The following is a 114,090-nucleotide window of genomic DNA, read 5'->3' as shown; positions in this document are numbered from 1 at the left end:
GGTTCGCAAAGCTCAGACCCGTAAAGTCTTCTCCCAGCGTATCGATCACCTTGTCCATTCCGTCCATATTGGAAACCGTTCTGCGTGAAGAAGTAATGCCTTCTCCGTCGTAAATATCAGAGATTTTACCGATTGAAATCACATCTAAGCCGCTGTCTTTCAATTCATTCATGACAGTGCGATCAAACGGTTTAAGGGCATAGTCATGGCGGTTTGGCGTCCGTTTGAATTGACCCGGCTCTCCGACGAACGGCCGTGCAATAATGCGGCCAACCATATATTTCGGATCAAGCGTCAGCTCTCTCGCCGTTTCGCAAATGCGATACAGCTCCTCAAGCGGCACAACCTCTTCGTGAGCGGCAATTTGCAGAACAGAGTCAGCAGACGTGTAAACAATTAAAGCCCCTGTCTCCATGTGCTCCTGACCAAGCTCATCCAAAATCGCTGTGCCGGAAGCCGGCTTGTTTCCAATAATTTTGCGGCCAGATCTCTTTTCCAGCTCTTGAAGCAATTCATCAGGAAAGCCTTCCGGGAACACTTTAAATGGTTTATCAATGTATAAACCCATAATCTCCCAATGGCCAGTCATCGTATCTTTTCCGTTTGACGCTTCTTGCATTTTTCCATAATAGGCAAGCGGATGTTCTGTTTTTTTTACACCTTTGATATCTTCGATAAGACCAAGGCCGAGCTTTGCCATATTCGGCATATGTAATCCGTTCATATGCTCGGCAATATGACCGAGCGTATGAGCGCCTTCGTCATTAAAGTCAGCGGCATCAGGCGCTTCGCCGATTCCGACTGAGTCCATCACAATTAAAAACACACGATTATATTTGTATGCAGGCATCTTGAAAGCCTCCTTTTTTTCTATACGTCTATTGTATCGCTAAGAGGTCTGACAACTCAAGTATAAACCGTTTTCATTCCCGTTGACAATGTATTTGGAAATAATGAGAAACTTCAATATTTTCTGTCGCTCTAAACAAAAAAGCCGCAGCCACCTGCGGCTATGCTCGCGGATGAAACTGCTTGTACACATCCTTCAGCCTTGTTTTCGTCACATGCGTATAAATTTGCGTCGTGGATATATCCGCATGACCGAGCATTTCCTGCACCGCTCTTAAATCTGCCCCGTTCTCAAGCAGATGCGTCGCAAAGGAATGCCTGAGCGTATGCGGAGTCAGCTCTTTCTTAATGCCGGCTTCCAACGCGATTTTTTTCAGGTTCTTCCAAAATCCCTGGCGGCTGATCTGTTTGCCGTGATGATTTAAAAAGAGGGCGTCAGACACATTGTTCTTTAACAGTTTTCCCCTGGCTTTTGTCATATATTCCTCAATGGCGGAAGCGGCGGCTTCACCAATTGGCACAATCCGTTCTTTTCTTCCTTTGCCAAAGCATCGGATAAACCCCATAGATAAATGAACATCTGCCGTTTTCAACTCAATCATTTCACTGACTCGTATGCCTGTCGCATAAAGCAGCTCCAGCATTGCTTTATCCCGATAGCCGAATGGGCTCGTCAGCTTAGGCGTGTCCAATAATCGCTCGACTTCATTGAGTGCGAGCACCTTCGGAAGCGCCCGTTCCGTCTTTTGTGTTTCGATATGAACGGAAGGGTCCTTATCCGTTACTTTTTCCCTGAGCAGAAATTGATGAAAAGAGCGAATGGATGCCAAATGCCGCGCCGATGTCTTGCCGGATTTCCCCGAGTCCTTCAAATGCTTTAAATATTGGATAATATGTATGCGGGTAACGTGATTCCAATCTGTAACATGAAGGGTTTCTGTTAAGTAGAGAGAATAGCTTTTCAAGTCACGTTCATAGGATACGATCGTATTTTGAGAGAGCCCTCTCTCTACCATAACGTAGTGGATGAAATCCTTTATTTGATCTTTCACTCTTGATCTACTCCCCGTTTTGGTAAAAAAAGATCAACCGGTCGAACCATCCGCCTTTTTCATCCTGATCCATTTCAACAACTTTTACAGCGGAGCCTTCCGGTTTATCATACCGATGATAGTTTTCATACTCTTGATTCACCCATATCATAGCATAATAGAACAAAGCGGTAAAACCGGTAAACAGGATGAAAACTTTCAATGCATCGACAGCTGTTTTCAGGAATCTTCCCATGTCCTAATCGATCCTTTCCCTATGGTTCCAGTTATATAAACCATATGCCAAATCAGAAAGGTTTTATACATAGAAACAGCAAAAAACCCTTTCCCTATGAGAAAAGGTTCGCGCTCGGCACCGTCTATTCAGTTTCTTTTCCGTAACAGCGGTGGCAAATGCCGTGAAACGTCAATCTATGATCTTTAATCTTAAATTTCCAATCACGTTCAATGATTTCTTCCACGTCTTCAAGCAAATCTTCTTCAATTTCATCAACGGCTCCGCACTCCATGCACACCAAGTGGTGATGAAAGTGAGCTGCTCCCTCTTTCCGAAGGTCGTAACGGGACACACCGTCTCCAAAGTTAATTTTATCTACGACTTTTAATTCAGTTAATAATTCAAGCGTACGGTATACTGTAGCGAGACCGATCTCAGGAGATTTCTCTTTTACGAGGAGGTATACATCTTCTGCGCTTAAATGGTCTTCTTCGTTTTCAAGCAGCACTCTTACTGTCGCTTCACGCTGTGGCGTAAGTTTATAGCTGGATGAGTGCAGTTGTTTCTTAATACGATCAATACGGTTTTCCATGTCTTTCCCTCCTACGCCGCATTCCATGACTCATTATAACAAAATACGCGCAGAGTTCCAACTATAATTATTATAAACTGATAAATAAAATGGTTTTCTTTTAATAATGATTTTAAAAAAGTCTAGATGTAAGCTTTTCCATTAAAACAGGAGATAAGTATGCTTCAAAGAGAGATGAAATCAGCGCTAAAAACAGAATGACCAGCAGCACAAAGGCATACCGCCCGAACCATTGAATCGGCGCGTCATGCAGGCTTCGTTTCACGAACAGCTGTCTGATTAACTTTAAAGAAAACGCAATTGCACATGTGCCCATAATGAGATAAGCCGGAATCAGCAGCACATTTTGCGGCAAAACGGAGACAAATGATAGGAAAAACCCGCTTACTCCCATCTGATTGACTAGGAACCCGACAGTAAAGCCGACGACGATCCCTTTCAGAAAGATCATAATGAAAATAATCGGCATCCCAATGACGGAAATTCCCAGTATCCACATCAGGCCTAAATACTTTGCATTATGAAAGATACTTTGCCCAAACATATCAGCTGAACTTGCCTGTTTTCCATCCGAAAGCTGTCCAAAAAATTGACTTAAGTAGTAGTATAAATCTTCTTTCTGGCTGATGGTCATACTGTTGACAATAATCGCGCCAAAGATGACACCCATGAAAAACAGCACTGACACAAATATATAAAGAGAGAGATGATCTTTGACATGCCTGAGAAACATGTCCTTATAAGAGATTTTTCGCATACCGTTTCCTCCCGCCCGCTCTAGTGATTTGATTTAATAGATTGTATGAAAGAAACAGAAAAACATGCCCTTTTTCAAAAAGAAACAATAGAGATGAATGCTAGGCGGCTTTTTGGGGCACAAAAAAATCCTTATCATCAACTGCTGTATGATCATAAGGATTCTTATGCTTCCGTTTATTCAAAATCTCTTTTTTGCTTTTTGTCATTCTTCCATGTGTGCTGAAAGATGGTGTGCTGCCTCTTGATAATAAGACGTCACGTCCGCCGTTTCTCAATCGATGCCCCCGCTTCTTTTTCGCTTGGCTTTTTGCCATGTGATCACTCCCTTTTTTATTTTCATAGTAATGATAACAAAATTGAACAATGATAAGAAAAAAACAGCACCTGCTACGACAGGTGCTGTTTAGCTACATTTATTTCACTGCTGTAAGAGCTGCATGCTCGACAGCTGCTGCTACCGCATGATGGACTTTTGAATCAAGCGGCTGAGGGACAACATCACCTTGTTTAGTGCAAGCTGCGATGGCCTCTGCTGCTGCGACAAGCATATCATGATTAATCTCCGTGCTTTTTGCGTTAAGCGCTCCTCTAAAAATCCCTGGAAAACCGAGTACATTATTAACAGAACGCCCGTCAGCTGCATATGCGGCGCCAGCCTGCAGTGCGGCCTCCGGCTCAATTTCCGGCTTCGGATTCGATAAAGCCAGAATCACTTGACCAGAACGTACAAATGCCGGTTTTATTAAACCCGGAACGCCCGTTGTAGCAATGACAATATCACATGTTTCCATAAGCTCCTCAATACTGGAAACTGCCTGTCCGCCGTATTGTTCGAGACGGTTCATTGCTGACTCTGATTTGTCTGTTCCGTATACAGCATTCACACCATAAGCCATGAACATCCGGCAGATGGCCACGCCTGCTGCGCCAAGGCCGATTTGCCCCACTTTCGCTTCCTTCAGGTCAACCCCCGCACTCCTGCATGCCGAAATGGCAGCTGCCAGCGTCACTACAGCTGTACCATGCTGGTCATCGTGCATAACAGGGATGTTCAGCTCCTCTTTTAGGCGATCCTCGATTTCAAAACAATGCGGCGAACCGATATCCTCAAGAAGGATGCCGCTAAAGCCCGGAGAAATATGTTTTACTGTTTTGATGATTTCTTCAGGATCACTCGTATCAAGCAGTATCGGAATGCCGCTAATACCCGCCAGCTGATCAAATAAAGCAGCCTTTCCTTCCATGACAGGCATGCCAGCCACAGAGCCGATATTCCCAAGGCCTAAAATTGCGGTTCCATCCGTTACAATTGCAACAGAATTGCTGATCGTTGTATAAATAGAAGCTTTTTCAGGTTCTTTTTCGATCAGTCGGCACACGTCCGCAACACCTGGTGTGTAGACACGTCCCAGCTCTGCCAGTGAACGGATCGGCATTTTGCTTTTCATTTGGATTTTTCCGCCTTCATGTGCGGACAGGACTTCATCAGATACGGTGTGAAGCCTGATCCCTTCTCCGAGGGCCTGTACAGCCGCGATCACTTCCTGAAGCTGTTCTTCATTCTCCACTTGAACGGTAATATTCCGCATTGTGTAATTGGGTCCGACTTTTACCGTCTCCACTTCACCAATATCCCCGCCCAGAAGGCCGATGGCCGTAGCCACCCTTCCAAGATTTCCGGGAACCGAAGGCGTTTCGATCATCAGTGTCCGAATCATGTGTTTCGCTATCATTCAGTGATCCTCCCCTATTAGCCTAGTTTTTCGGCTTTAACTGTATTGTTTTTCGTATACCATATAAATTTTCCTGTATAACCATAGATAATTGCAAGACCTATTGCTACAAAACTGAGCCACATAAACGGCAGATAAGAGAAGGTAGAAACACCTAAAATACCAGCCATGTAAATCCCATTATCAGACCAAGGAACCATCCCCGAAGTCAATGTTCCCCCGACCTCTGAGTTACGTGATAACACTCTTCTGTCCAGATGTAAACGATCATAGCTGTCTTCCATAATTTTCGGAGTCAAAATAAGAGATACATACATCGCACAGCCGAAGATGTTTGCTAAAAACGCTACGATCAGTGTAGACAATGTGACATTGCCGGCTGAAGTTAATTTCTTTTCAAACGTTGAAACAATGACTTTTAACACGCCGAGTTTCTCAAGCAGACCGCCAAAACCAAGGCCAAAGATGATGACGACGAGAGAATCAAGCATACCGACAATTCCACCGCGGTTTAACAAGCCGTTCAAAAATTCAACATCCGTTTTAATAGAGAAGCCGTTGTACGCAGTTGCAATCGCATGGGCAATATCCATTCCTTGGAAAACAACAGCCCAGATTGCACCGAGTAAAGCGCCAATTACGATAACTGGCATAGATGGCTTTTTCATCGCCAATAAGACTATGACGAGAACTGCCGGGATCAGCATCCAAATATGAATGTCAAACGTGTTTTGCAAAGATGATTTTAAGAATTCAACTTTATCAAGATCAATATTTTTCCCGCCGTACATAAATCCAACAACTGTAAAGAGTATAGCTGTAATGACATAAGCAGGTATTGATAAATAAAGCATTGCTCTCACGTGAGCCAATACATCGACTTTTGATAGTGAAGAAGCTAGAACTGTACTGTCAGACAGCGGAGACAGCTTGTCCCCAAAATAAGCACCTGAAAGAATAGCTCCCGCTACTAGAGGAAGCGGAATGCCTAACCCCTCTCCAATTGCGATCATGGCAATGCCGGCAGTTCCGACTGTTCCCCATGACGTTCCTGTTGCCACAGACATAATGGAACAAATAATTAACGTTGCCAGTAAAAAGATACTTGGGTGAATAAATTCCAGTCCGTAATAAATCAAAGTCGGCACAACGCCTCCGGCAATCCATGTTCCGATGAGCGCCCCAACTGAAACGAGAATCAGTACGGCTTCAAGGCCATTTGATATCCCATGTACAATCGCATTTTGTAAATCTTTATAAGAATAACCGAGTCTTATACCTAAAAGCATTGCAATAAACCATGAAACAAAAAGCGCCAGCTGTATCGGCAAGTCGAGAAAGACTGTAAACGATAGAACAAGTGCTAAAAATACTCCTAGTACAATAATAATTTCAAATAGTGTTGGCAATCTTACATCCTTCAAAAGAAGTCCCCCTTCATGTAAAAGCTAAAACGCTTTCAATATATAATGCAACACGTATACTATACTTCCTCATCCCTATGTTGTAAACAGCTTATTCATCCGACTATTCGGAGATGAATAAGCTGTATTTTATACAAATTTTATTTTTCTAATAGTTCTTTCCCTGCGATACCTGGTTTGGTCATCTCATATGGGTTTAAAATAATATCCAATTCTTCTTCAGTCAGCACATCATGCTGCAGGCAAAGGTCACGGACTGATTGGCCTGTCATAATCGCTTCCCGGGCAATTCTGGCAGCCGCTTCATATCCAAGATGCGGATTGACAGCTGTGATCACGCCTGCGCTTTTTTCTACGTATTGCTTCAACCGCTTTTCGTTGGCTTCAATGCCCTTTAAGCAGTTGTCAGTGAACGAACGGAAGCCGTTGTTCATGATGCTGATGGATTGAAGCAAATTAAAGACAAGCACGGGCTCCATGACGTTCAACTCAAGCTGGCCGGCTTCTGAAGCAAGGCAGATTGTATTGTCGTTTCCGATAACCTGGAACGCAATTTGGTTGATCAGCTCCGCCATAACCGGATTGACTTTCCCCGGCATAATAGATGAACCCGGCTGACGTGCAGGCAGAGAAATTTCCGCAAGTCCGGCGCGCGGTCCCGACGCCATTAAGCGCAGGTCGTTTGCGATCTTCGACATGTTCATCATGCAGACTTTTAATGAAGCTGATACCTCTGTATAGGCATCTGTATTTTGTGTCGCATCAACAAGATGGTCAGCGCCGACAAGAGGAAGCCCGCTAATATCAGCAAGGTGCTTTACTACCTGTTTGATATATTCAGGATCAGCGTTCAGCCCTGTACCAACAGCAGTTGCGCCCATGTTGACTTCATATAGGTGCTGGCGCGATTGCTTGATTCGTTTGATATCACGCTCGAGAACACGGCTGTAAGCTTCGAATTCCTGGCCAAGACGGATCGGAACCGCATCTTGAAGGTGTGTCCGGCCCATTTTAATAACAGAGTCAAACTCCTGTGCTTTTTGCTTGAACACACTATGCATATCTTCCATTGTTTTCAGCAGTTTTTCTAAGAGCTTCAATGTGGAAATATGAATAGCAGTCGGGAACACATCGTTCGTAGACTGTGACATGTTCACATGTGTGTTTGGACTTAAATGGATATAATCTCCCTTTTTATGTCCCATGATTTCAAGCGCCCGGTTTCCGATAACCTCATTCGCGTTCATGTTCATAGAAGTTCCGGCACCGCCCTGAATCGGATCGACGATAAACTGATCGTGCCACTTGCCTTCCAGAATCTCGTCAGCGGCTTGTACGATAGCTTGGCCAATTCCTTCATACAGCCGTTTCACGTCCATGTTGGCAAGAGCCGCAGCTTTTTTCACAATCGCCAGTGCGTTAATCATTTCCTCATGGATTTTGTATCCTGTGATCGGGAAATTTTCAGAAGCACGGAGCGTCTGAATTCCGTAATAAACATCTGCCTCAATTTGTTTTTCCCCAAGGAAGTCTTTTTCCACGCGATATTCTTTTTGGCCGTTTAACATAATCTTTAACCTTCTTTCTCTTTGCTGGTTATCGTTTTTACATTTTACAGGACAACGTCATCAGCTATCGGCGTTTCCATAATTCTCTTGACGACAGGAAGATCCGAAGACTGACCTAGCGCCCACATCAATTTTGGCACAATTGCTTCTGTGTTCATATTTCTTGATCGGATAATTAAGTCTTGGTTGACTCTGCGGCCAACCTCGTAAATGCTCATGTCTTCGCCTTCTTCAAGACATTGAGTCGTAATGACGACGACAATGCCGCTTTCGATCAGCTCATTCACTTTTGACAAAATGTCCCTGCCTTCAAACGGCACCCCTCCGCTGCCATAACTCTCAATGACAATTCCTTTGTACATGCTTTTCAGGGCATCAAACATTTCGGGCTTTAAGCCTGGATGCAGCTTCAGCAGACATACATCTGTGCATAGTGAAGTGTCAACTGTGAAGGTGTCGTTCTCAGGTTCCGTTACTTGTTTGTTGTATTCAATCCCGTCTTCATTGATAAAAGCGATATATGGGTAATTGATGCTTTCAAATGCGTCGTAGCTTTTCGTTCTTAATTTGATCGCACGCGTTCCCTGAATGACTCTGCCGTCAAATACAACATAAACGCCGCCCACGCCTTCACAGGCAAATCGAATGGCATCAGTAATATTTTTTTTGGCATCGGTTTTTTGGAACGTGATCGGAATCTGCGAGCCGGTGATGACAATCGGCTTTTTGGCATGCTGCAGCATATACGATAGTGCTGCAGATGTATAGGCCATTGTATCTGTACCGTGAGTAATAACAAACCCGTCATAGGCATCATAATTTTCCTTAACGGCTTCCGCTATTTCCACCCAGTATTCAGGCTGCATATTGGTGCTGTCTATATTCATAAGCGACTGAGTTTCCATTGTGTAATCGTTATCAAGTTTTGATACGTAACTTAATAATTCATCAGCCTTGACTCCGGGAGCCAGCCCATTTTCCCCTTCAACTGAAGCAATCGTTCCCCCAGTTGTCAACATCAATAATTTTTTCATACCATGCACCTCTTCACTGTATCTAAAGATGGGTTGCGAGAAGGTATTCGCTTTTCGCATACTTTTAATGCAATTATAGACACGGAAAATAAAATACGCAAGACATTATTATTCAATTCGCGTACACTTCCTAATACCTATATGATATAATCAGCTCAAGGTGAAAAAGGAGCGGAAGTTCATGAATCTAGATCGTTTAACTGAATTGAGAAAAAAGAAAAATTGGTCGCTTCAATATACAGCTGACCTTCTCGGTATCGCAAAAAGCACATATGCCGGCTACGAGTCAGGCTACCGACGGCCTTCACTTGAAGCGCTTGCCATGCTGGCTGACCTCTTTGACACAACCTGCGATGAACTTTTAGGCCGCGAGAAACAAAAGCAGACTGCTCCTCAGGCCATAGAATTGGCCACGTGGAGCAGCCTTGACTTTACCATTTCTGTTGATGGCCAGCCGCTGAGTGAAGATGAAATCATCCAGCTGATTACCTTTATACGCACAAAAAGAAAAGTACAGGAGGAACTGAGTTAATCTTTAGCTCACGGTTTAATTTTACCGTAGGTTCCTCCTCCTCCGGCTTTCAATTCCAGTTTTCCGGATCTCGCTTTTACGATAAGCGCCGCGGTTTTCGGCGGGACAACGCGAGCCAAATCTTCTTCTGCAGCCTCATGAAGAACAGCCATTTCTGTTCCGAAGGCTTTTTTTAGTTTGTCCAGCGTTTTCGGGCCTACACCCGGAACAAATTGCAGCGGGATCTGATGTACATATCGCGGACGCGGGACGCGAACTTCAAGCTGATCACTCAATTCACGCAATCTTTCGCTGACTCCCTTGGTAAATCTGGCATTTCCGCAATTCGCGCACGCTGTTTCCCCGCTTACAGCAGGCTCTCCGCACGCTTCGCAAGCCGTCTGATAATATTTCCCCAATAACGGGTCCAAGCCATAATTTGCGATAATTTTCCTGTCATCTTGTCCCTTTAATGCAAGAGCAAATTCAGTAAAATCAGCTGACTGCACATATAGTTCATTATATTCTCTGCCGATTTTCCCCAACGAATGCGCATCAGAATTTGTTAAAAAAGGATACGGATTCAATTGCGATACGTGTGATGCCATGTCTGTATCACAGCTTAATCCAAGCTCCACCGCGTCTATCATAGATGGATCAAAAACCTCAGTTAAGCTTGATTTAACCCCTTTTCCATATAAGCTTTTATGCGGCGTAAAGATATGGGCGGGGATAAACAAGCCGCCCATATCCTGCACTTTTTTTTGCAGGTTTAAGCCCGTTTCATAAATCCGCTGCGAGCTTAAATGAATATTTTTCAGCCGGGCTGACAGCCAGTTTGAAAACTGTTTCATATCAGCCAACGTCGGCATAAATACGAGCACATGGATCGGTCCGCTACAAGCTTCATCATAAATCTCCAGCTCGCTCCCCAATAAAAGAGTCGTGCTGCGATAACGAATTCCTCCCCCGTCAAGCTCGCGATATTTTCCAGATGAAATGCCTTCCTCAAGCTCTAGAATGACTTCCGGAGAATGACAGTCGATAATGCCGAGGAGTTCAATTCCTTTATGTTCACTGGCTTCAACCAATATTCTGTCCAGCGTTAATGTTTTGGCACCTGTTATTTTGACAGCCCTTCCTGTAAAGGTCCGGCCGATATGAATATGTAAATCCGCGTAAATCTTTTTCATTTTTGTGCTTGGAGCGCTTCTTTCAGCTGAAGATACTGAATGGCGTAGGCTGTTTTAGCATCGTATACTTCACGCGATTCAACCAGCTTTAGCGCATCTTCAAGCGTCACCTCCATCACTTCAACAAACTCGTCCTCATCAAGCTCCCGTTTTTCTTCAAGCACAGAAAGCTCCTCAGCAAGAAAAACGTGAACGATTTCATCTGCAAATCCGGGTGATGTATAAAACGCAGTTATTTTTGTCAGTTTTTTTGCTGTATAACCGGTTTCCTCTTCAAGTTCCCGAAGTGCCGTATACTCCGGCTCCTCACCTTTTTCAAGCTTACCGGCCGGAATTTCAACGATCGTCCGCTCAAGCGGCTTACGGAATTGTTTGACCATGATGATTTTCCCTTCATCTGTGACGGCTAGTACCGCTACAGCTCCAGGGTGTTTCACAATTTCACGTTTACTGGCTTTGCCGTTTGGCAGCTCTACATCCTCGACATAAAGATCAATGACTTTACCCGAAAAGATCTGTTCTTTGGCAATTGTTTTTTCTTCTAATGATTTCATTTCTTCATCTCCCGTTCTGTCTCTATATGATGCCCCATACATTTTATCATACTAGAGCAAAAGGGGGCTTCTTCGTGAAAGTGCACCGCATGCCAAAAGGTGTTGTCTTAGTCGGAAAAGCATGGGAAATTCGGGCGAAGTTAAAAGAGTATGGACGCACATTTCAATATGTGAAAGATTGGATCTCAAAGCCATAAAAGTTGAAACTTTAGCTCCTTTATATTACGGTCAATACAAAGCCTAAAAAAGGAGTGTGCACATGAAAAAGCGCAAATTGGGTACATCTGATTTAGACATTAGTGAAGTCGGACTCGGCTGTATGTCTCTTGGAACTGAAAAAAACAAAGCATTGTCCATTCTGGATGAAGCGATCGAGCTTGGCATCAACTATTTGGATACAGCGGATTTGTATGACCGGGGACGCAACGAAGAAATTGTCGGTGATGCGATCCAAAACAGACGCCAGGATATTATACTGGCAACAAAAGCGGGAAACCGTTGGGATGACGGAAGCGAGGGCTGGTATTGGGACCCTTCAAAAGCTTACATAAAAGAGGCTGTAAAAAAGAGCCTTACACGGCTGAAAACAGATTATATCGACCTTTATCAGCTTCACGGCGGCACGATAGAGGACAACATTGATGAAACGATCGAAGCGTTTGAGGAATTAAAACAAGAAGGTGTCATCCGCTACTACGGCATTTCTTCCATCCGCCCGAATGTGATTAAAGAATATGTAAAAAAATCAAACATCGTCAGCATTATGATGCAATTCAGCCTGTTTGACAGACGCCCTGAGGAATGGCTCCCGCTTTTAGAGGAACATCAAATCAGCGTAGTCGCCAGAGGTCCTGTTGCCAAAGGGCTCTTAACTGAAAAACCGCTTGATCAAGCTTCAGACAGTATGAAACAAAACGGGTACTTGTCCTATTCATTCGAGGAACTGACAAATGCCCGCAAGGCAATGGAGGAAGTGGCTCCCGATCTTTCCATGACAGAAAAGTCGCTGCAGTATCTGCTAGCACAGCCGGCTGTCGCTTCAGTGATTACAGGCGCCAGTAAGATTGAGCAGTTACGGGAAAATATTCAGGCAGCAAATGCACGGCGTTTAACCGAGGAGGAAATCAAAGCGCTCCAATCTCATACGAAACAAGACATTTACAAAGCTCATCGCTCATAGCAGAAAAACCAGCACCCGTACAGGTGCTGGTTTATTTATATTGATGCCAATCCATTTGGCTTTCATTTAGGAGTTCTTCAAAGCTCTTATTTTTTTCGATCTCTTTTTTCTTTCTGATCTGTTCTGCTTTTTCTCTTTCCTGCCTCTTTTCATCCTCTTCCTTCAATTGGCTCTTCATCTCCATAAGCTTTGCTTTGATATCGGATTGAAGGCCGTCTTTTAGCTGGTGTTTGTCAGCGGATTTTTGTTTTTTCATTCAGACTTCCCCCATGTTTTGTTTTGAAGACAGTTTATCACGGAGCATATACACTGAACAAGCAGACTCTCTTCTGGTCACTTTCTCAGCGGAGCGGTGTTTAGGTATAATGATTTTAAACACGAATTACCTATATTTAGTTGAAAGGTGCTGTGACTTTTGAAGAAAATCCTTTTGGCCATTGGCGCTCTCGTAACAGCTGTCATCGCAATCGGAATTGTTTTTTCAAATATGATTCTATTCATCAAGAAAAAAACGGATGAAGACATTATCAAAAGAGAGACAGACAACGGACATGATGTGTTTGAATCATTTGAACAAATGGAGAAAACCGCTTTTGTGATACCCTCCGCTTACGGGTACGACATAAAAGGATACCATGTCGCACCGCATGACACACCAAATACCATCATCATCTGCCACGGGGTAACCATGAATGTGCTGAATTCTCTTAAGTATATGCATTTATTTCTTGATCTCGGCTGGAATGTGCTCATTTATGACCACCGCCGGCATGGCCAAAGCGGCGGAAAGACGACCAGCTACGGGTTTTACGAAAAGGATGATCTCAATAAGGTTGTCAGCTGGCTCAAAAACAAAACAAATCATCGCGGATTGATCGGAATTCATGGTGAGTCGATGGGGGCTGTGACCGCCCTGCTTTATGCTGGTGCACACTGCAGCGATGGCGCTGATTTTTATATTGCCGATTGTCCGTTCGCATGTTTTGATGAACAGCTTGCCTACCGGCTGAGAGCGGAATACAGGCTCCCGTCTTGGCCCCTGCTCCCTATCGCCGACTTCTTTTTGAAGCTGAGGGGCGGCTATCGCGCACGCGAAGTATCTCCGCTTGCTGTCATTGATAAAATCGAAAAGCCGGTCCTCTTTATTCACAGTAAGGATGATGACTACATTCCTGTTTCTTCGACCGAGCGGCTTTATGAAAAGAAACGCGGGCCGAAAGCGCTGTACATTGCCGAGAACGGTGAACACGCCATGTCATATACCAAAAATCGGGATACGTACCGAAAAACAGTGCAGGAGTTTTTAGACAACATGAATGATTAAACAGAATAAAAAAGCGAAAGGCCTCTTCGGCTCTTTCGCTTTTTTATGTTACAGAACGTCGGTAATGCCATCCATATTTTCTCTGATCCATTCAATCGCAAGATCTATCGTTGTAAACTCCTGCGTCTCGAAGGTCATTTCATCCTGCAATAGCCAGACATCTTTCTTGATGGACTCTGCTCCTCCGATTGACCAGTGAAGCAAGGTATAGGGATGGTTTTGATTCAGGAAGGATACCCACGTTTTATTTTGTGCTGTGTTCTTCATTGCCTTCAGCTTTTGTTCCACGTTTCGCGTCTCCTACTTTACTAATATGCTCATTCTGGGGCTGAGCATTTCAGCCGGGCTTTTCAGCGCCAATGTTTTGGCTTTTTCATTGTAATCGATCGTCATTTGATCGTCAAAAAACACTTTTTGCGACGATTGGATATACAGCGGAATGCCGTTCGTTTCCAGCTGCTCGCACTGTCCCGTTAATTCTTCTGCCAGCCAGATTGTCGGGACACCGCTTACCGCGCAGCCGCATCCTTCTGCATCGTAACGAAGCTGGGCTTTTTTTCCCGGGTTGGCGTCAAACGCCTGCTGCAGTGCCTGTTTTGCTGCATCTGTCACATGTATGTTCATAAGGTGAAACCCCCGTTTTCATCATTTTCGCTATTGTAGCATACAATACTGCCATTCGCATTGTTTCTGCCTTTTTTCCACCGCTTCGCATTTTCTTCTGCAGTCTTGATCCACTCATCTTTCCCTTGTATATACTGATTGATGCTGTCAGGGTGCTGGGCCGCCAGCTGTTTTTTGAGAACGGCGTATTCTTTCGCTATGTTTGGATGAGCTCTGAGATAATCTCTGAATAACAGATGCCTTTCAATAGCAGGGTTTCCCTGTTCGTACATATGGACATGATGAGTGCGTTTATTTCCGCCCTTTTGGAAATAACGCCTGCCCGCTATACCGTTCTCACCTTTTGGTGTATAGCCGTTGGCCTTCATTTGTTCATCAAATTGGCTCACGGCTTCAATGCTTCTGACTTCAATTAACATATCAATGATTGGCTTCGCTGCCATGTTAGGTATTGATGTGCTTCCGATGTGATGAATAGCGATAATCTCCGGCCCGAACACAAGTTTCAGCCGTTCTTTTTCTTCATCGAAACATTCTGCCCATTTTTCGTTGTAGAGAATGATCTCAACTTTTCTTTTCGGATACAAATGAAAGACCGACAGCAATAGACCCTGCGCTGCTTTGACGGTTTCTGCCTTTTGGAATCCGGCCTGTGTATAGAGTGACACAGCCGGGGTATTGTTCTCGGCTGTGACTACTTCGATTTTCTCAGCGTCTTTATTATGATCAATGACAAATTGCAGAAGCGCTCGTCCAATTCCTTTTCTGAAACCGTCAGGATGCACAACAAGCCTGCAAATGGTGAGATAATGCATGTTTTTCTCATATGAAATGACACCGATCAGCTTGCCGTTTTTCCGATATCCCGCAAACCGCTCATGGGATGCTTGAATATCCTTCACCTTCTCTTGTAAAGCGGGAATACCGTCAAAACCGATAATCTCTGTTTCCTTTATGTAGGCGGGGATCTGTACGGCTAAAATCTCACGCGCTATAGTGTCTTCCTTATGCTGGAGAAATTCAATCATTCGTGTTCCTCCTGAAACAGCCGCTGTCTTTCGACTTTTGCGACGCGGACTGCATACGACTCGTACCAAAGGCTTTTTCCTTTTTCTTTTGCCGCTTGATGTTCAGTGTGATGCTTCCAATGGTTAATTGCGTCCATACTGTCCCAATAGGAAACTGTGATGCCCCTTCCATCCGCTTCACGTACGCTTTCCACGCCTAAAAATCCAGGCTGATCCGCCGCAAGCGATACCATCCGCTCCGCTGTTTCTTCATATCCTGTGTCATTTTCGCTTTTGACAGAAGAAAAAATGACTGCATAGTAAGGAGGCTCAGGTGTTTTTGATAAAAAATCCATCATATTTCCCCCTCATATGTTTTTGACAAACAGTACCCTGTCTTGGCCCGGGCCATCATAGTTTGCAAACACTGAGATGCCATTTACCGTTTTGGTGCCCTTTTCAATATCAAACCCCAATTTTGTGTGATATGCGATTGATACCTTATTCACAGGTGAAGTGACACACTTCACCCGGGTGCAGCCCCTTTGTTTTACTGTTTCGATAAATACATCATACAATTGTTTCCCAATTTGCATTTTTCTGAAATCCGGATGCACACCGGAAAAATGAATGTACGCCGTTTCAGGATCGGATTGCGATTGAAATCCGATTAAAAATCCCGTCATGCTGTTATGTTCGGATGTAATAAAGCTTGTGTCCTGAAAATGCTCAAAAAATAGTCTCGGCAATTTTTCTTTCAGCTGTCTGCCGCCCCACCATTCATTCAGTACAGACGTTACCATTTCATAATCTGAAGACGTGATTGTTCGAATATCCATTACGATTTGATCTCCCTCCGTCTGGCAAAACGAATGTCAGCTCTTTTTCTCACAATATAAAAATTATATTTTGCCTGGCTGGAATTGTAAATGCCTTCTTTCCTGTATCATACGTTTCCAGACTGCCGAGGGAACAATGTTTGATCATTTTACGCCTATTTCTCCCCCAAACAGGAGGAGAGACTTTACAGCACAATATCAAGCACTTGATCAAGTTTCAGCTTATAAAGCTGATCCTCGTCTCCTTTTATCCATACTGCTTTTTCAAACTCTTCATACCGGCAGATTTTCCCGGTGCAGCAGACAATCTCACCGTCCTGAAAGCAGCTGACAGTGATATCCTGAGCAAACTCCATCGCGGCGCAAAGCGTTTGATTCATCTCTTCCAGCTTATCGGGGTCAAGGATCGGCTTTTGCAGCTTCTGTTTAAGTCGCTTTCTCTCCAGCAGGCTTTGCTTATGTTCCGGCAGAAACATCCTGCTCCCTTCCCACAGCAGGTTGCCCCTTTTTAAATGGTCGTTCATTTATAATGCCCCCCTATTTTAGCCGCACGTTCAAATGCCTGGCCTGCCGCTGTCAGTGACGCCGCCCTGATGATTGCTGTATCGCCGAATCGATTTTTAATGCCATCCATCACATAGCCTAGGCTCATTTTCTTTGCATAATCCTGAAATAAATTGAGCTGCCATATGTCATCAGATGAGAGCTGAGACAGATTGACACCGAGGCGGCGGACGGGTTTCCCGTCCCAAAATGTAAGAAACAGCCGTCGTACAGCCTCATATACATCCTGCGTAGAATTAGTCGGCTCTGCCAGCTTCACTTGCCGGTTGAAGCCCGTCGGCCAATCAAAATCAGCACCCCGGCAGCTCACTGACACTGTCTGCCCCATGACCCCGGCGTTTCGGCTTCGCCTGCACACCTCTTCACTCAGCTCAAGCAATACGACCTTGATTTCTTTGTCAAAGTGTTCGTAGTCTCTCGGGAGAGTCATTCCATGACCTATCGCCTTTTGCCCGTCCAGAGACGAAGTTGACACAGGGGAATAGTCGATTCCGTTTGCCGTCATCCACAGCACGTGGCCGTTAATGCCCCATTTCTTTTTTAAAAGATCGAGCGGAAAAGCCGCGAGCCCGCCGATCGTGCTGATGCCCATTCGATTTAAATGATGCTTCATGCGGCTCCCGACGCCAAACATGCTGCCCACCGGGAGCGGCCACATTTCGGTTTTCATATTTTCTTTCGTTAAGGTAAAAATACCGTTCTTATTCTTTTTGGCAAAATTGTCACACGCAATTTTGGCCAGCGCTTTGTTAGGGCCGATTCCGACCCGTGCATAAACGCCGATCTCCCGCATGATTCTGCCCTGAATGCTTTTCGCGATCTCCATCGGCGTCCCAAACAGCTTCTGGCTGCCTGTAATGTCCATGAACTGTTCATCGATGGAATACGGCTCCACAAGGTCTGTATACTCCTCGAGAATGGCCGTAATTTGCAGTGATACATCAATATACCGCTGCATACGCGGCCGGAGCACAACAGCCTCAGGACACTTTTCCTGCGCCTCCCACAGCCGTGAAGCATTCACCACACCCTTTTGTTTCGCCAGCGGGCAGGCAGCCAATACGACTCCGCCCCTTTTTTCAGGGTCACCCGAAACAATGACGGGCCTATTTTTCAAATGTGGATTTTCCGCTTTCTCTACAGATGCATAAAACGATTGCATGTCAACGAGAAAAATCACTTTTTCTTTCATCATACACACCTCTAAAAAGAACTTATGTTCGCTTTTCATTATATGCGAAAGTATGTTCGTTTTATACTGGTAAATGATTCTTGTCTGACAGAAAATATGATCCAAGGGTTTGAGAGAAGAAAAACATTTAGTAGAATAAAAGCGAAGCATAAGGATAGGAGAGTCATGATGGAGAAATTTGTCGAAAAAATGCTGGGACAGGCATTGCGGCAATACGGCAGAAACGTTGCTATAGATCCGTTAAGCCCGTATGAAAAACAAAGCCTGAAAGCGGCTCTACAAGAGAGACGGAATGAAGAACCAGATGAGGATTTGCATGCGCATATAGAAGATATCATTTATGACTATGTCACAAACCAAGGCCTGTTCTCTTAAACGCATGACTGTCAGTCTTTCAGCCGCTGATGCGGCTTCCCTTTGAAAACACCGCCTGAAACAAATAAACAGTCTCAGGCTTACAGAAAAAGCAGGATTTTCTCACGCTCCATAGATTCATATGGCCTGGCGTAAAATTCCCCCTCAGAACTCGCGCAAAACGGAATAAGCTGTCCATGATCACGCGTATACACTTTTTCGAAGAGATGTGCTCTCTTGTTCTGTCATGAGGCCCATGCCGGTTTTCAGCGTACATCTTGATCTCATAGCCGGTTTCACTGCCGATATGATCCACGTCCTGGCGGCTTAAACTCTTTTAATGTTTCAAACACACCCTCACTGAAATCGGACATCCCGTCATTTTCCTTCTTTCAAGATGTAAACTCCGTCAGCCACACGCATCCTCAACGCAAAGTATATTGCCATCCATACAATCAGGCATACTACATGTCAATAACGAAATATTTTGAACGATCTATTGGAGAAGGAAATTTTTTCATATATGATAGAGAAAGATCATACATACAGGAGAGAATATAATTCATGAAGAAATGGAAAGATATCCACCCGATCAGCTGGACAATTATAATCGGAACCATTTTCGGCAGAATGGCAACATCGATGAGCATTCCTTTTTTAGCGATTTATTTGACAGCCGTCCAAGGCGCATCAGCTTCCTATGCAGGGCTGGTCATCGCCGCGAGCTCATCAGTCGGCATCCTCGCAAGCTTTTACGGCGGATATATCTCAGATAAATTCGGCAGAAAAAACATGATGCTTGTATCAATTTTCGGATGGATGCTGGTATTTGCAGGCTTTGCGGCGGCATCTCATCTCTGGGTGTTTTTTGTAGTTAACGCATTAAACGGTCTTTGCAAATCACTGTTTGAGCCCGCTTCAAAGGCCTTGCTGTCTGATATGACAGAAGAAAAAACGAGACTGCTAGTTTTTAATTTACGCTATGCGGCTATTAATATCGGCGTTGTCTTCGGACCTGTGCTTGGCCTATATTTCGGCTCATCGCAATCGACTACGCCCTTTTTGGTGCCTGCAGTCATTTACGGACTATACGGAATTGTGCTTGCCCTCCAATTTAAAAAACATCCATCCTTATCAGCACCAGCCCAGTCCCGAAATATGAGCGTGCGGGAAGCGTTTATGGTCACGCAAAAGGATTATCTTTTTACCATTGCTTTGGTCGGCATTACGCTATGCACCTTCGGCTACTCACAATTCAGTTCCACATTCCCTCAGTATATGGCGCAGAACCCCTTGATCGACAATGGAACGAAGCTGTATGGGCTGATGCTGACATTAAACGCAATCGTTGTGTTGGCGACGCAATTTCCCATTGTCCATTTTGCAAAACGTTTTTCGCCGCTTTGTTCTCTTATGCTCGGTAATGTGATGGTTAGTATCAGCATGGCCATTTTTACCGTATCACACGGTGTTCCTTCAATTGTGATGATTGTCATCACATTTACAATCGGCGAAGTGCTTTTATTCTCTATGATGGATTTGTATGTAGACCAGATTGCAAAACCAGGATTAAAAGGCACTTATTTCGGGGCAATCGGTTTTTCACAGCTCGGAAACGTCATCGGCCCTTGGGTCGGGGGGATATGTATAGACCTGTTTGGCGCTGGCCGGCCGATTTATATTTTTTCTGTCCTGAGCGGCATTACCCTGCTCGGCCTGCCATTTTTAGCGTTCGCCTATCGGCAAATGAAAACAGAGACCACAAAACACCGTTCCCGTCTGGAAAAGCCGCTTTAAATAAAAAACGGAAGAGAATGAAACTCTCCCGCAAACATGAGGTGAAGAACATGAATATAGGTGATGTGATGTTTCAGCTGTTTGTATTTATTATATTTGCCGCTGTCGTCTTTGCGGCTGTTACAGGCTTCAAGTATGCGAAAAACCGAAAAGCGCAGCTGGATCGCATTGAGAAAAAGCTGAACAGCCTGTCCGAAGATCACGATTAACAGCTTGGGGCAACGAGCTCTACCTTAATCCGGTCCGGATCCTCACAATAGACTGCATAATGCCCGTCTCCTCCGGCAAAAGGATGCCTGTCTCGGTACAACACACGATAACCTTTTGCCGTCAATTTTTCAGTCATCTGATCGACTTGAAGCTTGGATTCAGCATGAAATGCGAGATGGTTCAGACCGACTCGGCATCTATGGTATTCCGGCTCTAGAAATGGCTCTTTCGCCTGCACAATCACTAGGTAAAAACGATCTTTCTTCCAGCTGATGCCTGAGCTCCATTTTTGATACTCTTTATAGCCAAGTTCTTTTAAGAACCAGCCCCAAAACCGCCTAGACGCCTCCAAATCAGAGACATACAGTTCAATATGATGCACAATTTCATACCCTCCTTACCAGCACTTCCTCGACCTTATGCCCGTCTCCCTTACGCAAAATGAGATCTGACCTGAATTTAGTCGGCAAAATATTTTCATATAAATTCGGCCGGTTGACACTCTCCCAAATCGAGGCTGCCATCTCGTCAGCCTCCTGATCAGACAAGTCTTTAAATTTATGAAAATATGAATCAGGATTTTGAAAAGCAGTTTCCCGAAGCAGGCGAAAACGCTCTAAATACCAAGTGAAAATCCGGCTTTCCTCCGCATCCACATAAATCGAAAAATCAAAGAAATCGGAAACAAAAATACGCGGGTTTTCCCGGTCATCCTCCAAGGTGGGCGACTGAAGAACATTAATGCCTTCAATAATCACAATATCCGCCTGTTCTACAACCTCGAACACACCTTCCTCGCGGTCATAGGTTAGATGGGAATACACCGGGGCCTTTACGCTGTCCTTTCCTGATTTTAAGTCATTCAAAAATTCGAGCAGCGCCTTTACATCATAGCTTTCAGGAAACCCTTTTCTAGACATCATATTTTTCTTTTTCAGCTCGGCAGTAGGAAATAAAAAACCATCTGTCGTGATAAGGCTCACTTTTGGACGGTCAGGCAAACGCGAAAGCAGCTTCTGCAAGATCCGCGCCGTCGTGCTTTTTCCGACTGCGACACTGCCGGCAATGCCGATAATAAACGGAATTTTGGCTGAATGTGGGTGCTTCAAAAAAACATTGACATGCTTATTGCGTTCAGCCGCAGACTTGACATGTAAATGAAGCAAGCGAACAAGCGGAATATAGATCGTCTCCACTTCTTCAACAGATAGATAATCATTCAATCCTTCCACAGCTTTTGCCTCTTCTTCAGATACAGCAATCGACAAATGCCCCCCAAAACCAGACCAAGACTCCCGATTGTGCTGTGTATATAAAGTATGTAGGTTAAGTTCTTTATTTTTCACTGTTTACACCTGACTCTCTGTAGGTTAAAACCCTTACAAAGATTGTAACGGAAAACCTTTTCACTGTCTGCTTATTTTTCATTTCGTTTTTTTAGCAAATCAGCACCGATTCGGTTATACGCAGCCATTTCATCTTTTGGAACCATGCTTCCTCCCGTTCCCCAGACGACATGTACGGCATGTTCCACCTTATATTTCTGAGCATAGCGCCTTCCCTCTTCTGTCGAAAAAAGCTGAACCGGCCCGAACATGCCGGCAAGAGCAGAGGGCTCTAAATATTTATCTTCAGATACAGCCAGCATATGAAGCAAAGTATAAAGCGTATTGTCCTCTACCGTATAACAGCCGCTCAGAAGCGGTTCAATCAGCTTGCCGACAAATCCTGACGGCCTCCCTACGGCAAGTCCGTCAGCAGCCGTCTGATTATCCAGGCCGATATCCTGGACGGAGATCTTCTCGTGAAGTCCTGAATAAAGCCCTAACAGCATACAAGGTGAATGAGTTGGTTCTGCGAAAAACACATGAACATGATCTCCGTATAAAAGCTTCAGCCCAAATGCTACACCGCCCGGTCCTCCGCCGACTCCGCACGGCAGATACACAAACAAGGGCGTCTCAAGACTTGGCTTTATATTCATACAGTCAAGCTGTGTTTTTAATCGGCTTGCGGCAACAGCATATCCTAAGAACAGCTGACGAGAATGTTCATCATCAATAAAATAACAGAATGGATCTTGTTCCGCCTGCCGTCTCCCCTCGTTCACCGCTTCGCTGTAATCTGTTTCGTACTCCATAACAGTGACTCCCTTTTGGCGGAGGAGATCCTTTTTCCACTGCTTAGCATCGGCGGACATATGCACTGTCACGCGAAAGCCGAGTGCCGCGCCGATGATGCCGATGCTTAAACCCAGGTTTCCTGTCGAACCGACAGCAATCGAATAGCGGGAGAAAAACCCGGCAAACCGCTCTTCCTGTAAGATGCGGTAATCATCGGTTTCCTGAAGCATCCCTTCTTGAAGCGCGAGATTTTCAGCATGCTTTAACACTTCATAAATCCCGCCCCTCGCTTTAATCGATCCTGAAATCGGAAGCTCATGGTCGCACTTTAAAAGCCATCTTCCGGGAAATGGCTGCTGATATGCCGCTTCCAGCTTTCCCTTCATATGCTGCACCTCAAAAAGCGGAGACTCGATGATTCCTTTAGCGCCTTTCGTCTCAGGAAACACCTCGGCAATGTAAGGTGCAAACCGCCGCATTCTTTTTTCCGCTTCCGCTATCTCGGTTGCCCACTCATCTGCACGGGGTATTGGCCCCTCTTTCTTGCCTGAATTTGCCCAGAATACAGGCTCTGCATCAATCAGTTTCTGAATAAACGGATCTTTAAGCAGAGCATGAAGGACTTCTGAATGAACTGACATTCAACAATCTCTCCCTTCCACTATCAAAAACTGCCTCGTGAGAAACAAGCCACTCCACCACAGGCAGTTCCATCATTATTTTTTCATGAGCGCGCGTCCTGCCAGCTTTTCTACAAGAGCTGGAAACAGCTGATACAGCTTAGTGCCGGCATTCATTAAACGCGGAAGATTGATCTCCCGCTTTTTCGTAAAAATTGCAGCTGTAATTTGAGCTGCCACGTCATCAGGATCAAGCATCCAGCGGCCGACATTTTTGGCGTAGTCCCCGCCTTTATCAGCAATGGAAAAAAAGTCCGTCTGAATCGGGCCCGGGTTGACTGTTGTCACATAAATGCCGGTTCCCGAAAGCTCCATCCGCAAAGCGTTTGAGTAACCTAACACGGCATGTTTGGTCGCGGAATAAAGGCTAGACTTCGGTGTTGCGATTTTCCCCGCTTGAGAGGCGATATTGATGATATGGCCCTTTTTTTGCTCAAGCATTTGCGGAAGCACCGCTTTTGTACAGGCGATCAGGCCGAAGACATTCACATCAAACATCGCTTTCATGTCATCCAATGTAGAGTCTAAAACCGTTTCAAATATACCGAAGCCCGCATTGTTAATCAGTACATCAACCGAGCCGATCTGATCGCGGACCCGGGCGATATCCTCTAGGCGGCCGACATCCAGAGGAAAAATCTCACACTGTCCGCTCCATTCCTCGGTTATTTTCCTTTTGATTTCTATCAAACGATCCTCGCGTCTAGCCGACAGCAGGACATGGGCTCCTTCAGCTGCGCATAAGTATGCGATTCTTTCACCAAGCCCTCCTGAAGCGCCGGTTATCCAAATCCTTTTTCCCGCTATATGTTTCACCCATTTCACCTCTTCATTGTTTTAAAGTATGCGGTATTTCCTTCCCAATATGACGTAATGGCTTCTTCAGCCTCTAACACATCAAGGTGACCTGCCGTTTCTGACATCGTTAAAAACAATTCCTTTTCATATACAGCAGGAAAAAGCTGCTGACAGACCTGAAAAGCGGTCATCGGCTTTTCATCCAGCATGCGACGAACATCCTCCGTCCTGTTCCTCTGCTTGTCAAAACGCTTCTCAATCAGCGCTTGTACACTGGTGATAGGCTCGCCGTGACCAGGAAATACGATTGTTGGATCAAGTTGAGACAGCCTTCGCAATGACCGCTGATAATCCACTAAAGGCTTTGACCTAACGTCTCCCGCTTTCGGCGCTTCCAAAATCGGATTAGACGAGCTGTTTGCCAGCAGTAGATCGCCGCCAAGCATCCTTCCGCTTTTTTCATGGAACAGAACGATATGCGATTCAGCATGTCCAGGCATCTCCAACACAGACCAGCCCTCAAGCCCATCTATGCCCATACCTTCTCTGATTGATTTTGTCAGAGATCTCGTACAGGAAAATGCGTACGCTGATCGAATCAGCTTTTCCGCCTTCCCCGTATCAAATGGAACGCCTAATTCAGGCAGCAGCTTTTGAAAAAAACGTTTTTGCCAATCCATAAAGGCTTGATTTCGGCTGATATAAGGTTCGTTGAATGTATGCCCAATCACTTCGATTTCATCTGAAAAGACATCAAGCAAGCCTGCATGATCAGCATGATGGTGAGTCAGTACAACCTGCTCGATATCTGACATTTTCACATTTACAGCGGCAAGCTGCTCTTGTAGGGCTCTGGCAGCCTCTTTTGTATTCGGCCCGGCATCGATAAGTGTCAGTGCTTCACCTTTTACGAGGTAAACGATAACATCGCCGACAGCAAACGGCGTCGGGACGCGGATCGCAATTACATCTTCAGTTGTCATCCTTTCGCTCCTTGTCTTCATTCATTATTCATATTTTAGCTTTTTCTCGGTCTTGTGTCATTATTGCAGAATGAGAACAAACCTTTTTGAAAAAGCTATTGACATTAGCTTGTCCGCCATTGCATAATGAACAACAAACTAAAACGAGAACCATTGGAACGCTATGACGAGGAATAGTATACAAGGCAATGGCCTAAGAGAGCGATACCCCCGGCTGAAAGGTGTTGCGGCCCGCTTGTTTGTAGAACCTGCCCTCAAGTCGCGGTTAGGAAAACCTAAACGTTTCCCGCGTTACGGGATTTGAGCTGAGCACAATTTGTGCTAATGAGGGTGGTACCGCGAACCTTTTCGTCCTTTACGTGATGAAAAGGTTTTTTTGTTGTTCTGATAGAAGGAGGATATCAATGAAAAAGATAGGATTTGTCGGCGCCGGGTCAATGGCAGAAGCAATGATCAACGGCATTTTGCAAAGCGGCATCACAAAACCAGAACATATCTATATTACAAATCGCTCAAATGACGAGCGTCTGATTGAATTAAAGGAAACGTACGGCGTGCGTCCATGCAGAGATAAAAATGAGTTTTTCACTCACACCAATATCATTATCCTCGCTTTCAAACCGAAAGACGCGGCGGAAAGCATCGACAGCATCCGGCCGTATATCAAGGACCAGCTTGTCATTTCAGTACTTGCAGGCCTTACCATCGAAACCATTCAGCATTATTTTGGCAGAAAGCTCGCAGTCATTCGCGTCATGCCTAATACATCAGCGGCAATCAGAAAATCAGCAACCGGATTTTCCGTAAGCACGGAAGCAAGCAAGAATGATATTATTGCCGCAAAAGCTCTATTGGAAACAATCGGTGATGCAACACTGGTTGAGGAGCGGCATCTTGACGCTGTCACTGCAATCGCAGGCAGCGGCCCGGCCTATGTGTATCGTTATATTGAGGCGATGGAAAAAGCGGCACAAAAAGTAGGATTAGATAAAGAAACGGCAAAAGCACTCATTTTGCAGACAATGGCAGGGGCAACAGATATGCTCCTTCAAAGCGGCAAACAGCCGGAAAAGCTGCGTAAAGAAATCACCAGTCCTGGGGGCACTACAGAGGCAGGTCTTCGCGCTTTACAGGACTCCCGCTTTGAAGAAGCAATTATTCACTGTATTGAAGAAACAGCTAAACGGAGCGCAGAAATCAAAGAACAGTTTGCCGGCGCCGCCTTAGAGAGACATTCTTAGATGTAAGACAAAAACAGAAGGCACAGTGCCTTCTGTTTTTTATTTTTCCCGCAGCAGCTGGCCGGCAGATTCTGATTGCTTTAATAGCGCGGAGATCGTAAATGAAAGCAAATCGGGAAGCACTTCAAAGGAATAAGGCATATACAATCTTTCCGTCCATTTATGCGGGTCTTTACCAGCCGGACCGACATTTAAAACCGGGACATATAAAGCCTGATTTTTACCGCTTGGCAATGAATATCCTCTGTTAAAGAGCGGCATATTGCTTGTGTATGCATCAACCTCCTGCTTTTCCAGCTGAAGATAACTCAAGTCGGAAAGTCCGGGGAAGTACTGAACCTCCTGTAATGCAATGCCGTATCGCTCAGCCGCATAATGCTTTAACTGTTCTGCTGTATTTCTGATCAATTGATCATCCTTTGAAGAAACAGCTGGATAAAGCGGCGGACTATAAAACAGAACGATGAGCGGCGCATCCTCCTTACAAAGTGAAGCAAGCTCAGAAACAATTTTCGTCGAAAAATCCCTATCTCCAAGCTCGCCCCTGTTAGCAAAGGCATAATTTAGAGCCCGCTCTGTTTCCGAGATCCCCGCACGCTTTTTTGCACGCGAGACCAGCTCATCAAATGTCAAAACAGTGACGTCCCGCTCAATCGGCTGAAATGGCTCAAATTGTTGAAAATCCTGTGTTTTCTTCCGAACGTTCGACATGATTTCCTCCGCCGCCTGTTCTGCTGTTTTAAGCAGCATCTGATGCAGCTCACTAGCTGAGCGTTTCATTGACAGCACATTAAATAATGTGACGGCTGTATGCGGTGTCTGGACTGAATATGCCTCTTTCAAGTCCTTTTGCATTAAGTTTACCGGCGGCGGAGTGACCTCGCCATCAACCTTTTCGCAATAATCAGCATTCAGTTCAAGCAAACGGTTAATCTCAGATACCATTAAATTTGCGTTTAGGCCTGAAAACGGCTCTCCAACATGTGTCTCAATCCCCTTGCAGAAAAAACCCGCAAGCACCTTGCCAATGCTTCCTGTATAAAAATATTGCTGCTGATCGCCGGGAAATTTTTCAAACATCGGTTCGGCATTCAGGCAAGCGGTTAATGTGATATCATGCTTTTTCTCCATCTCCTTCAATGCAGGAACCGCTTCAATCATGCCTCTTGAATTCACTTCCTCGTCCGGAACCGTTATCAACAGCAGATTGCCCTCAAAATGCCCGTTCATTGCCCTCTCCAGCATCGACAGTTGAACACAAAGCCCCGCTTTCATATCCATCGTCCCTCTTCCGAACAGCCAGTCTCCGCTTTCGGCATCTCTTCTCACACGTTCCGGGAGCAGCTCTTTTTTCTCTAAAAAGGAGCTCAAAAGCTCAGCAGGCTTGCAAGCCATATGTTTAAATTCGCCGTAATCTTCTATGTCAACGACATCAAAATGACTCAGCAGAAGCACTGTCTTTTTGACATTCTTCTTTTTGACTAGAGCCGTAAGAAAAGATCTGCCATCGTCCATCGGATGAAGTGTTACATCATCAGGGTGCTTTTGAAAATAGGGCTTGTCCTTCAAAATAAAATAAAGATACTCTGCAAGCGCTGCCTCGCCCTTTGAACCGGTGATGCTTTCGTATTGCACAAGAGAAGTTAAAAGTGCCAGCAATTCGTCCTTCGTCTGCCAATTCATTGATTCCGCCCCTCCTATGAATAAAAATGCTTCTATACTGAAAAATAAACTGATTTCTCGTCTATTATACAGAAATGTTTGACAAAAGCGGTTCATTTGAGCAGTTTATATGACGGGAAAGAAATGACTTGATATAATCAATCTCTAAAAACCTTACGGGAGGCGAAAGAAATGGCCAGAAAATTATTTACACCTATTACAATTAAAGATATGACGTTAAAAAACCGCATTGTCATGTCGCCAATGTGCATGTATTCTTCTCATGAAAAGGACGGAAAATTAACACCGTTCCACATGGCACATTACATATCGCGCGCAATCGGCCAGGTCGGACTGATTATTGTAGAGGCGTCAGCGGTTAACCCTCAAGGACGAATCACTGACCAAGACTTAGGCATTTGGAGCGACGAGCATATTGAAGGCTTTGCAAAACTGACTGAGCAGGTCAAAGAACAAGGTTCAAAAATCGGCATTCAGCTTGCCCATGCCGGACGTAAAGCTGAGCTTGAAGGAGATATCTTCGCTCCATCGGCGATTGCGTTTGACGAACAATCAGCAACACCTGTAGAAATGTCAACAGAAAAAGTAAAAGAAACGGTCCAGGAGTTCAAGCAAGCGGCTGCCCGCGCAAAAGAAGCCGGCTTTGATGTGATTGAAATTCATGCGGCGCACGGATATTTAATTCATGAATTTTTGTCTCCGCTTTCCAACCATCGCACAGATGAATATGGCGGCTCACCTGAAAACCGCTATCGTTTCTTGAGAGAGATCATTGATGAAGTCAAACAAGTATGGGACGGTCCTTTATTTGTCCGTGTATCTGCTTCTGACTACACTGATAAAGGCTTAGACATTGCCGATCACATCGGTTTTGCAAAATGGATGAAGGAGCAGGGTGTTGACTTAATTGACTGCAGCTCAGGCGCCCTTGTTCACGCAGACATTAACGTATTCCCTGGCTATCAGGTCAGCTTCGCTGAGAAAATCCGTGAACAGGCGGACATGGCTACTGGTGCCGTCGGCATGATTACAGACGGTTCAATGGCTGAAGAAATTCTGCAAAACGGACGTGCCGACCTCATCTTTATCGGCAGAGAGCTTTTGCGGGATCCATTCTTTGCAAGAACTGCTGCGAAACAGCTCAATACAGAGATTCCGGCCCCTGTTCAATACGAAAGAGGCTGGTAATGCCATAAGAGATATCCTGTAGAGGATATCTCTTTTTTTATTTTTAGAGAAACGATCGGCTAAGGTTCTCCGTCTCCCTAGTAGAACCAATTAGAGGAGATGACTCCAATGAAATCAGCTTGGATGGAAAAGACATATACAATTGACGGATGTGCGTTTCATACACAGCACCGGAAAGGATCAAGCGGTGTAACGATTGTCTTTGAGGCCGGCTATGGTACTTCTTCTGAGACGTGGAAACCATTAATGGCGGACATTGATGATGAATTTGGCATTTTCACATATGATCGGGCAGGCATAGGAAAAAGCGGGCAAAGCAGAGCTAAACGAACAGCTGATCAACAAGTGAAAGAATTGGAGAGTTTGCTTAAAGCAGCTGATGTAAAACCTCCTTATTTGGCTGTTTCACACTCATACGGAGCTGTCATCACCGGTTTATGGGCCTGCAAAAACAAGCATGATATTATCGGCATGGTCCTTCTTGACCCAGCTTTAGGCGATTGCGCCAGCTTTACCTTTATACCCGAAGAAATGCACAAATCACATACGAGAAAGATGATGCTTGAGGGCACACATGCAGAGTTTTCAAAAAGTCTGCAGGAGCTCAAAAAGCGGCAAGTCCACTTAGGAAACATGCCTCTTCTTGTGTTGTCATCAGGAGAACGGACTGAGAAATTCGCTGCTGAACAGGAGTGGCAAAACTTGCACAGCAGCATATTGTCTCTATCTAACCAAAGCGGCTGGATTCAAGCTAAAAACAGCTCCCACAACATCCATCATGATGAACCTCATATCGTTCACTTGGCTATTTATGACGTATGGTGCGCAGCGTGCCAGCAGGCCGCTCCTCTTTACCAGGCAGTCAATTAACGTAAAAAAAGACCGGGCCGTAAGGGATTCCCGGTCTTTTTTATTATTTTGTTTCACGGTGAAGGGTATATTTCTTTAAACGCGGTGAATATTTTTTCAGCTCCAAACGGTCTGGATTGGTGCGTTTATTTTTTGTTGTGATGTAATTTCGGTCTCCCGTTTCAGTGCAGGCTAAAGTAACATTTACTCTCATAATTAACATCTCCTTATAAAACGTAATGATTACGTTTTATTATACAACATCATCACAAATTGTCAAATAAGAGCTCTGCCTTCAGCCTCGCGGGACGTTTACCTCTAAGAAATCATATGCCGCCACGCTATTGGGGAAAACGTCAACCGCTTCTTTTTGAAGCTCCAAAGAAGCATCTCCCTGATATCTTGCGCTGATATGGGTTAAAATGAGCTGCTTCGCTCTTGCTTCTTTCGCTGTTACAGCCGCTTGTTCCGTTGTACTGTGATAATAATCATAAGCAAGTTTACGGTCTTCCTTAGCAAAGGTTGCTTCATGAACAAGCACATCACAATCCCTCGCAAGCTCTTTTAGTTTGTCACTTACTCTCGTATCACCGGAGAACACAACAGATCTTCCCTTTTTAGGAGGCTCCAGAAAATCATTCCCATTGATGATTCGTCCGTCTTCAAGCGTTACCGTTTCGCCTTTTTTGATTTTCTGATATACAGGTCCGGGCGGGATGTTCATTTCTTTTAATACATCAGCCTTCAAGGAACCCGGTACGTCTTTTTCCTGCACACGGTACCCGAAGGCTTCCACTCCATGAATAACAGATACCGCTGTGACAATAAACTGATCGTCCTCAAACACGATTCCTTCTTCAATTTCCTGGATCGCAAGCGGATATGTCAAATGGGTCTTCGTGACGGCAAGGCTTGTTTCAATAAACGCCTTGATCCCTTTAGGTCCGTACACTGTCAGCTCGTCCTCTCCGCCTTGAAAGGAACGGCTCCCCAGAAGCCCCGGAAGTCCGTATACATGATCGCCGTGCATGTGTGTAATAAAGATTTTCTCTATTTTACGAGGTTTAATCGTTGTATGTAAAATTTGATGCTGTGTGGCTTCCCCGCAGTCAAAAAGCCATACCGAACGCCTTTCTTCAAGCAATTTCAATGCTACAGAGGTGACGTTTCTCGCCTTGGCGGGAATGCCGGCTCCCGTCCCTAAAAAAAGTAATTCCACGTTTCCTTCCTCCTACTAGAACCAGATACCTACAAGAATACAGGATCAAGCGGAAAATGTGAATCTTGCCTCTGAAAAGAACAATCCTTTCGTGCTAGAAACATTTTTTCAGCATTCTGCTTAAAAAAGGGCTTAAATGTTTGCTTTCGTTGAATTTTAGATTTAAAATGAAGGAAATATACGGGGTGTACTAAAATAAAGCTTCGAATAAAGTGAGGTACTTTTAGTGAAAACAAACCAACAACCAAAAGCAGTAATTGTCATATTCGGTGCAACTGGAGATTTAGCAAAACGAAAATTGTATCCGTCTATTCACCGTTTATATCAAAACGGACAAATCGGAGAAGAGTTTGCAGTGGTAGGAGTTGGAAGAAGACCTTGGTCTAATGAGGATCTTCGCCAAACTGTTAAAACATCCATTTCCTCATCTGCAGATAAGCATATAGATGATTTCACGTCTCATTTTTACTATCACCCGTTTGACGTGACAAACCCTGGTTCTTATCAAGAGCTAAACGTATTGCTTAACCAGCTGGAAGATACATATCAAATTCCTAACAACAGAATGTTCTACTTGGCAATGGCTCCTGAATTCTTCGGAACGATTGCAAAAACATTAAAATCAGAGGGTGTAACAGCTACAACCGGCTGGTCCCGCCTTGTCATCGAAAAACCGTTCGGCCATGATCTGCCAAGCGCACAGGCATTGAATAAAGAAATCCGCGAAGCATTTACGGAAGATCAAATATACAGAATCGACCATTATCTAGGCAAACAAATGGTTCAGAACATTGAAGTGATTCGATTTGCCAATGCGATTTTCGAACCGCTTTGGACAAACCGCTACATTTCAAACATTCAAATCACATCTAGCGAATCACTAGGCGTTGAAGACCGCGCAAGATATTACGAAAAATCAGGCGCCCTTCGCGACATGGTGCAAAACCATATTATGCAGATGGTTGCCCTTCTTGCAATGGAGCCGCCTATCAAATTGAACACAGAAGAAATCCGCAGCGAGAAAGTGAAGGTGCTGAGAGCACTGCGTCCTATTGCAAAAGACGAAGTGGATGAATACTTTGTGCGCGGACAATATCATGCTGGTGAAATTGACGGTGTACCGGTTCCTGCTTATACAGATGAAGATAATGTCGCTCCTGACTCCAATACAGAAACCTTTGTTGCCGGCAAGCTCTTGATCGACAACTTCAGATGGGCTGGTGTTCCATTCTACATCAGAACCGGAAAACGAATGAAAGAAAAGTCCACAAAAATTGTCGTTCAATTTAAGGACATTCCGATGAACCTGTACTACGGTAATGAAAACAACATGAATCCGAACTTGCTTGTCATTCATATTCAGCCTGACGAAGGCATTACGCTTTACTTAAATGCTAAAAAGCTTGGCGGAGCAGCACACGCACAGCCAATCAAACTCGATTATTGCAGCAATTGCAATGACGAGTTGAACACCCCTGAAGCATATGAAAAACTAATTCACGACTGTCTTCTTGGCGATGCAACAAACTTTGCACACTGGGATGAAGTTGCCCTTTCTTGGAGCTTTGTCGACTCTATTTCTGAAACATGGGCAGCAAACAAAACCTTATCTCCTAACTACGAATCAGGCTCAATGGGACCGAAAGAATCTGATGATCTTTTGGTGAAAGACGGCTTACACTGGTGGAACATATAATAAGAAGAAAAAAGCCGAAAATGTTTACAAGCATTTTCGGCTTTTTTACGCTGAACAAAGGTATAACAATCTCCTTAATAACAAAACCCCCAAAGCTTAAGAGCTTCGGGGGTTTCTATTGATTACTTCATCCATTCAGTATGGAAGATGCCTTCTTTGTCAGTACGCTCATAAGTATGAGCGCCAAAGTAGTCGCGCTGTGCTTGGATTAAGTTTGCAGGCAGTACGGCTGTGCGGTAGCTGTCATAGTAGGCTAATGCGCTTGAGAATGATGGCACCGGCACACCTTGGGCAACTGCAAGTGAAATCACTTGGCGAAGCGCTCCTTGATAGCTTTCTACAATATTCTTGAAATAGCTGTCAAGAAGCAGGTTGTCAAGCTCAGGCTCGCGATCGTAAGCTTCTTTGATCTTCTGAAGGAATGCCGCGCGAATGATGCAACCACCGCGGAAGATCATAGCGATTTCACCATATTTCAGATCCCAGTTGTATTCTTCAGAAGCAGCTTTCATTTGGGCAAATCCTTGCGCGTATGAACAGATTTTACTCATAAACAACGCTTTTCTGACCGCTTCAATCAGCTCTTCTTTATTTTCTGTAACAGGCTTCACTTCTGGTCCTGAAAGAAGGCCGCTCGCTTTCACACGCTCTTCCTTCATAGCTGAGATAAAGCGCGCGAATACAGATTCAGTAATAATCGGAAGCGGAACACCTAAGTCAAGTGCGCTTTGGCTTGTCCATTTTCCTGTTCCTTTTTGGCCTGCTTTATCAAGAATCACATCAACAAGCGGTTTGCCTGTTTCTTCGTCTTTTTTCATAAAGATGTCAGCTGTAATCTCAATCAAGTAGCTGTCAAGCTCACCTTTATTCCATTCAGCGAAAACTTCGTGAAGCTCATCAGCAGAAAGGCCCAGCACCTGTTTCAGAATGAAATATGATTCAGAGATCAGCTGCATATCTCCGTATTCAATTCCGTTGTGCACCATTTTTACGTAATGGCCGGCGCCGTCCGGACCGATATATGTCGTACAAGGTTCTCCGTCAACTTTTGCAGAAATGGCTTCAAGAATCGGTTTTACAAGCTCATGTGCTTCTTTTTGTCCGCCAGGCATGATAGAAGGTCCTTTAAGTGCCCCTTCTTCTCCGCCGGAAACGCCTGTTCCGATAAAATGAATGCCGCTTTCAGCGAGTTCTTTGTTACGGCGCTGTGTATCTTTATAGTATGTATTACCGCCGTCAATTAAAATATCATCCTTCTCTAGATGAGGAAGAAGAGATTGAATTGTCGCATCTGTTGCAGTTCCCGCTTTAACCATTAATAAGATTTTGCGCGGTGTTTCCAAGGATTGGACAAATTCTTCAATGCTGTAAGTGCCAACAACATTTTTTCCTTTTGCCTCCTGTAAAAACTCCTCAGTTTTACTGCTTGATCTGTTGTAAACAGAAACAGAAAATCCCCGGCTTTCGATATTTAAAGCCAGATTTTTACCCATGACCGCAAGTCCGATAACGCCGATTTGTTGTTTTGACATATTCTAACGTCCCTTCTGCAAACGTTTAATCATTTTAAAATTTAAATTAAAATAAAATGATATTTATAATAAAGAAATTACCATACATTCACCCTTTTTTTCAAGCGATTCAGCTTTTCTTTTCATCTTGAAAAAAATCTTTATTAAAGCTTGTTCCCTGTGTTTTGCTCTCCTCTTTTTTTAATGTTGCCCCTTTTCTGATCAGTTTGGTACCGTACTTTTTATTCAGCTTTTCCATCATCTGCTGAATGGGCTCATCCTTCGCATCCTCATTAAAGCTGAACAAATCGAGCTGCTTATAGGCCTGCTCTTTTTCTACTAAATCCGTTCCGGTAATGCCAAGCAGCCTGACAGGATTTTTACTCCAATGTTTAAAAAAGAGGTGCTCCGCTTCTTTCAAAATGTCGTTTTTTTGATCAATCGGGTTTCTCAGCGTGGTGCTTCTTGTGATGGTTTTCCAATCCGCATATCTAATCATAATAAAAAGCTTCGAAGCCATGACTTCCTTTCGCTGTAAACGGGCACTCACAGAAGCGGCAAGCTTTCTAAAAACGCCTAACAGCTCTTCTTCATCACTGGAATCATGGGAAAGTGTCGATGAGTTGCCGACGCTTTTAAATTCGTAAATGCGCTCCGGGTCAACCGGCGCATGGTGAATGCCATTTGCTTTATTTTTAAGGCGCGGACCGTTGATGCCAAGCAGGCGCTTCAGCGAGTGTTCATCAGCTGCAGCTAGCTCTCCGATTGTATGGATGCCGAGTCCCTTCAGTTTTTCCGCTGTCTTTTTGCCGACTCCGTGCATCTCTCCAACAGGAAGCGGCCACAGGATATCAGGCACTTGCCTCTTTCTTAAGATCGTAATTCCAAGCGGTTTTTTCATATCAGACGCCATCTTAGCGAGAAATTTATTCGGCGCGATTCCTATGCTTGACGGAAGCAGCAGCTCTTTTTGCAATCTGCTTTGGATTTCTTTTGCCGTCTCCAGAGCCCGGCTGCTGTATGGTGTATCGGTCATGTCCATATAGCCCTCATCGATGGAGACAGGCTCCACCAGGTCAGTATATTCACGGAGAATGGTAAACATCGCTCGTGAAGAGTTTCTATAGCGGTCAAAGTTCGGCGGAAGAACGATGAGCTCTGGACAATGGCGCTTCGCTTGCCAAACCGGCATCGTTGTTTTGACGCCGAGCGCCCTTGCTTCGTAGCTGCATGTCACCACAATGCCCTTTCGCTCCTTTACGTTTCCGGCAACTGCGACCGGCTTTCCCCGGAGAGCCGGATCATATGCCATTTCAACCGATGCATAAAAGCTATTCATATCAATATGGAAAATAATTCGGCTCTTTCCCGGCATAAACAAATCTCCTTTTCGTTCATTAGACAACGGCTTGTACATATAGTAAAATGAAGGTACTGAATGGATGTGATTAAAATGTTTGTGGAATCGATAAATGACGTTTTATTCTTAGTCGATTTTTTCACAATTATTCTTCCTGCTCTGACGGCAATCGGGATTGCATTCCTCTTACGGGAGTGCCGTGCCGGCGAGCAATGGAAATCCAAACGAACAGATGAACATCAGACAGTCTTTCACATTAACCGAACAGACTTTCTTATTATTATATATCATCGCATTACAACTTGGATACGTAAAGTCTTCCGCATGAATTCGCCTGTGAATGATGAGGAAGACGCCAGTTCTCTTCTTTTATAAACCGCATTTATAAAAAGGAGGAGAACAAAATTGTTAAAAACATATCAAAAACTTTTGGCTATGGGTATCTTTTTGATCGTATTATGCTCGGGCAATGCTGCATTTGCAGCGACGAATCAGGTGGGAGGCCTCAGCAACGTAGGGTTTTTCCACGATTATTTAATCGAACCGTTTTCCGCTCTGCTTAAGGGTGTTGCCGGGCTGTTTCACGGAGAATACGGACTCTCTATTATCCTCGTAACCATTATTGTGCGTATAGTTGTATTGCCTTTGTTTGTCAATCAGTTCAAAAAACAGCGCATCTTCCAAGAGAAAATGGCCGTTATTAAACCTCAGGTTGACAGTATCCAGGTTAAGTTGAAAAAGACGAAGGACCCGGAAAAGCAAAAAGAGCTGCAAATGGAAATGATGAAGCTGTATCAGGAGCATAATATCAACCCGCTTGCGATGGGCTGTCTTCCAATGCTGATTCAGTCTCCGATTATGATTGGGCTTTATTACGCGATTCGCTCAACACCTGAAATTGCGTCACACTCGTTTCTATGGTTCAGTTTAGGGCAATCTGATATTCTCATGTCCCTTAGTGCAGGGATTATGTATTTTGTCCAAGCCTATATCGCTCAAAAACTGAGCGCGAAATATTCCGCTGTCCCGCAAAACCCTGCGGCGCAGCAATCCGCAAAATTGATGGTGTTCATCTTCCCTGTGATGATGACGATTTTCTCGCTTAATGTCCCGGCAGCCCTTCCGCTGTACTGGTTTACAAGCGGACTGTTTTTGACAGTGCAAAACATCGTCCTTCAGATGACGCATCATAAAAATAAAAAAACAGCTGCTCTTACTGAGTCGGTGAAATAAAAAAGCAACCCCGCGCGAAAAGCCGGGGTTGTTTTTTTGTTACTTGCAAAGCATACCGCGCCAAACAGTCTTGTTTATCATGGCTGAAGCAGAAATGGCCATCCTAAAAAATAGCCGTATCGTTTAAAAAGAAGGAAATCGGGAATACCTTTACTCACCTCCAAACGAAAGGAGCATATACGTTGACGGAACACTTTCAGCAAAAAAACATTTCTGTACCTGAAGGAATCTGGATCATGAGACAAACCTGGAATGATGTCTTATTTGCTCACTGGCCTGTTGATGTTTCTATCCTTCGCGCTTTGGTACCGTCCGTTTTAGAATTAGATACATATAACGGGCAAGCTTGGATCAGCATGCTTCCCTTTATGCTCACGAACCTGAGGGCGCGTTATCTTCCTGCCATTCCCGGTGCGCGTGCATTTCCTGAGCTTAACCTCCGCACCTATGTCACGTATAAAGGCAAGCCCGGCATTTATTTTTTTAGCTTAGATGCCGATCATCGTCTGGCGGTCCTTGGCGCTCGCACATTCTTTCATCTGCCTTATTTTTACGCGGATATGAAAGCCGAAAAAAACGGTGATGCCATTGACTATGTCAGCAAGCGGAAAGATGACAAAGAAGCAGCATTCCACGCCGCATATCGGCCCATTTCAGCGCCTTTTACAGCAGAAAAGGATTCGCTCGATTACTGGCTGACAGAACGGTATAGACTCTATACTACCAATCAAAGCAAACTCTATTACGAAGACATCCATCATCATCCATGGCTGCTGCAAAACGCCGAAGCGGAAATTTCAGTCAATACGGTGACTGATGCTCACGGCATTACATTGCCAGAGTCAGATCCCTTGCTTCATTACGCTAAAAAACAGGATGTGTTATTTTGGCCGCTTAGGAAACGGAGCTAAAAAAACCCGATGCGGGAAATCGCACTCGGGTTTTCTTTTTTTATTTTGCCGCCTCTTCAATAATGGCAACAACCATTTCTGCCGTTTTAACGAGCTCTTCGATCGGCATTTTTTCATTTTTTGTATGGATTTGCTCATAACCGACAGCAAGATTGACCGTCGGGATGCCATGACCAGCGATTACGTTCGCGTCGCTTCCGCCGCCGCTCGTTTGCAGCTCGCTTGGACGTCCGATTTTAGCAGCCGCTTTTTTCGCGATTTCAACAACTTGGTCGCCGTCTTGATATTTAAAGCCCGGATACATAACCTCAATTTCGACTTCTGCGCGTCCGCCCATATCAGCAGCTGCCTCTTCAAAAGCAGCTTTCATTTTTTGAACCTGAGCTTCCATTTTCTCAGGAACTAAAGAGCGCGCTTCAGCAAGAATATGAACTTCGTCGCACACAATGTTTGTTTGTGTGCCGCCTTCAAACCGGCCGATATTAGCTGTTGTTTCTTCATCGATACGGCCCAATGGCATTTTTGAAATGGCTTTGCTAGCGATTGTAATCGCTGAAATGCCTTTTTCAGGTTCAACCCCGGCGTGAGCGGTTTTCCCGAAAATTGCCGCTCTTACCTTCGCCTGTGTCGGCGCGGCCACAATGATATTTCCAACTTTTCCGTCTGAATCAAGGGCATAGCCGTAGGATGCAGTGATCATAGAACGGTCAAGAGCCTTCGCTCCGATCAGACCCGATTCTTCCCCTACTGTGATGATGAATTCAATCGTGCCGTGTTCAATGTTTTCTTCTTTCAGCACCTTAATCGCCTCAAACATTGCAGCCAATCCCGCTTTATCATCAGCGCCTAAAATCGTCGTGCCGTCAGTTTTGACGTAACCGTTCTCTACAACTGGTTTTACGCCGTTTCCGGGTACAACTGTGTCCATATGAGATGTAAAATAGATCGTATCTGTTTGTTTTGTCCCTTTTAGCGTGCAAATCAGGTTACCGGCTCCGTGGCCCGTGATATCCATTGTATCGTCTTCTTTAACGTCCACCCCTAAATCAGAAAATTTTCGTTTCAGCACTTTGCAGATTTCAGCTTCGTGCTTTGTTTCTGAGTCAATTTGGACAAGCTCTAAAAATTCTTCCAGCAGGCGTTTTTCATTCACCATTTGTAAGTCCCTCCATGTTAAAGCGGTATGTTACCGTGCTTTTTTTTCGGTCTCTCTTCTGTCTTATGTGCAAGCATATGAAAAGCTTGAATCAGTCTTCCCCTTGATTCTTCCGGCAAAATGATGTCATCGACCATTCCACAAGCGGCCGCTTTGTATGGGCCGGCGTTTTGCTTTTTGTATTCAGCTGTTTTTTCGCGTTTCGTCTTTTGCGGGTCAGCTGAAGCTTTGATTTCCTTTTCATACAAAATCGATGCCGCACCTTCTGGACCCATCACTGCGATTTCAGCATTCGGCCATGCAAACACAAGGTCCGCTCCGATCGCTTTGCTGTTCATGGCCACATAGGCGCCGCCGTACGCTTTTCTAATGATGAGTGTGACTTTTGGGACAGTAGCTTCAGCATAAGCAAACAATAATTTTGCTCCATGCCTGATGATTCCATTGTGCTCTTGCTGAATACCCGGCAGAAACCCCGGGACATCTTCGACAGTCAATAGCGGGATATCAAATGCGTCACAAAAACGGATGAACCTTGCTGCTTTATCAGCAGCGTCAATCGTCAGGCTTCCCGCCAGATGCTTCGGCTGGCTCGCAACAATGCCGATTGCTTTTTCACCCAGCCTTGCAAACCCAATGACAATGTTCTTCGCAAAAAATGGCTGAATCTCAAAAAAAGACTGCGGGTCAGCCAGCTCCCTGATCACCTTCCGAACATCATAAGGCTTTGTCGTATCAGCAGGGACAAGATGGTTTAATAATGGTCTGGACGCCTCTTTCGCTGGCTTCGGCTCTGTTGTCCGGCCATTCAGCGGCAAATAAGACAGCAGTTTTCTCACCCCTGTCAGAACCTCCTTCTCCGTATGTCCGGAAAAGTGGGCGTTTCCGCTGACGGCATTATGTATCCCCGCTCCGCCTAAGCTCTCCGCATCAACCTGTTCCCCTGTCACTTTTTCAATCACCTTCGGGCCGGTAATAAACATCCGGCCGGTCTGTTCAGCCATAAATATAAAATCTGTGAGTGCCGGAGAATATACAGCGCCTCCAGCGCACGGCCCTAAAATAACCGATATTTGCGGAATGACTCCGGAATATAAGACGTTTCGGTAAAATATGTGACCGTATCCATCTAATGATACCACACCCTCTTGAATTCTCGCACCACCTGAGTCATTCAGCCCGATAATCGGCGCCTTATTTTTTGCTGCCAGATCCATCAAAGCGCAGATTTTCCTGGCATGGGTTTCGCCAAGCGCCCCTCCGAATACTGTGAAGTCTTGCGCAAATACATAAACTGAGCGGCCGTCAATTGTGCCGTACCCTGTCACGACCCCATCCCCTAACATGCGCTGTTCTCTTGTTAACACTTGACTTTCCATGAAGGGGTTTAATTCGATAAAGCTGTCCTGATCTAGAAGAAATATGATCCTTTCCCGAGCAGTGAGCTTGCCCTTTTGCCGCTGCTGAGCCAGCTTTTCCTGTCCTCCGCCTTCTTCTGCCTGCTTGCGTTTCGTGTATAAATGATCCATGTGCTCATTCATGCTCATTGTGTTGGTCTCCTTTCGGTTCACAAAGCTCTATAAGAACACCGTTTGTTTCCCGAGGGGAAATAAACGCGATCTTTTTCCCATTTGCCCCCTGTCTTGGATACCTGTCAATCAATCGAACATGCCGGTCAGACAATGCTTGAAGCTGTTCAGATAGGCCGTTGCACAAAAACGCAATATGATGCAGTCCCTGCCCTTTCTTCTCCAAAAATAAACGGACGGGGCTGTCAGCTGTCAACGGCTCTATCAGCTCAAGTTTGACGCTACCAGCTTGAAAAAAAGCAACATTCACCTTTTGTTCTTCAACCGTTTCTTGATGAAGAAATGCAAGCCCCAATACATTTTCATAAAAGCTTCTAGCATCTTTTATCGAAAAAACGGCTATCCCGATATGGTCAAGCCTGTTCATTTGCATCCCTGCTTTCGCTAATAGATATCGCTTGTCCACCCATTCAAAACACGCTAAAATATAGACAGATTGTTTAAGGAGTGAAAATCATGTCTCAAAAACTGATGAAAAGCGTTTTGATCGTGATTTTGGGAGTTTTTATTCTTTCAACTGTACTCTCAGGAATCGTCATGTTTTTATAACGATAAAAAAGCAGGCGCCTTATTCAATGGGAATATCCTGCTTTTTTATCAGAGCTTTATGCTCGATGGCAATCTCCTCAAAAGAGCGGTTGTCGTCCGTGATCAGCACTCTCGTTCCTACTGGTATCGTTTGAAACAAATGTACGACCTCATCGTTATGCATACGTATGCAGCCGTTAGACACAAATTTTCCTACTGATTCCTCTCGGTTTGTCCCATGAATTCCATAAATCCGCCCGTCCGTTCCTTTCGCGTCAAATCCGACCCATCTGGCCCCAAGCGGGTTGTCAGGAGATCCCCCTTCAATATTTTTCTTTCTGTAGTAAGGATTTTCCGCTTTTACCGTTACCGAAAACTCTCCTTCAGGCGTCAAATCATCTGTTTTTCCAGTCGCCACACTATACACGCCTTCTACTTTGTTGTCGAGGATAACAGCAAGTTCATTTGTTCGCTTGTTGACAATAACATACGGATCACCCGGCAGCGGATTTTCGCCGAGCGGCCAAATCGGTGAAATCATCATGAAAATCGAACATAAGAAAAAACGCATAAGCTCCTCCTTTTTCATTAGGTTGACCAATGAAGGAAGAGCTCATGCGAATCATCCGAGTGATTTTTGCGCTTTTATTCCTTTAAAATAACTTTTAATCACTAAATATTGTTCCATTTCGCCGAGAAGATGGAAGAGAGCGGCCCTCGCTTCAAATTCCTCCCTAGTCGCAGGAAGCGGCATCTCCTCAAATTCTTTTCTCATGTCAGCAAGTCTTTTCAGAAATTTATACGCTGTATTCCCAGGGTGTATCGCCTCCCGCAAATCATGAATAAATTCAGCGATCATTTTTCCCTGATCTACCGTAATGGAGATCGATGTCACTTTAGGGAGAAGGCGTTCGATAATTTCAAATTGCTTTTCTCTCATTTTAAAATAATGATAATGCAGATTTTCATAACGCAAAATGTGGTTTTGCACATCTCGATATGCCAGGTTTTTAGCCTCCGTAATGAGCTGGTGCGTTTCCGGAATTTCTTTTCCTGACCAATCTTGCTCACCAGTTAACAAATACCGTTCGATTTCTGCAAAAATGACAGCAAAGTTATCCTCTATCTTTTTGCGGTAGGCAATCAGTTTCCGGTCAAGACTAGGCATATACAAGTTCATCAATAGAGCGACGCCGATGCCAACCGTAATCAGCTGAACTTCATTCCAGATGAAAGCAAGCGTAATGCCGCCGGACATGTATAAATGAAGGATAATAACGGAACTGGTGACGATACCCTCGTTAATTTTTAACAGAACCGTTATCGGAATGAATATCAAAAGAAGCGCTCCGATCACAAACGGGTGGTAGCCAATAAGCTCGAAAAAGAGATAAGAAAAAACAATTGCCAGACAACATGCCGCAAAGCGGGCCCATGAGGCCTGAAGCGACCGTTTTTGTGTGATTTGTATGCACAAAATGGTGATGATTCCTGCTGATGCGAAGTTTTGCAAATGCAATAACTGGCTTATATAAATAGCCAAAGCTGTTCCTAGCGCGGTCTTTATTGTGCGATAACCAATTTTAAACATGTCGGTCTCCATTTCTATTTGTTTCTTCAATAAAAAAGAAGAGGCGGCCAGCCTTCTTCTTTTTTATATTCTATAATATTTTCTCTAAAAAGTCCTGCGCTCTTTTGGATTTTGGCGACATAAAAAATTCCTTCGGATTGCCGTCTTCGACAATCATTCCTTGGTCCATAAACAGCACGCGGTCTGCCACTTCTTTTGCGAAGCCCATTTCATGTGTGACAATCACCATGGTCATGCCGGTTTCGACCAGCTCTTTCATCACCTGTAGCACTTCTTTAACCATCTCTGGATCAAGGGCGGAGGTCGGCTCGTCAAACAGCATGATGTCCGGATTCATCGCAAGAGCCCTGGCAATCGCGACACGCTGTTTTTGTCCGCCAGACAAACGGTTTGGATAGTCATTTCGCTTTTCAAACAAACCGACTTTGCGGAGCAGGTCCTCAGCTTTCTCCTTTGCAGCCTGTTTTGATTCTTTTTTTACATTGACAGGCGCGTACATAATGTTTTCGAGAACCGTTTTGTGCGGAAAGAGATGAAAATGCTGAAAAACCATCCCGATGTTTTCCCGGACCTTTAATGTGTTGGTTTTTGGCTTCGTAATCTCTGTGTCTTTTATTGTAATGGTTCCGCCGTTAGGCTTTTCCAACAGGTTTAAACAGCGTAAGAACGTTGATTTGCCTGAGCCTGAAGGACCGATCACGGCAACAACCTCACCCTCAGCGATTGTTGTTGAAATGTTTTTTAATACTTCGTGTTTCCCAAATGATTTTGACAGCTTTTCAACCTTAATCATTGGATTTCAGCTTCCTTTCTACAGCCTTGCCGATAAACGTTAAAATCAGGACAAGCACATAATAAATCAATCCCGCGATAATAAGCGGCTCAAGGTAATTGTAAGTGGCGGCGCCAGCTTGATATGCGCGTCTCATGACATCACCAAGCCCGATGACGGTAACGATCGCCGATTCTTTTGTTAACGTAATTAATTCATTCACAATTGCAGGTGATATATTTTTGAAGGCCTGCGGCAGCAGCAGATCCTTCATCATTTTTCCATACGGGACACCGAGTGCAACAGCAGCTTCTTTTTGCCCTTTATCAATGGCATTGATTCCGGCTCTAATAATTTCCGATACATAAGCGGCGGAATTCAAAGACAATGCGACAACCGCAGCCCAAAACTGGTCAATTTGAAATCCGAGCAGCTGAGGAAGGCCAAAATAGACAATCATAAGCTGCAGCACTAAAGGCGTGCCTCGGAACACTGATGTATAAAAATCAGCGATCCAGATAAACGGGCGGAATGTGCTGATCTTGCATAAGCTTAGCACAATACCGAGTATAAGTCCGATAATAGCAGATACAACAACAATTTTTAATGTAATTGCCAAGCCTTCTAATATAAAAGGAATTTGGGGGATCGTTGCTGAAAAATCCAAATTCATAGCCTTTGTCTCCTTTTCTTACAGGAAAAAAGTTTCCTATTCAATAAAAAGGCTCAACGAAAAAGTTGAGCCGCTTTTTTTACTTCTCGCCAGTGAACCATTTTTTCTTCAATTTCTCAAGCTCTCCGTTATCTTCCATTTCCTTGAGCGCTTTATTGAATTTGTCTGTCAGTTCACTGTCCTTTCTGAAAGCAATTGCTGAACCGGCTTCTTCCGCTTTCGCATCAGGAATCACAAAGCCTTGCAGGTCATCATTTGATTTGAAATACCCTTCTGCAACAATGTCTTCAATAATCGCGGCATCGAAGCGGTCAGATTTGATTTCCTGCACCAAATCAGAAATTCTGTTGCGGTCTTCTGTTTTAAAACCATATTCCGGAGAAAGCTCTTTCCCCTTCTCTTCCTGAATAGAGCCAAGCTGAACGCCAACTGTTTTTCCTTTCAGGTCTTTCAAAGATTGAATGCCGCTGTCTTTTTTGCTGACAATCATATGGTTCGCTGTGTAATACACATCTGAAAAATCAACTTGTTTTTTACGCTCAGGCGTTGGTGTCATTCCTGACAGAACGAGATCCACCTGTTTTGATTTAAGCGCTGTAATTAAGCTGTTGAAGTCCATATCCTGCACTTCAATTTCATAGCCTGCCTTCTTCGCCAGAGCTTTTGCCAACTCTACATCAAAGCCGACAATATTATCGCCTTCTTTATATTCAAACGGTTTGTAATCCGCCGAAGTACCCATAATTAATTTTTTCTTGCCGCCTTCTGAACCTGAATTGCTTGAGCCGCAAGCAGATAATGCAAAGGTAATGCAGGCAGCTACAAGTAATAAGAGCCATTTTTTCATGATCCATTTCCCCCGTATTCATTACTTTTGTGTATTTGAATATTTATTCGTTAATTTGTATTTTAAACAGTTTCTTATTTTTATGCAATACTATTTTTAAAAATTATCTTCAAGCTTATCTTTCCAGTGATCTCTTTTTGATATTACTAGATAAAAATAAAATCACTGTACAATCCGATTGAATAATCCCTTAATATTTATTCATATACTCTTGGAAATTTATGCACAAAAAAACCCGGGCTGCTTTGAGCATCCGGGTTGTTCGTCTTATACTTCTTCACAATATTCTTCAAAGGCTTCCTGCAGCTTTGCCACTACGGCCATCGGCTCATGGCCTTCAATTTCATGACGCTCTACCATTTTCATGATCTTTCCGTCTTTCAAAATCGCAAAGGACGGAGAAGATGGCGGATAACCTTCAAAATAGTCACGCGCACGCGCTGTCGCTTCTTTATCCTGTCCGGCAAAAACGGTGACGAGCTGATCAGGTCTTTTATCATAGTGAACGGAATGGTAGGCTGCCGGTCTTGCAATTCCTCCGGCGCATCCGCAAACAGAGTTTACCATGACAAGCGTCGTTCCTTTTTTCGTAAGTGCCTCATCCACCTCTTCAGCTGTTTTCAGCTCAGTGTATCCGGCAGCTGTTATTTCTTGTCTCGCTTGGCGGACAATATCATTCATAAATAAATTAAAGTCCATATTCAATGAAGACCTCTCCTTTTTCATCATCTGTTCTTATGATAGCAAGGAAACGTCCATATCGGCAAATGACTTTGCTTCGCCGTGCACTTTTTTTGCTCTTCGTTTACTGCTTACAGAAAAAGGGGATTATAAAACCAGAAGTAAAATAAAGGAGCAGTTGTATATGAGCCACCGGAAAGCGTTACTGATTCATAACGGAAATGCCGGCAACAAAAATATAGAAAAAGCACTTGGTGCTGTCGTGCCGGTTTTATCTCACCATTTAGATGAGGTGATTATTAAACAGACAAAGAAAAAGGATGATGCGTATCATTTTTGCCGATCCATTGATGATTCTGTCGACACCGTCTTCATTCTCGGCGGCGACGGCACGATCCATCAATGCATAAATGCTATCAGCGCTCTAGAAAGAAAACCCGCGGTCGGAATTTTGCCCGGCGGCACGTGCAATGACTTTTCAAGAGTGCTTGGCATCCCTCAAAATCTTGCAAAGGCCGCGGAAGCACTTATGGCAGGAAATAAAACCAGCGTAGACGTATGTCAGATGAATGACCGTTATTTTTTAAATTTCTGGGGGATCGGCTTAATTGCAGAAACGTCGAATCAAATTAATGAAACGGAAAAAGCATTATTGGGAAAAATCAGCTATTTTACAAGTGCGTTGCGAACCGTCTCATCCGCTGCATCGTTTCCGATGACATTAAAAATTGACGGAAAAGAAATTATAGAAGAAGCCGTTATGCTGCTTGTGATGAATGGCCAATACATTGGAACGAATCGAATTCCTCTGCCCGATGCCAGTATTGAAGACGGCTTACTTGATGTTCTCATATGCCGCAACACCAACCTCACCGCGTTGCGGGAGCTGATGAGCATGGAACAGGGCTCAATTGATCGTTTTACCGGAGAGCTGTCCTATGTCCAGGCCTCCCGTATCGAAATTGAAACAGACACTGCCAAAAAGGCGGATATGGATGGAGAAGTTTATACACATACACCCGCAGTCATTCAGGTCCTGCCGCAGCATATCGACATGCTTGTTCCCGCAAATGAATAACTGTCATAAGGCTTTAGAAAGATTTTGCAAATCCGTTGACTCTCCCCTAGGAGGAGGTCTTACAGTATAAGGGATACACACTTGAAAAAGGGGAAGTCATATGGAGAAGAAAAATATTACCTTAACGATATTATTAACCAATTTATTTATTGCTTTTTTGGGGATCGGGCTTGTGATTCCAGTAACGCCGACCATTATGAATGAATTGCATTTATCGGGGAGCGCGGTCGGCTATATGGTTGCCTGCTTCGCTATTACACAGCTCATTGTCTCACCAATAGCCGGACGATGGGTTGATCGCTTCGGGCGCAAGATCATGATCGTGATCGGCCTGTTGTTCTTTAGTGTGTCGGAGTTTTTATTCGGCATTGGAAAAACAGTTGAGATGTTATTTATCTCCCGTATGCTGGGCGGTATCAGCGCAGCCTTCATTATGCCCGGGGTCACGGCTTTTATTGCAGATATCACGACCATTAAAACGAGGCCAAAAGCGCTCGGTTATATGTCAGCCGCTATTTCAACAGGATTTATTATCGGCCCCGGCATCGGGGGATTTTTAGCAGAAGTCCATTCCCGGCTGCCTTTTTTCTTTGCGGCAGCTTTTGCACTGTTAGCAGCCATTTTATCAATCCTCACGCTGCGCGAGCCGGAACGAAACCCTGAAAATCAGGAAATAAAAGGACAGAAGACAGGCTTTAAACGGATTTTTGCCCCCATGTATTTCATAGCTTTTCTCATTATCTTAATTTCGTCTTTTGGTTTAGCATCATTTGAATCTTTATTTGCATTATTCGTGGATCATAAATTCGGATTTACGGCCAGCGACATTGCCATTATGATTACAGGAGGAGCGATTGTTGGCGCCATTACGCAAGTCGTCTTATTCGACCGCTTCACAAGATGGTTTGGCGAAATCCATTTAATTCGGTACAGCTTAATTCTCTCGACGAGTCTGGTATTCTTGCTGACAACAGTCCATTCATATGTTGCGATTCTGCTGGTTACGGTCACCGTATTTGTCGGATTTGATCTCATGCGGCCTGCGGTAACGACTTACCTGTCAAAGATTGCGGGAAATGAACAGGGGTTTGCCGGCGGTATGAATTCAATGTTTACAAGTATCGGCAATGTATTCGGGCCTATTATCGGCGGAATGCTGTTCGATATTGATGTAAACTATCCTTTCTACTTTGCAACGGTCACCTTAGCCATAGGGATTGCACTGACCATTGCTTGGAAAGCGCCTGCACATCTTAAAGCCAGCACGTGATAAGAAGCGCATTCTTTGTGTACTGCAAAGAATGCGCTTCTTCTTTATACTGATGATAGAAGGAGTGATGGCATGAAGGAATCGTATTACTCAATTGGGGAAGTTTCAAAACTGGCAAACGTGTCGATTAAAGCGCTCCGTTATTACGATAAAATTGATTTATTTAAACCAGCCTACGTCGACCCGGATACCAGCTACCGCTATTATACAGATGCTCAGCTCATTCATCTGGATTTGATCAAATCATTGAAATATATCGGCACACCTTTGGAAGAAATGAAAAAAGCACAGGACTTAGAGATGGGAGAACTGTTTGCTTTTTATACCGAGCAGGAGAGGCAAATCAGGGAGAAATTAGACTTTTTATCAGCACTGGAGCAAACCATTTCATTGGTGAAAAAGCGGATGAAACGGCAGATGGAATATCCCGCGCTCGGTGAGGTGTTTGTTTTAGATGAAGAAGAAATACGGATCATTCAGACAGAGGCAGAAGGAATCGGGCCTGAAAACGTGCTCAATGCCTCCTACAGCAAATTAAAAAAATTTATCGAGTCAGCAGATGGATTTACGAACAATAGCTACGGCGCTACTTTCTCTTTTCAGCCCTACACCAGCATTGATGAAATGACTTACCGTCATATTTTCACGCCTGTATTGACGAATAAACAGATTTCATCAATTACGCCGGATATGGAAATCACAACGATCCCTAAAGGGAGGTATGCGTGTATCGCGTATAATTTTTCGCCTGAACATTATTTTCTCAACTTACAGAAGCTTATCAAGTATATCGCAGACCGCCAATTAACAGTTGTCAGTGATGTTTACGAGTTAATCATACCGATTCATTACTCCCCGAAAAAACAAGAAGAATATCGTGTCGAAATGAAAATACGAATCGCTGAATAATAGAAAAAGAGCATTTTTTGAAACAAAACTTCAAAAAATGCTCTTTTTTCTTATTTAGTAAACAGATGTCTTCTCGTCAATCGATTCTAAAATTTGTTTCACTCGTCCGAGGAATCGTCCGCACACGAGACCGTCAAGCACTCTGTGATCTAAGGACAGACACAGATTAACCATGTCTCTGACAGCAATCATGCCATTGTCCATGACAACCGGGCGTTTGACGATGGATTCTACTTGAAGAATCGCAGCCTGAGGGTAGTTGATAATGCCCATTGACTGAACAGAGCCGAACGAACCTGTGTTGTTGACGGTAAACGTGCCTCCCTGCATGTCATCTGCAGTGAGTTTTCCGTCTCTTACTTTTTTGGCAAGACCGGTAATTTCTTTCGCAATGCCTTTAATTGTTTTTTCATCAGCGTTTTTAATCACCGGAACAAATAAAGAATCCTCTGTGGCAACTGCAATTGAAATATTGATATCCTTTTTCTGAATAATTTTGTCGCCCGCCCACATGCTATTCATTTGCGGGAATTCTTTTAACGCCTGAGCGACCGCTTTTACAAAAAAGGCGAAGAACGTTAAATTAAAGCCTTCTGTCTTCTTAAAGGAATCTTTTATACTGTTGCGATATGCAACCATATTTGTGACGTCGACTTCCATCATCGTCCAAGCATGCGGAATTTCTGTTTTGCTGCGCTTCATATTGGAAGCAATTGCTTTTCTTACACCTGTGACAGGAATTTCTTTATCACCGGCTGCAGACGCAGGATATGATGTCTCTTCTTTTGGCTCAGGTTTTGATGCAGACTTCGGTGCAGGAGCTGCTGTTTTCGGCTCCTCAGCCTTCTGTTCTTGCGCGCCGCCTGTTTCAATTAAGCGCTGAATATCTTTTCGGGTGATGCGCCCGCCGGCACCTGTTCCTGTTACTTGTTCTAGATCAATGCCGTGCTCTCCGGCCAAACGGAGTACAGCTGGCGAGTAGCGCTTTTTATTGGGCTGATCAGCGGCTTCGGCACTTTTTGCAGCAGGCGTCTCAGCGGCTTTTGATGCAGCTGGCTGTTCTTGTTTTTGTTCAGCCGGATTCGCGCCTTCTGTTTCAATTTTGCAAATCACTTCTCCGACTTGCAGGGTTTGGCCTTCTTCTCCCACAAGCTCTGTTATTGTACCAGTAAAAGAAGACGGAACCTCTGCATTTACCTTATCTGTCATGACTTCCGCGATCGGATCGTATTTGTTCACTTTATCACCGGGGGCGACAAGCCATTTGCTGATCGTCCCCTCTGTTACGCTTTCTCCAAGCTGCGGCATCGTCATTTGTTCAATTGCCATGATTGTATCCTCCCTTACGTCTTTAAAACTCCGCTAATTCTCTCATCGCCGCTTCCACTTTATCAGGGTTGACCATAAAGTATTTTTCCATTGTCGGCGCATAAGGCATAGCCGGAATATCAGGACCTGCAAGCCGTTTGATCGGCGCGTCTAAGTCGAACAGACAATGCTCGGATATAATTGCGGCTACTTCGCTCATGATGCTGCCTTCTTTTGTATCTTCTGTGACCAAAAGAACCTTTCCAGTTTTGGACGCAGCTTCGATGATGGCTTCTTTATCAAGCGGGTAAACTGTTCTTAAATCCACCACATGCGCTGAAATGCCATCTTTTTCGAGACGTTCTGCAGCTTGTAAGGCGAAGTGGACACACAGACCGTATGTGATCACTGTGATGTCGTCGCCTTCCCGTTTTACGTCAGCCTTGCCAATTGGCAGGACATAATCATCAGCCGGAACCTCTCCCTTTATCAGACGGTATGCCCGCTTGTGCTCAAAAAACAGCACTGGGTCTTCATCACGAACTGCGGCTTTTAAGAGCCCTTTCGCGTCATATGGTGTTGACGGCATGACAATTTTCAGTCCGGGCTGGTTGGCGAAAATTGCTTCGACTGATTGAGAATGATACAGGGCCCCGTGCACGCCTCCGCCGTATGGCGCTCTGACGACAATCGGACAGCTCCAGTCATTGTTGCTGCGGTAGCGGATTTTAGCCGCTTCAGAAATAATTTGGTTGACTGCCGGCATAATGAAATCAGCAAACTGCATTTCAGCAATCGGTCTCATTCCGTACATTGCCGCTCCGATACCGACTCCTGCGATCGCAGATTCAGCAAGCGGCGTATCCATAACGCGCTCTTCCCCAAATTGTTCATAGAGTCCGGCTGTCGCTTTAAACACACCGCCTTTTCTTCCTACATCTTCCCCAAGGACGAAAACGCGAGAATCTCGTTCCATTTCTTCTTTCATCGCCAAATTGATTGCATCAATATATGACATTACTGACATTTGTTCTTCCTCCCTACTTCGCATACACATAATCAAGCGCTGACTCAGGAGCTGCATATGGGGCGTTCTCCGCTTCATCCGTCGCTTCATTTACGATTGCCATAATTTCATCCAGCATGGTTTGTTCTATCTCATGGGACAGCAGGCCTGTTTCCTTTAAGTAAGCTTGATAAGTAAGCAGGGGATCACTTTTTTTCGCTTCCTCTACTTCTTCACGGCCTCTGTAGCTGCTGTCATCGTCATCACTGGAATGTGGTGTAAGGCGGTAAGAAATCGTTTCAATTAATGTCGGGCCTTCTCCTCTGCGTGCCCTTTCGCGTGCTTCTTTGACCGCTTGATAAACTTCCAGCGGATCATTTCCATTCACAGTTACGCCAGGCATCCCATAGCCTACGGCACGGTCGGAAATGTTCTCACATGCGACTTGCTTATCGTAAGGCACTGAGATTGCGTATTTGTTGTTTTCACACATGAAAATAACCGGCAGCTTATGGACAGCGGCAAAGTTTGCCCCTTCGTGGAAATCGCCTTGGTTTGAAGACCCTTCCCCAAATGTAACAAAGGCTGCGATATCCTTTTTCTCCATACGTCCCGCAAGCGCAATACCGACTGCGTGCGGCACTTGCGTTGTAACCGGAGATGATCCCGTCACAATGCGGTTTTTCTTTTGTCCGAAATGTCCCGGCATCTGGCGGCCTCCTGAGTTCGGATCTGCTGCTTTTGCAAACCCGGACATCATTAAGTCCTTTGCTGTCATGCCAAACGCGAGCACGACACCCATGTCTCTGTAGTACGGCAATACATAATCCATTTCACGGTCAAGTGCGAAAGCCGCTCCTACCTGTGCTGCTTCCTGTCCTTGACAAGAGATTACAAATGGAATTTTGCCAGAACGGTTTAACAGCCACATTCTTTCATCGATTTTTCTTGCTAACAGCATGGTTCTATACATATCAACGGCTTCCTGATCAGTCAGCCCTAGTGCTTGATGTCGGTTTGTACTCATTCAAGCCCCTCCTTTATGCTTTTAAAAATGAATGGCTTTGCCATCTACGGCAAGCGCTGCTTCTCCAATTGCTTCAGAAAGCGTTGGATGCGGGTGAATCGTTTGCCCGACCTCCCACGGCGTTGCGTCCAGCACTTTGGCAAGACCGGCTTCAGAAATCATGTCGGTGACATGCGGGCCGATCATATGAACGCCGAGAATATCATCTGTATCTCGGTCCGCCACGATTTTGACAAAACCGTCGCTTTCACCGTATACAAGCGCTTTTCCAATCGCCATAAACGGGAACTTGCCGATTTTGACATTATGCCCGTTCGCCTTTGCTTCGTCTTCGGTTAAGCCGACACTGGCAGCTTCAGGGCTTGAGTAAATGCACTTCGGCACAAGCGTCGGATCAAGCGGATGCGGATTGAGACCTGCAAAATGCTCAACAGCAATAATTCCCTCATGTGAAGCAACGTGAGCTAACTGCAGGCCACCGATTACGTCTCCGATTGCATAAATATGAGACTCCTTCGTTTGGCAGCTTTCATTGACTGAAATCATGCCATTTTCAGTAACAATATCGGTGTTCTCTAGGCCAATGCCTTCGATATTTGCCTGTCTGCCGATGGAAACAAGCATTTTCTCAGCAGAGTAGGTAACGGTTTCTCCGTCTTTTTCCGCTTGTATGCTGATATCATCTGATGTTTTTGTCATTGTGTCAGGCAGCACTTTTGCCCCTGTTATGAACTGGATGCCTTTTTTCTTAAGAAGACTTTCCATTTCTTTTGAAATCTCTAGATCTTCAGTCGGCAATATGCGATCCGCGTATTCAATAACCGTTACCTTCACACCAAAATCATGAAGCATAGACGCCCATTCGATACCGATAACCCCTCCGCCGACAATGATGATTGATTGTGGCAGCTCCTCCATTTGGAGCGCCTCATCTGAAGTCAGTACAGACTTACCGTCCGCTTCAAGACCCGGAAGCATTCTCGGTCTTGATCCTGTTGCAATGATCACTTGTTTCGGGATCAGCATGTCATTTTCTTCGCCATTTCCCCGCTCAACAGAAATTGTTCCCGGCAGCGGAGAGAAGATTGACGGTCCAAGGATACGTCCATATCCGGTGTACACGTCAATTTTTCCTTTTTTCATTAAATGATTTACACCCGCTGCAAGCTTATCAACAACGGCTTGCTTACGCTGCTGCACTTTTTCAAAGTTGAGGGACACGCCAGCCGTTTCCACCCCGAATTGATCGGCTTCACGAGCTGTCCGGTATACCTCTGCGCTTCTAAGCAGCGCTTTACTCGGGATACAGCCTTTATGCAGACATGTTCCTCCGAGTTTTTCCTTTTCCACAACGGCTGTTTTTAAGCCGAGCTGAGCGGCTCTGATGGCCGCAACATAACCGCCGGTACCGCCGCCCAGAATGACTACGTCATACTCAGTTGCCATGGTGACTCACTCCTGTCTGTCTATTCAATACGATATTGTTTGGATTGCTCTTCGCCCTGCAATACTCTGAGCGCCCCTTGGGCAAGAGACTGCAGTTCATTTTCACCCGGATAGACTAAAACGTCTGAAATCCAATCTATGTATGATCTGATAGCAGAAACAAAGCTTTTGCCGTACGCAAGGCCTCCCGTCAGCACAATCGCTTCAACTTCGCCTTTTAACGCCGCGCTGGCTGCCCCGATTTCCTTTGCTACCTGATATGCCATGGCATCATAAATGAAGCGGGCTTTTTCATCGCCCCCTTGAATCATCTGTTCTACTTTTACTGCATCATTTGTACCGAGATAGCCTAAAAGTCCGCCGGTGCCAACAAGCTTTTTCATGATTTCTTCTTTTGTATATTCCCCTGAAAAACATAGATCAACAAGATCTCCCGCAGGCACTGTTCCTGCTCGTTCAGGACTGAATGGTCCCTCGCCGTGCAGGCCGTTATTGACATCTACCACTCGCCCGCGGTCATGGACGCCAATTGTAATACCTCCGCCCATATGGGTAATAATCATTTTCATGTTCTCATATCGTTTGCCAAGAGAGGCTGCCGCTTTACGAGCGACAGCTTTTTGGTTTAACGCATGGAAAATGCTTTTCCGTTCAATTTCAGGCATGCCTGAAACTTTCGCAAGCACTGACATTTCGTCTACGACAACAGGGTCGACGATATACGAAGGGATATTCAGGCCATCAGCGATTTCCCGCGCGATAATGCCGCCGAGATTAGAAGCATGCTGACCGGCGTAGCCGCTTTTCAAATCCTCAATCATCTCATCATTCACTACGTAGGTCCCGCCTTCAATTGGCCGGAGAAGGCCGCCTCTTGCGCAGACTGCATCAAACTTTGAAATATTGATTCCCTGTTCATGAAGCGTTTCGAGAATATGGTTTTTACGAAATTCATACTGATCAATAATTCGGTCAAATCGCTGCAGCTCTTCTATGTTGTGTCTCAATGTTTTTTCAAAAATGCTTCTTTCGTTATGAAAAACACCGATTTTCGTTGAAGTTGAGCCTGGATTAATTGTGAGAATGCGTTTTTCGTCATGTAGCACTTTCATAACCTCCAGATCAATTTCTTAACGTCTGCTTAATACACTGTGGCCGTTTTGCAAAAACTGGCTTCTTGAGCGGCGCATGCGTTCAATCCGTTCCTCTGCCAAGCGGTCAGCCGCTAAATATGCAGGAATGCCGTCACGCTGAGAAATCTCAAGTACACGCTCGATATTGCCGTAAATGCCTTCAACTTTTTTCAATGCACGTTCTGCATTATAGCCGTAAAGCTCATCTGCCACGTTGATGACACCGCCCGCGTTAATCACGTAATCCGGTGCATAAACGATGCCCATTTCGTGAATTTGATCACCATGGCGTGTCTCTTTTAATTGGTTGTTAGCCGCACCTGCGATCACTTTCGCCTTCAGCTGTTTAATGGTGTCGTCGTTAATAGTCGCACCAAGGGCACACGGCGCATAAATATCGCAGTCTTGTGAATAAATGTCATCAGGATCTACCGCACGGGCGCCAAAATCTTCAACTGCACGCTGTACAGATTGTTTGTTGATATCCGTAACGATTAAGTTTGCTCCTTCTTCATGCAGGTGGCGGCAAAGGTTATAGGCTACGTTCCCAACACCCTGTACAGCAATGGTTTTTCCTTCAAGAGAGTCGGTTCCGAAAGCAGCTTTAGCTGCTGCCTTCATTCCTCTGTACACCCCGTACGCTGTGACTGGGGACGGATTTCCAGAAGAGCCGAAAGCAGGAGAAATCCCTGTGACATAGTCTGTCTCATCATGAATGATATCCATATCCTCGACCGTTGTGCCCACATCTTCAGCCGTGATGTATCTGCCATTCAGTCCTTGAATATAGCGGCCAAACGCGCGGAACATTTCCTCATTTTTGTCTTTGCGCGGATCGCCGATAATGACTGTTTTTCCGCCGCCAAGGTTTAAGCCTGCCGCCGCGTTCTTATAGGTCATGCCTCTTGCCAATCTGAGCGCATCTTCAATTGCCGCTTCTTCATTTTCATATGTCCACATTCTCGTTCCGCCAAGCGCCGGACCAAGCGTTGTATCATGAATGGCGATAATCGCTTTTAATCCAGATTGTTCATCCTGGCAGAATACCAATTGTTCGTAATCGTATTTCTCCATATATTTAAAAAGTTCCATGTTCGTTCCTCCTAATGTGTGTATTCTTCAGATGCGCATATTGCCAGCGCAATGGAATACAGTTTATTTTCAGCAGAGTCCGCTCTGCTTGTTAAAGCAATCGGTGCTTTTGCTCCTGTAATGACAGCCGCCACGCTGGCCTTGGCAAAATAAATCAGTGATTTATATAAAATATTGCCGGCCTCAATTGTTGGGACGAGAAGGATATCTGCGTTGCCCGCTACGTCTCCCGAAATTTTTTTCTGGGCCGCGGCAATTTGTGAAACTGCGTTATCCAAAGCAAGCGGTCCATCAACAATGCAGCCTTTGATCTGGCCCCTTTTGTACATTTGAGCTAGAGCAGCTGCATTCACGGTCGCTTCCATTTTAGGGTTCACCGTTTCGACCGCTGCAAGGGCAGCTGCTTTTGGCATATTGTTCCCCACTGCATGGGCCACATGAACGGCATTTTGCAAAATCTGCCGGAGCTCTTCCAGCGAAGGAGCAATATTCATTGCCGAATCTGTCACAAACATCAGCCGGTCAAAATCCGGTATATCGAAGACAGCCACGTGAGAAAGGACACTTGCTGACCGAAGCCCCTCCTGTCTGTTCAATACCGCTTTAAGCAAAACAGAAGTCGGCACATTGCCTTTCATTAAAACGTCCGCTGTTTTATGATGCACAGCACGAACCGCTAATTTCGCCGATTCCTCAGGAGTATTGGCATGGACGATTTCCACTTGATGCCCTTGCATGGATGATGTCAGCTCGTTCAGTTTTTTGCTGTCGCCCGTTAACAAGAAACGGGCGGATAGGTGCTCGGCTGCCAGCTTTACAGCCCGGATCACTTCCTCATCCTCAGCATGAGCAACCGCAATGGTCTTATTTTTGTGTATCGACGCTTTGCCGATTAAATCTTTCAGCTTCATCTGTTACCACCTTTCTTGTTTCGACTCCGCCTTTTATTATGCAAGTTCCATGCCAGCTCTTAAGGGTGCTGTCATACCAGGTATACCGAAACATTCGTGCAGATGTTTGCGTTTATTCTGCAAATTATTGCATGCCTTCATTTGCAAGGCCATATTTATCCATTTTGTAATATAAATTCCGAATGCTGACACCGAGAGCTTTTGCTGTTTTTGTCCGGTTAAAATGATGCTTTTCAAGCGTTTGCTGGATCAAATGCGCTTCAAATTTTTCTACTGCGACAGACAGCTTTTCGCCTTCAATATCCGGAAAATCAAAACCTGTTCCCTGATCTGTGTCATTTTCTTTTTGCTCAAGTTCGAATACAGGCAAGTGATCTTTTTCAATCCATTCCATATGCGGATTCAGAAAAATCATGGCTCGTCCAAGGACATTTTCAAGCTCCCGGACATTCCCAGGCCAATGGTAGGCAGATAAGGCGCGCAAGGCTTGCTGTGAGAGCCCTTTTACATTCCTGCCGTAATCCCGGTTGATCTTTTGGATAAGTCTGACGCTCAATGCTTCAATGTCCTCCAACCGCTGCCGCAAAGGCGGGATGGAGATCGGATAGCGATTGATCCGGTAATACAGGTCTTCCCGGAATGTTCCGTCCGCCATCGCCTTTTCAATATTTACATTTGTCGCCGCGATCACTCTGACGTTGACAGGGATCGCTTTCGTGCCGCCCACTCTGACGATTTCCTTTTCTTGAAGGACGCGTAGCAATTTGGCCTGCATATTTTGTGTCAGCTCACCGATTTCATCTAAGAAAATACTGCCGTTATTTGCTTCCTCAAATAAACCCTTTTTACCGCCGCGCTTCGCTCCTGAAAACGCACCATCCTCATAGCCGAACAATTCTGATTCGAGCAGGTTTTCAGAAAGGGCTGCACAATTCACGCGAATAAATTTATTGTATTTCCGGTCACTTTCGTTATGGATGGCATGGGCGAACAGTTCTTTTCCTGTTCCTGATTCCCCGCGCAGCAAGATGGTTGCCGGTGTTTTCGCACCGAGCTTCGCCTGCTCAAGCGCAACCAGCATTTGCTCGCTTTTGCCGATAATGTCGTCAAACGTGTATTTCGCTTCAAGCGTGCGAATAATTTGTCTGGCGCGATTAAGCTCCGCTGTCAGCATTTTAATTTCGGAAACATCGTGAATCACGCCGACGCTGCCTTTCAAAATCCCGTCCACAATCACCGGTGCTACATTAACGATCACTTCTTTTTCATTCGGGCCGACCTTCATTCTGACACCGCGGACAGGACGTCTTGTTTCAAGCACCTTTAAATGCATGCTTTCGCCTTCGGAAATATCAGTGTTTGCAGGCTTGCCGATGACTTCTTTTTCAGAAAGCCCCGTCATTTTCGTATACGCTTTATTGATTAGCAGGCCGATGCCGTTTTCATCAACGACAGAAATCGCCTCATCGGAGGATTGAATAATTGCCTCCAGCATCGTACGGACCTGCTTTAAGTTGGTCACTTCCTCTGCCAGCTCGACCGCATCAGTGATATCTTTAAACACACAAAGAGCCCCGAGCAGACGTCCGCCTTCATCAATAATCGGCAGTCTTGTGGTCACAATTTGCAAATGATCGCCTAACAGCTGCTTCTGGTTGTATTCAGGCACTCTTGTTTTTAAAATCCGCGGCATCTTAGTGCTCGGAATCACTTCTTTTATTGGGCGCCCAATGACTTCCTCACGTTTTTTTCCGACCATTTTTTCGGCCATATGGTTAAAGAGAATGATTTCTTCATTGATATCAATAAAAATCATTCCATCATGGGTGGAATTAAAAATTCTGTCATATTTATAGGTTTGCTCTTTTAGCATTTGAATCAGGTGCTGCTTTTCTTCCATCAGCTGAAAAACGATGTATGCCATTTTTCCCGGCATGACAATGGTATCTTCATGCTTTCTTTGAAGGAGCTCGTCAAACACGGCTTGATCGCCGGTAGTATGAATGACGATATCCGGTTTTTGTTGTATGTAAGGTTTCCAATCAGATGATACGGCAATCCCATACTGTTCTGCTTCTTTCAATCCCGGCGCCTCGGGGTCTTTGTCAACTACGGCAATGATATCTATGATGGCTGTTTTAATCAGAATATGTAATAACGCCGTTCCCCTTTTGCCGGCACCTACTATCAGTACCTTTTGCATCCCGATACCCCTTTGTATGAAAAAATTTGCACACCTATTTATTCCGTTGCAATAATTTGCACAACCCTATGTTACCACGTTTTCTTCTCTTGACAAAATATTTTTTCCGCTGGACAATAAAGGAAATGAAAAGATAAAGGGGTTTTCTGAAGATGAGCCGACTTCTTGCGCTTTTAATATTAGTCATCCCCGGGGCTATTTCTGCTTTAGGCATTAAACTGATGAGAGATACACTTTTCGGCCATACAATCAAGCCATTTTCAGCTCTTTGGCTCCAAGGGTTGTCAGGATTCATCTTTTTTGCGATCGGCCTCTATGTGCTGGCCGGGTTCATTTTATACAGAGACAGAAAACGCAATCAAGTCAGCCCGCGATTCAGAAAACGATAGCTGAAAAAAAGCCGGAGAATGCTCCGGCTTTTTTTGTTGCATTATTCGTCAGGCAAAACGGTCTTGGCAATCGTTTTGTCTAACGCTTCATAGTCATAATAAGAAATCGTATCGTACAGTTCTTTTCGTGTCTGCATATCATGAAGTCCTTCTTTTTGTGAGCCGTGCTCCTTCATCAAACCAAACATCCGCTCACAAGCTTTTGCCGCCGCTCGAAGCGAGGTGACAGGATATATCACCATGTGAAACCCCATATCTTCGAATTCATCGGCACGATAATATGGCGTTTTCCCAAATTCAGTCATATTCGCAAGGAGCGGAACGGGGATACGCTCAGCAAACTGGCGGAATTCATTCTCCGCCTGTAGCGCTTCCGGGAAAATTGCGTCCGCTCCCGCCTCAATGTAAGCCTCTGAACGTTTTATTGCGGCATCAAGCCCTTCCTGCGCCCTGGCATCAGTACGGGCAACAACAATAAGGGAGGGTGCCGCTTGTTTAATGGCTTTTATTTTTTGCGCCATTTCCTTTATCGGAACTAGCTGTTTGCCATTTAAATGTCCGCATTTTTTTGGGAGCTGCTGGTCTTCCATTTGAACGGCTGCTACCCTGGCTTCAAGCATCTCCCGGGCTGTTCGGGCGGCATTTAAGACACCGCCAAATCCCGTATCGATATCCACAAGCAAAGGCAGATCAGCTGCACGCACAAGATCTTTGGCCCGTTCAGCTATCTCTGCCGATGTGATGATCCCTAAATCAGGCAGCCCCCTGCTGGCTGTATAGGCAGCACCGGACAAATAAATAGCAGAAAAACCGGCTTCTTTCGCAAGCAAAGCGGCCATCCCGTCATGGGCGCCGGGAATTTGAAGAATGTCCGGTGCTGACATCAGCTTGCGGAAACGCCCGGCAAGCTCCTCTTGTGACGATTGCTTATTGACGATCCACGACATGAAACAAAATCCCCCTTTTACATGCAGAACATGTCTACGAATTCATTTACGCGCATCGTTTGTAATGTCTCATAGCTGGTACAGCGCTCATAAATGTGTTTGTGCTGTTTATCAGGAAAATGGGTTTTGAGATTGTCAGAAAACTTTTCCAGCAGTTTCGGCACTGCTTCCTCTCTTCGAAAACGATGGCCGAGGGGAAACTCACATTCCACCATTTCCGTGCTCGTTCCATCTTTAAAATGAACCTGAACGGCATTTGAGATGGAGCGTTTATCAGGCTTCAAATAATCCTCGGTATATGTTTTATTTTCAGTCACTTCCATTTTATCACGAAGTTTATCTATTCTCGGATCATTCGCTGTTTCAGCTTCATAATGCTGTGCGGTGATATCACCAAAAAGCAAACCGATTGCTGTAATGTATTGGAGACAGTGATCACGGTCTGCCGGATTGTGGAGCGGGCCTTTTTTATCAATGATACGGATAGCGGATTCATGCGTTCTGATGACAACTCGGTCTATCTCGTCAATCCGGTTCTTTACCTGCGGGTGAAGAATGACGGCGCACTCCGCCGCTGTCTGGGCGTGAAATTCCGCAGGATAAGACACTTTAAATAACACATTTTCCATGACAAAAGCGTCAAGCGGACGGGCAAGCTTGATCTCTTTCTTATTGAATAAAACGTCTTGGAACCCCCAACCAGGTGCACTCAGGGCTGTCGGATAACCCATTTCCCCTTTTAACGACATCAGCGCCAAATGAACACCTCTGCTCGTTGCATCTCCTGCCGCCCATGATTTACGCGAGCCTGTATTCGGTGAATGGCGGTATGTCCTCAATGCTGCATTGTCAATCCATGCATTCGAAAGCGCATTTTTGATTTCTTCTCTTCCGCCGCCCAAAAGCTTTGCCGCAACAGCGGTTGTCGCAACTTTGACAAACAGCACATGGTCAAGGCCAACTCGATTTAAGCTGTTTTCTAACGCCAGCACACCTTGAATCTCGTGTGCTTTGATCATCATCTCAAGTACGTCGCGTACTGTTAACGGCTCTTTTCCTTCAGACAGCCTCACTCTTGATACATAATCAGCAGCGGCAAGGATTCCTCCCAAGTTATCGGATGGATGCCCCCACTCCGCCGCCAGCCACGTATCGTTGTAATCGAGCCAGCGAATCATGCAGCCGATATTAAACGCTGCCCTCACAGGATCGAGAACATATGACGTTCCCGGCACTTTGCTTCCATTCGGCACAGTCGTTCCTGGAACAATCGGGCCAAGCAGCTTTGTGCATTCCGGATACCGTAGCGCCAAGATCCCGCAGCCCAGGGTATCCAGCAATACATGCCCCGCTGTTGTATACGCTTCGGCACTAGTAATCTCTTTTTCAAGCACATAGTCTGTGATTTCTACGATTACACGATCCGTTTTCGGCATTCTACCAGCTCCTTTCATGATTTTGTTTGATATCGCGGACCCATGTAACTGACACGGGGACGGAAGAGCCGATTATTGGCATGCTGTTCAATCACATGGGCGCATAAACCGGACGTTCTCGCGCTGAAAAAGACCGGCGTATATAAAGGAATCGGTATGCCGAGCATCCAATACACCGGGGCAGCATAGTAATCCAAATTCGGGTAAAGCCCTTTTTCCTTCTCCATCAGCCGCTCACCCGCTTCGCACATCTCATATAAACGATGGTCACCGGCTTTATCGCATAATTGCTGCAGCGCCTCTTTCATCATGAGTGCTCTTGGGTCCATTTTTTTCATATACACCCGGTGGCCGAAGCCCATGATTTTTTCTTTTCTTTTCAGTTTTGTTTGCAGAAGCTGCTCAAAATCAGATGTCGTTTTTGCCTCCAAAAGCAAATACATCACAGCTTCGTTTGCTCCTCCGTGAAGATTCCCTTTCAGGGAAGCGACAGCCCCAGTCAAAGCCCCATAAAGATCTGAATGTGTAGATGCAATGACCCTGGCCGCAAAGGTTGAATTCGGCATCTCATGCTCACTGTACAGGACGAGCGACCGGTCAAAAATCTGTTCTTCCAATGAAGACGGCAATTTCCCTGTCATCATGTAGAGAAAATTCGCACTGTAGGATAAGGTATGAAGCGGAAGAATCGGTTCTTTCTTATTAATGATCCTGTAGCTGGCAGCAGTGAGGGCAGGCATTTTCCCAAGAAGCTGATAGGCGCGTTCTTTGTTTGCGGAAGGAGACCGATCATCAATTTGCCGATCATAGCCAGCAAGTGCCGACAGGCCGGTACGCAGACTATCCATTGGATGAGTGTCCTCAGGGAGCAGCTCAAGCAGACGGAGATGATCAGCAGGCAGGCTTGCGGCACTGTTTATTTTACGTTCCAGCGTCTCCATTTCACTTTCTTCTGGCAGCCTGCCCTCCAGCAATAAATGGACAAGCTCCAGATAGCTTTTTGTTTCAGAAAGTTCTATTAAATCATAGCCTCTTATCAAAATCTGGCTGGACTGCGTGTCAAGATAAGAAATATGAGTTTCTGCCGCAATCACACCGTCCAACCCTGGAGAATATTGCTGTTTCTCCTCCATATCCTCAACCTCCGTTTATGCGTTTTTTGTCTATCAGGTTCCGCCAAGCAAATACTTAGAAATAATCAGTCTTTGAATCTCGTTCGTCCCTTCATAGATTTGCGTCACCTTTGCATCGCGAAGCAAGCGCTCAACCGGATAATCCTTCATATAGCCATATCCTCCATAAATTTGAACGGCGTCTAACGCTGCCTTCACGGCTGCATCGGAAGCAAATTGTTTAGCCATAGACGCTTCTTTTCCACAATTTAGACCGCGGTTATGAAGGTCTGCGGCGTGGTAGACAAGATGTCTTGCCGCCTCTGCCCTAGTCGCCATGTCAGCCAGCTTAAATGATATGCCTTGATTGGCTGCGATCGGCCTTCCAAATTGCACTCGCTGCTTCGCATAATTAACGGCATGATCAAGAGCCGCCTCTGCAATTCCGAGGGCCTGTGCCGCAATGCCGATCCGGCCGACATTTAAATTCGCCATGGCAATGTGAAAGCCATCCCCCTCTTTGCCAAGCAAATTGGCTTCAGGCACTTCTGCATTATCAAAAATCAGTTCCGTAGTATTGGAGCCATAAAGCCCCAGCTTTCTTTCTTTTTTTCCAACGGTAAAACCGGGTGTGTTTTTTTCAACAATAAAAGCCGAAATCCCGTGCCTGCCTTGATCTGGAGCTGTTAAAGCAAATGTGATATAGATATCAGCTGCTCCGCCATTCGTTATGAATATTTTCGATCCGTTTAATAGATATTTGCCGTTCTTTTTGATTGCTGTTGTGCGGAGGCTCCCGGCATCCGACCCCGAGTGAGGCTCCGTTAGTGCAAATGCGCCCAAATGGTCTCCTGACGCGAGCTTTGGTATATATTTCATCTTTTGTTCTTCGTTGCCGAAATACAGAATCGGATTCGTGCCGACTGAGGTATGAACGGAGAGTATCACGCCGACAGCCGCACTGATTCTAGAAATCTCATGAATCGCCAAAATATAAGAAACAACGTCCGCCCCGGCACCGCCGTATTGTTCCGGCACCGGTATTCCCATCAGTCCGTGTTCACCCATTTTTTTGATCAGCTGAAAGGGAAATTCGTCCGTTTTCTCCATGATTTCCGCAGCGGGAGCAATTTCTTTTCGTGCAAAATCACGCACCATTTTTCGCATCATGACTTGCTCTTGGGTTACATGCAACTCGGCCACCCCCGGATGGAATAGACTTTAGGAAGTCCTCTCCTCATAGTCATAAAAACCGCGTCCGCTCTTTTTGCCAAGCCAGCCTGCTTTGACATACTTGCGGAGCAGCGGGCAAGGACGGTATTTGGAATCGCCAAGGCCTGAGTGAAGGACTTCCATAATTGATAAACACGTATCCAGTCCGATAAAATCCGCTAATGCAAGCGGACCCATCGGATGATTCATGCCCAGCTTCATCACTTCGTCTATTGCCTCCGGCTTCGCCACTCCCTCATACACGCAATAGATGGCTTCATTAATCATTGGAAGAAGCACACGGTTGGAAACAAACCCAGGAAAATCATTGACTTCTACCGCTGTTTTCCCCATCTTTTCCGCTAATGCCATAACATCTAAGGCCGTTTCTTCTGATGTAGCCAAGCCGCGAATCACTTCAACCAGCTTCATTACAGGGACGGGATTCATAAAATGCATGCCAATAACCCGTTGAGGCCGGTTTGTTACAGCAGCGATTTCTGTAATAGGCAAGGAAGATGTATTGCTGGCCAAAATCGTATGAGACGGGCACATGCGATCAAGTGTTTTAAACATCTCAGTTTTTGCCGCCATGTTTTCTGCGATAGCCTCAATCACAATGTCCGCATGCTCTGCCTCCTCAAGCGTTTGAGAAATCGAAATGCGGCTGATTACGCTCTTCACTTCCGTCTCGGTCCTTTTTCCTTTCTCAGCATCACGGGCCAGCTGTTTCTTCAGCCGTTTCAATCCTGCCTCCGCGGCCTCTGGATTCACATCATACATCCGCACATAAAAGCCCGCGTCGGCAGCTGTTTGAGCAATTCCGCTTCCCATCTGACCTGCGCCAGCTACCATGATTTGTTTGATTTCCATTCAAATCCCCTTTTTCATCATGTTTTAATGAACCTGCACTAAGACGGCGTCTCCCTGTGCTGCCCCGCTACAAATAGCGGCAACGCCCAGACCCCCTCCCCGTCGCTTTAATTCATAAACAAGCGTCATGAGAATTCTCGCACCGCTCGCGCCGATCGGGTGGCCGAGCGCGATCGCACCGCCATTTACATTTACTTTTTCAAGATCGAAACCTACGATTTTTTCACATGTCAAAACAACTGAAGCAAAAGCTTCATTTACTTCAAACAAGTCAATATCTTGGACAGTTAAACCGTTCTTTTTCAGAAGCTTGTTAATGGCAAATCCCGGTGCTGCCGCCAGCTCGTGCGCTGGCATTCCCGTAGTTGAAAAACCAAGAATTGTAGCCAGAGGCCGTTTGCCAAGCTCAGCAGCTTTTTCCTCAGACATCAGCACGAACGCGCCGGCTCCGTCATTGACTCCAGGAGCATTGCCGGCTGTGATAGAACCGTCACTTGCATAAATAGGAGAAAGTTTCGCGAGCTGATCCAGACTTGTGTCACGGCGAATCGCTTCATCTTTATCAACAACGTTTGGTTTTCCTTTTCGACCGATCCAATTGACGGGAACAATTTCATCCTGAAACTTCCCTTCATCGGCAGCCTTAGCTGCCCTTGCATGACTTCTCAACGCCCATTCGTCCTGCTCTCTTCGTGAGATTGCATATTCCATGGCAGCTGTATTTCCGTGAACAGCCATGTGCACCTCGTCAAATGCGCACGTTAATCCGTCATACACCATTAAGTCCCTAAGCTCGCCGTCCCCCATCCGTGCTCCCCAGCGCCCGGCGGGAACGGCATACGGAATATTGCTCATGCTTTCCATTCCCCCCGCAACAAGTATGTTCGCATCCTGCGCCCGAATCATTTGATCACATAAAGTGACAGCACGAAGGCCGGAAGCACAGACTTTATTCAGTGTTTCTGACGGCACACTCCAAGGCATTCCCGCCAGACGGGCAGCTTGACGGGAAGGTATCTGCCCTGAGCCGGCCTGGACAACCATGCCCATGACGTTTCCTTCTACATCATCTCCAGAGACTCCAGCCCGTTGCAGCGCCTCCTTCATCACAATGCTCCCAAGCTCAGCAGCTTTCACCTCTTTCAAAACTCCGCCGAATTTGCCAAATGGAGTTCTTGCAGCACTTACAATGACTGTTTTCCTCATGGTTTCACCTCATTCAGAAGATAGACAGCGCTTACAATTTCTAGTTGTCTTCTATGAATGTATGCTTTGAAAAGGGCATGAATGAATGAAAAAAGAAGGCTGCATCAAACAGCCTCCTTCTAACAACTATTCATTTTTCAGCAATGCCGAAGCCTTTTCTGGAAAGTCGGTAAACATGCCGTCTGCTCCCGCTTCAATGAGACACTTCATATCTTCCGGACGATTGACTGTATACGGCCTTACCTTAATCGAACTGTTCCTCATTTTCTTCAGCACTTCATCTGTGACCCCTGGGCTGTTTAACTTCGGGTGATAGCCGGAAGCCGGAATAGACGCGATATATCGATCTGCCTGATAAAGCACATCTGAAGTTAATACTGCCCGTTCGATATGCGGTGCAAGCCGGGCGCATAGCGCCAAGCTGTCATGATTAAACGTGGATAGGATGACTCTCTCCTCTACATTGAATCGCTTCACTGCCTCCAGCACTTTTTCTTCCATTCCCTCATAGCGGATCACGCTGTTTTTTAATTCAATGTTGATGAGAAAATCCTTTTTTACCGCCCACGAGAGCACATCTTCTAGCAGCGGCACTTTTATATCGCTGTACGCTTGATCGTGACCAGCGGCCGCATTCGCAGTCTTTACCTCATCATAGGCTGTATCCTTCACGAATCCTTTAAGTGATGTCGTGCGATTAAGTCTTTCATCATGAATCACAACAATGCGTCCGTCTTTCGTCAGCTGTACATCAAGCTCTATCCCATCCGCTCCGGCTTCAATTCCTTTTTCAAATGCAAGCATTGTATTTTCGGGAAATTGACCTGAGGCCCCCCGGTGGGCAAAAATCTTTGTCATCGTTTCACCTCAAACCCTAAAGTTTTCTCCATTATACTTATTTTGTCGGCTCCACTCTAGGATTAAGGCTGTATCAATCTACTGATCATAATAAGAATCAATGCCGTTGACAATCGCATCTGCGGCCTTTTGCTGGTATTCTTCACTTCCCAGCTTGTCCGCATCAGAGCTGTTCGTGATAAACCCAAGCTCCGCCAACACACTTGGCATTTGTGAATATGTAATGACGTAAAAGTCTGATTCTTTCACGCCCCTGTCTCTCGTTTGTAAGGAAGAAACGAGCTCTGACTGAATATCGGATGCTAGACGCCGGCTGCTCTCCCCTTCATAATCAGATTGAAAATACGTTTCTGTTCCTGAAGCTGAAGTAACCCCTGAATTCACATGGATGCTGACAAAAAGGTCAGCCTGATTGGCACTTGCCTTAGCCACTCTTTCCTCCAAGGTCAGAAAATGATCGTCAGACCGGGATGCAACAGGATTGGCTCCCTCCTCTTTTAGTTTGTCTGTCACATGCTCTGAGACAGCCAAATTAATATCCTTTTCAAAGAGCCCGTTTCCGACCGCTCCACTGTCTTCACCGCCGTGTCCGGCATCAATATACACTGTTTTCCCTTCTATCGGCTCTGCTGCCTGTGCACAAGGCGCGAGCGTCAAAGCCAATCCGCACAGCGCCAAGCTCCTCCATAACATTCTCAACTTACTCCCTCCGGTCACGAGTTCTTTCGCAGCTGAATATCTTCCAGCTGTAAAGTTCCATTATCCTTCTTTGTATATTTCACCAGGACATGTGTCTGATCTGGCAGTGATTCACATTCATCACGTTTATCCTTCGGAACTTGTATCATGGTTTCTTCTCCATTAAGAGAAACCGCAATCGTATGAGGATCAGCCGAGCCAATGTATTTTCCCTCTTCGGTAAACCTTGGCACTGAGTCATCCGCACTTGCAACACTGCACCCCGAAAGAAAGAGCGCAGTAAACAGCAAAAGAACCGTTTGTTTCACATGACCACCTCTTCCTGATGTTTGGCTTTTATCTTTGACCAGAATGGCGAATTTGTAAAGACAACGCGAATGCAGGCGAGCAAGTTCCATGATTTTCAAAAGGGCTATACGACCCGATCATTTCCTGTTGTTAGAAAGATAACGAGCAGATTTGTCTATGAGGATGGCTCTAATTGAGGCGCCAATTAGAAAAAATTAGCGGAAAGAAGCAACTTTTTATTCATTTTAAAAAATTTGAGAATAGGGTGAGCAAATCGTTTGACGGGTGGGTCAGCCAAGCGTAACCTTTTAAAGGATATTTACTTTATTGAAAGAAGTTAAAGCCATGAAAAAATTCGTTCTGCTGCTGGCGGCAGCTGTCATCACATGTTCCATCGGCCACCAAATCAGCGGCGGCTACAAAGGCCCCGAAAAAGAGCGGCGAAAACATCACTCTGCACTCAAGATATTCAGTCGGTAAAGCAGATCAATTGCATTAATTTTTACATATAGGCTAGAATATGTGCGAATCCAAACGAAAGAAGATGATCAAATGAATCCTAAGTATAAGCCTCTGTTTGAACCATTTACGTTTAAAAGCGGCGTTACAATCGACAACCGGATCGCAGTAGCACCAATGACTCATTACGCTTCTAATGAAGACGGTACAATATCTGAAGCGGAGCTCGACTACATCATCCCCCGTTCAAAAGAGATGGGAATGGTGATTACAGCCTGCGCAAATGTTACACCGGACGGAAAAGCATTCCCCGGGCAGCCGGCCATCCATGACGATTCCAACATTCCAGGTTTAAAAAAGTTAGCACAAGCCATTCAGGCACAAGGCGCTAAAGCTGTTGTACAAATTCATCACGGCGGTATTGAGTGCCCGTCTGAGCTTGTTCCTCAACAGGATGTTGTGGGGCCAAGTGACGTGTTTGATAACGGCAAACAAATTGCTCGCGCATTAAAAGAAGAAGAAGTGGAAAACATTGTGAAGGCGTTTGGAGAAGCGACAAGACGCGCCATTGAAGCCGGCTTTGACGGTGTCGAAATTCACGGTGCAAACGGCTACTTAATTCAGCAGTTTTATTCTCCGAAAACCAACCAGCGCACGGATCGCTGGGGAGGAAGCGATGAAAAACGATTAGCCTTCCCGCTCGCTATTGTCGATGAAGTGAAAAAAGCCGCTTCAGAACATGCGAAGGGTGCGTTCTTAGTCGGCTACCGTCTGTCTCCGGAAGAACCTGAGACACCGGGATTGACAATGACTGAAACTTATACGCTTGTTGATGCTTTAGGGGATAAAGAATTGGATTATCTTCATATCTCACTGATGGACGTGAACTCAAAAGCGCGCCGCGGTGCAGATCCGACTCGCACACGCATGGACTTATTGAATGAACGTGTCGGAAACAAAGTGCCGCTGATCGCCGTCGGTTCCATCCATTCCGCTGATGACGCGCTTGCCGTCATCGAAAACGGTATTCCGCTAGTCGCTATGGGACGCGAAATTCTAGTTGACCCTGACTGGACGGTAAAAGTAAAAGAAGGCCGTGAAAAGCAAATCGAAACAGTGATCAAAGGCACAGATAAAGAAAAATATCATTTGCCTGAACCGCTATGGCAAGCAATTGTGAACACGCCAGGCTGGGTGCCTTATAAAGATTAATGTGCAAAGACTGCCGAATCGGTACGGCAGTCTTTTTCCCTTTATATAAATAGTTTGTGTACACATCTAAACAGCAAAAGAAAGAGCTCCCCACCAACTTCGAAAAGAAAATCCAGGAAAAACCCCTCACGCTTTCTTGCTTTTTTCTTTTTCATTCGTACGTCTCCTTTTTACATGAATACGTCTTACTTACGATTTTGCAGGAGAAAGGTTTCATTTTATAACGGACACATTTAGGGTCGATCATGCTTCGTGATCCTATAAGATGTATGAATGGACCAAGAGTGCAGGTAATACCGCCATTTGCTTTCCTTACTTTTCAAACCTATCCTTTACTATATGCGGATACTTAATATTTTTCTCCCATACTACAAATGTCCCCAAAACAAAACGCCTCCTATTTATCAGCGCAAACTAATAAATAAAAGACGTTTGATTTAATGACCACTTAATAAGCTCATGTTTAAGAAGCCTTATGCTCTAATCTCAGCTTATCCGCAACCATTGCAATGAATTCGCTGTTGGTAGGTTTAGCTTTTGTCATGCTGACGGTATAGCCGAACAGCGAGGAAATGGAATCAATGTTTCCTCTGCTCCATGCCACTTCAATTGCATGGCGGATCGCTCTTTCTACACGGCTTGCGGTTGTGTTGAATTTTTTGGCGATGTCCGGATAGAGGACTTTTGTAATGCTGCCTAGCAATTCGATGTCATTGTATACCATTGAGATTGCTTCGCGCAGATAGAGATAGCCTTTTATATGTGCCGGGACGCCGATTTCATGGATAATGCTTGTGATGCTCGCGTCGAGATTTTTCTTTTTTGGTTCAGGCTGGCTGCTGCGTATAATACTGCTTTGCGATGATGGCGCACGATGCGTCACACTGCTGGCATTTCCGCTGACCTGGCGGATATGACCGACAAGGTTTTCCATATCAAACGGTTTGAGAATAAAGTAGGACGCGCCTAAATCGACGGCCTTTTTGGTGACATCTTCCTGTCCAAAGGCTGTCAGCATAATGACATTCGGCTGTTTTTTCAGATCTGATTCCCTCAGCCTCTCTAAAACCGCAAGTCCGTCTAAATGCGGCATAATAATATCTAATACGAGCACATCGGGATCTTTTTCTTTAAACAGCGACAGGCATTCCTGTCCGTTATAAGCAACGCCGATCACTTCCATGTCTTCCTGTCCTTCTATATATTCACTTAACAGGCTTACCAGCTCTCGATTATCATCAGCAACACAAACTTTAATTTTCTCCACGTTTCTTCCTCCCCAAATGTAGTTAACAGGATTCACCCTTGCTACATGTTTACATTCGACAAAACCGCTATATACCCTCTAAAAAAATCATAATCACCAATATTAGTGGCATATCTTTGTTATTCTATGTTTTTCTCTGTTTTTCGACTAAAAATGAAATTTGACAAACAAGGAAACGTGAATTTGTCGAAAAATCTTCTTTTGTATATTTTACCGTATGTATTCTGAGAAGTGAAGAGGGATCAAAATAAAAAAACTGCCGGAAACTCCGGCAGTCAGCTTGCTTTTTCTTTTCCATAAATATCGATTCCTGCTTCTGACAGCATCCATTCAATATGAACACCGTAGCCGCTTGTCGGGTCATTTACAAATACATGGGTGACAGCACCGATCACTTTTCCATTTTGAATAATCGGGCTTCCGCTCATCCCCTGTACGATGCCTCCTGTTTCTTTCAACAGCCTTGGATCGGTAATTTTCAACACCATTCCTTTTGTCGCAGGGAATTTTTGCGGCGTTGTGCTGACGATTTCAATATCGAATTTTTCTACTTTGTCATCATCAATAACGGTTAAAATTTCAGCCGGCCCTTTTTTGACTTCGGTAGAAAACGCAACCGGCAATGCTTGATCTGATATGTTGTTTTGAATCGGCTGATGCAGTGTGCCGAAAATCCCAAACGGGCTGTTTCTGTTAATATCCCCGATCGTTTTGCGTTCTGAGGAAAATCGCGCCAGTTTTTCTCCCGGATTACCGCCTGTCCCTTTTTCAATTGATGTTACAGTGGATTTAACGATTTCTCCATTCTCCACTACAATTGGTTTCTTTGTGTCCATATCGGAAATCACGTGGCCAAGTGCTCCGTATTTTTTTGTTTTCGGTTCATAAAAGGTCATAGTGCCGATGCCGGCAGCAGAATCTCTGATATATAACCCGATTCTGTATTTGCCTTCTCCTTCATCCTTTTCTGGGATCAGCTTCGTTTTGATTTTCTGTTTATCACGTTTGATCAGTAAATCTAAAGATTCACCAGTTTTCCCAGCCTTTTGAATAAATGGGGCTACATCATTCATTTTTTCAATTTTCTGTCCATTCATCTCAATAATGATGTCGCCCGCTTCAATTCCGGCCGTTTCTCCCGGAGATTTTTTGCCTTCACTTGTATTGATTTGATGAAATCCGACGACAAGAACACCGACGGAATGAAGTTTTACACCGATTGATTGTCCGCCAGGTATAACCTTTAAATCAGGAAGAACATGCACTTTTGTTTTTTTAATTGGAAATCCGGCAAGATCGTATACCAATTCTGACTCACCTGATTTTTTGCCCGTCACCTTGATTTCATGCGGATCTTTCTTTACTGTAAACGCTTCTGAGGATTCTGATGGCTGAGCGTTTACCGATAAACTCGTTTCAATCGCTTGTGTTTGGGTTTCAAATACTCTCATTTGCGTTGGAATCAGTAAATATTCTTTTAGCGGTTTGCATAAACCTACACTTAATAACGAAACAAGGAGAATTAAACCTACTGCTTTTCTGATGTTATCGGGCATTCACTACTTCACTCTCCTCGCTCCTATCCCACACCTTCTTTATGACTTGCTGCTACATCATTTAATTTTGCCTTCTGACGGCTTATTTATAACTGTCATATGAAGAAAAACATTGGATATACTGATGAACGAATGGATGCGCACGAAAAAAATAAGCTGCGCTTCTCGCGCAGCTTACCCAGTTGTTTTGACTTGATCCGCTTGTTTTAAAAGTTCTTTCGCATGGCGTTTCGTTAAGTCGGTTACTTCGACACCTGCAATCATGCGCCCGATTTCCGCTACCTTTTCCTGCTTAGAGAGCGGCTTGACACGTGTCGTCGTTCTGCCGTCTTTTAACTCCTTCGCAATATAAAGATGCGTATCGGCCATGGCAGCCACCTGAGGCAGGTGTGTAATGCACAGCACTTGTGAACCTATTGACACCTTATGGATCTTCTCAGCGATTGCCTGTGCGACCCTGCCGCTTACACCGGTATCAACCTCATCAAAAATGATCGATGTCACATCTTGTTGTGAGGAAAAAATGCTTTTTATGGCAAGCATCACCCGTGACAGCTCTCCACCTGAAGCGACTTTTGAAAGGGATTTCAGCGGCTCGCCTGTATTGGTTGAAATTAAAAACTTCACCAGGTCAATCCCTTGTTCAGTCAGCTGAACGGGCTGGCCGTTTACAAGCGGCGCCTCTTCATTGCGTGACGCTGTTCTGACCTTAAATTCCGTATCAAAAGTTGATTTTTCCATGTACAGGCTTTTTAATTCCCGATGAATCTCATCAGCCAGCTTTTTCGCCCATGTTTTTCGGATTTGTGACACATTTGCCGCTTCCACTGCGATATCTTTGCCGACGGAGTCAAGCTCCTTTTTCAAGCTTTGAAGGTGGCTGTCCCTGTTTTCAATTTGGTCAATCTCTTCTTCAATTTTAGAAGCATATTCCAAAATGTCTTCAACAGTGGCACCGTATTTTCGTTTCAGCTGTTTGATTTCATTAAGTCGCATCTCAATATAGTTCAGGCGTTCCGGATCAAATTCAAGCTCATCCAGCATATTTCTCATCTGAAATGTGGCATCCTCAAGCAAATAGTAGGAGTTCGAAACACTTTCAGACAGTTTTTTTAGCGGTTCGTTAATATCAGATATATCTTCAAGCTGCGCTGATGCCATTCCAACCCAGTCCAATCCGCCCTGCTCACTGCGAAGCGCGTTATATGCATTTTGCAGCGACTCATATATCTTCTCAAAGTTTGAAATTTGCTGGCGCTCTTCTTGGAGCTGTTCATCTTCGTTAAGCTCAAGCTTTGCCGATTCGATTTCTTCGAGCTGAAATTGAATAAGATCAAGACGATGGGCCATTTCCTGTTCGCTTTCAGAAAGCTGCTTAAGCTTTTTGAGCAGCTTCATATACCGCTGGTACCCTTCCTGATACGTTTTGAGCGCGCTTTCCACTTCGGCCCCGGCAAACTTGTCCAAAAGCTGGAGATGATTTTCATCTTCCATTAACAGCTGGTTATCGTGCTGCCCGTGAATATCTAATAAAAGCCTGCCGATCTCTCTTAGCGAGGCAATCGTGACAAGCTTGCCATTGACACGGCAAACGCTTTTCCCGCTCGTGCTGATATCCCTTCTCATGACGATCATTTCGTCTGAAACGTCGATTCCCTGCTCAGCGCATACGCCTAAAACAGGATGGCCGCTCTCCAACAGAAACAGCCCTTCAAGTTCGGCTTTTGCTTCCCCATATCTAACAAATTCAGATGATCCGCGGCCTCCGACTAAAAGAGAAATGGCATCTATGATGATGGATTTGCCGGCTCCGGTTTCTCCTGTTAAGACCGTAAGCCCGCGTTCAAAAGAAACCGTCAGTTCCTCAATAATGGCAAAGTTTTTAATCGATAGTTCAGCTAACAAACAGCATTACACCTCTTATCTTTGTTAGAATTTCTGTTACAGCAGTTCAAGGAGCCTGTTTTTTACACCGTCTGTATCTCCAGGAGTCCGGCAAATAATTAAAATCGTGTCATCTCCGCAAATGGTCCCCATAATTTCATCCCAGTCCAAATTGTCCATCAGCGCCCCGATTGCCTGAGCATTGCCCGGCATCGTTTTCAGTACGATCATATGGCTTGCAGAGTCTATTTTCACAAATGCGTCCATCAAGGCCCGCTTTAGCTTAGACAGCGGATTGAAACGCTGGTCCGCCGGAAGACTGTATTTGTAAGAACCATTATTTGTAGGCACTTTTACAAGGTGAAGTTCTTTAATATCCCGTGATACCGTGGCTTGCGTTACTTTGTATCCATCCTGCTTTAGCATGTCGACCAATTCATCCTGCGTTTCGATTTCATTGCTTGTAATGATCTCTCTGATTTTAATATGCCTCTGGCCTTTGTTCATGTAAGCACCTCTATTTCCAAGCTTATCTGTTCTTTTATGTTATATGATTCTCTGCACATTGTACATGAATGCAGAAAAAAGGAATAATAGCGCCCTATTATTCCGGTACATCTGCTTTTTTTTCTTTTAACGTCTTATGTGCTTCTTCTACAACGCGCATGATCTCTTCTTCCGGCAGCTCCTGGCCTTCCTGTCCCTCTCCCGGCCAATGCAAATGAAGGAGAAACTCAATATTTCCGTCTCCTCCCGTGATTGGAGAAAATGACAAGCCTTTACAGATATAGCCTTCAGCGGCAGAAAAACTGATCATTCGCTTGAGCACATCAGCATGCACTTTAGGATCTCTGACAATCCCTTTTTTGCCAACGGATTCCCGTCCCGCTTCAAACTGAGGCTTAACTAGAGCCATGCAGTCGCTGCCCGGTACGAGTAAAGTCCTTAGGACAGGCAGGATGAGCCGCAGTGAAATAAAGGACACATCAATTGTGGCAAACTCCGGCATGCCCTTTGTAAAGTCTGCCGGTGTTGCATAACGAAAGTTCGTCCGTTCCATCACGACGACCCGTTCATCCTGTCTAAGCTTCCATGCAAGCTGATTATAGCCTACATCCACAGCGTATGACTGTTTAGCTCCATTTTGCAAAGCGCAGTCCGTAAAGCCGCCGGTGGAGGAGCCAATATCAATCATAATTTTATCTTTGACAGAGACGGGAAATTCCTTCAACGCTTTTTCGAGCTTTAAGCCGCCCCTGCTCACATACCTCAACGGGTTTCCTTTGACGGTTAACGGAAGGTCGCGGTCAATTTTTTCTCCAGGCTTGTCCAAGCGGTTTTCGTTTGAATAGACGATCCCCGCCATAATGGCTCTTTTGGCTTTTTCACGCGTTTCCGCCAGCCCTCTTTCCACTAATAATACATCTAATCGTTCTTTCTTTGACCTCATGATCCAATTCCTTTGTGTGTCTTTGGCGGCATCAGTAATCTAATACGATTTGCCACCTGCTGTTTTGTCAGTCCAATTTCCTCAAGAAGCGCTGTTACGCTTCCGTGTTCAATAAACCGATCAGGTATACCCATTCTGTCAATCGGAGTATGATATTCACCTTGATCATGAGCGAATTCTAAAATCGAGCTTCCGAAACCGCCTTCTAAGACCGCTTCTTCAATTGTTAAAATTGGCAAGCCTTCTTTTAGGATACTCTTCATCATCTTTTCATCAATCGGCTTAATAAAACGCGCATTCACAACGCGCACGGAAAGGCCTTCTTTCTGCAGCTCTTCGGCTGCTTCAATCGCCATTTCGATTGTTGTGCCGAATGTTAAGATGACAGCATCGTTCCCTGGACGCAGCACCTCCCACGTACCGATCGGAATCGTTTTCAACTGTTCATCCATTTTTACGCCGAGTCCGTTTCCGCGCGGAAAACGCATCGCTATCGGGCCTTCGTCATAGCTAAGTGCTGTATGAACCATGTGCTGGCCTTCATTTTCGTCTTTCGGCATCATTAAGACCATGTTTGGAATGTGGCGCATAAACGCAATATCAAACACGCCTTGATGTGTCTCTCCATCAGCGCCAACGAGTCCTGCACGGTCAATTCCAATAAACACATTGGCGTTTTGGCGGCAGATGTCATGGACAACTTGGTCATATGCCCTTTGCAGGAAGGTTGAGTAAATCGCCAAAAACGGCTTCATACCCTGCATTGCCATAGCTGCCGCCATCGTTGCGGCATGCTGTTCTGCGATTCCTACGTCGAACATCCGGTCAGGGAATTCCTTTGCGAAACCTTCAAGCTTTGAACCGACAGGCATAGCCGGCGTAATGGCTACAATGCGTCCGTCCTCGCGCGCCATTCGCTGCACAGTTCCGCTGACAAGACCGCTCCACGAAGGAGCTGCGGCTTTCGGCTTTACAAAGTCACCGGTATTAATTTTATATGGTCCGGTACCATGCCATGTCCCAATCGTATCGGTCTCAGCCGGTTTGTACCCCTTCCCTTTTTTCGTGATGACATGCAGAAGAACAGGGCCTTTCGTTTTTTTGGCGTATTGAAGATTCTCAATCAGCTCATGATAAGAATGTCCGTCCACCGGGCCCAAATACGTAAAACCGAGCTCCTCGAAAAACATTCCGGAGACGAGCATGTATTTCAGGCTGTCTTTGACCCGTTCCGCCGTGGCGGCAAGCTTGCCCCCAACTGCCGGAATCTTTTTAAATAAGTATTCAAGCTCATCTTTGACCCACTGGTATTTCCCCGCAGTGCGGAGCCGTCCGAGCATAGAGTGAATGGCACCGACGTTTGGCGCAATACTCATTTCATTATCATTAAGGATGACAATCATGTCTTTTTTCTCGTCGCCGATGTGGTTAAGGGCTTCGAGCGCCATACCGCCAGTCAGCGCGCCGTCACCAATGATCGGAATAATATATTCATCCGTTCCTTTAATATCACGGGCAGCTGCCATTCCCATCGCGCCTGACAGAGAAGTCGAGCTGTGCCCGGTTTCCCAAACATCGTGCTCGCTTTCACTCCGCTTTGGAAATCCGCAAAGCCCTTTGTACTGGCGAAGCGTCGCAAATTCTTTTCCGCGTCCTGTCAGCAGCTTATGGACATACGACTGATGGCCTACATCCCATAAAAATTTGTCTTTCGGGCTGTTAAATTCCTTATGCAGGGCAACAGTAAGCTCTACGACACCTAAGTTTGGGCCGATGTGGCCGCCGGAAGCGGATAAACTTGTAATTAAAAACTGACGGATTTCATCACTTAATTTCTCTAATTCATCAATGGACATGTTTTTTAAAAACGACGGGTCCTGTATTGATAAAAGATCCAAAGCGGATCAACTCACTTTCAGCATGAATTTCTGCAATGATACATGTCTTTTGCATGCCGAGCTGACAATAATCTCAGACATAAAAAAAGACAAACGCGCTTTTCCTTTTCATTTTTCATATAAACTGCTTACATTTTACCATATCTCGTGCAGCCGCTTCAAATTAGGATCGTTTTAGTGATCTCTTGCCGCAATTAAATCACAAAGCTCATATAAAAGGTCTTTTTGAAGAGAGAGTCCGCCGATCAATCGCTTCGCCTCTTTTATATGAACATCCAATTTATGTTTGGCCCCTTCCAATGAAAGAAGCGACGGGTATGTCGATTTGTCATTTGTGGTATCCGAGCCGACACGTTTGCCGATTTTCTCTTCACTGCCTTCTAAATCTAAAATATCGTCTCTGATTTGAAATCCGATTCCAATATGGCTGCTGAAGGTACGCAGTGTTTCAATGTCTTCCTCAGGCGCATCAGCCAAAATAGCACCGGCGATTACACAAAAGCCAAGGAGCTTGGCAGTTTTCCGTTCATGAATGGATTCGAGCTCTTCAAGCGTGACTTGTCGGTTTTCCGCTTCCATATCAGCTACTTGCCCACCGACCATGCCTTCGGTGCCTGCCGCTGAAATCAGTTCATTCACAAGCCGCAGGCGCTTTTCTGCTGACACCTCGTCTGACACGTGGGAGGTAATCAGCTTAAAGCTTTCTGTGAGCAGCCCGTCACCCGCTAATACTGCCGTCGCTTCACCAAACACTTTATGGTTTGTCGGCTTCCCACGGCGCAAATCGTCATCATCCATGCATGGAAGATCATCATGAATTAACGAATACGTGTGAATCATTTCGACAGCACAGCCCACCGGAATGCCGTCTTTTTCGCTTTTTCCATATGCGTTTAAAACAGCCAGTACAATCAGAGGCCGCAACCGCTTTCCGCCGGCCTGTAGAGAATACAGCATAGACTTCTTTAATGAGTCCGGCATATCAAGCTTTTCTGTATAGACAGAAAGCTGATTTTCAATTGTTTTTTTCCGGTCCGCCAGAAAGCTCGTTAATTTATTTGTCACCTTCGTCTTCCTCCTGAACACTGAAAGGTGCCAGTTCGCCGTCTTCTTTTAAAATGAAGTCCATTTGCTTTTCGACTTTTTGCAGCTTTTCATGGCACATTTTTGACAGAGCCATGCCTTCTTGGAAATAGTTAATGGCTTGCTCTAGAGGCACATCTCCCTCTTCAAGCTTTGATACAATGCTCTCAAGCCCTTTCATCGCTTCTTCAAATGTCATGTTTTCATTTTTTTTCACGTCTGTCATTTTTCTTCCCCTCTCTTTTCTAATACTTCACAGGTCAGCACGCCATCCTTCAGCTTAACTTCAAGCCGGTCCTGCTCTTCTATTTGACTGACACTTTTAATGAGTTTATCTTCTTTATAAGCCAAGCTGTATCCTCTTTCCATCACTTGAAGAGGACTTAGTGCATTCAGCTTGCCAAGAACGGTTTGAAATTGGGAATGCAGCTGCTTCATTTGGATATTCATATTTTTTCTCAGCTGATTTGTTTGTTCCTGGTATCGTGTTCTTGCTTGTTTCAGCTGTTCATGAGGATGCAGTGCCTCTAATCTGTACGTTTCACGCTCCAGCTGTCTGCTTTTCCGATCTAAAAGAGCGGTCAGCTGTGCTTGAAACTGCTGGTACGCGAGGTCAAACTGCTGCTCTTTTTGCGCATACAAACGCTTTGGAAAACGAAAGGCATAGGACGATTGCAGCGTTTGTATCCGTTCTTTTTTCGAGCCGAGATGCTGCTGCATTGCTCTTGTCATTCTGACTTCCGCTGTTTTTGTCCGTTCGATTAAATCAGTGGTATGAGGCACAGCAATCTCAGCTGCTCCTGTCGGCGTCGCAGCTCTGATATCGGCGACAAAATCACTAATCGTAAAATCCGTCTCATGTCCGACTGCCGATATAATCGGAATATTGGAAGCGAAGATGGCGCGTGCTACAATTTCTTCATTGAATGCCCACAGTTCTTCTATCGAACCGCCGCCTCTCCCGACAATTAATACGTCGCAAATCTCTTTTTCATTTGCCTCTTCAATGCGCGTAACGATGGATCTGCTCGCATTTTCACCTTGTACGAGCGCTGGAAGAACAATGACTTTTACAAGGGGATATCTTCTTTTTAGAGTTGTAATAACGTCTCTGACAGCGGCACCCGTTGGAGATGTCACAACCCCGATTGTGGCTGGAAATGCGGGGATTTGTTTTTTGTAGCGGTCGTCAAATAAACCTTCGCCGGCAAGCTTCTTTTTTAATTCTTCGTACGCTAAATAAAGCGCTCCAACCCCGTCAGGCTGCATTTCTTTGGCATATAATTGATAGTTTCCGCTCGGTTCATATACGGAAATTCCGCCTCTGACCAGCACTTTCATTCCGTTTTCAGGTTTAAAAGGCAGACGCTCGCTTTGTCTCGCGAACATCACCGACTGCATTCTAGCGTTTTCGTCTTTTAAAGTGAAATAAATATGCCCTCGTGTGTGTATCTTTACATTCGACAATTCGCCTTTAATCCAAATATTTTCAAGGTGAGGATCTACATCGAATTTTCGTTTTATATACTTTGTCAGCGCTGAGACGGTCACATACGCTGCTTCACCCATGTCTAAAAACTCCTCTCCTAAGCATTCCTGCACCATAACTAAAGAAAACCCGCCCTGGCTTTAGGAGCCTGAAGAAGCGGGTATCGTGCTCATATTCAAGGCGGGTAAACATTTCGCCTGTGAATATCTCCAATTATCTATGATAACGTACGTTTCGCAGATTTAACAGTATTATGCGCAAGCATCGTGATGGTCATCGGACCTACTCCGCCCGGAACCGGCGTGATGAAGGACGCTTTTTCCTTTGCCCCTTCAAATTCAACGTCTCCGCAAAGCTTTCCGTTTTCTAGACGGTTAACGCCGACGTCAATGACAACAGCGCCCTCTTTGATCTGGTCTGCACTGATGAAGTTGGCTCTGCCGACTGCCACCACCAGGATGTCCGCTTTTTTCGTATGTTCAGTAATATTTTCTGTTCTTGAATGACAGTAAGTAACCGTCGCGTTTTCATTTAATAAAAGCTGGCCGACAGGTTTGCCGACAATGTTGCTTCGGCCGACTACAACAACCTCTTTACCGGAAAGGTCAATATTGGTTTTCTTCAAAAGCTCAACAATTCCATGAGGCGTGCAAGGAAGAAACGTATCTTCGCCAAGCAGCATTTTCCCTACGTTTAACGGATGAAAACCGTCTACATCTTTATCAGGGGAGATACGTTCGATCACCGCTTTTTCAGAAATATGGTCTGGGAGCGGAAGCTGAACGAGAATGCCATGAAACTCAGGGTCTTGGTTATATTGATCAATAATGGAAAGCAGTTCAGCTTCTGTGAGGCTGCTGTCAAATTGATCGAGCTTGAAATTCATTCCCATTGTTTCTGCCGCTTTTTTCTTTCCTCGCACGTAAGAGTGAGAAGCAGGATCATCTCCAATCAAAATAACCGCCAGTCCGGGAGTGACGCCTTGCTTTTTAAGCTCTTCTACCTCTTTTGCCAATTGTTCGCGTTTTTCTCTAGCCGTTTCTTTTCCGTCGATGATTGTTGCAGTCATTTTCTTTCCTCCTATGATTGTTCAATATCAGATTTAATGTTAGAAAGAACCCCGTTTACAAACTTTGTCGCTTTGTCATCACCAAACCGTTTTGCCAGCTCAATCGCTTCGTTCATGGAGACATTCACCGGAATGTCTTCGGCATATGCCATTTCATATGCTGCCAGGCGCAAAATCGCACGGTCAACATTGGCAATCCGATCGAGCTTCCAATTCACCAGATGCTTGGAGATCATTTCATCCAGCTGGTCTTGGTGTTCCAATACCCCGTGTACAAGCTGTTCAAAGAAAGGATCTGTTTTTTCTTCATCCAGTGCGTGTTCTATGGCTTCATTCACTGCAATATCGCTGACATCAATTTGAAATAGTGCCTGCAAAGCTTTTTCTCTTGCTGTTCTTCTTTTCATTTTCTTTCTCCTTTGATCCTCTTTATCCGCTTGTCGTTAAGCCACAAAGAGATCATAACATATTTTTTTCGTATCCGCATATTGAAATCAAGGTTTTTTTACCCTATTACCGAATATTTTCACACACCTTAATATGATTATTCGGATTTCACGTTCATGAAGAAACTCGGCTATGTAAGCCGGCTTTCTTCATGCTTTGAAATAAAGGGTAACGTGTAAAAAAACCAAAGGGCCGCCCTCCCCTTGGTTTCGTGTTAAGCCATTTACATTTCTTCGTCGATTTGGACTTCTTGGGCTTTTGTGTCAAATTGAATGCCGACGATGTGAATATTGATCTCGTTAATCGAAAGAGACGTCATATTTAATAAGGTTTGACGAATGTTTTCCTGAACGGATGCTGCAACTTTCGGAATCGAAACGCCAAATGTAACGACACAGTATACATCGATCGTAATTCCGTCATCCGCCAGGTCGACTTTGACACCTTTGCCATGATTCACTTTGCCAAAGCGCTCGACGACGCCTGTCGCAAAGTTTCCGCGCATTTCGGCAACCCCATCAACTTCTGATGCTGCAATGCCGGCAATGACCTCAATGACCTCCGGTGCAATCTCAACCTTACCCAAATGCGTATCTTCGTGATCCATTTTAAGCAAGCTGTTGTCTTTCATTCAATTCACCTCCGTAAAAATTATGAGCCCATTACATCATATGTTTCTAAAAATTTCGTATTAAACTCTCCGCTCACAAATGTTTCGTGTTCAAGCAGTTTTAAATGGAAAGGGATTGTTGTCTCAATGCCTTCGATGACGAATTCGCTCAATGCGCGCTTCATGCGGGCAATCGCTTCATCCCTCGTTTTTCCGTATGTGATTACCTTTGCAATCATGCTGTCATAGTACGGTGGGATGGAATAGCCAGGGTACGCAGCTGAATCGACACGGACACCAAGACCGCCAGGAGGCAGGTACATTTTAATTTCACCAGGTGACGGCATGAAATTTTTACTTGGGTTTTCTGCGTTGATTCGGCATTCGATGGCCCAGCCTTCAAATTCAACATCCTCTTGCTTGAGGCTCAGTTCCATTCCTGATGCCACTTTGATTTGTTCCTTGATCAGGTCAGTTCCCGTCACCATTTCTGTGACTGGGTGCTCTACCTGAATTCTCGTGTTCATTTCCATGAAGTAATAGCGCTGTTCATTGTAGTCATAGATAAATTCAACTGTTCCAGCACCTGTATAGCCAACCGCTTTTGCAGCCTTTACCGCTGCATCTCCCATTTGCTCCCTGATTTCTGAATCAAGGGCAGGAGATGGTGATTCTTCCAAAAGCTTTTGCAGGCGTCTTTGGATCGAGCAGTCGCGTTCGCCCAAATGGATCGTATTTCCGTAGTTATCAGCAAGCACTTGGATCTCAACGTGGCGAAAATCTTCTATGTATTTTTCGATGTATACACCTGGATTTCCGAATGCAGTTGCCGCTTCCTGCTGTGTAATCTTAATGCCATTAATCAGTTCCTCTTCAGTGCGGGCAACCCTAATTCCTTTTCCGCCTCCGCCTGCGGTGGCTTTTATAATTACAGGATACCCAATTTCATTAGCAAGCGAAACCGCTTCTTCCACATTTTCTATAATTCCCTGTGAACCCGGTACGATTGGCACGCCGGCCTGTTTCATCGTTTCCCGCGCAACGTCTTTTGTTCCCATTTTTGAAATGGCGTCAGCGCTCGGGCCGACAAACGTGACATTCACTTCTTCACATAATTCAGCGAAATCAGCATTTTCAGCTAAAAATCCGTATCCCGGATGAATGGCGTCCGTGCCAGTCAGCTTTGCAACACTCACAATATTTGTAACGTTTAAATAGCTGTCTTTTGATGCTTTCGGTCCGATACAAAAAGCTTCATCGGCCATTTGAACATGAAGGGCATCTTTATCAGCTTCTGAATAAACAGCGACAGTCTCAATTCCGAGCTCTCTGCAGGCTCTGATGATTCTGACAGCAATTTCTCCTCTGTTGGCGATCAATAGCTTTTTAATCATGTTCAGTCTCCTTACTCCGCTTTTACAAGAAATAGAGGTTGTCCGTATTCGACCAGCTGGCCGTTTTCTACTAATACTTCAACGATTTCGCCTTTCACTTCTGCTTCGATTTCGTTGAAAAGCTTCATCGCTTCTACAATGCAGACAACTGTGTTTTCATTTACTTTTGAACCGGCTGTTACATACGGGCCAGCTTCCGGTGATGAAGAAGCATAAAATGTTCCTACCATTGGTGAAGTGATTTTATGCAGATTCTCATCTTGCTTTGGTGCTTCTTGGGCAGGTGCCGCTGCTTGCTGCGCTTGCGGCTGAACTGCCTGCGGAGCCTGTGCTTGTACAGGTGCTGCAGGTGCCTGCTGCATGACTTGAACCGTGCCTGCTTCGTGTTTTTTCAGTTTTAAGGATACACCTTCATTTTCATATACGAATTCGTCAATTGTAGACTCGTCAATTGCTTTAATCAGCTCGTGGATTTCTTTGATATTTAACATTCAATCGCACTCCTATGTATGAAATTTCTTTTTTTATAGGTTACTACTAAAAGTACATACTATGTTCATCTTACAGGAGCGGACTTTTGAATTCAACTCTAATATGACAGCAACGCAAAAAGCCCGCTTGTTTAGCGGGCTTCTTTTTCCTCTTTCTTACTTGGATGGTTCAAATGTGACAGCGACATCTTTCATTGTTTTGATTTCTTTTGCCACAAGGTCTATAATGGCTGTCGCCTTCGATTTGGAGTGTTTGTCTGATTTGACTGTAATATTGATTTTATCTCCTTCAGCATTAACGAGCGCATCCTCGTAACCTTGTGTTTTAATCAGCGTTTCCAGCTGTTTTTCTGTTCCTTCCACTTCACTGAGAGCCGTCATTTTATCGTATGCTTCGCTTTTCTCCTTGGCTGTTGCATCATCGCTTGATACAATGGCATTCAGCTCTTCTCTTTCTTTGCTTCTGGCATCTTCTAAATCAAGACGGTACGTTGTAAACAAATCATCATCGGCTGTTTCCGTAACAACAGTTCCTTTTTCACTGGCTTCAGCGGATGTTTCCTTGTCTGCTGATGAATCTTTCGTTCCCTTTGTTCCATCTTCTTTTCCTTTTTCAGTTTCTGTACCGCTTTTTTCCTTCGTGTCTTGCTTGGCAGGCGCTTTTTCAGTTGCGACCTCTCCGCTGTCAGGCGCGCTTTTTTCACTTTGCATCTGCACGGCGTTTTTGCTTTCCGGCGACATGATATAGTAGACGCTTAACACCACGACAAGACTGAGCATTGTTAATAGCCAAACGGTTTGTTTTTTAAGCATTTATGAATCCTCCTTTATTTTTTTAGGGGCAACCGCAACCCGGTGGCTTGGAACATCCAGGACCCGTGTCACCGCTTCGATAATGGTTTGTTTTATTTGAACGTTGTCCACTCCTTGAGCAACAACGAGTACACCGCGTATATCAGGTTTTTTCGTTTGGACGACGACAGGTGTTTCTTTATCGCCGTTTTTGATCATGACGATTTCTTCCTCCGATGTTTGGTCTGTAACGCTTCTTGTTCCGCCTTCTTTGTCAGTTTCTTCAGTGGTTGTATTTTTGTTTGATTTGTTTTTTTCGTATACTTTCAGCGACGTTGCATCTACATTCACGACAACCGAGACATCGTCCACACCAATGATTGTTTCAAGAATTTCTTTCAGCTGATTTTCGTATTCTTTTTCATAGTCATCGATCGAGTCTTTAGGTTTATCAGATTTTGAGGTTTTAAACACTTCAGCTGTTTTCTCTTTGCTGCCCGCAGAATGTTGTGATGATACGGCCGTTATCGTTTTGGCGTTTTCTGTTTTCTCAGGTGAAGAAAACAGCTGGCTGACAAGCATAAAGGAAACTCCGAGAACAAAAACGAATAGAAAGTAATGATATTTGGTCAGCTTCGGCTTTTCGCCGTCCTTCATTTGTCCCGGAAGAAACTGCTTTTTCAATACATTCCATAATCCGTTTTTATTCATTGCCGACACTCTCCCCGCCTTCCATATGAACCGTAATTTTCTCACTTCCGATTTCCCAAATGTCCGCGAGCTGCGTTTGTATCTGTTTGGCTTCTTTTTGTTCGGCTGCTTCTTTCGTTACGTATGCATGATCTGTATCAATGTGGACCGGCGCGACCGTTTGGACCGTTTTTTCAGAAGACGGGGCCATATACACGCTGATTGTTTTAATATCCTCTTCTGAATCTACCTTTTCTCCTGCCGTGAGTTTGATGCGGCCTACTTTATATTCATCATGACTGAATCTCTCCTCCGCTTTCTTTTTTAGTTGGACAGCCATTTCTTCTAGAATATATGCGCGCTGGGAAGCTTGTATTTCTATTTTTTTTGAATTGATTTGATTTTTTATGTCGGCAGACTCTGACTGCCCGTTTTTTGTGAGATATTCAAAGATGATTTCGGGGTCTGTCTTGAAAAGTTTAAAAATCGGCGTAAGCATGACGACAATCAAGAGCAGGCTGACTACCATTTTTGCGTACTTTTGCATGCTGGAGCTCGGCAGCAGCATATCAATCACAATTGCAAATAGGATAAACAACACGATGGTGGTAAGCCATTCCGTTAAAAAACTCATTCGCCTGCCTCCTTCATTTCATCATCATCGTGAGGTTTCCGGCTGTGATTATGACAGTAAGGCTTAAAAAAAACATGAGAGACACAATAGCGAGAGCTGCAAAAATATAAATGACGCTTTTGCTGATGACGTCGAGGCAGGTGATGACGGGCCCGCCTCCAAGCGGCTGAAGAATCGCGGCTGCCAGCTTATAAATAAAAGCGAGGGAAAGCACTTTGATTGCCGGAAATGCCGCGATACAGATCAAAATAGCGACACCGAGAATCCCTACCGTATTTTTCAGCAGTAAAGAGGCGCTGATTACTGTATCTGTTGCGTCTGTAAACATTCGGCCAAGCACAGGAATAAAATTTCCGGTTATAAATTTAGCCGTCCTGAGCGTAATGCCGTCTGTCACTGCAGCTGAGGCTCCCTGAACAGAGATGACGCCGAGAAAGATGGTAAGAAAAACAGCCAGTGCTCCGATGGCGATATTTCTGAGCAGGTTAGCCAGCTGTGTTACTTTGTATTGTTCAGTCATCGTGCTGACAATGCTCAGAATCGCTGATAAAAAAATCAGCGGCATGACGATATTCTGAATCAAGAGACCGCTCGTGTTCATCAGGAAGAGGATAACAGGATGAAAGAAGGCAGCAGATACAGCTCCGCCTGAGGAAGCCAAAAGCGCCAAGAGGAGCGGAATGAGCGCCAGGATAAAGCTGGTCATCGTCTGAATCGCCTCAGTTGCATAGTTAATTGCCACATGAAAGCTATTAAGCGCAAGGATAATCAGCACCATGTACACAATTGAGTAAGCGACCTTACTGACGGTGCTTTGCTGAAAAGCATTTTGCAAAAGCTGCAGAATGACGCAAAAAATCGTGAGCAAAATCAATGTGCCCAGCAGCTTTCCGTTGGCAAGCACTTCATGAAACAAATAAGAAAAGAGAGCTTTCAGCCATTCTTGCGGTGAGAATGATTTATCGCCATTGATAAACTCCATTAAGCTGCCTTTTTGGCTTTCCGGCAGCAGTCCGCCGTATTCTGTCATAATGTCATTCCAAAATTCCCCGATCTTATCTGTTTCAAGCGAGGCTGCTGTCCTTTCCGCTAATTGCTCGGCTGTTTCAGCATGGTCTTCCGTTTGTTCTGCATTACCAGCTGCTTGTACAATTTCTGCACGGCCTGCTATGATCAGCACGGCCAAAAGCAAAACCCATTGAAAGCGCTTCAATCTACCACCTCCTTTCGGTTATGACATAGAAGGTATAAGTCCGAGAATCGTTTCGATAATGACGGTTAAAATAGGCACAGCCATTACGAGTATTAAAATTTTCCCCGCCAATTCTATTTTCGAGGCGATGGCTCCTTGACCGGCATCTTTTGTGAGCTGTGCCCCGAATTCAGCAATATAGGCGATTCCGATAATCTTTAAAATGGTTTCAACATAGACCATGTTGACATTTGCATTAATCGCAATTTTTTCTATCATTCGAATAATGTCGTAGATTTGGTCTACCAAATAAAGAAAAATGGCACATCCGGCAAAAACGACGATTAAAAACGCAAAAGTCGGCTTTTGTTCTTTTACAATTAAAGAAAGGAAGGTGGCGATCAGCCCTAAACCTACAATTTGAACAATGTCAATCTGCAAGCCCCCCTATCCTTGGAATAAAAACACAGCTTTTATCTTTTTAAATAGGTCATCTACAATCGTGGCGACCATAAATAAAATATAGATAAAACCTAACAGCGTCACCCACTGAGCATATTCTTTCTTGCCCATCTGATCCAATATCGTGTGTAAAAAAGCGACCACGATTCCCACTCCGGCGATTTGAAATATGACATTCACGTCTACTCCCATTTTATTTTTGCTCCCCTCACGTTTACATCAATAGAAGAATGAGTAACAAGCCCGCTAAAAAGCCCAAACTTTTTATCATCTTTTCATTTTTCGCTTGCGCCTGCTCAGCATCCGCTTCAGAGGCTTCCAAATGTGACAGCGCCAGCTTGATGTGCTTTTGCTGAGAGATTCGATCATGAATCCCGAGCGTCTCGCCAAACTGCTTCAGCACTTCGTATTCGCTTTTTTTCAAAGACAGGGTATCCCATACCTTCTTTAAGCTTTGCTCCCACGCCGTTTTCGCGGAATCACTTCCCTTGTCCAGCTGATCACTGAATGCGGAAAAAAGAGCTGAAACAGGCTGTGCGAGCTGTTTGGCAATCTGCTGTGAAGCAGTATGAAGCGGTGTATGGCCGTACATGATTTCAGCCTCGAGGGATTGAAGCGCCGCACGCAGCTGGCGGATTTGCCGCGGCCGTTCTGTATAAATCTTCGCCATCTCAAAACCTGTCCATGTTGTCGCTACCACAATGAATACAGCGCCCAGCAGCTTCAGCATGTTTTCACGCCCGTCGTCCTAGACAGCACATTTCCGTCTTTGTCATAAATTTGGCTCACTGTGCCCGGCCCTTTTGCTCTTGATAATTCCAAATAGCGGTCAAAGGCTCTTTCTTCCCACAAACGCTTCAATGAAGGCCGCTTCATCAGGTCGGATATACTCCAGCCATGCGCCGATACGATTACTGAAACACCGGCATGCAGCGCCTCCAGAAGTGCATCTGTATCTTCCATACGCCCGATTTCATCGACAATCATCACCTCAGGGCTCATGGATCGAATCATCATCATCAGCCCTTCAGCTTTTGGACAGGCGTCTAACACGTCAATTCTCTGACCAAATTGATGCTGCGGAATGCCGCGAAGACATCCGGCAATTTCTGACCGTTCATCGACGATTCCTGTCTTAACGGGCAGCATGGGTTTTTTGCCGGTGCTTGAGAGCCTCGCAAGGTCCCGGAGAAGTGTTGTTTTGCCGGTTTGGGGCGGTCCGATAATCAGCGTATTCAGCCAGCTGCTTTGATATAAGTATGGAAGCAGCGGCTCCGCAATCCCCAGCTTTTGCCGGGCAATTCGTATATTAAAAGATGCGATATCACGGAGGCCTTTCACACCTCCGTTTTCCGTAATGACTCTGCCCGCCAGTCCGACTCTGTGGCCGCCTCTGATCGTGACATACCCTTTCTTCAGCTCTTCTTCTAGTGTATACATACTATAGTTGCTGAGCCGGCTCAGGATCAGATGGGCATCCTCGGCCGTGCCCGCATAGGACAAATACACAGGTTGTCCTCTTCGAATCAATTCAACAGGGCGGTTGATCCGAATTCTGACTTCTTCGATTTCCAGCCATTGTTGTTCCGGTATTTCAGAAAGGGCGTTTTTCATGGATTCAGGGAGAACCTCAGCGATTTCATTCAACAGAGCCTCCTCCTTTCTACCGATTGGCTTCTTTAAAATGTATGATGTGAGGCAGACTTTATGACAAGCCTCTCTTTATTTATGAACACCCGCTAAAATCAAGACAACACCCGTAAAAATCAGAATCAGCTTTGCATACGAAAGCTGCCCGGCAATTTGGTAGATTCCGACAGTCATCGTAATGATAAAAATCAACGGACCGACAATAGCGAGAATGCTGTTAACCACAACCGCCTTCCGGACATCGTTGGTCACAAGCATGACAATTGCTGCCGTCAGCTCAATCATAGAGGATAAAACTCGTAATCCCGCCATTGTTAAAACAGTAGAATTGATATTTCCAAGTAAAAATTTCATAGCACTCTCCCAACCTCCCATTTTTTTATATGATATGCTCTAGCTTGCTGAAGTAGTCTTGTCATTTTCGTATAAAAGAAAGATTCTGTTTTTGGGCACAAAAAAAGCCTGCTCCCATTTGGGAACAGACTTCTTTTTTTCTTTCTATGCTCTTGAAACGTAAGAACCGTCTGATGTATTGACAACAAGTGTGTCGCCTTCATTCACAAAGAACGGCACGTTTACAACAAGCCCGGTTTCAGTTTTCGCAGGTTTTGTACCGCCTGACGCTGTATCACCTTTAATACCAGGTTCAGTTTCAACAACTTTCAGCTCAACTGTGTTTGGAAGTTCGATACCAAGTGTTTCATCCTGGTACATCATGATATGCACAGACATGTTTTCTAGCAGGTATTTTAATTCTTCTTCGATTTGAGTTGCGCTCAGTTCAAGCTGCTCATAAGAAGAAGTATCCATAAATACGTGCTGATCTCCGTTTGCATATAGATATTGCATTGTTTTGGTTTCGATTTGCGCTTTCGCTACTTTTTCACCAGCGCGGAATGTTTTTTCCTGAATCGCGCCAGTGCGAAGGTTGCGGAGTTTAGAGCGGACAAATGCCGCACCTTTTCCAGGTTTTACGTGCTGGAAGTCAACGACGCGCCAAATGCCGCCATCTACTTCAATTGTTAATCCTGTACGGAAATCGTTAACTGAAATCATGTTTAATGTCCTCCTATATTCCAATCACAAAATAATAAGTTCTTTTGGGGAATGGGTGATTGTCCGGTTGCCGTTTTCTGTAATCACGATGTCATCTTCAATGCGGACACCGCCTGTTTCTGGTATGTAAATGCCCGGCTCCACTGTGACCACCATACCCGGTTCAAGGATAGCTGAAGATCTGACGGATAATCCCGGCGATTCATGAACTTCCATGCCGAGCCCGTGCCCGGTTGAATGGCCGAAATAGTCACCGTAGCCTTTTGCAGCAATATGATCCCTTGTGAGGGCGTCAGCCTCTTTTCCTGTCATTCCCGGCTTAATATGTGCGACGCCAAGCGCCTGAGCATCAAATACAACCTGATAGATCTCCTTCAATTGATCACTGGGCTGACCTACAGCGACCGTCCGGGTAATATCAGAACAATATCCTTTATAATAAGCGCCAAAATCAAGCGTAACAAGGTCTCCGCTTTCAATCAGTTTGTCACTGGCCACACCGTGCGGAAGGCTTGAACGAAGGCCTGAGGCGACAATCATATCAAAAGAAGAGCTGTCTGCTCCCTGGCTTCTCATATAAAACTCCAGCTCATTGGCAACAGCGATTTCAGAAATGCCGGGTTTCATAAACGTCAAGATATGTCTGAAGGCATCATCTGCAATCTTCGCAGCTTCCTCTAATATCTTAATCTCTTCACTAGACTTAATCAAGCGCAACTTTTCCACGGATTCAGCCACAGGCACTAATTCGGCATCACTGATAACGGCGTTGTATGAAGCGTAAGTGCCATATGTCATGCTGTTCTGTTCAAAACCGAGACGCTTGATGCCAAACGATTCAACAGTGTCGGCAGTGGTCTGAATCAAGCTGCCGCCATGTTCAATGATCTCAAAACCCTTTACCTGAACCTTCGCCTGCTCAGTATAACGAAAATCCGTAATAAACGCTGCTTTGTCACCCGATATAACAGCCAAACCCGCCGAACCTGTAAACCCTGTCATATAGCGTACATTCGTGCTGCTTGTAATCAGCATGCCGTCAATTCCCAGCTGTCCAAACAGGTTTCTTAATTTCTCTAGCTTCATCTTGATTCTCCCCCTTGCTGGCTTAATAAGTAGCGAACAGCAAGCTTGTAGCCTTCAGCTCCAAGACCGACAATCTGCCCTTTCGCAACAGGAGCGATAACCGACTGATGCCTGAATTCTTCCCTGGCGTATAAGTTTGATAAATGCACCTCTACCACAGGAAGACTGATGCTTGAAACAGCATCCCTGATCGCATAACTGTAATGACTCAGGGCGCCGGGGTTCAGAGCAATCCCGCTGTATTGCTCCTCAGCCTCATGTATCGCATCTATCAAATCACCTTCGTGATTAGACTGGAAGAAAGTGAGCTGGATATGTAAGGCTTCAGCAAACTGAAAAAGATCTGTTTCAATATCGGTCAGTGTCTGGCGGCCGAATACTTCAGGCTCACGACTCCCAAGCCGGTTAACATTCGGTCCGTTTAAAATCAAAAAATGAGGCACATAATCTCTCCTTTTCGCGAGGGTTTCTCATGTAAAAAATGTTCACTTCTCGTGAACATTTTATCATACTGGAAAAGGATTATACACTATTCTCTATGCATTCCCAGCGCACGTGCAAGCTTTTCCGAATTCAGCTCATTGTATTCAAATGAAATGGAATACCCGACAAACAGCCCGTAAAGCAAATAAATGCAAATGGTCGTAATAATTGTATCTGATGTCAGTTCGGTCACCGTGCGCACATCTGGAAAAATCGGATTAAAAACAAAAAACACGAGCAGCCAAAGCACCAAGCCGTATAAAATACCCGGCCACATTGTTTTTAAACGTTTCAATAGAAGAAAATAAAGAAACGCTGCGCCAATTGAAATTACTCCAATCAAAATGATGCTGATTACCGTTCCCAGCCCATGTTTTTTCCACTCTCCGAGCACAAACGGCTGCAATATCATATTCGGGCTGATTTCGGAAAAATGAAACAAATATGCGATATAAGCAACGAAACTCCAAAGTACTCCCCCGCAAAAACCTGTTGCCGCCACTCTGCCGGCCATTGAAACAGGCGGCTTTTGCTTCTCATTCAATTCTTCATTTTGTTCTGTATCTTTTTCGCTTGTCATCATGGCACCTCCAGTTAAAGTGTGCCCAAAAAATGAAATGTCAATAAAAAAGCTCACACTTTTTGACAGCTGCGAGTAAAATTTGAAAATAAAGGGTATAATGCATGTAGAAAAAGCAATGCTATGGCAATTTTTTCAGCCTGTCAATCTAGAGGTTTAGCGCTGTTTCCTGTACAATAGAGTGAAAGGAAATGGTTAGCAATCCTAAAGAAATAGGCAGGTTGATAATATGTCAAAACATAAAGTTCCGCCCGCTTACGGCGGGCAGGCTGTTGTGGAAGGCGTTATGTTTGGCGGAAAGCATCATTACGTTACAGCCATCAGAAGAACGGATGGAAGCATTGACTTTTTTAAGCTTCCACGCAAACACAACCCGAAACTGAACATCGTGAAAAAGATACCGTTTTTACGGGGGATCGCGGCCATTATCGAAGCGAGTGCAAACGGCACAAAGCATTTGAATTTTTCAAGCGAACGTTACGGGCTCGATCCATCTGAAGACGAGACACTTGAGCAGGAAGAAAAAAAATCCTCCGGGCTGTCTATGTATCTCAGCCTCGCAGTTATAGGCGTCCTATCATTTTTGTTCAGTAAATTCGTATTTACATTGGTTCCAGTTTTCTTAGCGGAACTGACAAGGCCGATTTTTTCCTCGGACACGGCGCAAATCGCGGTTGAAAGCCTGTTTAAGTTGATTTTGCTGCTCGGTTACATCTATTTTTTGTCCATGACACCGCTTATTAAAAGAGTGTTTCAATATCATGGAGCCGAACATAAAGTCATAAACTGTTATGAACAGAATTTGCCAATTACTGTGGAGAATGTCCAAAACCAATCTCGGCTTCATTACCGCTGCGGATCAAGCTTTATTTTATTTACGATTATTGTCGGCATGTTTGTTTATTTACTCGTTCCGACAGATCCGCTTTGGCTGCGTGTTATAGATCGTGTCGCACTGATACCGGTCGTGCTTGGTCTATCCTTTGAAGTTCTGCAGCTGACAAACAAAGTGCGTGACATTCCCGGTCTGAAATTACTTGGGTACCCGGGACTTTAGCTTCAGCTGTTAACCACAAAGGAACCTAAGGATGACTAGGTTGAAGTTGCCATCGAAAGCTTTAACGAACTTCTCAGACTCGAAGCATTGTCTGAGCAAAATCAGAAGCCTTCTCACAACGTCATCTAAAATCCGTTGCCCTGCTATTACTTTCGGAGGTGGACAGTTATGAATCATCGTGTACAACCTATTATTGCTGTATTAATTGCGCTGGGAGCGTTCGGTTTCCTCTATGTGCTGGTAACCAATCCCGGAGAAATGGCAAAAATGGCGGTAACCGTCATCGTGGCAGGTATCATTATTTATTTTATTGTGAAATATGTAATGAATCGAAATGCGGGCAGCGAAGGAGCAGCCTTCAAAAAAGCGGCGAAACAATCGCGGCGCCGGATGAAAGAACAAAAAGCAAAACACCGCGCCGGACATAAGGGACGTGTCAGCCACCTGCGAAGCGTTCCGAGCGCCAGCAAGCCTAAACCGATGATTCTCAAGAAAAAAAGCCAGACTCAGCTGACTGTTATAGAAGGGAAAAAAAATAAAAAGAAAAACAGAGCGCTTTTTTAATAGGTCCACTGCTTTAAAAACAGCTCTGTCCGTCTTTTACCTAGCTCAATCAGGGCTAGTTTTTTTTGTTGTGTTAAATGAAAATCAGTGGCCATTACGTCATCGACAGGGAGAAAAATGATATTTTGTTCATAGCGTGACGCAATGTGCCTTGCGTCATGAGCATCCTTCATCGTTTCAAACAGGGCGCCGAACAGTTCAAAAGCGTTGCGGATATTTTTTTTCGGACGCTCTCTTTCACGCGGCGCAAGTGTGACACCGATCACAGGGCGCTTTCTTTCCTTTGAAAACAGCCAGATTGGAAAATTGCTTAACACGCCTCCGTCGACAACCGTGGCGGTGCCTGTGTCCGTTTTTAATTTTATCGGTTCAAAGAAATACGGGATGCTGCAGCTCATTCTGACCGCTCTGGCAACCGGGAACATATCAGGATTTAACCCGTAACGGGCCAAATCGTCCGGCAAAACAATCATGGTGCCGTTTGTCAGATCAGAAGCAATAAGGCGCAGAGACCCTTTCTGCAAATCGCCGAAAACCCTTATGCCTTTCGCTCTTAACAGATCAGCAATCCATTTTTCTATCGTATCGCCTTTGTATAAGCCAAGACGCCAGTAGATGGACACCCACTGGAGCATCTTTAAGGGGAGAAATGAGTACCTCTGATCCAGCAATTTCTCTCCGTCCACTTCTTCAATTAAAGCGTGGATTTCCTTACTGGTGTAACCTGACGCAATGAAAGCGGCAATAATGGCGCCGGCGCTTGTACCCGCAACTCTTTTAAAGCGGAAGCCTTTTTCCTCAAGCACTTCATAAGCGCCTGCGAGCGCAATGCCTTTTACTCCTCCGCCGGAAAACACACCGTCAATATACATCTCATTCCCTCCCCCTCCATCCGATCGTTTATTACCATTTTAAGAAAACACGCGAAGAAATAGACCAACGAATGACGGGTGGCGTAAGCGTATCAAAAAAGACGGCCTCCTTCGAGACCGCCTTTTTACTGATTATGATGTTCTGTTTTCTTTTGGATTGATTTCAGATCTTTTTTACGGGCATCATCTTCTTCAAAATATTGAACAAGATCCCCGATGCGATCAATACTGTTCCAGCTTAAATGATGTTCGATTCCTTCGACATCGTTATATATTTTCTCTTCATCAACACCAATGATTCTTAAAAACTGCTCAAGCAATTCATGTCTGTATACCAGCCGTTTGCCTATTTTTTTCCCTTTAGACGTTAACACGAGACCGCGATATTTTTCATAAATTAAATATTCGTCTTTATCTAGTTTTTGAACCATTTTTGTTACAGAGGAGGGATGGACTGCCAATGCTTCCGCGATATCGGAAACTCGTGCATATCCTTTTTCTTCAATCAGCATATAAATCTGTTCAATATAATCTTCCATACTTGGTGTTGTCATCGAAACCCTCCCAAAAAGCACCTTATCTTTATAAACCATTACAAGTTTACACTAATGAACTTGAAAAAACAAGGATGCTCCGCGGGTCAAAAGCCCTGTTTACCGCTTATAATTCCATTCATCTGAAGCGTACTTTGTTTCAGCCAAGTGATGAACAAAATCAAGCTCTTCCTGAGAAAGTTCATATGGCTCCAAATGAATGTTAAGACCTGTTTCAAATCCTTCTTTAAAGGCTTTACGAGCCTCATCCATCGTCACCCGCTTTTCGGTGAGTTCATTAATGGCAACCGCTTTATTTTTGAAATTGCGCTGCATCCGCTCTCTTACTCTTTCACTTGGATATAAGAACAGATCGAACAGCTTGTCCTCATCTAAATCAAGAAGAATGGAGCCATGCTGAAGAATCACACCTTTTTGTCTCGTTTGCGCGCTTCCCGCCACCTTGCGCCCCTCAACCACTAGTTCATACCACGAAGGCGCGTCAAAACAAACAGATGACCGCGGATTTTTTAAGCTTTCTTTTTCTTTTTCAGTTCTCGGGATGGCAAAGTAAGCGTCCAGCCCGAGATTTCTAAAGCCTTGAAGTATGCCTTCTGAAATAACCCGGTAAGCCTCAGTAACAGTCGCCGGCATCTCGGGGTGCTCTTCCGAAACAATTACGCTGTATGTCAGTTCCTGATCGTGCAGCACACCTCTCCCGCCGGTCGGGCGTCTGACGAATCCTAGATTATATTTATGTACTGCTTCAAAATTGATTTCCTTTTTAATATTTTGAAAATACCCTACAGAAAGTGTCGCCGGATTCCAGCCGTAAAAACGGATAACCGGGGGGATTTTCTTTTCGCTGTGCCAATATAAAAGCGCTTCATCAAGCGCCATATTGAATGCAGGACTTGCATTGCCTGAGTCTATAAACCGCCAAGTTTCTTTTTGCATTTTAAGACCTTCCTTACCGTTTTAATAGAATCAGTTTATCAAACTGTCGGGAAAATGAAAAATATTTTAGTTCCATTATAGATGACAATCACGCTGTGCTTTACTATAATAGTATTTGTCGAAAACGGCTCTATGACCTTGTTTTATGAAGCAGGGTTTTGATTTTATATGCTAAAGGAGTAGAATCACATTGTCTAATATGATCGTTTTGATTATTTTTGCTGCGTTTATCATCTATATGATTGCTTCATATGTCTATCAGCAGCGAATTATGAAAACACTTACCGAAGAAGAATTCCGCGCGGGTTACCGCAAAGCACAGCTTATTGATGTTCGTGAGCCAAATGAGTTTGAGGGCGGACATATTTTAGGCGCCCGCAACATTCCGCTTTCCCAGCTGAAACAGAGAAAAAATGAGATCCGTACGGACAAGCCTGTTTACCTGTACTGCCAAAACAGTGTCCGCAGCGGACGCGCGGCACAAACCCTGCGCAAAAACGGCTGCACTGAGATTTACAACCTAAAAGGCGGCTTTAAAAAATGGGGCGGAAAGATTAAAGCGAAGAAATAAAGCAAACAGCTGTCTGGTAGACAGCTGTTTTTATTTATCTTTCTACCGCCTCGTATCTGAGCACCGGGTGTCTCGCCGCTTTTGTTTCGTCCATTCTTTTTACAATCGTTGTATGCGGGGCCTCCTGAACAAGCTCCGGATTCTCCTCCGCTTCTTTTGCGATTTGAATCATAGCATCAATAAACGCGTCCAGTGTTTCCTTTGATTCGGTCTCCGTCGGCTCGATCATGATGCATTCTTCAACATTAAGCGGGAAATAAATAGTCGGCGGATGATAGCCGAAATCAAGGAGCCGTTTTGCAATATCAAGCGTACGCACTCCCAGCTTTTTCTGCCGCTTCCCTGATAATACAAATTCATGCTTGCAATGGCGGTCAAACGGAAGATCGTAATAAGGCGCGAGCTTTCTCATCATATAATTGGCGTTTAACACTGCGTTCTCAGTAACAGCCTTTAATCCGTCAGGCCCCATGGAGCGAATATACGTATACGCTCTCACATTAATGCCAAAGTTGCCGTAATACGGCTTCACACGGCCGATCGCATGAGGGCGGTCATAATCAAACGTAAAGCGCCCTTCTTTTTTAACTAAAACTGGCTTTGGCAAATAAGGAATCAGATCTTTTTTTACGCCGACAGGGCCTGAGCCGGGGCCTCCGCCGCCATGAGGGCCTGTGAATGTTTTATGCAGGTTGAGGTGCACCACGTCAAATCCCATATCTCCAGGTCTCGCCTTGCTTAAAACGGCATTTAAATTAGCGCCGTCATAATACAGTTTTCCCCCCGCTTGGTGTACAATTTCCGCCATCTCTGTAATCTGCTCCTCAAACAAGCCGAGCGTGTTCGGATTCGTCAGCATGAGAGCTGCAGTTTCTTCATTCACTGCTCTTTTTAAATCCTCTAAATCAACAAGCCCATTTTCATTCGATTTCACCGTAACAGTTTCAAAGCCTGCTACTGTCGCTGATGCAGGATTCGTCCCATGCGCGGAATCAGGGACAATGACCTTCGTCCGCTTGAAATCCCCGCGAGCTTCATGATAGGCACGGATCATCATCAGCCCCGTCCATTCGCCGTGCGCTCCGGCAGCAGGCTGAAGCGTAACCTCATCCATTCCCGTTATTTCTTCAAGGTGCTTGCTTAAATCATATAAAAGCTCTAATGCGCCTTGCACCGTGTCTTCATCCTGAAGGGGATGAATTGCAGCAAAACCGGGTATACGCGCGATTTTTTCATTGATTTTCGGATTGTATTTCATCGTGCAAGAACCGAGAGGATAAAAACCGGAATCCACCCCGTGATTGCGTTTGGACAGCGCTGTATAATGGCGCATGATGTCCAGCTCTGAAACCTCCGGCAGCGATGCGTCTTCGTCACGAATATAGGTGTCTGACAAGAGGTCCCCCAATTCGATTTCCGGTACATCGAGCTCCGGCAGACTATAGCCGATTCGGCCTTCTCTTGAAAGTTCAAAAATAAGTGCCTGGTCCTGATTACTCATGGCGATCCCCCAATTCCTGAATGAGTGCGTCAATTTCTTCTTTTGTTCTCAGCTCCGTTACAGCAATCAGCATATGGCAGTCCAGCTCCGGATACGTCAACCCAAGATCATATCCGCCAATCATGCCTTTTGCCAGCAAACGCTTGTTCACAGCTCTCACCGGCTCATCCAGTTTGATGACAAATTCATTAAACATCGGCCCGTCAAACATAACGGTAAGGCCTGCTTTTTTTGCTTCTTGCTTTGCATAGTTGGCTTTTAAGAGATTTTGGCGGGCTATATCTTTTACGCCGTTTTTTCCGAGAGCAGTCATGGCTACTGATGCTGCCAGCGCATTTAAAGCTTGGTTCGAGCATATATTTGATGTTGCTTTATCCCGGCGGATATGCTGCTCCCTGGCTTGCAGGGTAAGCACAAAGCCTCTTTTTCCGTTTTCGTCTTCCGTTTGTCCGACGAGACGGCCCGGCACCTTTCGCATTAATTTTTTAGTAACGGCAAAAAAGCCGCAATGCGGGCCGCCGTATGCTGAAGGAATGCCGAAAGGCTGCGCATCACCGACGACGATATCAGACTGAAACTTGCCCGGCGGAGTGAGAAGACCTAGCGCCAGCGGGTTGGCTGAAACAATAAACATGGATTTCCCTTGATGAGCGATAGGCTCAATATCCTTTAACGGCTCGATCCGGCCGAAAAAATTCGGGTACTGAACGATCACTGCGGCTGTGTTCTCGCAAACGGTTTGGCGCAATGCATCAAGATCCGTAACGCCATCCGCAGCGGGTACTTCAACAACATCAATATACTGACCTTTTGCGTACGTTTTCAGCACCTCTCGCGATTCAGGATGCACGGTTTTTGACACAACGATTTTTTTCTTTTTCGTGTGGCCTGAAGCAAGCATTGCTGCTTCCGCCAAGGCTGTTCCGCCGTCATACATCGAGGAGTTTGCGATATCCATGCCTGTCAGTTCACAGATCATCGTTTGGAATTCAAAAATAGCCTGGAGCTCTCCTTGTGAAATCTCTGGCTGATAAGGCGTATATGCGGTATAAAACTCAGAGCGCGAAATGACATGATCCACAATGACAGGCTGATAGTGGTCATATACACCCGCTCCTAAGAAAGAAGCGTATTGTACGGTATCACAATTTTTAGAGGCCAGCTTTGTCAGTTCTCTTGTTAATTCTGTTTCTGATTTCGCTTTTTTGATTTGATACTCTTTTTTATATTTGACGTTTTCCGGTATATCAGCAAATAAATCATCGATGCTGCTTACGCCGATAGTAGCAAGCATCTCCTGTTTATCCTTTTCTGTAGCGGGCAAATAACGGTGCTTCATGTGTTGTCTCCTCTCTCCAAGAAAAAATATTAGCGTTTATAAAATGGTGTTTTGACAACCTTTGCTTTCACTAATTTTTTGCGAATCTCTACATCTACAACAGTCCCGATATCACTTGTTTCCGAATCAATTAAGGCAAGGCCGACGTTTTTCCCTAATGTCGGTGACTGCGTGCCGGTTGTCACCTTTCCGACAGACTTGCCATTTTGGAAAACCTCATATCCGTGCCGCGGTATCCCTTTTTCAATCATTTCGAGACCGACAAGTTTGCGCTTCGCTCCGTTTTCTTTTTGTTCACTCAATACTGACTTACCGAAAAAGTCAGACTCTTTTTTGTGCTTTACAGCAAAGCCTATACCTGCTTCAATCGGTGTAATATCCGGGGTCAGCTCCTGACCGTAGAGCGGGAGCTTCGCTTCAAACCGGAGTGTATCACGTGCACCGAGACCGCATGGAATCAATCCGTATGCATCCCCTGCATCGATGATTTTTTTCCAAATATGCATAGCATCATCACTGCGGCAGTAAATTTCATACCCGTCTTCTCCCGTATAGCCAGTGCGTGAAATAAGTGCTTTGCGGCCGCTGATATCGGCTTCATCAATAAACGCAAACGGCTTTAATGCAGACACATCTGCATCTGTCAGATTTTTTACGACCGCTTCTGCTTTCGGTCCCTGTACAGCCAAGAGCGCGATTTGATCTGACTGATTGTCAATCTGCACATCACCTGCTGCATGTTCTTTCATCCAAGCCAAGTCTTTATCTATATTAGAAGCATTAATGACAAGCAGATAGCGGTTCTCTCCTTTTTGATAGATAAGCAAATCATCGACGGTTCCGCCATCCGGGTAACACATCGCTGTATATTGAGCACGGCCTGGCGTTAACGCGGAAACATCATTTGTCATCAATCTTTGCAAAAAAGACAGACTGTCGTTCCCTGACACTTCGACTTCTCCCATATGAGATACATCAAACAAACCGGCTGCAGTTCGGACAGCCTCGTGTTCTTTTTTTATAGAAGAAAATTGAACAGGAAGCTCCCAACCTCCGAAATCAATCGTTTTTCCTCCATATTCCTTATACAGGTCAAATAACGGCGTTCTTTTCAGCATCTAATTCCTCCCCTTTATCAACGGCGCAGCTAAAAAACATACAAAAAAGGACAGAGAAACACCTCATGTAAAATGAAGGTTCTCTGTCCTGGCACCTGAAAGTTTACTTTGCATACGCAAAGACGTCCCCTTTGGTGGTTTGCGCATCCGCACAAACACTCTCCAGAGTTGCGTCGAGCAAGAGTTCTTTTGCCTGAGAGATTCACTCCGCAGTTTGCTCCTTCGGCGCCTGTATCCCGAGGTTTTCGGTCAGGTCTCTCCCCTTGCTGTCATTCGCTCATATTTTCATGCTGTTATGGACATACTATAGCAATATCTTACATCAAATACATACTCATATCCTACCATCATCACTATATGCTGGGCAACAGCAATTTGGGCAGATTTTTCTTATATTATTCATCTTAAGAATCGAAGAATAAGAAAGGCGGTTTCAAAGCAATGAATACAGAAATGATCTACGATGCAAAATGGCCTGAAGAATTTGCTGAAAGACTGAAAAACGATGGCCCTTGGGCAAACTGGGAACTGTACAAGCTCTCTGCAGAAATCCAGAAAACATTAGCAATTCCAGAGTTTGAAGGCTTACGGGCTCCTTTATATCTGCCTTCCTTTACGCCGCTCCCCCACCAGCTTGAAGTGGCGCAAAAAGTGGTTGAAAAAATGAACGGGAAAGCGATTTTAGCAGATGAGGTTGGTCTCGGAAAAACGGTTGAAGCTGGACTGATTCTAAAAGAATATATGATTCGCGGGTTAGCAAAAAAAATTTTGATCCTTGTGCCCGCTTCCCTTGTGTCACAATGGGTCAAAGAGCTTCAGGAAAAATTTTTGATTCCGGCTGTTGAACAAAAGAAAAGCTATGTGTGGGAGCAATGCGATATTGTCGTCTCATCAATAGACACCGCGAAGCGCTCGCCCCATCGCGAAATCGTTCTGTCAATCCCATATGATCTTGTCATTATTGATGAGGCACACAAACTGAAAAATAGCAAAACGAAGAACTATGAATTTGTCCGGAATCTCGTAAAAAAATATTGCCTGCTTCTTACCGCGACGCCAATCCAGAACCGTATCGAAGAGATTTTCAATTTGGTGTCCTTATTAAAACCCGGCCATTTAGGCAGTCAGAATCACTTTCAGGAGGAGTTCGCCAAGAAGAAATCCAGTTTAGAAGCGCATGAACATTTAAAAGATCTTGTGAATAAAGTCATGATCCGTAACAGGCGGCATGATACCGGGCTGAATTGGAAACAGCGCCATGTTGAAACAGTGCCGATTGAATTTTCTCCATCAGAGCAGGCGCTTTATGATGAAATTTCTCGTTTGAAGGAAAGTATCAATAAACCAGCCAGCATGTTCTCGATTATGACCTTGCAAAGAGAATGCTGTTCGAGCAGAGAAGCGGTGTATATGACGCTGAAAAAGATGCTTGATCAAAAAGAGAAACAAGCACCTGCCATTGATGAGGATACGATTTCAGTTTTGATAGATCGCATCAATCAAGTGACACAAAACTCTAAAGCGCTTCAAGTTGTTGACTTGATCAAAAAGATCGACGATAAGGTCATCATTTTTACAGAATACCGTGCAACCCAGATTTATCTGCAGTGGTTTCTTCAGCAAAACGGCATCAGTTCTGTGCCGTTTAGAGGCGGATTTAAACGTGGAAAAAAAGACTGGATGAAGGATCTTTTCCGCGGAAAAATCCAAGTCCTTATTGCAACTGAAGCAGGCGGTGAGGGAATTAACCTGCAATTTTGCAATCACATGATCAACTATGACCTGCCATGGAACCCGATGCGGCTTGAGCAAAGAATCGGAAGAATTCACAGACTCGGGCAGGAGCGTGACGTGCATATTTATAACATGGCGACAAAACATACGGTGGAAGAGCATATTCTAAAGCTTTTATATGAAAAAATTCATTTGTTTGAAAAAGTGGTCGGTGAACTTGATGATATTTTAACGAAAATTCAAGTGAACAATTTTGAAGAGCACCTTCATGACATTTTGTATCACTCAGCAACAGAAGAAGAAATGAAAATAAAAATGGATAACTTAACCTCATTTTTGTCTTATAAAAAACAGCTGCCTGCTGAAAAAAGAGGATCTTAGCCTGTAAGGAGGTTTTATTAGTGAGACAGCAAGAGGTTCACGATTTTCTGCTGCGTTTTTTTCAAGCAAACAGCTGCCAAATCGTCGATCAAGGCTTAGGCTATATGACAGTGCAGCTTACAGTTGAAATGGACAAACAAATCATGAACCGCCCTTTCTACTGGCATTGGCGCGAGAAGACAGGCGGTGATCCGAATCCAATGAAAATCACTTTTATTACAGATAAAGAAAATGCGCCAAAAGACCTAGATGGTGAATTTATATATTTTGGGGCCCCGCGTCTTTTTCAAATATTTAAAGCTGTTAAACAAAATGGGAGATTTACCAGAATGTATGAGAAAATTGAATCAGCCGGAGCTAAAGTCCCACTTCAGCCTTGGCTTGGTATAAATGTCACGATTTCATACCAGTCCGACATGAAAAAGGATAAGTTATTGTCACTAGGTCTTCACCTAGTCTCTGGAACGATAATTGAAGATTTTCAAAGCAAGCTGACCCAGTTTTCACTGACGTCTCAAATATGTGACTATTGCTTCACCATTTCACCTATGATCAAACCAGAAAGCGGACTTAAGCGTATGGAAAACTATATTTCCAAATCCGCTATGCAGGAGCCGTCCGACTGGGCGGAACAGGCGGTTAACAGGTGGAAGAATGATATGACATTGCTTGATAAGTTTTACGAGCATATAGAAGAAAAACCAGAAGAATACCATCTAGAAAAACAGGCGCTGAAAACCTTGTATCAACCAAAGATATCAGTTGAAATTGAAAATGGCGGATTGTTTTATCTGCAAAATAATATTTCAAGCTAACTTTTTTACCATTCGACATCATTCTCGTTTTTTTTGAGAAAATACGATTATAATAAAGGTATATTGGAAAAAAATTCTGGCGATTTAATGGCAAATGACTTCCAGAGACTAATGAAGCATACAATAAGTCATGGCCGGACTGGCTGAAATACATAAACAAGTATTTTAGGAGGAGAAACTGCATGAAGAATGCAAAACAAGAGCACTTTGAATTGGATCAAGAATGGGTTGAATTAATGGTGGAAGCCAAAGAGGCAAATATCAGCCCGGAAGAAATACGAAAATATTTACTTTTAAACAAAAAGTCTGCTCATCCTGGTCCGGCAGCCAGAAGTCATACCGTAAATCCTTTCTGAATGTGCTATAATATCACAAGGAAGGTGATGACATTGATTGGCCAGCGTATTAAACAATACCGTAAAGAAAAAGGCTACTCACTATCAGAACTAGCTGAAAAAGCTGGGGTAGCGAAGTCTTATTTAAGCTCAATAGAACGAAATCTACAAACGAACCCCTCCATTCAATTTCTCGAAAAAGTCTCCGCTGTTCTGGACGTCTCGGTTCATACTTTGCTCGATGAGAAACATGAAACCGAATACGATGGTCAATTAGATAGTGAATGGGAGAAATTGGTTCGCGATACGATGACATCCGGGGTATCGAAAAAACAATTTCGTGAATTTTTAGATTATCAAAAATGGAGAAAATCTCAAAAAGAGGAGTAGTGCCTGAGCAGAGGCACTAACTCCTCTTTTGTCAATAACCATCGAGACGGCCCAGTGATAGTTTACTGGGCCGTCTCTTTTTATTGCTGTTATTAATTTTTATCCTCGCTGTGCGCTTTTTCATTTTCTTTCACATAACCGTCTTTATCAGTATGGTCCTTTTTGATTGTCAAGCCGTTCCACTGTGTAGCTTCGAACGAGAATTGAAGCTTAATGGAGTTGCCTTGATATTTATTTTGAACCATAAGCCCGTTTTCATCTTTTGTTTTATCATCTTTGAATTGGATTTCCATTTGAACCTGATCGAAGTCAGTTGGTGTTTTTGGAACACCATCATATTCAGGAGCGGTTTTACCGTCAATTGTTGCTACATTGACTTTACCGCTTGCATGTAAGAATTTAGGGTCTATTTGTTTTTTGATTTTTTCAGCAGCCGCTGCATCATTTTTAGCAGACATCAAATACAAGTCTTTAAGGTTCGCATCATCTAAAATAATGTTTTTCGGGTAACCATTGCCGCCCTCTTTTCCAACTGTCAACAATGTCACTTCAAACTGGCTGAGGAAATCTTCTGGAGATGTATTGCTGCCGCCGTTTGCTTTAAAATCTCCATAATTAAGCGCCATTAAAACTTCTTTGATCGCAAGTGATCCGTTATTTTCAAATTGGAAATCCTTTGTCAACTTATCTCCCGGCTTTAGATTTGATAAGTTCACACTCGCTGAATTCTCTTTAGCAGATAAATCAAGCGTACCTGATGCAAAAGTAGCATCCTTTGATTTAATGTCGTTAAATGCTGCCCATGTTCCTCCTCCAACTAAAGCTAATCCTAGTGCTGCAGAAGCAACTCCTAAACTCAATTTCTTTTTCATACCCATGGTAAACTCCCCTTTTATTGAATGATTTTATATCGAAACCTGTTGCCAGGTTTACAACTGAAGTTAAGTAGACATGGTGCTGTCCTTTGTATCTGTTTCCAAGGCTTTTGTCTTTCTTTCAATTTCTCTAATGGCGCTGCTGATCGTCACAAAAGCGTACACTAACAGCATCACGCCGGGAACAATCAATAATACAGCCGTTCCAATCGGCTGGCTGGCAAAATGAAGCATATAGCCTGCATATGGAAGCTGAAAACCTGTGTATTGTGCGCGAACATTTTCGTCCGATACAGGCGCTGAATCAGCTGCTGCATTATTATCACCTTTTGTTTTAAATAACAAATGGTCTCCTTGCTTTGTTATGTCAACAATTCTGTGGGTGACCGCCGTATTTGCATCCTGCATAAATGTAATAACGTCACCTTTTTGAAGCTCTTTCACATCAGCGATTTCTTTGACCAATATTAAGGAACCTGTATTGAACTCCGGCTCCATCGAACCTGACAAAACTGATTTCAGCGTATACCCAAACACCGCCGGCTCTCCCCCGGATGAACGTGTTGAAATCACGACAAGTGTCAGCACAATAATAAGAGTAAAGATGATCACGTATAAAATATTACTGATCAGCTTCATTGCTTTTTTCATCCTCTTCCCCGCTTTCCTTCTGGTCTGATTGAGTTTCTTTTTCTTTGGTTACAGCTTCTTGAGATGTTTCTTCTTTCATTGTTTTTTCCTGTATATCCTTTTGTGTTGTTTCATTCTCCTTTTTGACGTCCGACTTTGTTTCTTTTTTAGGGACTGTCGGTTTTTCATTGCATTTTGCAAGCGTCATAGGCTCCGACCACTCAAATGTACTGCCGTTTGCCGGGTAGCCTGCCGGTTTATATACTTTAAATGCATAAATGCCGGGTTTCATTTTTTTCTTCGTCTCAATTTTATAAAGTGAATCGCCAATTTGATTGGAGACAAATTCTTTTTCGATCACGTTCCCATCCTTTAACGGTTTGCGGGCATTTTCAAGCTTATGAAGCTCCCACTTCCACTTTGATTTCTTAAGTTTCTCACCTGTATTTTCGAGCACAGCAAATAAGGCGAAAGGTGAGCATACAGTGCCTTTCGTATCCGTTTGATCTGATATGTGCAAATCACTTTGATCCCAGCGTTTATCATAATGGCAGTTTTTATCTGTATACTGAAAGTCTTTACATGTTTGAAGTGAGACATCAAATGTTTCAATATCATGAAAAGCAGCGCTTGTATCATCGGAAAATTGTAAGCATATTGCGGCAGTCAGACTGAAAATGACTGAAAGCTGAAAGATAAGCAGAACTTTCAGTTTCGTCTTCGCCTTTTGCTGATTGTGAAACAATCGAAACATATCTTACCTCCTGTAAAACACTGTAACTTGATATGACAATCGTTCTCTTTAAAGAACTACACAAATAGAGTATAATCAACGATTTATAGATTTAAAAACACCGAAATCGCTCATTTCGTTCGTTTAAAAGAATGTTTTCATCATATTACAAAGTCTTGCTCAGTATTGCTCATTTTTTCAATTTTTTGAAATTTTTGGGATTGTTATGTGAGAATTTAAATGCATATCCCGTTATTATTTGGTAATAATAAACAAAGAAAGGGTGACAGCATGATGATCAAACAATGTGTGATTTGTCTATCTCTTCTCGTCTTTGGCACCACAGCCGCTCACGCAGAAGAAACACCGCTTATAACCGCCCGCCACATGTCCAAATGGGAAGAGATTGCTGTAAAAGAAGCAAAAAAAAGGTACCCGCTCGCACAGGTACTGTTCAAACAAAAAGTATGGGACCGTAAAAGAAAAGATGAAGCAGTGAAGCAATACCATTTAACTCTGAGGGAAGGGTCAAAAGAATTCGGCGTTTTTGTGACGATTTCATTTGATCCTTATAGCCAAAAGGTCAATAAAATTGCCATATTAGAAGAATATCAATAAGGTCCTCCATTTTTTGAAGGACCTTATTCGTTTATTTGCGATTATTTTTTCCGTTTCAGCCAAAGTCGGAAGCCATAGGGTAAAATACCGAACCACTGCTGGGAAGCAGGCGTTTTTGTTTCTTTCCGCACCTCTTTTCGTTCTTTTCGCTCATCTCTCGGGGTATCTATATATTTGACAAATTGCTGCGTCATATATTTAACATAATCATTCGTTTTCACGTGATCACCTCATCATTCAATTATTATGAGTGTTGTCTCACATGACTTTTTTTATACCCTTTACGCTGTATTATTCTGTCCATCTCAGCAGTTTTTTCTGTTTTTGATCAAACACGATCTGTGCAGTTCTTTCTGTTCCCGACTCCGTTGACACTCTTAAGTTGATTTCTTTTTGCTCTTTTATCGATGTATCATGAATGTAATAAGAAACCCGTCCATATGGAAATTGCTGCGTACCCTCCTGGCCTTTCCGTTCCTCTAGAACATGCCGAATTGAAAGAAGCACCCCATTTTGAAGCAAATTCTCTCCTATGTATAACTCTTTTGTTTCCTTCTCAAACATGCAGCGTGAAATATATTGAGCAGTAGCAAAGTTCACGATTAACAGCACAAGCGCTGACACAAAAAGAACAGCTGGATAAATAAACCCTCTTGTACGGTACATTTACCCCCCTCCTAAATACGAATAGACTGGAAAAGCAGTTTGATACACTTTTTGGTCCTCACTCTCAATTTTCAGCAAAACAACACCATTTTTAATATCAGCTTTCATGGCAGTAATATGATCTAAAATCGGAACATGCCCTTTGCCATCCACTCTTTTTCTTATCATTGAATGATAAATTTCGAAACGGATGTCCTGCCCGGAAAGATTGGTGCAGATTAACACGCTCCCATGCTCGGCTGTCTTAACTGCCTGTGACTCCTTGCATTCATTCATCATCTGTTCTATCGAAATCATCCATTCTTTCTGTGTGAAACCGTCATATTCCTGCTGTCGAGACAAAAACAGATGGAAAATCGCAGCTAACGATCCTGATATGAGCAAAAAGACTGAGAGCGAAAATAATACGTTAAGAAGCGTGTAGCCATTCTGTCTGCAGGATGCTGAGGCAAAATGATTTTTCCTTATAAGCTGCGGCTTTGATACATACGTTTTGATATTCGCCCTCCTCCTCCCACTTCATTGCATAGATATGATTGTTCTTTGTAAACGTTTTTGACGCGGCTCCTTCACCACTCATGACATATTTGCTAATGCTCTCATTCATCATCTGATAGCCGATTTCTCGTGATTCCGCCATTTTTTCATCAGCTATCAGCTTGTCCCACAAGGGGACGACTGTCAGCAGCACAAACAGCCACAGGCTTAGCGCAGACATTGTTTCTATTGTAGAAAAACCTTTATTTTCTCTCCACATTGACTCTCCCGCTCCCTAGATAAACTGTTATGTCATAAACGGCATGGCCTTTTACTCGTATTTTTCCGCCTGCATTCGGGTGCCCTTTCTCATTAAATTCCAAACGGTCTTTTAATGTCAGCAGTTCTATAGAAAGTCCCGTTGCATACGGACGTTCAATGACCGTATCACCAATGACTAATTGATATTCTTTTTTATGAAAGAGAATTTTTGTTCTTTGTTGACGGGAAATAGCAGTCTGCTGTGTGAGCATAATATCATTTTTCAGCTGCCTTGCTGCCTGTCGGACAGCTGTATTGTCATAAGCAGGAGGAAGTGTAGTGAAGACGGCAACCAGGAGGATAGAGGCAAGGCTTAACACAAGCAAACTTTCTAAAAGGGTAAACCCCTCCTCCTCGTTTAATTTAATGTTCAACCTTAACTTCTCCTCCGGTGATGATAATGCGCTTCCCATTTGGACAGACAGCATCCTTTTTCACATAGCCCTCTGACTGTAAATCGGCAAGGCTCGGAGTTTGTCCTTCATGATCAAGCTCAAATGCAGTTATTTGTGCCTTAACCATGTTTTGTAGGCCTTCACAGCCCTTTTTTTGAATGGTTTGATTATGTTTCGTGACGTTCGGTATCGTAATTAAAAGCAAGATCGAAATAATAAAGAGCACAATTAACATTTCAACAAGTGTAAATCCTTTCTCATTCATCAGCCTCTTCCTTTCACATTTGATTCATCATCTGATACATAGGCAAGAGCATAGATAAATACACAAGTAAGATCATTGCTGCAACAAATCCATAAATCATTGGCTGAAGAATGCCTGTCCATTTTTGCGCTTTGTGTTCCAGCCGCTGCAATATGAACTGGCTGTATGTGAATAGCTCTCGATCCAATCGGCCGCTCAGCTGGCCGTGAGATATGACTTTTGATAAATCAGTTTCATAAAAAGGTCTTCCACAAATAGCGGCTTCAATTGACTCACCGGCTTTTAGCCGTTCAATCAATTGTTCAGCCTCGCAGCGGTAGAAAGGGAGAAACGTTTGATGTTTAAATGCATTAAGGCTTTCATAAATTGAGAGGCCCGATTTTAAAAGGCTGCTTAGCTGCAAAGAAAAAAAGTAGCTGTTAAACAGTTTGACAAGCTTTCCAACCAAAGGAATCCTGACACAAATCAGCATTTGCCGGGCAGGTGATTTTTTCTTAAACACAAGCCAATAATAAATCCCGATACCTGCTGTAAAAAGAGCCAGCAAAATGATCACAAGATCAATATGCTGAAAAAAAACAAAAAGCATATCGGTTGAACGTGAGGTTTCCATATTCATCGATTGATAGATACCGGAAAACTGAGGAATGATGATGGACTGTAACATATAAAACATGACAGCGACCGTAAAAATGAGGAAAAGCGGATAGCGCAGCACTCTTTTCAGCTGGTCTGACTGTGCAATTTTTCGTTCCAGCAGCTCTCCGCTCTGGATCATGGAAGCAGGCAGTTCACCATGTGTTTCAGCAAAATAACAAATACCTACGGCTTCCTTATGAAATGACAAACTCTTTAGTACTTGATAAAACGGAGCCCCTTCCCTCAAAAAAGTGACCGTATCAGTCAAGTCAGCCGCCTGCCTCTTATTCATCTGAAGTTCCATCAGGCGTAATCCATCCAGAAGCGTATATCCGCCCGCAGTCATTTCACCGAGCCGCTTTAATAACCTGGCTTGATCCTTTAACGACCAGACTTTTCTAATCTTTATCATGATAAACCCACCGGTCATAGTTGTTTGTCGTTAAATAGCCGAGCGCAATTCCTTTTCTGATAATTTGACGAAGCGTTTGATATTGGTAATTTGCATGATTTCCTTTTGCCTCCTGAATACATTGCTGAAGATTTTTCCCGTATAGAAGCTCATAAACACTAGCTCTCCTGGTATTTCGTGACTGGCGGCAATACACTGATGAACATCCGTTTTCACAAAACGGGCAAGCCAAATCAACCAAGCGCTGAGCCGCTATTGCAATGACAGTCTGTTCGATTTCATTCATATTGATACCGAATTCAAGCAGTCTGTAAATTGCGCCCTTTGCGTCTCTCGTATGAAGGCTCGTCAGTACCAGATGTCCCGTCATCGCTGCCCGCACCGCAATTTCAGCTGTTTCCGCGTCTCTGATCTCACCTAAAATAATCATATCAGGATCATGGCGCAAAATTGCTTTCAGACCTGCGGAATAAGTTACACCGGCTTTTTCATTCACCTGAACCTGAAGAACATCTTCGTCCCTTGTTTCAACAGGGTCCTCTAATGTGACAATATTTCGATTAAAGTGTTTTTTTGCATATTGAACGAGAGAGTATAATGTGGTAGTCTTCCCTGAACCAGTCGGCCCGGTAAAAATGAGCATGCCATGGGAATGTTTTAAAAACGAGAGTAATGTGGCTCCTGTCTTCGGAAATAGCGACAATTTATCAATCGAAGGGATATTGTATTGGGGCATCACTCTGATCACGAGGCTTTCTTCATTAATTGTGGGCAGCGTTGACATTCTTAAATGAACATTTCCCTCTTTCAGCTTTAACGTAAGCGAACCGTTTTGCGGCTTTCGCCTTTCACCTATATCCATTGCTGAAAGAAATTTAAAATGTGAAATCAGTCTTACGCACTCTTCTTTTTTCATGTCCCTTTTTTTCAGCAAGGCATGATCGACCCGAAAATGAATGATAGCGTCCCGCTCCCTCGGCACGATGTGAATATCAGAAGCCTTTGTTAGATATGCCTCTTCAATCAAGTTTTTGCTTACCTTTTCTATTGAATCCAATTTGATTCCCTCTCCTTTCAACGCATATTGTAGAAAAAGAAGAAACGGTAATCAAACAGGGAAAACGTGATTTTGAGAGATGTTATATGCTGAAAAACCAATTCTTTCTGGCAAGAAAAAAACTTTCAACTGAATGTGCCCCTTTCATTATAATTTTCCCTATAAATAAAAAAGCAGACATGGTCACCATGCCTGCTTGATTCCATTTTATTATGCTGTTTTCGCTTTTTGACCAGTATCTTTTTCAACGGAAAGGTCGCCTAATGCAACAATACCGGTCATTTTCAAGAATCGATAAACTGCGGATTTGATGCTCTGCCATAAGCGCCTTGACATCGTATCCGGTCACCCTGATATGTCTGGTGAAAAAGCGGGGCACGCTGCACAAAATGTGAAACATCCTATAGAGTCCGCCTTTTTCGAGGTTTCTTTTTCTTCTTCCGCTCCTGCAGCATATCTCCCGTCCAGCCTTTTTTTCTCAAATAGAGATAGATCAGAACTGTAGATGTGACAATCAATAAGAGAGAAAAGAGATATCCGTATTTCCAATTCAGTTCCGGCATCACTGAAAAGTTCATCCCCCATAAGGCACCCAGAGCTGTAATCGGTGTAAAAAGCGTCGTGAAAATGGTCAGTGCTTTTACAATTTCATTCCCCCTATGTGAGGTAATGACTTCCTCTGAATGCAGCAGATTGTTAAGCTCCCCTTCAAATTCGCTGATGTATGTAAATCCCCTGTCAATCTTCAGTTGTGTCCGCTGATAATCCTTTTTCTCTTCATTTTGAGGTAAAAAGGTTTCTTTCAACGCCATTTCAATTTTTTTAGCGCTCAGTATCAAATTTTTCCAAATCATCAGTTCATGGCGCAGGAGATGGACGCGGTTTAAAATGCTTTTGCTATTGTCGTCTTTAATCTGCCATCTGAGCTTTCTCAGCTTTACTTCAAATTCATCAACACCGATTAAATACGCATTCATTAGTTCGCCGAGAAGAATTAAAAACCCCTCTATCGCATTGTCCGCTCTTTCCATTTGCCGGACAACTTCTTTTCCTTTAATCTCTCTCAAAATTGAAAAGTCAAAATTGATTGTAAAAAAATATTGTCTGGTGATATAAAAGTGAAAAACAGTATGGTCTTTTTCTTCACCAAGCCCCTGATCATAAACAATCGACCCAAATACCGCTTCATTTTCCGTATCAGTTGTATCTACCCGCAAAAAATTAACGTGGTGGTTATTTTCAAACCACTTTTCACACTGAGGCCAGTGAGAAAAATGGATTAGATCTCTTGCCTTACTTCTTTCTTGAGGCCCCATTTGGTACCAAAACCAATCCTTTCCTGAATGTGCCTTCATGTCAAGATCCTCCAAACTTTTGTTCTTTATTCTTTAATTGCCCAATAACCGCGTCACTAAACCAGTCTGCCGCTTCAACACATGTTTTATGAGCATTTTCAGGTGGTATGGAATGTAGAAAGACATCGGAAAAGGGAGGTGCATGCCTTCCTTGGAGAAGGCAGTTGTTTTGGAATTTGTCAATTTACTAGCAGTCGCTATTCTCATTTTGTTAACAGGATTTTTTGTTGCCGTAGAATTTTCAATCGTAAAAG

General features: G+C 44.4%; 130 protein-coding genes, 2 pseudogenes and 1 riboswitch (2 of these 133 cut by a window edge). Of the genes and pseudogenes, 30 read left to right on the top strand and 102 right to left on the bottom strand.

The features are described from left to right. From deoB to ansA, 10 genes are all read right to left on the bottom strand, one after another. On the bottom strand, positions 1–850 hold the 5' portion of the coding sequence (deoB, locus tag SB658_RS04055; RefSeq protein ID WP_144500723.1) for a phosphopentomutase. 335 nt of this gene lie to the left of the window's left edge; only the first 850 of its 1,185 coding nucleotides appear in the window; the start codon lies at positions 848–850; its stop codon lies beyond the left edge, outside the window. Positions 851–1,010: 160 nt separating this feature from the next. Beyond that, positions 1,011–1,901, bottom strand: a complete 891-nt coding sequence (gene xerD, locus SB658_RS04050; RefSeq protein ID WP_004398985.1) for a site-specific tyrosine recombinase XerD — start codon at positions 1,899–1,901, stop codon at positions 1,011–1,013. Positions 1,902–1,908: 7 nt separating this feature from the next. After that, positions 1,909–2,136, bottom strand: coding sequence for a YqzK family protein (locus SB658_RS04045; RefSeq protein ID WP_003230440.1), 228 nt, complete (start codon positions 2,134–2,136; stop codon positions 1,909–1,911). Positions 2,137–2,260: 124 nt separating this feature from the next. Then, complete coding sequence (gene fur, locus SB658_RS04040) at positions 2,261–2,710, bottom strand: ferric iron uptake transcriptional regulator (protein WP_029726750.1); 450 nt, start codon at positions 2,708–2,710, stop codon at positions 2,261–2,263. Between the two features lie 112 nt (positions 2,711–2,822). Continuing rightward, entirely contained in the window at positions 2,823–3,467 is a 645-nt protein-coding gene (gene spoIIM / locus SB658_RS04035) for a stage II sporulation protein M (RefSeq protein ID WP_004398593.1), read from the bottom strand. Positions 3,468–3,567: 100 nt separating this feature from the next. Continuing rightward, on the bottom strand, positions 3,568–3,783 hold the full coding sequence (locus tag SB658_RS04030) for a hypothetical protein (protein WP_003246030.1): 216 nt from the start codon (positions 3,781–3,783) through the stop codon (positions 3,568–3,570). Between the two features lie 99 nt (positions 3,784–3,882). Next, positions 3,883–5,202, bottom strand: coding sequence for an NAD-dependent malic enzyme (locus SB658_RS04025; RefSeq protein WP_004398731.1), 1,320 nt, complete (start codon positions 5,200–5,202; stop codon positions 3,883–3,885). Positions 5,203–5,219: 17 nt separating this feature from the next. Further along, complete coding sequence (gene mleN, locus SB658_RS04020; protein WP_003230432.1) at positions 5,220–6,626, bottom strand: malate-H+/Na+-lactate antiporter MleN; 1,407 nt, start codon at positions 6,624–6,626, stop codon at positions 5,220–5,222. Between the two features lie 140 nt (positions 6,627–6,766). Then, complete coding sequence (gene aspA, locus SB658_RS04015) at positions 6,767–8,194, bottom strand: aspartate ammonia-lyase (protein ID WP_014477246.1); 1,428 nt, start codon at positions 8,192–8,194, stop codon at positions 6,767–6,769. Positions 8,195–8,238: 44 nt separating this feature from the next. Further along, positions 8,239–9,228, bottom strand: a complete 990-nt coding sequence (ansA, locus tag SB658_RS04010) for an asparaginase (protein WP_004399032.1) — start codon at positions 9,226–9,228, stop codon at positions 8,239–8,241. Between the two features lie 181 nt (positions 9,229–9,409). On the opposite strand from ansA, the gene ansR reads away from it, so the two are divergent. Next, complete coding sequence (gene ansR / locus SB658_RS04005; RefSeq protein WP_004399024.1) at positions 9,410–9,760, top strand: HTH-type transcriptional regulator AnsR; 351 nt, start codon at positions 9,410–9,412, stop codon at positions 9,758–9,760. A gap of 8 nt (positions 9,761–9,768) precedes the next feature. Here ansR and SB658_RS04000 read toward each other — a convergent pair whose 3' ends face one another. Together SB658_RS04000 and nudF are read right to left on the bottom strand one after the other, a co-directional pair. Next, positions 9,769–10,932 (bottom strand): TIGR00375 family protein, encoded by a 1,164-nt coding sequence (locus SB658_RS04000; protein WP_033884655.1) that lies wholly within the window; start codon positions 10,930–10,932, stop codon positions 9,769–9,771. Beyond that, positions 10,929–11,486: an ADP-ribose pyrophosphatase gene (nudF, locus tag SB658_RS03995; RefSeq protein WP_004398600.1), complete on the bottom strand. Its 558-nt coding sequence runs from the start codon at positions 11,484–11,486 to the stop codon at positions 10,929–10,931. The genes SB658_RS04000 and nudF overlap by 4 nt, the downstream gene beginning before the upstream one ends. Before the next feature lie 74 nt (positions 11,487–11,560). Between nudF and mciZ the strand changes: the two genes are divergently transcribed. Then, positions 11,561–11,683 carry a Z-ring formation inhibitor MciZ gene (gene mciZ, locus SB658_RS03990; protein ID WP_003230420.1) on the top strand — a complete coding sequence of 41 codons (123 nt, stop codon included), beginning with the start codon at positions 11,561–11,563 and terminating at the stop codon, positions 11,681–11,683. A gap of 62 nt (positions 11,684–11,745) precedes the next feature. Beyond that, on the top strand, positions 11,746–12,666 hold the full coding sequence (locus SB658_RS03985) for an aldo/keto reductase (protein WP_033884657.1): 921 nt from the start codon (positions 11,746–11,748) through the stop codon (positions 12,664–12,666). Between the two features lie 31 nt (positions 12,667–12,697). Here the strand turns inward: SB658_RS03985 and SB658_RS03980 are convergent, their stop codons facing one another. Further along, on the bottom strand, positions 12,698–12,922 hold the full coding sequence (locus tag SB658_RS03980) for a YqkE family protein (protein ID WP_003230416.1): 225 nt from the start codon (positions 12,920–12,922) through the stop codon (positions 12,698–12,700). Positions 12,923–13,081: 159 nt separating this feature from the next. On the opposite strand from SB658_RS03980, the gene SB658_RS03975 reads away from it, so the two are divergent. Further along, positions 13,082–13,990: an alpha/beta hydrolase gene (locus SB658_RS03975; protein WP_046160554.1), complete on the top strand. Its 909-nt coding sequence runs from the start codon at positions 13,082–13,084 to the stop codon at positions 13,988–13,990. A 48-nt stretch (positions 13,991–14,038) separates the two neighbouring features. On the opposite strand, the gene SB658_RS03970 is transcribed toward SB658_RS03975, so the two are convergent. The 7 genes and pseudogenes from SB658_RS03970 to SB658_RS03940 form a co-directional block, all read right to left on the bottom strand. After that, positions 14,039–14,278 (bottom strand): YqkC family protein, encoded by a 240-nt coding sequence (locus tag SB658_RS03970; protein ID WP_003230411.1) that lies wholly within the window; start codon positions 14,276–14,278, stop codon positions 14,039–14,041. 12 nt (positions 14,279–14,290) lie between these two features. Then, positions 14,291–14,614 (bottom strand): iron-sulfur cluster biosynthesis family protein, encoded by a 324-nt coding sequence (locus SB658_RS03965; RefSeq protein ID WP_003226552.1) that lies wholly within the window; start codon positions 14,612–14,614, stop codon positions 14,291–14,293. After that, positions 14,611–15,642 carry a bifunctional GNAT family N-acetyltransferase/GrpB family protein gene (locus SB658_RS03960; RefSeq protein ID WP_033884658.1) on the bottom strand — a complete coding sequence of 344 codons (1,032 nt, stop codon included), beginning with the start codon at positions 15,640–15,642 and terminating at the stop codon, positions 14,611–14,613. The genes SB658_RS03965 and SB658_RS03960 overlap by 4 nt, the downstream gene beginning before the upstream one ends. Beyond that, positions 15,635–15,980 (bottom strand): annotated as a pseudogene (locus tag SB658_RS03955) (antibiotic biosynthesis monooxygenase family protein). The gene SB658_RS03960 and the pseudogene SB658_RS03955 overlap by 8 nt, the downstream one beginning before the upstream one ends. 9 nt (positions 15,981–15,989) lie before the next feature. Further along, the gene (locus SB658_RS03950; protein ID WP_004398668.1) at positions 15,990–16,460 is read right to left on the bottom strand and encodes a GNAT family N-acetyltransferase; all 471 of its coding nucleotides are present in this window, start codon (positions 16,458–16,460) and stop codon (positions 15,990–15,992) included. Between the two features lie 185 nt (positions 16,461–16,645). Beyond that, positions 16,646–16,984 carry a YolD-like family protein gene (locus SB658_RS03945; RefSeq protein ID WP_004398477.1) on the bottom strand — a complete coding sequence of 113 codons (339 nt, stop codon included), beginning with the start codon at positions 16,982–16,984 and terminating at the stop codon, positions 16,646–16,648. Beyond that, positions 16,981–18,219 (bottom strand): DNA polymerase IV, encoded by a 1,239-nt coding sequence (locus SB658_RS03940; protein WP_010886562.1) that lies wholly within the window; start codon positions 18,217–18,219, stop codon positions 16,981–16,983. The genes SB658_RS03945 and SB658_RS03940 overlap by 4 nt, the downstream gene beginning before the upstream one ends. Positions 18,220–18,384: 165 nt before the next feature. Here SB658_RS03940 and SB658_RS03935 point away from each other — a divergent pair, with 165 nt between their 5' ends. From SB658_RS03935 to SB658_RS03925, 3 genes are all read left to right on the top strand, one after another. Beyond that, positions 18,385–18,591 (top strand): YqzH family protein, encoded by a 207-nt coding sequence (locus SB658_RS03935; protein ID WP_004398642.1) that lies wholly within the window; start codon positions 18,385–18,387, stop codon positions 18,589–18,591. A gap of 543 nt (positions 18,592–19,134) precedes the next feature. After that, positions 19,135–20,367 carry an MDR family MFS transporter gene (locus SB658_RS03930; protein WP_038429267.1) on the top strand — a complete coding sequence of 411 codons (1,233 nt, stop codon included), beginning with the start codon at positions 19,135–19,137 and terminating at the stop codon, positions 20,365–20,367. 50 nt (positions 20,368–20,417) lie between these two features. Beyond that, positions 20,418–20,576, top strand: coding sequence for a hypothetical protein (locus tag SB658_RS03925; RefSeq protein WP_004398585.1), 159 nt, complete (start codon positions 20,418–20,420; stop codon positions 20,574–20,576). Here the strand turns inward: SB658_RS03925 and SB658_RS03920 are convergent. The 5 genes from SB658_RS03920 to SB658_RS03900 all read right to left on the bottom strand — a co-directional run bounded on the left by SB658_RS03920 (position 20,573) and on the right by SB658_RS03900 (position 25,161). Continuing rightward, the gene (locus SB658_RS03920; protein ID WP_080287617.1) at positions 20,573–20,959 is read right to left on the bottom strand and encodes a VOC family protein; all 387 of its coding nucleotides are present in this window, start codon (positions 20,957–20,959) and stop codon (positions 20,573–20,575) included. The genes SB658_RS03925 and SB658_RS03920 overlap by 4 nt on opposite strands. A 4-nt stretch (positions 20,960–20,963) precedes the next feature. Next, complete coding sequence (gene coaA / locus SB658_RS03915; protein WP_003245966.1) at positions 20,964–21,923, bottom strand: type I pantothenate kinase; 960 nt, start codon at positions 21,921–21,923, stop codon at positions 20,964–20,966. A gap of 71 nt (positions 21,924–21,994) precedes the next feature. Continuing rightward, positions 21,995–23,341: a D-serine ammonia-lyase gene (gene dsdA, locus SB658_RS03910; RefSeq protein ID WP_038429268.1), complete on the bottom strand. Its 1,347-nt coding sequence runs from the start codon at positions 23,339–23,341 to the stop codon at positions 21,995–21,997. 75 nt (positions 23,342–23,416) lie between these two features. Beyond that, positions 23,417–24,196 (bottom strand): SDR family oxidoreductase, encoded by a 780-nt coding sequence (locus tag SB658_RS03905; protein WP_015483409.1) that lies wholly within the window; start codon positions 24,194–24,196, stop codon positions 23,417–23,419. 5 nt (positions 24,197–24,201) lie between these two features. Continuing rightward, on the bottom strand, positions 24,202–25,161 hold the full coding sequence (locus SB658_RS03900; RefSeq protein WP_038429269.1) for an MBL fold metallo-hydrolase: 960 nt from the start codon (positions 25,159–25,161) through the stop codon (positions 24,202–24,204). Positions 25,162–25,565: 404 nt separating this feature from the next. On the opposite strand from SB658_RS03900, the gene proC reads away from it, so the two are divergent. Further along, entirely contained in the window at positions 25,566–26,402 is an 837-nt protein-coding gene (proC, locus tag SB658_RS03895; protein WP_029317946.1) for a pyrroline-5-carboxylate reductase, read from the top strand. Positions 26,403–26,441: 39 nt separating this feature from the next. On the opposite strand, the gene SB658_RS03890 is transcribed toward proC, so the two are convergent. Beyond that, positions 26,442–28,085, bottom strand: a complete 1,644-nt coding sequence (locus SB658_RS03890; RefSeq protein WP_144500722.1) for a M20/M25/M40 family metallo-hydrolase — start codon at positions 28,083–28,085, stop codon at positions 26,442–26,444. Between the two features lie 171 nt (positions 28,086–28,256). Between SB658_RS03890 and namA the strand changes: the two genes are divergently transcribed. Beyond that, complete coding sequence (namA, locus tag SB658_RS03885) at positions 28,257–29,273, top strand: NADPH dehydrogenase NamA (protein ID WP_015251757.1); 1,017 nt, start codon at positions 28,257–28,259, stop codon at positions 29,271–29,273. 108 nt (positions 29,274–29,381) lie between these two features. Beyond that, complete coding sequence (locus SB658_RS03880) at positions 29,382–30,143, top strand: alpha/beta fold hydrolase (RefSeq protein ID WP_003230373.1); 762 nt, start codon at positions 29,382–29,384, stop codon at positions 30,141–30,143. Between the two features lie 43 nt (positions 30,144–30,186). Here SB658_RS03880 and rpmG read toward each other — a convergent pair whose 3' ends face one another. Beyond that, positions 30,187–30,336 carry a 50S ribosomal protein L33 gene (gene rpmG, locus SB658_RS03875; RefSeq protein WP_003226511.1) on the bottom strand — a complete coding sequence of 50 codons (150 nt, stop codon included), beginning with the start codon at positions 30,334–30,336 and terminating at the stop codon, positions 30,187–30,189. 81 nt (positions 30,337–30,417) lie between these two features. Beyond that, complete coding sequence (gene rnz / locus SB658_RS03870) at positions 30,418–31,341, bottom strand: ribonuclease Z (RefSeq protein ID WP_004398681.1); 924 nt, start codon at positions 31,339–31,341, stop codon at positions 30,418–30,420. Positions 31,342–31,567: 226 nt separating this feature from the next. On the opposite strand from rnz, the gene zwf reads away from it, so the two are divergent. Further along, a complete protein-coding gene (gene zwf / locus SB658_RS03865) occupies positions 31,568–33,037 on the top strand; it encodes a glucose-6-phosphate dehydrogenase (protein ID WP_003246151.1) in 1,470 nt (489 codons plus the stop codon). Between the two features lie 122 nt (positions 33,038–33,159). Here the strand turns inward: zwf and gndA are convergent, their stop codons facing one another. Both gndA and SB658_RS03855 read right to left on the bottom strand, forming a co-directional pair. Then, positions 33,160–34,569 carry an NADP-dependent phosphogluconate dehydrogenase gene (gndA, locus tag SB658_RS03860; protein WP_120363457.1) on the bottom strand — a complete coding sequence of 470 codons (1,410 nt, stop codon included), beginning with the start codon at positions 34,567–34,569 and terminating at the stop codon, positions 33,160–33,162. A gap of 109 nt (positions 34,570–34,678) precedes the next feature. Next, complete coding sequence (locus SB658_RS03855) at positions 34,679–35,923, bottom strand: DNA polymerase IV (protein ID WP_144500721.1); 1,245 nt, start codon at positions 35,921–35,923, stop codon at positions 34,679–34,681. 72 nt (positions 35,924–35,995) lie between these two features. Here SB658_RS03855 and mifM point away from each other — a divergent pair, with 72 nt between their 5' ends. The 3 genes from mifM (at position 35,996) to SB658_RS03840 (ending at position 38,052) form a co-directional block, all read left to right on the top strand. After that, a complete protein-coding gene (gene mifM, locus SB658_RS03850) occupies positions 35,996–36,283 on the top strand; it encodes a membrane protein insertion/folding monitor MifM (RefSeq protein ID WP_080351490.1) in 288 nt (95 codons plus the stop codon). 30 nt (positions 36,284–36,313) lie between these two features. Then, the gene (locus tag SB658_RS03845) at positions 36,314–37,141 is read left to right on the top strand and encodes a membrane protein insertase YidC (protein ID WP_144500720.1); all 828 of its coding nucleotides are present in this window, start codon (positions 36,314–36,316) and stop codon (positions 37,139–37,141) included. 182 nt (positions 37,142–37,323) lie between these two features. Beyond that, positions 37,324–38,052 (top strand): YqjF family protein, encoded by a 729-nt coding sequence (locus tag SB658_RS03840; protein WP_072173319.1) that lies wholly within the window; start codon positions 37,324–37,326, stop codon positions 38,050–38,052. Between the two features lie 40 nt (positions 38,053–38,092). Here SB658_RS03840 and SB658_RS03835 read toward each other — a convergent pair whose 3' ends face one another. From SB658_RS03835 to mce, 3 genes are read right to left on the bottom strand one after another with little or no spacing between them, the layout of a single operon-like run. After that, the gene (locus tag SB658_RS03835; RefSeq protein WP_003230352.1) at positions 38,093–39,208 is read right to left on the bottom strand and encodes a tripeptidase T; all 1,116 of its coding nucleotides are present in this window, start codon (positions 39,206–39,208) and stop codon (positions 38,093–38,095) included. Between the two features lie 17 nt (positions 39,209–39,225). After that, positions 39,226–40,749, bottom strand: coding sequence for an acyl-CoA carboxylase subunit beta (locus SB658_RS03830; RefSeq protein WP_144500746.1), 1,524 nt, complete (start codon positions 40,747–40,749; stop codon positions 39,226–39,228). Then, a complete protein-coding gene (gene mce, locus SB658_RS03825) occupies positions 40,742–41,164 on the bottom strand; it encodes a methylmalonyl-CoA epimerase (RefSeq protein WP_021479984.1) in 423 nt (140 codons plus the stop codon). Before mce ends, SB658_RS03830 begins: the two co-directional genes overlap by 8 nt. 89 nt (positions 41,165–41,253) lie before the next feature. Between mce and prli42 the strand changes: the two genes are divergently transcribed. Further along, on the top strand, positions 41,254–41,346 hold the full coding sequence (prli42, locus tag SB658_RS03820; RefSeq protein ID WP_003226489.1) for a stressosome-associated protein Prli42: 93 nt from the start codon (positions 41,254–41,256) through the stop codon (positions 41,344–41,346). A 19-nt stretch (positions 41,347–41,365) separates the two neighbouring features. Here the strand turns inward: prli42 and SB658_RS03815 are convergent, their stop codons facing one another. From SB658_RS03815 to brxB, 6 genes are all read right to left on the bottom strand, one after another. Then, positions 41,366–41,896: a L,D-transpeptidase gene (locus SB658_RS03815; RefSeq protein ID WP_049141235.1), complete on the bottom strand. Its 531-nt coding sequence runs from the start codon at positions 41,894–41,896 to the stop codon at positions 41,366–41,368. 51 nt (positions 41,897–41,947) lie between these two features. After that, positions 41,948–42,916, bottom strand: coding sequence for an aromatic acid exporter family protein (locus SB658_RS03810; RefSeq protein WP_014480207.1), 969 nt, complete (start codon positions 42,914–42,916; stop codon positions 41,948–41,950). A gap of 70 nt (positions 42,917–42,986) precedes the next feature. Then, positions 42,987–43,709: an arginine ABC transporter ATP-binding protein ArtM gene (gene artM, locus SB658_RS03805; RefSeq protein ID WP_014480208.1), complete on the bottom strand. Its 723-nt coding sequence runs from the start codon at positions 43,707–43,709 to the stop codon at positions 42,987–42,989. Next, positions 43,702–44,361, bottom strand: a complete 660-nt coding sequence (artQ, locus tag SB658_RS03800) for an arginine ABC transporter permease ArtQ (RefSeq protein WP_003230340.1) — start codon at positions 44,359–44,361, stop codon at positions 43,702–43,704. The genes artM and artQ overlap by 8 nt, the downstream gene beginning before the upstream one ends. Positions 44,362–44,440: 79 nt before the next feature. Further along, the gene (gene artP, locus SB658_RS03795; protein ID WP_003230337.1) at positions 44,441–45,208 is read right to left on the bottom strand and encodes an arginine ABC transporter substrate-binding protein ArtP; all 768 of its coding nucleotides are present in this window, start codon (positions 45,206–45,208) and stop codon (positions 44,441–44,443) included. 267 nt (positions 45,209–45,475) lie between these two features. After that, complete coding sequence (gene brxB, locus SB658_RS03790) at positions 45,476–45,913, bottom strand: bacilliredoxin BrxB (RefSeq protein ID WP_003226477.1); 438 nt, start codon at positions 45,911–45,913, stop codon at positions 45,476–45,478. 160 nt (positions 45,914–46,073) lie between these two features. Between brxB and SB658_RS03785 the strand changes: the two genes are divergently transcribed. From SB658_RS03785 to bmrR, 3 genes are all read left to right on the top strand, one after another. Next, complete coding sequence (locus tag SB658_RS03785; protein WP_120028351.1) at positions 46,074–46,967, top strand: diacylglycerol kinase family lipid kinase; 894 nt, start codon at positions 46,074–46,076, stop codon at positions 46,965–46,967. Between the two features lie 100 nt (positions 46,968–47,067). After that, on the top strand, positions 47,068–48,237 hold the full coding sequence (bmr, locus tag SB658_RS03780) for a multidrug efflux MFS transporter Bmr (protein ID WP_085186460.1): 1,170 nt from the start codon (positions 47,068–47,070) through the stop codon (positions 48,235–48,237). A 72-nt stretch (positions 48,238–48,309) separates the two neighbouring features. Then, on the top strand, positions 48,310–49,146 hold the full coding sequence (gene bmrR / locus SB658_RS03775) for a multidrug efflux transcriptional regulator BmrR (protein WP_021479988.1): 837 nt from the start codon (positions 48,310–48,312) through the stop codon (positions 49,144–49,146). Positions 49,147–49,200: 54 nt separating this feature from the next. Here bmrR and bfmBB read toward each other — a convergent pair whose 3' ends face one another. From bfmBB to SB658_RS03735, 8 genes are all read right to left on the bottom strand, one after another. Continuing rightward, positions 49,201–50,475, bottom strand: a complete 1,275-nt coding sequence (gene bfmBB, locus SB658_RS03770; protein ID WP_038829752.1) for a branched-chain alpha-keto dehydrogenase complex dihydrolipoyllysine-residue (2-methylpropanoyl)transferase — start codon at positions 50,473–50,475, stop codon at positions 49,201–49,203. 22 nt (positions 50,476–50,497) lie between these two features. Then, a complete protein-coding gene (bfmBAB, locus tag SB658_RS03765) occupies positions 50,498–51,481 on the bottom strand; it encodes a 3-methyl-2-oxobutanoate dehydrogenase subunit beta (RefSeq protein WP_004398638.1) in 984 nt (327 codons plus the stop codon). Positions 51,482–51,494: 13 nt separating this feature from the next. Further along, positions 51,495–52,487, bottom strand: a complete 993-nt coding sequence (gene bfmBAA, locus SB658_RS03760; RefSeq protein ID WP_097080583.1) for a 3-methyl-2-oxobutanoate dehydrogenase subunit alpha — start codon at positions 52,485–52,487, stop codon at positions 51,495–51,497. A gap of 21 nt (positions 52,488–52,508) precedes the next feature. Further along, a complete protein-coding gene (gene lpdA / locus SB658_RS03755) occupies positions 52,509–53,933 on the bottom strand; it encodes a dihydrolipoyl dehydrogenase (RefSeq protein ID WP_014477284.1) in 1,425 nt (474 codons plus the stop codon). A gap of 20 nt (positions 53,934–53,953) precedes the next feature. After that, a complete protein-coding gene (gene buk / locus SB658_RS03750; protein WP_003230311.1) occupies positions 53,954–55,045 on the bottom strand; it encodes a butyrate kinase in 1,092 nt (363 codons plus the stop codon). An 18-nt stretch (positions 55,046–55,063) separates the two neighbouring features. Beyond that, complete coding sequence (bcd, locus tag SB658_RS03745) at positions 55,064–56,158, bottom strand: branched-chain amino acid dehydrogenase (RefSeq protein ID WP_003230309.1); 1,095 nt, start codon at positions 56,156–56,158, stop codon at positions 55,064–55,066. A gap of 11 nt (positions 56,159–56,169) precedes the next feature. Next, positions 56,170–57,069 (bottom strand): phosphate butyryltransferase, encoded by a 900-nt coding sequence (gene yqiS, locus SB658_RS03740; protein WP_004398694.1) that lies wholly within the window; start codon positions 57,067–57,069, stop codon positions 56,170–56,172. A gap of 124 nt (positions 57,070–57,193) precedes the next feature. Further along, complete coding sequence (locus SB658_RS03735) at positions 57,194–59,272, bottom strand: sigma-54 interaction domain-containing protein (protein ID WP_004398669.1); 2,079 nt, start codon at positions 59,270–59,272, stop codon at positions 57,194–57,196. A 152-nt stretch (positions 59,273–59,424) separates the two neighbouring features. Between SB658_RS03735 and SB658_RS03730 the strand changes: the two genes are divergently transcribed. Continuing rightward, positions 59,425–59,661, top strand: a complete 237-nt coding sequence (locus tag SB658_RS03730) for a DUF2627 domain-containing protein (protein WP_003230304.1) — start codon at positions 59,425–59,427, stop codon at positions 59,659–59,661. A 41-nt stretch (positions 59,662–59,702) separates the two neighbouring features. Here the strand turns inward: SB658_RS03730 and prpB are convergent, their stop codons facing one another. The 9 genes from prpB to SB658_RS03685 all read right to left on the bottom strand — a co-directional run bounded on the left by prpB (position 59,703) and on the right by SB658_RS03685 (position 68,312). Continuing rightward, complete coding sequence (gene prpB, locus SB658_RS03725; RefSeq protein WP_004398772.1) at positions 59,703–60,608, bottom strand: methylisocitrate lyase; 906 nt, start codon at positions 60,606–60,608, stop codon at positions 59,703–59,705. A gap of 17 nt (positions 60,609–60,625) precedes the next feature. Further along, positions 60,626–62,044 (bottom strand): bifunctional 2-methylcitrate dehydratase/aconitate hydratase, encoded by a 1,419-nt coding sequence (locus SB658_RS03720; RefSeq protein WP_144500719.1) that lies wholly within the window; start codon positions 62,042–62,044, stop codon positions 60,626–60,628. Between the two features lie 14 nt (positions 62,045–62,058). Beyond that, positions 62,059–63,177 (bottom strand): citrate synthase, encoded by a 1,119-nt coding sequence (gene mmgD, locus SB658_RS03715; protein ID WP_046160570.1) that lies wholly within the window; start codon positions 63,175–63,177, stop codon positions 62,059–62,061. A gap of 33 nt (positions 63,178–63,210) precedes the next feature. Further along, positions 63,211–64,350 (bottom strand): acyl-CoA dehydrogenase, encoded by a 1,140-nt coding sequence (locus SB658_RS03710; protein WP_085186474.1) that lies wholly within the window; start codon positions 64,348–64,350, stop codon positions 63,211–63,213. A 27-nt stretch (positions 64,351–64,377) separates the two neighbouring features. Then, complete coding sequence (locus tag SB658_RS03705; protein WP_021480000.1) at positions 64,378–65,241, bottom strand: 3-hydroxybutyryl-CoA dehydrogenase; 864 nt, start codon at positions 65,239–65,241, stop codon at positions 64,378–64,380. Between the two features lie 24 nt (positions 65,242–65,265). Further along, positions 65,266–66,447 (bottom strand): acetyl-CoA C-acetyltransferase, encoded by a 1,182-nt coding sequence (locus SB658_RS03700; protein ID WP_085186478.1) that lies wholly within the window; start codon positions 66,445–66,447, stop codon positions 65,266–65,268. Positions 66,448–66,573: 126 nt separating this feature from the next. Then, positions 66,574–67,305 (bottom strand): glycerophosphodiester phosphodiesterase, encoded by a 732-nt coding sequence (locus SB658_RS03695; RefSeq protein ID WP_069703866.1) that lies wholly within the window; start codon positions 67,303–67,305, stop codon positions 66,574–66,576. A 78-nt stretch (positions 67,306–67,383) separates the two neighbouring features. Then, positions 67,384–68,004: an N-acetylmuramoyl-L-alanine amidase family protein gene (locus tag SB658_RS03690; RefSeq protein WP_080477816.1), complete on the bottom strand. Its 621-nt coding sequence runs from the start codon at positions 68,002–68,004 to the stop codon at positions 67,384–67,386. Positions 68,005–68,018: 14 nt separating this feature from the next. Next, positions 68,019–68,312 (bottom strand): lipoprotein, encoded by a 294-nt coding sequence (locus SB658_RS03685; RefSeq protein ID WP_003230284.1) that lies wholly within the window; start codon positions 68,310–68,312, stop codon positions 68,019–68,021. Between the two features lie 307 nt (positions 68,313–68,619). Between SB658_RS03685 and SB658_RS03680 the strand changes: the two genes are divergently transcribed. Both SB658_RS03680 and SB658_RS03675 read left to right on the top strand, forming a co-directional pair. Beyond that, positions 68,620–68,772 (top strand): hypothetical protein, encoded by a 153-nt coding sequence (locus tag SB658_RS03680; protein ID WP_014480226.1) that lies wholly within the window; start codon positions 68,620–68,622, stop codon positions 68,770–68,772. Positions 68,773–68,844: 72 nt separating this feature from the next. Continuing rightward, entirely contained in the window at positions 68,845–69,963 is a 1,119-nt protein-coding gene (locus SB658_RS03675) for an NADH-dependent flavin oxidoreductase (RefSeq protein WP_017696437.1), read from the top strand. A 463-nt stretch (positions 69,964–70,426) separates the two neighbouring features. On the opposite strand, the gene spo0A is transcribed toward SB658_RS03675, so the two are convergent. The 27 genes from spo0A to SB658_RS03540 form a co-directional block, all read right to left on the bottom strand. Next, positions 70,427–71,230: a sporulation transcription factor Spo0A gene (gene spo0A / locus SB658_RS03670; protein ID WP_003226427.1), complete on the bottom strand. Its 804-nt coding sequence runs from the start codon at positions 71,228–71,230 to the stop codon at positions 70,427–70,429. A 275-nt stretch (positions 71,231–71,505) separates the two neighbouring features. Further along, positions 71,506–72,786, bottom strand: coding sequence for a SpoIVB peptidase (gene spoIVB, locus SB658_RS03665; protein WP_021480004.1), 1,281 nt, complete (start codon positions 72,784–72,786; stop codon positions 71,506–71,508). Positions 72,787–72,960: 174 nt separating this feature from the next. Further along, positions 72,961–74,691, bottom strand: coding sequence for a DNA repair protein RecN (gene recN, locus SB658_RS03660; RefSeq protein WP_144500717.1), 1,731 nt, complete (start codon positions 74,689–74,691; stop codon positions 72,961–72,963). A 36-nt stretch (positions 74,692–74,727) separates the two neighbouring features. Next, the gene (gene argR / locus SB658_RS03655) at positions 74,728–75,177 is read right to left on the bottom strand and encodes an arginine repressor ArgR (protein ID WP_015384067.1); all 450 of its coding nucleotides are present in this window, start codon (positions 75,175–75,177) and stop codon (positions 74,728–74,730) included. 97 nt (positions 75,178–75,274) lie between these two features. Further along, positions 75,275–76,120, bottom strand: coding sequence for a TlyA family RNA methyltransferase (locus SB658_RS03650; protein ID WP_120028358.1), 846 nt, complete (start codon positions 76,118–76,120; stop codon positions 75,275–75,277). Continuing rightward, positions 76,117–78,018 (bottom strand): 1-deoxy-D-xylulose-5-phosphate synthase, encoded by a 1,902-nt coding sequence (gene dxs / locus SB658_RS03645; protein ID WP_003245985.1) that lies wholly within the window; start codon positions 78,016–78,018, stop codon positions 76,117–76,119. Before dxs ends, SB658_RS03650 begins: the two co-directional genes overlap by 4 nt. Positions 78,019–78,192: 174 nt before the next feature. Continuing rightward, entirely contained in the window at positions 78,193–79,083 is an 891-nt protein-coding gene (locus SB658_RS03640; protein WP_003230262.1) for a polyprenyl synthetase family protein, read from the bottom strand. After that, complete coding sequence (locus SB658_RS03635; RefSeq protein WP_003226409.1) at positions 79,073–79,327, bottom strand: exodeoxyribonuclease VII small subunit; 255 nt, start codon at positions 79,325–79,327, stop codon at positions 79,073–79,075. Before SB658_RS03635 ends, SB658_RS03640 begins: the two co-directional genes overlap by 11 nt. After that, entirely contained in the window at positions 79,324–80,670 is a 1,347-nt protein-coding gene (gene xseA, locus SB658_RS03630; RefSeq protein WP_144500716.1) for an exodeoxyribonuclease VII large subunit, read from the bottom strand. The genes SB658_RS03635 and xseA overlap by 4 nt, the downstream gene beginning before the upstream one ends. A gap of 137 nt (positions 80,671–80,807) precedes the next feature. Then, positions 80,808–81,659 (bottom strand): bifunctional methylenetetrahydrofolate dehydrogenase/methenyltetrahydrofolate cyclohydrolase FolD, encoded by an 852-nt coding sequence (gene folD / locus SB658_RS03625; protein WP_003230259.1) that lies wholly within the window; start codon positions 81,657–81,659, stop codon positions 80,808–80,810. Between the two features lie 11 nt (positions 81,660–81,670). Next, a complete protein-coding gene (nusB, locus tag SB658_RS03620; RefSeq protein ID WP_003230256.1) occupies positions 81,671–82,066 on the bottom strand; it encodes a transcription antitermination factor NusB in 396 nt (131 codons plus the stop codon). Between the two features lie 263 nt (positions 82,067–82,329). Next, complete coding sequence (yqhY, locus tag SB658_RS03615; protein WP_003230254.1) at positions 82,330–82,737, bottom strand: fatty acid biosynthesis protein YqhY; 408 nt, start codon at positions 82,735–82,737, stop codon at positions 82,330–82,332. Positions 82,738–82,757: 20 nt separating this feature from the next. Further along, a complete protein-coding gene (gene accC, locus SB658_RS03610; protein ID WP_003230253.1) occupies positions 82,758–84,110 on the bottom strand; it encodes an acetyl-CoA carboxylase biotin carboxylase subunit in 1,353 nt (450 codons plus the stop codon). Between the two features lie 11 nt (positions 84,111–84,121). After that, positions 84,122–84,601, bottom strand: a complete 480-nt coding sequence (gene accB / locus SB658_RS03605; protein WP_003230252.1) for an acetyl-CoA carboxylase biotin carboxyl carrier protein — start codon at positions 84,599–84,601, stop codon at positions 84,122–84,124. Between the two features lie 156 nt (positions 84,602–84,757). Continuing rightward, positions 84,758–85,414 carry a stage III sporulation ratchet engulfment protein SpoIIIAH gene (spoIIIAH, locus tag SB658_RS03600; RefSeq protein WP_015251732.1) on the bottom strand — a complete coding sequence of 219 codons (657 nt, stop codon included), beginning with the start codon at positions 85,412–85,414 and terminating at the stop codon, positions 84,758–84,760. Next, on the bottom strand, positions 85,415–86,104 hold the full coding sequence (spoIIIAG, locus tag SB658_RS03595) for a stage III sporulation protein AG (protein WP_144500715.1): 690 nt from the start codon (positions 86,102–86,104) through the stop codon (positions 85,415–85,417). It lies immediately after the preceding gene. Continuing rightward, complete coding sequence (gene spoIIIAF, locus SB658_RS03590; RefSeq protein WP_029317924.1) at positions 86,097–86,717, bottom strand: stage III sporulation protein AF; 621 nt, start codon at positions 86,715–86,717, stop codon at positions 86,097–86,099. Before spoIIIAF ends, spoIIIAG begins: the two co-directional genes overlap by 8 nt. Positions 86,718–86,730: 13 nt before the next feature. Continuing rightward, on the bottom strand, positions 86,731–87,930 hold the full coding sequence (gene spoIIIAE / locus SB658_RS03585; protein WP_003230230.1) for a stage III sporulation protein AE: 1,200 nt from the start codon (positions 87,928–87,930) through the stop codon (positions 86,731–86,733). A gap of 18 nt (positions 87,931–87,948) precedes the next feature. After that, positions 87,949–88,350: a stage III sporulation protein AD gene (gene spoIIIAD, locus SB658_RS03580; protein WP_003230228.1), complete on the bottom strand. Its 402-nt coding sequence runs from the start codon at positions 88,348–88,350 to the stop codon at positions 87,949–87,951. 6 nt (positions 88,351–88,356) lie between these two features. After that, entirely contained in the window at positions 88,357–88,563 is a 207-nt protein-coding gene (gene spoIIIAC / locus SB658_RS03575; RefSeq protein ID WP_003153142.1) for a stage III sporulation protein AC, read from the bottom strand. A 22-nt stretch (positions 88,564–88,585) separates the two neighbouring features. Then, positions 88,586–89,101, bottom strand: coding sequence for a stage III sporulation protein SpoIIIAB (gene spoIIIAB, locus SB658_RS03570; protein ID WP_014480238.1), 516 nt, complete (start codon positions 89,099–89,101; stop codon positions 88,586–88,588). After that, positions 89,095–90,018, bottom strand: coding sequence for a stage III sporulation protein AA (spoIIIAA, locus tag SB658_RS03565; RefSeq protein WP_015714242.1), 924 nt, complete (start codon positions 90,016–90,018; stop codon positions 89,095–89,097). The genes spoIIIAB and spoIIIAA overlap by 7 nt, the downstream gene beginning before the upstream one ends. Positions 90,019–90,093: 75 nt before the next feature. Beyond that, positions 90,094–90,375 carry a YqhV family protein gene (locus tag SB658_RS03560; RefSeq protein ID WP_004398639.1) on the bottom strand — a complete coding sequence of 94 codons (282 nt, stop codon included), beginning with the start codon at positions 90,373–90,375 and terminating at the stop codon, positions 90,094–90,096. 144 nt (positions 90,376–90,519) lie between these two features. Continuing rightward, on the bottom strand, positions 90,520–91,077 hold the full coding sequence (efp, locus tag SB658_RS03555) for an elongation factor P (RefSeq protein WP_003226377.1): 558 nt from the start codon (positions 91,075–91,077) through the stop codon (positions 90,520–90,522). Positions 91,078–91,101: 24 nt separating this feature from the next. Further along, positions 91,102–92,163, bottom strand: coding sequence for an aminopeptidase PapA (gene papA / locus SB658_RS03550; RefSeq protein ID WP_015714243.1), 1,062 nt, complete (start codon positions 92,161–92,163; stop codon positions 91,102–91,104). Further along, positions 92,160–92,606 carry a type II 3-dehydroquinate dehydratase gene (aroQ, locus tag SB658_RS03545; protein ID WP_015714244.1) on the bottom strand — a complete coding sequence of 149 codons (447 nt, stop codon included), beginning with the start codon at positions 92,604–92,606 and terminating at the stop codon, positions 92,160–92,162. Before aroQ ends, papA begins: the two co-directional genes overlap by 4 nt. Positions 92,607–92,692: 86 nt before the next feature. Then, positions 92,693–93,229 (bottom strand): YqhR family membrane protein, encoded by a 537-nt coding sequence (locus tag SB658_RS03540; protein WP_003230222.1) that lies wholly within the window; start codon positions 93,227–93,229, stop codon positions 92,693–92,695. 226 nt (positions 93,230–93,455) lie between these two features. Between SB658_RS03540 and SB658_RS03535 the strand changes: the two are divergent. After that, a pseudogene (locus SB658_RS03535) lies at positions 93,456–94,412 on the top strand (DUF1385 domain-containing protein). Positions 94,413–94,451: 39 nt separating this feature from the next. Beyond that, positions 94,452–94,847 (top strand): SA1362 family protein, encoded by a 396-nt coding sequence (locus SB658_RS03530; RefSeq protein ID WP_003226367.1) that lies wholly within the window; start codon positions 94,452–94,454, stop codon positions 94,845–94,847. Here SB658_RS03530 and SB658_RS03525 read toward each other — a convergent pair. The 3 genes from SB658_RS03525 to lipM form a co-directional block, all read right to left on the bottom strand. Further along, positions 94,844–95,719: a patatin-like phospholipase family protein gene (locus SB658_RS03525; protein ID WP_003230220.1), complete on the bottom strand. Its 876-nt coding sequence runs from the start codon at positions 95,717–95,719 to the stop codon at positions 94,844–94,846. The genes SB658_RS03530 and SB658_RS03525 overlap by 4 nt on opposite strands. A gap of 125 nt (positions 95,720–95,844) precedes the next feature. After that, complete coding sequence (gene mntR / locus SB658_RS03520; RefSeq protein WP_003236923.1) at positions 95,845–96,273, bottom strand: transcriptional regulator MntR; 429 nt, start codon at positions 96,271–96,273, stop codon at positions 95,845–95,847. 99 nt (positions 96,274–96,372) lie between these two features. Then, a complete protein-coding gene (gene lipM / locus SB658_RS03515) occupies positions 96,373–97,209 on the bottom strand; it encodes an octanoyltransferase LipM (protein ID WP_014664579.1) in 837 nt (278 codons plus the stop codon). 190 nt (positions 97,210–97,399) lie between these two features. On the opposite strand from lipM, the gene SB658_RS03510 reads away from it, so the two are divergent. After that, positions 97,400–97,780, top strand: coding sequence for a rhodanese-like domain-containing protein (locus SB658_RS03510; RefSeq protein ID WP_004398485.1), 381 nt, complete (start codon positions 97,400–97,402; stop codon positions 97,778–97,780). A 34-nt stretch (positions 97,781–97,814) separates the two neighbouring features. Here the strand turns inward: SB658_RS03510 and gcvPB are convergent, their stop codons facing one another. The 3 genes from gcvPB to gcvT are packed head-to-tail and all read right to left on the bottom strand — an operon-like array spanning position 97,815 to position 101,738. Next, positions 97,815–99,281, bottom strand: coding sequence for an aminomethyl-transferring glycine dehydrogenase subunit GcvPB (gene gcvPB / locus SB658_RS03505; RefSeq protein ID WP_085186485.1), 1,467 nt, complete (start codon positions 99,279–99,281; stop codon positions 97,815–97,817). After that, positions 99,274–100,620, bottom strand: coding sequence for an aminomethyl-transferring glycine dehydrogenase subunit GcvPA (gcvPA, locus tag SB658_RS03500; protein ID WP_032722115.1), 1,347 nt, complete (start codon positions 100,618–100,620; stop codon positions 99,274–99,276). Before gcvPA ends, gcvPB begins: the two co-directional genes overlap by 8 nt. Before the next feature lie 29 nt (positions 100,621–100,649). Beyond that, on the bottom strand, positions 100,650–101,738 hold the full coding sequence (gene gcvT / locus SB658_RS03495; RefSeq protein ID WP_085186486.1) for a glycine cleavage system aminomethyltransferase GcvT: 1,089 nt from the start codon (positions 101,736–101,738) through the stop codon (positions 100,650–100,652). Positions 101,739–101,909: 171 nt separating this feature from the next. After that, positions 101,910–102,011: riboswitch (glycine riboswitch) on the bottom strand. A gap of 168 nt (positions 102,012–102,179) precedes the next feature. Between gcvT and SB658_RS03490 the strand changes: the two genes are divergently transcribed. The 4 genes from SB658_RS03490 to sinR all read left to right on the top strand — a co-directional run bounded on the left by SB658_RS03490 (position 102,180) and on the right by sinR (position 105,393). Beyond that, positions 102,180–103,853, top strand: a complete 1,674-nt coding sequence (locus tag SB658_RS03490; protein WP_085186487.1) for a DEAD/DEAH box helicase — start codon at positions 102,180–102,182, stop codon at positions 103,851–103,853. Positions 103,854–103,873: 20 nt separating this feature from the next. After that, positions 103,874–104,668 carry a YqhG family protein gene (locus SB658_RS03485; RefSeq protein WP_003230200.1) on the top strand — a complete coding sequence of 265 codons (795 nt, stop codon included), beginning with the start codon at positions 103,874–103,876 and terminating at the stop codon, positions 104,666–104,668. Positions 104,669–104,850: 182 nt separating this feature from the next. Further along, a complete protein-coding gene (gene sinI, locus SB658_RS03480; protein WP_003230187.1) occupies positions 104,851–105,024 on the top strand; it encodes an anti-repressor SinI in 174 nt (57 codons plus the stop codon). Between the two features lie 33 nt (positions 105,025–105,057). After that, complete coding sequence (gene sinR, locus SB658_RS03475; RefSeq protein WP_080287687.1) at positions 105,058–105,393, top strand: transcriptional regulator SinR; 336 nt, start codon at positions 105,058–105,060, stop codon at positions 105,391–105,393. A gap of 92 nt (positions 105,394–105,485) precedes the next feature. On the opposite strand, the gene tasA is transcribed toward sinR, so the two are convergent. The 3 genes from tasA to tapA all read right to left on the bottom strand — a co-directional run bounded on the left by tasA (position 105,486) and on the right by tapA (position 107,652). Next, positions 105,486–106,271, bottom strand: a complete 786-nt coding sequence (tasA, locus tag SB658_RS03470; RefSeq protein ID WP_014664586.1) for a biofilm matrix protein TasA — start codon at positions 106,269–106,271, stop codon at positions 105,486–105,488. Positions 106,272–106,334: 63 nt separating this feature from the next. After that, positions 106,335–106,907: a signal peptidase I SipW gene (sipW, locus tag SB658_RS03465; protein WP_003230181.1), complete on the bottom strand. Its 573-nt coding sequence runs from the start codon at positions 106,905–106,907 to the stop codon at positions 106,335–106,337. Further along, the gene (tapA, locus tag SB658_RS03460; protein WP_085186488.1) at positions 106,891–107,652 is read right to left on the bottom strand and encodes an amyloid fiber anchoring/assembly protein TapA; all 762 of its coding nucleotides are present in this window, start codon (positions 107,650–107,652) and stop codon (positions 106,891–106,893) included. Before tapA ends, sipW begins: the two co-directional genes overlap by 17 nt. A 270-nt stretch (positions 107,653–107,922) precedes the next feature. Here tapA and SB658_RS03455 point away from each other — a divergent pair, with 270 nt between their 5' ends. Then, positions 107,923–108,249 (top strand): YqzG/YhdC family protein, encoded by a 327-nt coding sequence (locus SB658_RS03455; protein ID WP_024573388.1) that lies wholly within the window; start codon positions 107,923–107,925, stop codon positions 108,247–108,249. A 41-nt stretch (positions 108,250–108,290) separates the two neighbouring features. Here the strand turns inward: SB658_RS03455 and SB658_RS03450 are convergent, their stop codons facing one another. The 10 genes from SB658_RS03450 to corA form a co-directional block, all read right to left on the bottom strand. Next, positions 108,291–108,470, bottom strand: a complete 180-nt coding sequence (locus SB658_RS03450; protein ID WP_014480252.1) for a YqzE family protein — start codon at positions 108,468–108,470, stop codon at positions 108,291–108,293. Between the two features lie 70 nt (positions 108,471–108,540). Continuing rightward, the gene (comGG, locus tag SB658_RS03445; RefSeq protein WP_144500712.1) at positions 108,541–108,915 is read right to left on the bottom strand and encodes a competence type IV pilus minor pilin ComGG; all 375 of its coding nucleotides are present in this window, start codon (positions 108,913–108,915) and stop codon (positions 108,541–108,543) included. Then, positions 108,916–109,299 (bottom strand): competence type IV pilus minor pilin ComGF, encoded by a 384-nt coding sequence (gene comGF / locus SB658_RS03440; protein ID WP_144500711.1) that lies wholly within the window; start codon positions 109,297–109,299, stop codon positions 108,916–108,918. Between the two features lie 25 nt (positions 109,300–109,324). After that, the gene (comGE, locus tag SB658_RS03435) at positions 109,325–109,672 is read right to left on the bottom strand and encodes a ComG operon protein 5 (RefSeq protein ID WP_086344081.1); all 348 of its coding nucleotides are present in this window, start codon (positions 109,670–109,672) and stop codon (positions 109,325–109,327) included. Beyond that, a complete protein-coding gene (gene comGD, locus SB658_RS03430; protein WP_024573390.1) occupies positions 109,656–110,087 on the bottom strand; it encodes a comG operon protein ComGD in 432 nt (143 codons plus the stop codon). The genes comGE and comGD overlap by 17 nt, the downstream gene beginning before the upstream one ends. After that, the gene (gene comGC / locus SB658_RS03425) at positions 110,077–110,373 is read right to left on the bottom strand and encodes a comG operon protein ComGC (RefSeq protein WP_024573391.1); all 297 of its coding nucleotides are present in this window, start codon (positions 110,371–110,373) and stop codon (positions 110,077–110,079) included. Before comGC ends, comGD begins: the two co-directional genes overlap by 11 nt. Before the next feature lie 13 nt (positions 110,374–110,386). Beyond that, complete coding sequence (comGB, locus tag SB658_RS03420; RefSeq protein WP_144500710.1) at positions 110,387–111,424, bottom strand: comG operon protein ComGB; 1,038 nt, start codon at positions 111,422–111,424, stop codon at positions 110,387–110,389. After that, positions 111,411–112,481: a competence protein ComGA gene (gene comGA, locus SB658_RS03415; RefSeq protein ID WP_122894891.1), complete on the bottom strand. Its 1,071-nt coding sequence runs from the start codon at positions 112,479–112,481 to the stop codon at positions 111,411–111,413. The genes comGB and comGA overlap by 14 nt, the downstream gene beginning before the upstream one ends. A 210-nt stretch (positions 112,482–112,691) precedes the next feature. Then, positions 112,692–112,817 (bottom strand): hypothetical protein, encoded by a 126-nt coding sequence (locus SB658_RS03410; RefSeq protein ID WP_003230155.1) that lies wholly within the window; start codon positions 112,815–112,817, stop codon positions 112,692–112,694. A gap of 65 nt (positions 112,818–112,882) precedes the next feature. Continuing rightward, positions 112,883–113,836, bottom strand: a complete 954-nt coding sequence (gene corA, locus SB658_RS03405; protein ID WP_032677123.1) for a magnesium transporter CorA — start codon at positions 113,834–113,836, stop codon at positions 112,883–112,885. A gap of 142 nt (positions 113,837–113,978) precedes the next feature. On the opposite strand from corA, the gene SB658_RS03400 reads away from it, so the two are divergent. Beyond that, positions 113,979–114,090, top strand: partial view of a hemolysin family protein gene (locus SB658_RS03400; RefSeq protein ID WP_003230150.1) — the 5' portion only. The gene runs 1,217 nt beyond the window's last position; 112 of the gene's 1,329 nt are visible here — the first part of the coding sequence; the start codon lies at positions 113,979–113,981; its stop codon lies beyond the right edge, outside the window.

Source organism: Bacillus sp. SIMBA_008, from assembly GCF_046535495.1.
GTDB classification, from domain to species: Bacteria; Bacillota; Bacilli; order Bacillales; family Bacillaceae; genus Bacillus; species Bacillus subtilis.
This window is presented reverse-complemented; position numbering and strand designations above follow the sequence as displayed.

Coding starts and splice junctions, on each gene's coding strand:
- SB658_RS04045 (WP_003230440.1), bottom strand. CDS start 2,136: ATGGGAAGATTCCTGAAAACAGCTGTCGATGCATTGAAAGTTTTCATC.
- fur (WP_029726750.1), bottom strand. CDS start 2,710: ATGGAAAACCGTATTGATCGTATTAAGAAACAACTGCACTCATCCAGC.
- spoIIM (WP_004398593.1), bottom strand. CDS start 3,467: ATGCGAAAAATCTCTTATAAGGACATGTTTCTCAGGCATGTCAAAGAT.
- SB658_RS04030 (WP_003246030.1), bottom strand. CDS start 3,783: ATGGCAAAAAGCCAAGCGAAAAAGAAGCGGGGGCATCGATTGAGAAAC.
- SB658_RS04025 (WP_004398731.1), bottom strand. CDS start 5,202: ATGATAGCGAAACACATGATTCGGACACTGATGATCGAAACGCCTTCG.
- aspA (WP_014477246.1), bottom strand. CDS start 8,194: ATGTTAAACGGCCAAAAAGAATATCGCGTGGAAAAAGACTTCCTTGGG.
- ansA (WP_004399032.1), bottom strand. CDS start 9,228: ATGAAAAAATTATTGATGTTGACAACTGGGGGAACGATTGCTTCAGTT.
- ansR (WP_004399024.1), top strand. CDS start 9,410: ATGAATCTAGATCGTTTAACTGAATTGAGAAAAAAGAAAAATTGGTCG.
- SB658_RS04000 (WP_033884655.1), bottom strand. CDS start 10,932: ATGAAAAAGATTTACGCGGATTTACATATTCATATCGGCCGGACCTTT.
- nudF (WP_004398600.1), bottom strand. CDS start 11,486: ATGAAATCATTAGAAGAAAAAACAATTGCCAAAGAACAGATCTTTTCG.
- SB658_RS03985 (WP_033884657.1), top strand. CDS start 11,746: ATGAAAAAGCGCAAATTGGGTACATCTGATTTAGACATTAGTGAAGTC.
- SB658_RS03980 (WP_003230416.1), bottom strand. CDS start 12,922: ATGAAAAAACAAAAATCCGCTGACAAACACCAGCTAAAAGACGGCCTT.
- SB658_RS03965 (WP_003226552.1), bottom strand. CDS start 14,614: ATGAACATACATGTGACAGATGCAGCAAAACAGGCACTGCAGCAGGCG.
- SB658_RS03960 (WP_033884658.1), bottom strand. CDS start 15,642: ATGATTGAATTTCTCCAGCATAAGGAAGACACTATAGCGCGTGAGATT.
- SB658_RS03950 (WP_004398668.1), bottom strand. CDS start 16,460: ATGGATATTCGAACAATCACGTCTTCAGATTATGAAATGGTAACGTCT.
- SB658_RS03945 (WP_004398477.1), bottom strand. CDS start 16,984: ATGAACGACCATTTAAAAAGGGGCAACCTGCTGTGGGAAGGGAGCAGG.
- SB658_RS03940 (WP_010886562.1), bottom strand. CDS start 18,219: ATGATGAAAGAAAAAGTGATTTTTCTCGTTGACATGCAATCGTTTTAT.
- SB658_RS03935 (WP_004398642.1), top strand. CDS start 18,385: ATGGAGAAATTTGTCGAAAAAATGCTGGGACAGGCATTGCGGCAATAC.
- SB658_RS03930 (WP_038429267.1), top strand. CDS start 19,135: ATGAAGAAATGGAAAGATATCCACCCGATCAGCTGGACAATTATAATC.
- SB658_RS03925 (WP_004398585.1), top strand. CDS start 20,418: ATGAATATAGGTGATGTGATGTTTCAGCTGTTTGTATTTATTATATTT.
- dsdA (WP_038429268.1), bottom strand. CDS start 23,341: ATGTCAGTTCATTCAGAAGTCCTTCATGCTCTGCTTAAAGATCCGTTT.
- SB658_RS03900 (WP_038429269.1), bottom strand. CDS start 25,161: ATGACAACTGAAGATGTAATTGCGATCCGCGTCCCGACGCCGTTTGCT.
- proC (WP_029317946.1), top strand. CDS start 25,566: ATGAAAAAGATAGGATTTGTCGGCGCCGGGTCAATGGCAGAAGCAATG.
- SB658_RS03890 (WP_144500722.1), bottom strand. CDS start 28,085: ATGAATTGGCAGACGAAGGACGAATTGCTGGCACTTTTAACTTCTCTT.
- namA (WP_015251757.1), top strand. CDS start 28,257: ATGGCCAGAAAATTATTTACACCTATTACAATTAAAGATATGACGTTA.
- SB658_RS03880 (WP_003230373.1), top strand. CDS start 29,382: ATGAAATCAGCTTGGATGGAAAAGACATATACAATTGACGGATGTGCG.
- rpmG (WP_003226511.1), bottom strand. CDS start 30,336: ATGAGAGTAAATGTTACTTTAGCCTGCACTGAAACGGGAGACCGAAAT.
- gndA (WP_120363457.1), bottom strand. CDS start 34,569: ATGTCAAAACAACAAATCGGCGTTATCGGACTTGCGGTCATGGGTAAA.
- SB658_RS03855 (WP_144500721.1), bottom strand. CDS start 35,923: ATGCCGGGAAAGAGCCGAATTATTTTCCATATTGATATGAATAGCTTT.
- SB658_RS03835 (WP_003230352.1), bottom strand. CDS start 39,208: ATGGTGAATGAAAAACGCCTGCTGGAAGAATTTTTAGAGCTTGTCCAA.
- SB658_RS03830 (WP_144500746.1), bottom strand. CDS start 40,749: ATGAATGAGCACATGGATCATTTATACACGAAACGCAAGCAGGCAGAA.
- mce (WP_021479984.1), bottom strand. CDS start 41,164: ATGAACAGGCTTGACCATATCGGGATAGCCGTTTTTTCGATAAAAGAT.
- prli42 (WP_003226489.1), top strand. CDS start 41,254: ATGTCTCAAAAACTGATGAAAAGCGTTTTGATCGTGATTTTGGGAGTT.
- SB658_RS03815 (WP_049141235.1), bottom strand. CDS start 41,896: ATGCGTTTTTTCTTATGTTCGATTTTCATGATGATTTCACCGATTTGG.
- SB658_RS03810 (WP_014480207.1), bottom strand. CDS start 42,916: ATGTTTAAAATTGGTTATCGCACAATAAAGACCGCGCTAGGAACAGCT.
- artM (WP_014480208.1), bottom strand. CDS start 43,709: ATGATTAAGGTTGAAAAGCTGTCAAAATCATTTGGGAAACACGAAGTA.
- artQ (WP_003230340.1), bottom strand. CDS start 44,361: ATGAATTTGGATTTTTCAGCAACGATCCCCCAAATTCCTTTTATATTA.
- artP (WP_003230337.1), bottom strand. CDS start 45,208: ATGAAAAAATGGCTCTTATTACTTGTAGCTGCCTGCATTACCTTTGCA.
- SB658_RS03785 (WP_120028351.1), top strand. CDS start 46,074: ATGAGCCACCGGAAAGCGTTACTGATTCATAACGGAAATGCCGGCAAC.
- bmr (WP_085186460.1), top strand. CDS start 47,068: ATGGAGAAGAAAAATATTACCTTAACGATATTATTAACCAATTTATTT.
- bmrR (WP_021479988.1), top strand. CDS start 48,310: ATGAAGGAATCGTATTACTCAATTGGGGAAGTTTCAAAACTGGCAAAC.
- bfmBB (WP_038829752.1), bottom strand. CDS start 50,475: ATGGCAATTGAACAAATGACGATGCCGCAGCTTGGAGAAAGCGTAACA.
- bfmBAB (WP_004398638.1), bottom strand. CDS start 51,481: ATGTCAGTAATGTCATATATTGATGCAATCAATTTGGCGATGAAAGAA.
- bfmBAA (WP_097080583.1), bottom strand. CDS start 52,487: ATGAGTACAAACCGACATCAAGCACTAGGGCTGACTGATCAGGAAGCC.
- lpdA (WP_014477284.1), bottom strand. CDS start 53,933: ATGGCAACTGAGTATGACGTAGTCATTCTGGGCGGCGGTACCGGCGGT.
- buk (WP_003230311.1), bottom strand. CDS start 55,045: ATGAAAGTGCTACATGACGAAAAACGCATTCTCACAATTAATCCAGGC.
- bcd (WP_003230309.1), bottom strand. CDS start 56,158: ATGGAACTTTTTAAATATATGGAGAAATACGATTACGAACAATTGGTA.
- yqiS (WP_004398694.1), bottom strand. CDS start 57,069: ATGAAGCTGAAAGATTTAATCGGCAAAGCGTCGATACACAAAAATAAG.
- SB658_RS03735 (WP_004398669.1), bottom strand. CDS start 59,272: ATGCAAAAGGTACTGATAGTAGGTGCCGGCAAAAGGGGAACGGCGTTA.
- SB658_RS03730 (WP_003230304.1), top strand. CDS start 59,425: ATGAGCCGACTTCTTGCGCTTTTAATATTAGTCATCCCCGGGGCTATT.
- prpB (WP_004398772.1), bottom strand. CDS start 60,608: ATGTCGTGGATCGTCAATAAGCAATCGTCACAAGAGGAGCTTGCCGGG.
- SB658_RS03720 (WP_144500719.1), bottom strand. CDS start 62,044: ATGCCGAAAACGGATCGTGTAATCGTAGAAATCACAGACTATGTGCTT.
- mmgD (WP_046160570.1), bottom strand. CDS start 63,177: ATGGAGGAGAAACAGCAATATTCTCCAGGGTTGGACGGTGTGATTGCG.
- SB658_RS03705 (WP_021480000.1), bottom strand. CDS start 65,241: ATGGAAATCAAACAAATCATGGTAGCTGGCGCAGGTCAGATGGGAAGC.
- SB658_RS03700 (WP_085186478.1), bottom strand. CDS start 66,447: ATGAGGAAAACAGTCATTGTAAGTGCTGCAAGAACTCCATTTGGCAAA.
- SB658_RS03695 (WP_069703866.1), bottom strand. CDS start 67,305: ATGACAAAGATTTTTGCCCACCGGGGGGCCTCAGGTCAATTTCCCGAA.
- SB658_RS03675 (WP_017696437.1), top strand. CDS start 68,845: ATGAATCCTAAGTATAAGCCTCTGTTTGAACCATTTACGTTTAAAAGC.
- spoIVB (WP_021480004.1), bottom strand. CDS start 72,786: ATGCCCGATAACATCAGAAAAGCAGTAGGTTTAATTCTCCTTGTTTCG.
- argR (WP_015384067.1), bottom strand. CDS start 75,177: ATGAACAAAGGCCAGAGGCATATTAAAATCAGAGAGATCATTACAAGC.
- SB658_RS03650 (WP_120028358.1), bottom strand. CDS start 76,120: ATGAGGTCAAAGAAAGAACGATTAGATGTATTATTAGTGGAAAGAGGG.
- SB658_RS03635 (WP_003226409.1), bottom strand. CDS start 79,327: ATGACAGACGTGAAAAAAAATGAAAACATGACATTTGAAGAAGCGATG.
- xseA (WP_144500716.1), bottom strand. CDS start 80,670: ATGGGTGAAGCAGCGTATGTGACCGTCTCAGCGCTGACAAAGTATATA.
- folD (WP_003230259.1), bottom strand. CDS start 81,659: ATGACTGCAACAATCATCGACGGAAAAGAAACGGCTAGAGAAAAACGC.
- nusB (WP_003230256.1), bottom strand. CDS start 82,066: ATGAAAAGAAGAACAGCAAGAGAAAAAGCTTTGCAGGCACTATTTCAA.
- yqhY (WP_003230254.1), bottom strand. CDS start 82,737: ATGAAAGACAACAGCTTGCTTAAAATGGATCACGAAGATACGCATTTG.
- accC (WP_003230253.1), bottom strand. CDS start 84,110: ATGATTAAAAAGCTATTGATCGCCAACAGAGGAGAAATTGCTGTCAGA.
- accB (WP_003230252.1), bottom strand. CDS start 84,601: ATGTTAAATATCAAAGAAATCCACGAGCTGATTAAAGCAATTGACGAG.
- spoIIIAH (WP_015251732.1), bottom strand. CDS start 85,414: ATGCTTAAAAAACAAACCGTTTGGCTATTAACAATGCTCAGTCTTGTC.
- spoIIIAG (WP_144500715.1), bottom strand. CDS start 86,104: ATGAATAAAAACGGATTATGGAATGTATTGAAAAAGCAGTTTCTTCCG.
- spoIIIAF (WP_029317924.1), bottom strand. CDS start 86,717: ATGAGTTTTTTAACGGAATGGCTTACCACCATCGTGTTGTTTATCCTA.
- spoIIIAC (WP_003153142.1), bottom strand. CDS start 88,563: ATGGGAGTAGACGTGAATGTCATATTTCAAATCGCCGGAGTGGGAATC.
- spoIIIAB (WP_014480238.1), bottom strand. CDS start 89,101: ATGCTGAAGCTGCTGGGCGCTGTATTCATTGTGGTAGCGACAACATGG.
- SB658_RS03560 (WP_004398639.1), bottom strand. CDS start 90,375: ATGAAATTTTTACTTGGAAATATCAATTCTACTGTTTTAACAATGGCG.
- efp (WP_003226377.1), bottom strand. CDS start 91,077: ATGATTTCAGTTAACGATTTCCGTACAGGATTAACAATTGAAGTAGAT.
- papA (WP_015714243.1), bottom strand. CDS start 92,163: ATGAAGCTAGAGAAATTAAGAAACCTGTTTGGACAGCTGGGAATTGAC.
- SB658_RS03540 (WP_003230222.1), bottom strand. CDS start 93,229: ATGATGACAAGCGAAAAAGATACAGAACAAAATGAAGAATTGAATGAG.
- SB658_RS03530 (WP_003226367.1), top strand. CDS start 94,452: ATGAATCATCGTGTACAACCTATTATTGCTGTATTAATTGCGCTGGGA.
- SB658_RS03525 (WP_003230220.1), bottom strand. CDS start 95,719: ATGTATATTGACGGTGTGTTTTCCGGCGGAGGAGTAAAAGGCATTGCG.
- mntR (WP_003236923.1), bottom strand. CDS start 96,273: ATGACAACACCAAGTATGGAAGATTATATTGAACAGATTTATATGCTG.
- lipM (WP_014664579.1), bottom strand. CDS start 97,209: ATGCAAAAAGAAACTTGGCGGTTTATAGACTCAGGCAATGCAAGTCCT.
- gcvPB (WP_085186485.1), bottom strand. CDS start 99,281: ATGAGTAATCAGGACCAGGCACTTATTTTTGAACTTTCAAGAGAAGGC.
- gcvPA (WP_032722115.1), bottom strand. CDS start 100,620: ATGAAGCACCGTTATTTGCCCGCTACAGAAAAGGATAAACAGGAGATG.
- gcvT (WP_085186486.1), bottom strand. CDS start 101,738: ATGCTGAAAAGAACGCCGTTATTTGACCTGTATAAGGAATATGGAGGA.
- SB658_RS03490 (WP_085186487.1), top strand. CDS start 102,180: ATGAATACAGAAATGATCTACGATGCAAAATGGCCTGAAGAATTTGCT.
- sinI (WP_003230187.1), top strand. CDS start 104,851: ATGAAGAATGCAAAACAAGAGCACTTTGAATTGGATCAAGAATGGGTT.
- tasA (WP_014664586.1), bottom strand. CDS start 106,271: ATGGGTATGAAAAAGAAATTGAGTTTAGGAGTTGCTTCTGCAGCACTA.
- sipW (WP_003230181.1), bottom strand. CDS start 106,907: ATGAAGCTGATCAGTAATATTTTATACGTGATCATCTTTACTCTTATT.
- tapA (WP_085186488.1), bottom strand. CDS start 107,652: ATGTTTCGATTGTTTCACAATCAGCAAAAGGCGAAGACGAAACTGAAA.
- SB658_RS03455 (WP_024573388.1), top strand. CDS start 107,923: ATGATGATCAAACAATGTGTGATTTGTCTATCTCTTCTCGTCTTTGGC.
- comGG (WP_144500712.1), bottom strand. CDS start 108,915: ATGTACCGTACAAGAGGGTTTATTTATCCAGCTGTTCTTTTTGTGTCA.
- comGE (WP_086344081.1), bottom strand. CDS start 109,672: ATGTGGAGAGAAAATAAAGGTTTTTCTACAATAGAAACAATGTCTGCG.
- comGC (WP_024573391.1), bottom strand. CDS start 110,373: ATGAATGAGAAAGGATTTACACTTGTTGAAATGTTAATTGTGCTCTTT.
- comGB (WP_144500710.1), bottom strand. CDS start 111,424: ATGATAAAGATTAGAAAAGTCTGGTCGTTAAAGGATCAAGCCAGGTTA.
- SB658_RS03410 (WP_003230155.1), bottom strand. CDS start 112,817: ATGTCAAGGCGCTTATGGCAGAGCATCAAATCCGCAGTTTATCGATTC.
- corA (WP_032677123.1), bottom strand. CDS start 113,836: ATGAAGGCACATTCAGGAAAGGATTGGTTTTGGTACCAAATGGGGCCT.